Source organism: Roseobacter sp. EG26 (assembly GCF_049830555.1).
In the GTDB taxonomy this organism is placed as follows: Bacteria; Pseudomonadota; Alphaproteobacteria; order Rhodobacterales; family Rhodobacteraceae; genus Roseobacter.
Genome location: NZ_JBNBLH010000010.1, coordinates 1 through 109,957 on the forward strand (window position 1 = coordinate 1; position 109,957 = coordinate 109,957).

General features: G+C 56.1%; 118 protein-coding genes and 3 tRNA genes (1 of these 121 cut by a window edge). 54 read left to right on the forward strand and 67 right to left on the reverse strand.

Annotated features, from left to right (window positions below; translation table 11 throughout):
- The first annotated feature begins 46 nt into the window (after nt 1–46).
- Nucleotides 47–123 (forward strand) — tRNA-Met (locus ACOTTU_RS19265).
- Here the strand turns inward: ACOTTU_RS19265 and ACOTTU_RS19270 are convergent.
- The 4 genes from ACOTTU_RS19270 to ACOTTU_RS19285 all read right to left on the reverse strand — a co-directional run bounded on the left by ACOTTU_RS19270 (nt 102) and on the right by ACOTTU_RS19285 (nt 3,244).
- Nucleotides 102–1,769: a recombinase family protein gene (locus ACOTTU_RS19270; protein ID WP_425660264.1), complete on the reverse strand. Its 1,668-nt coding sequence runs from the start codon at nt 1,767–1,769 to the stop codon at nt 102–104. The genes ACOTTU_RS19265 and ACOTTU_RS19270 overlap by 22 nt on opposite strands.
- Nucleotides 1,766–1,939: a hypothetical protein gene (locus tag ACOTTU_RS19275; protein WP_425660266.1), complete on the reverse strand. Its 174-nt coding sequence runs from the start codon at nt 1,937–1,939 to the stop codon at nt 1,766–1,768. The genes ACOTTU_RS19270 and ACOTTU_RS19275 overlap by 4 nt, the downstream gene beginning before the upstream one ends.
- Before the next feature lie 232 nt (nt 1,940–2,171).
- Entirely contained in the window at nt 2,172–2,771 is a 600-nt protein-coding gene (locus tag ACOTTU_RS19280; protein WP_425660268.1) for a hypothetical protein, read from the reverse strand.
- An 11-nt stretch (nt 2,772–2,782) separates the two neighbouring features.
- The gene (locus tag ACOTTU_RS19285; protein ID WP_425660270.1) at nt 2,783–3,244 is read right to left on the reverse strand and encodes a hypothetical protein; all 462 of its coding nucleotides are present in this window, start codon (nt 3,242–3,244) and stop codon (nt 2,783–2,785) included.
- A 53-nt stretch (nt 3,245–3,297) separates the two neighbouring features.
- Here ACOTTU_RS19285 and ACOTTU_RS19290 point away from each other — a divergent pair, with 53 nt between their 5' ends.
- A complete protein-coding gene (locus tag ACOTTU_RS19290) occupies nt 3,298–3,567 on the forward strand; it encodes a hypothetical protein (RefSeq protein WP_425660272.1) in 270 nt (89 codons plus the stop codon).
- Here the strand turns inward: ACOTTU_RS19290 and ACOTTU_RS19295 are convergent.
- From ACOTTU_RS19295 to ACOTTU_RS19325, 7 genes are all read right to left on the reverse strand, one after another.
- The gene (locus ACOTTU_RS19295) at nt 3,564–3,806 is read right to left on the reverse strand and encodes a hypothetical protein (RefSeq protein WP_425660274.1); all 243 of its coding nucleotides are present in this window, start codon (nt 3,804–3,806) and stop codon (nt 3,564–3,566) included. The genes ACOTTU_RS19290 and ACOTTU_RS19295 overlap by 4 nt on opposite strands.
- Nucleotides 3,803–5,215 carry a type IV secretory system conjugative DNA transfer family protein gene (locus ACOTTU_RS19300; protein ID WP_425660276.1) on the reverse strand — a complete coding sequence of 471 codons (1,413 nt, stop codon included), beginning with the start codon at nt 5,213–5,215 and terminating at the stop codon, nt 3,803–3,805. Before ACOTTU_RS19300 ends, ACOTTU_RS19295 begins: the two co-directional genes overlap by 4 nt.
- Nucleotides 5,215–5,517 (reverse strand): hypothetical protein, encoded by a 303-nt coding sequence (locus ACOTTU_RS19305; protein ID WP_425660278.1) that lies wholly within the window; start codon nt 5,515–5,517, stop codon nt 5,215–5,217. Before ACOTTU_RS19305 ends, ACOTTU_RS19300 begins: the two co-directional genes overlap by 1 nt.
- Complete coding sequence (locus tag ACOTTU_RS19310) at nt 5,517–6,827, reverse strand: hypothetical protein (RefSeq protein ID WP_425660280.1); 1,311 nt, start codon at nt 6,825–6,827, stop codon at nt 5,517–5,519. Before ACOTTU_RS19310 ends, ACOTTU_RS19305 begins: the two co-directional genes overlap by 1 nt.
- Before the next feature lie 41 nt (nt 6,828–6,868).
- Nucleotides 6,869–7,906, reverse strand: a complete 1,038-nt coding sequence (locus ACOTTU_RS19315) for a hypothetical protein (RefSeq protein WP_425660282.1) — start codon at nt 7,904–7,906, stop codon at nt 6,869–6,871.
- A 115-nt stretch (nt 7,907–8,021) separates the two neighbouring features.
- Nucleotides 8,022–8,348: a hypothetical protein gene (locus ACOTTU_RS19320; protein WP_425660284.1), complete on the reverse strand. Its 327-nt coding sequence runs from the start codon at nt 8,346–8,348 to the stop codon at nt 8,022–8,024.
- Between the two features lie 66 nt (nt 8,349–8,414).
- Nucleotides 8,415–9,017 (reverse strand): hypothetical protein, encoded by a 603-nt coding sequence (locus ACOTTU_RS19325; RefSeq protein WP_425660286.1) that lies wholly within the window; start codon nt 9,015–9,017, stop codon nt 8,415–8,417.
- Nucleotides 9,018–9,172: 155 nt separating this feature from the next.
- On the opposite strand from ACOTTU_RS19325, the gene ACOTTU_RS19330 reads away from it, so the two are divergent.
- From ACOTTU_RS19330 to ACOTTU_RS19340, 3 genes are read left to right on the forward strand one after another with little or no spacing between them, the layout of a single operon-like run.
- The gene (locus ACOTTU_RS19330; protein ID WP_425660288.1) at nt 9,173–9,415 is read left to right on the forward strand and encodes a hypothetical protein; all 243 of its coding nucleotides are present in this window, start codon (nt 9,173–9,175) and stop codon (nt 9,413–9,415) included.
- Nucleotides 9,416–9,472: 57 nt separating this feature from the next.
- Nucleotides 9,473–10,471 (forward strand): hypothetical protein, encoded by a 999-nt coding sequence (locus tag ACOTTU_RS19335; protein WP_425660290.1) that lies wholly within the window; start codon nt 9,473–9,475, stop codon nt 10,469–10,471.
- Complete coding sequence (locus ACOTTU_RS19340) at nt 10,468–11,661, forward strand: tetratricopeptide repeat protein (protein ID WP_425660292.1); 1,194 nt, start codon at nt 10,468–10,470, stop codon at nt 11,659–11,661. Before ACOTTU_RS19335 ends, ACOTTU_RS19340 begins: the two co-directional genes overlap by 4 nt.
- A 202-nt stretch (nt 11,662–11,863) precedes the next feature.
- Here the strand turns inward: ACOTTU_RS19340 and ACOTTU_RS19345 are convergent, their stop codons facing one another.
- Nucleotides 11,864–14,431 carry a DEAD/DEAH box helicase family protein gene (locus tag ACOTTU_RS19345; protein ID WP_425660294.1) on the reverse strand — a complete coding sequence of 856 codons (2,568 nt, stop codon included), beginning with the start codon at nt 14,429–14,431 and terminating at the stop codon, nt 11,864–11,866.
- 195 nt (nt 14,432–14,626) lie between these two features.
- Entirely contained in the window at nt 14,627–15,379 is a 753-nt protein-coding gene (locus ACOTTU_RS19350; RefSeq protein WP_425660296.1) for a thermonuclease family protein, read from the reverse strand.
- Nucleotides 15,380–15,587: 208 nt separating this feature from the next.
- Between ACOTTU_RS19350 and ACOTTU_RS19355 the strand changes: the two genes are divergently transcribed.
- Nucleotides 15,588–16,307, forward strand: a complete 720-nt coding sequence (locus tag ACOTTU_RS19355; RefSeq protein ID WP_425660298.1) for a hypothetical protein — start codon at nt 15,588–15,590, stop codon at nt 16,305–16,307.
- A 3-nt stretch (nt 16,308–16,310) separates the two neighbouring features.
- Here ACOTTU_RS19355 and ACOTTU_RS19360 read toward each other — a convergent pair whose 3' ends face one another.
- On the reverse strand, nt 16,311–16,652 hold the full coding sequence (locus tag ACOTTU_RS19360) for a hypothetical protein (protein WP_425660300.1): 342 nt from the start codon (nt 16,650–16,652) through the stop codon (nt 16,311–16,313).
- A 5-nt stretch (nt 16,653–16,657) separates the two neighbouring features.
- On the opposite strand from ACOTTU_RS19360, the gene ACOTTU_RS19365 reads away from it, so the two are divergent.
- Nucleotides 16,658–17,383, forward strand: coding sequence for a recombinase family protein (locus ACOTTU_RS19365; protein WP_425660302.1), 726 nt, complete (start codon nt 16,658–16,660; stop codon nt 17,381–17,383).
- A gap of 86 nt (nt 17,384–17,469) precedes the next feature.
- On the opposite strand, the gene ACOTTU_RS19370 is transcribed toward ACOTTU_RS19365, so the two are convergent.
- Both ACOTTU_RS19370 and ACOTTU_RS19375 read right to left on the reverse strand, forming a co-directional pair.
- Complete coding sequence (locus ACOTTU_RS19370; protein WP_425660304.1) at nt 17,470–18,480, reverse strand: hypothetical protein; 1,011 nt, start codon at nt 18,478–18,480, stop codon at nt 17,470–17,472.
- A 122-nt stretch (nt 18,481–18,602) separates the two neighbouring features.
- Nucleotides 18,603–20,657: a hypothetical protein gene (locus ACOTTU_RS19375; protein ID WP_425660306.1), complete on the reverse strand. Its 2,055-nt coding sequence runs from the start codon at nt 20,655–20,657 to the stop codon at nt 18,603–18,605.
- Nucleotides 20,658–21,050: 393 nt separating this feature from the next.
- Here ACOTTU_RS19375 and ACOTTU_RS19380 point away from each other — a divergent pair, with 393 nt between their 5' ends.
- The 5 genes from ACOTTU_RS19380 (at nt 21,051) to ACOTTU_RS19400 (ending at nt 24,667) form a co-directional block, all read left to right on the forward strand.
- The gene (locus tag ACOTTU_RS19380) at nt 21,051–21,317 is read left to right on the forward strand and encodes a hypothetical protein (protein ID WP_425660308.1); all 267 of its coding nucleotides are present in this window, start codon (nt 21,051–21,053) and stop codon (nt 21,315–21,317) included.
- Between the two features lie 378 nt (nt 21,318–21,695).
- Nucleotides 21,696–22,202, forward strand: coding sequence for an antirestriction protein ArdA (locus ACOTTU_RS19385; protein WP_425660310.1), 507 nt, complete (start codon nt 21,696–21,698; stop codon nt 22,200–22,202).
- 80 nt (nt 22,203–22,282) lie between these two features.
- A complete protein-coding gene (locus ACOTTU_RS19390) occupies nt 22,283–23,977 on the forward strand; it encodes a ParB/RepB/Spo0J family partition protein (protein WP_425660312.1) in 1,695 nt (564 codons plus the stop codon).
- A 148-nt stretch (nt 23,978–24,125) separates the two neighbouring features.
- Entirely contained in the window at nt 24,126–24,377 is a 252-nt protein-coding gene (locus ACOTTU_RS19395) for a type II toxin-antitoxin system ParD family antitoxin (RefSeq protein ID WP_425660314.1), read from the forward strand.
- Nucleotides 24,374–24,667, forward strand: coding sequence for a type II toxin-antitoxin system RelE/ParE family toxin (locus ACOTTU_RS19400; protein WP_425660316.1), 294 nt, complete (start codon nt 24,374–24,376; stop codon nt 24,665–24,667). Before ACOTTU_RS19395 ends, ACOTTU_RS19400 begins: the two co-directional genes overlap by 4 nt.
- Before the next feature lie 425 nt (nt 24,668–25,092).
- On the opposite strand, the gene ACOTTU_RS19405 is transcribed toward ACOTTU_RS19400, so the two are convergent.
- From ACOTTU_RS19405 to ACOTTU_RS19430, 6 genes are all read right to left on the reverse strand, one after another.
- Nucleotides 25,093–25,980 carry a TAXI family TRAP transporter solute-binding subunit gene (locus ACOTTU_RS19405; RefSeq protein ID WP_425660318.1) on the reverse strand — a complete coding sequence of 296 codons (888 nt, stop codon included), beginning with the start codon at nt 25,978–25,980 and terminating at the stop codon, nt 25,093–25,095.
- A complete protein-coding gene (locus ACOTTU_RS19410; RefSeq protein ID WP_425660320.1) occupies nt 25,977–26,831 on the reverse strand; it encodes a hypothetical protein in 855 nt (284 codons plus the stop codon). Before ACOTTU_RS19410 ends, ACOTTU_RS19405 begins: the two co-directional genes overlap by 4 nt.
- A complete protein-coding gene (locus ACOTTU_RS19415) occupies nt 26,828–27,919 on the reverse strand; it encodes a hypothetical protein (RefSeq protein ID WP_425660322.1) in 1,092 nt (363 codons plus the stop codon). The genes ACOTTU_RS19410 and ACOTTU_RS19415 overlap by 4 nt, the downstream gene beginning before the upstream one ends.
- 166 nt (nt 27,920–28,085) lie before the next feature.
- Nucleotides 28,086–29,321, reverse strand: coding sequence for a hypothetical protein (locus ACOTTU_RS19420; RefSeq protein WP_425660324.1), 1,236 nt, complete (start codon nt 29,319–29,321; stop codon nt 28,086–28,088).
- Nucleotides 29,322–29,808: 487 nt separating this feature from the next.
- Nucleotides 29,809–32,517 (reverse strand): AAA family ATPase, encoded by a 2,709-nt coding sequence (locus ACOTTU_RS19425; RefSeq protein ID WP_425660326.1) that lies wholly within the window; start codon nt 32,515–32,517, stop codon nt 29,809–29,811.
- Complete coding sequence (locus tag ACOTTU_RS19430) at nt 32,514–32,975, reverse strand: hypothetical protein (protein ID WP_425660328.1); 462 nt, start codon at nt 32,973–32,975, stop codon at nt 32,514–32,516. The genes ACOTTU_RS19425 and ACOTTU_RS19430 overlap by 4 nt, the downstream gene beginning before the upstream one ends.
- A 494-nt stretch (nt 32,976–33,469) precedes the next feature.
- Between ACOTTU_RS19430 and ACOTTU_RS19435 the strand changes: the two genes are divergently transcribed.
- A complete protein-coding gene (locus ACOTTU_RS19435; RefSeq protein WP_425660330.1) occupies nt 33,470–34,819 on the forward strand; it encodes a c-type cytochrome in 1,350 nt (449 codons plus the stop codon).
- Between the two features lie 4 nt (nt 34,820–34,823).
- On the opposite strand, the gene ACOTTU_RS19440 is transcribed toward ACOTTU_RS19435, so the two are convergent.
- The 7 genes from ACOTTU_RS19440 to ACOTTU_RS19470 form a co-directional block, all read right to left on the reverse strand.
- The gene (locus ACOTTU_RS19440) at nt 34,824–35,594 is read right to left on the reverse strand and encodes a LamB/YcsF family protein (protein WP_425660332.1); all 771 of its coding nucleotides are present in this window, start codon (nt 35,592–35,594) and stop codon (nt 34,824–34,826) included.
- Between the two features lie 12 nt (nt 35,595–35,606).
- On the reverse strand, nt 35,607–36,629 hold the full coding sequence (locus ACOTTU_RS19445) for a biotin-dependent carboxyltransferase family protein (protein WP_425660334.1): 1,023 nt from the start codon (nt 36,627–36,629) through the stop codon (nt 35,607–35,609).
- Nucleotides 36,626–37,360, reverse strand: a complete 735-nt coding sequence (locus ACOTTU_RS19450) for a 5-oxoprolinase subunit B family protein (RefSeq protein WP_425660336.1) — start codon at nt 37,358–37,360, stop codon at nt 36,626–36,628. The genes ACOTTU_RS19445 and ACOTTU_RS19450 overlap by 4 nt, the downstream gene beginning before the upstream one ends.
- Before the next feature lies 1 nt (nt 37,361).
- Nucleotides 37,362–38,288 carry a hypothetical protein gene (locus ACOTTU_RS19455; RefSeq protein ID WP_425660338.1) on the reverse strand — a complete coding sequence of 309 codons (927 nt, stop codon included), beginning with the start codon at nt 38,286–38,288 and terminating at the stop codon, nt 37,362–37,364.
- 5 nt (nt 38,289–38,293) lie between these two features.
- Nucleotides 38,294–39,604, reverse strand: a complete 1,311-nt coding sequence (locus ACOTTU_RS19460) for a TRAP transporter large permease (protein WP_425660340.1) — start codon at nt 39,602–39,604, stop codon at nt 38,294–38,296.
- Nucleotides 39,605–39,608: 4 nt separating this feature from the next.
- Nucleotides 39,609–40,133, reverse strand: a complete 525-nt coding sequence (locus ACOTTU_RS19465; protein ID WP_298921748.1) for a TRAP transporter small permease — start codon at nt 40,131–40,133, stop codon at nt 39,609–39,611.
- Nucleotides 40,134–40,201: 68 nt separating this feature from the next.
- A complete protein-coding gene (locus ACOTTU_RS19470; RefSeq protein WP_425660342.1) occupies nt 40,202–41,182 on the reverse strand; it encodes a TRAP transporter substrate-binding protein in 981 nt (326 codons plus the stop codon).
- A gap of 202 nt (nt 41,183–41,384) precedes the next feature.
- Here ACOTTU_RS19470 and ACOTTU_RS19475 point away from each other — a divergent pair, with 202 nt between their 5' ends.
- The gene (locus tag ACOTTU_RS19475; RefSeq protein WP_298921746.1) at nt 41,385–41,900 is read left to right on the forward strand and encodes a winged helix DNA-binding protein; all 516 of its coding nucleotides are present in this window, start codon (nt 41,385–41,387) and stop codon (nt 41,898–41,900) included.
- On the opposite strand, the gene ACOTTU_RS19480 is transcribed toward ACOTTU_RS19475, so the two are convergent.
- On the reverse strand, nt 41,894–43,111 hold the full coding sequence (locus ACOTTU_RS19480) for a winged helix-turn-helix domain-containing protein (RefSeq protein ID WP_425660345.1): 1,218 nt from the start codon (nt 43,109–43,111) through the stop codon (nt 41,894–41,896). The genes ACOTTU_RS19475 and ACOTTU_RS19480 overlap by 7 nt on opposite strands.
- Nucleotides 43,108–44,085, reverse strand: coding sequence for a LacI family DNA-binding transcriptional regulator (locus ACOTTU_RS19485; protein WP_425660489.1), 978 nt, complete (start codon nt 44,083–44,085; stop codon nt 43,108–43,110). The genes ACOTTU_RS19480 and ACOTTU_RS19485 overlap by 4 nt, the downstream gene beginning before the upstream one ends.
- Nucleotides 44,086–44,274: 189 nt before the next feature.
- Here ACOTTU_RS19485 and ACOTTU_RS19490 point away from each other — a divergent pair.
- Nucleotides 44,275–44,351, forward strand: a tRNA-Arg gene (locus tag ACOTTU_RS19490).
- Nucleotides 44,352–45,041: 690 nt separating this feature from the next.
- Here ACOTTU_RS19490 and ACOTTU_RS19495 read toward each other — a convergent pair.
- The 5 genes from ACOTTU_RS19495 to ACOTTU_RS19515 all read right to left on the reverse strand — a co-directional run bounded on the left by ACOTTU_RS19495 (nt 45,042) and on the right by ACOTTU_RS19515 (nt 48,822).
- Nucleotides 45,042–45,118, reverse strand: a tRNA-Pro gene (locus ACOTTU_RS19495).
- A 47-nt stretch (nt 45,119–45,165) separates the two neighbouring features.
- Nucleotides 45,166–46,116, reverse strand: a complete 951-nt coding sequence (locus tag ACOTTU_RS19500; protein WP_425660347.1) for a DMT family transporter — start codon at nt 46,114–46,116, stop codon at nt 45,166–45,168.
- A gap of 29 nt (nt 46,117–46,145) precedes the next feature.
- Nucleotides 46,146–46,628 carry a GNAT family N-acetyltransferase gene (locus ACOTTU_RS19505; RefSeq protein WP_425660349.1) on the reverse strand — a complete coding sequence of 161 codons (483 nt, stop codon included), beginning with the start codon at nt 46,626–46,628 and terminating at the stop codon, nt 46,146–46,148.
- Entirely contained in the window at nt 46,625–47,731 is a 1,107-nt protein-coding gene (leuB, locus tag ACOTTU_RS19510) for a 3-isopropylmalate dehydrogenase (protein WP_425660351.1), read from the reverse strand. The genes ACOTTU_RS19505 and leuB overlap by 4 nt, the downstream gene beginning before the upstream one ends.
- 92 nt (nt 47,732–47,823) lie before the next feature.
- Complete coding sequence (locus ACOTTU_RS19515) at nt 47,824–48,822, reverse strand: helix-turn-helix domain-containing protein (protein ID WP_425660353.1); 999 nt, start codon at nt 48,820–48,822, stop codon at nt 47,824–47,826.
- A gap of 177 nt (nt 48,823–48,999) precedes the next feature.
- On the opposite strand from ACOTTU_RS19515, the gene ACOTTU_RS19520 reads away from it, so the two are divergent.
- Nucleotides 49,000–49,656, forward strand: a complete 657-nt coding sequence (locus ACOTTU_RS19520) for a DUF2306 domain-containing protein (RefSeq protein WP_425660355.1) — start codon at nt 49,000–49,002, stop codon at nt 49,654–49,656.
- A 119-nt stretch (nt 49,657–49,775) separates the two neighbouring features.
- On the opposite strand, the gene ACOTTU_RS19525 is transcribed toward ACOTTU_RS19520, so the two are convergent.
- The 6 genes from ACOTTU_RS19525 to ACOTTU_RS19550 all read right to left on the reverse strand — a co-directional run bounded on the left by ACOTTU_RS19525 (nt 49,776) and on the right by ACOTTU_RS19550 (nt 55,237).
- On the reverse strand, nt 49,776–50,789 hold the full coding sequence (locus tag ACOTTU_RS19525) for an endonuclease/exonuclease/phosphatase family protein (protein ID WP_425660491.1): 1,014 nt from the start codon (nt 50,787–50,789) through the stop codon (nt 49,776–49,778).
- Nucleotides 50,702–51,544, reverse strand: coding sequence for a hypothetical protein (locus ACOTTU_RS19530; protein WP_298921726.1), 843 nt, complete (start codon nt 51,542–51,544; stop codon nt 50,702–50,704). Before ACOTTU_RS19530 ends, ACOTTU_RS19525 begins: the two co-directional genes overlap by 88 nt.
- A 313-nt stretch (nt 51,545–51,857) precedes the next feature.
- A complete protein-coding gene (gene leuD / locus ACOTTU_RS19535; protein ID WP_425660357.1) occupies nt 51,858–52,463 on the reverse strand; it encodes a 3-isopropylmalate dehydratase small subunit in 606 nt (201 codons plus the stop codon).
- 210 nt (nt 52,464–52,673) lie between these two features.
- Nucleotides 52,674–53,381 (reverse strand): THxN family PEP-CTERM protein, encoded by a 708-nt coding sequence (locus tag ACOTTU_RS19540; RefSeq protein WP_425660359.1) that lies wholly within the window; start codon nt 53,379–53,381, stop codon nt 52,674–52,676.
- A 289-nt stretch (nt 53,382–53,670) separates the two neighbouring features.
- Nucleotides 53,671–55,080, reverse strand: coding sequence for a 3-isopropylmalate dehydratase large subunit (leuC, locus tag ACOTTU_RS19545; protein ID WP_425660361.1), 1,410 nt, complete (start codon nt 55,078–55,080; stop codon nt 53,671–53,673).
- A gap of 49 nt (nt 55,081–55,129) precedes the next feature.
- Complete coding sequence (locus tag ACOTTU_RS19550) at nt 55,130–55,237, reverse strand: isopropylmalate isomerase (RefSeq protein ID WP_298921721.1); 108 nt, start codon at nt 55,235–55,237, stop codon at nt 55,130–55,132.
- A gap of 97 nt (nt 55,238–55,334) precedes the next feature.
- On the opposite strand from ACOTTU_RS19550, the gene ACOTTU_RS19555 reads away from it, so the two are divergent.
- From ACOTTU_RS19555 to rlmH, 3 genes are all read left to right on the forward strand, one after another.
- Nucleotides 55,335–56,645 (forward strand): mechanosensitive ion channel domain-containing protein, encoded by a 1,311-nt coding sequence (locus ACOTTU_RS19555; protein ID WP_425660493.1) that lies wholly within the window; start codon nt 55,335–55,337, stop codon nt 56,643–56,645.
- Between the two features lie 152 nt (nt 56,646–56,797).
- The gene (rsfS, locus tag ACOTTU_RS19560) at nt 56,798–57,166 is read left to right on the forward strand and encodes a ribosome silencing factor (protein ID WP_425660363.1); all 369 of its coding nucleotides are present in this window, start codon (nt 56,798–56,800) and stop codon (nt 57,164–57,166) included.
- 24 nt (nt 57,167–57,190) lie between these two features.
- The gene (gene rlmH, locus ACOTTU_RS19565; protein WP_298921718.1) at nt 57,191–57,661 is read left to right on the forward strand and encodes a 23S rRNA (pseudouridine(1915)-N(3))-methyltransferase RlmH; all 471 of its coding nucleotides are present in this window, start codon (nt 57,191–57,193) and stop codon (nt 57,659–57,661) included.
- Nucleotides 57,662–57,726: 65 nt separating this feature from the next.
- Here rlmH and ACOTTU_RS19570 read toward each other — a convergent pair whose 3' ends face one another.
- Together ACOTTU_RS19570 and ACOTTU_RS19575 are read right to left on the reverse strand one after the other, a co-directional pair.
- Nucleotides 57,727–58,077, reverse strand: a complete 351-nt coding sequence (locus ACOTTU_RS19570) for a hypothetical protein (protein ID WP_425660366.1) — start codon at nt 58,075–58,077, stop codon at nt 57,727–57,729.
- A 43-nt stretch (nt 58,078–58,120) separates the two neighbouring features.
- Entirely contained in the window at nt 58,121–58,813 is a 693-nt protein-coding gene (locus ACOTTU_RS19575; protein WP_425660368.1) for a DUF599 domain-containing protein, read from the reverse strand.
- Between the two features lie 80 nt (nt 58,814–58,893).
- Between ACOTTU_RS19575 and ACOTTU_RS19580 the strand changes: the two genes are divergently transcribed.
- The 6 genes from ACOTTU_RS19580 (at nt 58,894) to ACOTTU_RS19605 (ending at nt 65,205) form a co-directional block, all read left to right on the forward strand.
- Entirely contained in the window at nt 58,894–60,342 is a 1,449-nt protein-coding gene (locus ACOTTU_RS19580) for an FAD-linked oxidase C-terminal domain-containing protein (protein WP_425660370.1), read from the forward strand.
- A gap of 42 nt (nt 60,343–60,384) precedes the next feature.
- On the forward strand, nt 60,385–61,527 hold the full coding sequence (locus ACOTTU_RS19585; RefSeq protein ID WP_425660372.1) for an FAD-binding protein: 1,143 nt from the start codon (nt 60,385–60,387) through the stop codon (nt 61,525–61,527).
- Complete coding sequence (glcF, locus tag ACOTTU_RS19590) at nt 61,527–62,849, forward strand: glycolate oxidase subunit GlcF (RefSeq protein ID WP_425660374.1); 1,323 nt, start codon at nt 61,527–61,529, stop codon at nt 62,847–62,849. Before ACOTTU_RS19585 ends, glcF begins: the two co-directional genes overlap by 1 nt.
- Before the next feature lie 111 nt (nt 62,850–62,960).
- The gene (locus tag ACOTTU_RS19595; protein ID WP_298921712.1) at nt 62,961–63,782 is read left to right on the forward strand and encodes a trypsin-like serine peptidase; all 822 of its coding nucleotides are present in this window, start codon (nt 62,961–62,963) and stop codon (nt 63,780–63,782) included.
- Between the two features lie 3 nt (nt 63,783–63,785).
- Entirely contained in the window at nt 63,786–64,613 is an 828-nt protein-coding gene (locus ACOTTU_RS19600) for a trypsin-like serine peptidase (protein ID WP_425660376.1), read from the forward strand.
- A gap of 124 nt (nt 64,614–64,737) precedes the next feature.
- Complete coding sequence (locus ACOTTU_RS19605) at nt 64,738–65,205, forward strand: Hsp20 family protein (RefSeq protein WP_298921710.1); 468 nt, start codon at nt 64,738–64,740, stop codon at nt 65,203–65,205.
- A 96-nt stretch (nt 65,206–65,301) separates the two neighbouring features.
- On the opposite strand, the gene ACOTTU_RS19610 is transcribed toward ACOTTU_RS19605, so the two are convergent.
- From ACOTTU_RS19610 to ACOTTU_RS19635, 6 genes are all read right to left on the reverse strand, one after another.
- Complete coding sequence (locus ACOTTU_RS19610) at nt 65,302–66,585, reverse strand: TRAP transporter large permease (protein ID WP_425660378.1); 1,284 nt, start codon at nt 66,583–66,585, stop codon at nt 65,302–65,304.
- Nucleotides 66,582–67,130 carry a TRAP transporter small permease subunit gene (locus tag ACOTTU_RS19615; protein WP_425660380.1) on the reverse strand — a complete coding sequence of 183 codons (549 nt, stop codon included), beginning with the start codon at nt 67,128–67,130 and terminating at the stop codon, nt 66,582–66,584. The genes ACOTTU_RS19610 and ACOTTU_RS19615 overlap by 4 nt, the downstream gene beginning before the upstream one ends.
- A 27-nt stretch (nt 67,131–67,157) precedes the next feature.
- Complete coding sequence (locus ACOTTU_RS19620; RefSeq protein WP_425660382.1) at nt 67,158–68,189, reverse strand: TRAP transporter substrate-binding protein; 1,032 nt, start codon at nt 68,187–68,189, stop codon at nt 67,158–67,160.
- A gap of 25 nt (nt 68,190–68,214) precedes the next feature.
- A complete protein-coding gene (locus ACOTTU_RS19625; protein WP_425660384.1) occupies nt 68,215–69,039 on the reverse strand; it encodes a putative hydro-lyase in 825 nt (274 codons plus the stop codon).
- A 93-nt stretch (nt 69,040–69,132) separates the two neighbouring features.
- The gene (locus ACOTTU_RS19630) at nt 69,133–70,011 is read right to left on the reverse strand and encodes a LysR family transcriptional regulator (protein ID WP_425660386.1); all 879 of its coding nucleotides are present in this window, start codon (nt 70,009–70,011) and stop codon (nt 69,133–69,135) included.
- Nucleotides 70,012–70,155: 144 nt separating this feature from the next.
- Nucleotides 70,156–71,634 carry an NAD-dependent succinate-semialdehyde dehydrogenase gene (locus ACOTTU_RS19635; protein ID WP_425660388.1) on the reverse strand — a complete coding sequence of 493 codons (1,479 nt, stop codon included), beginning with the start codon at nt 71,632–71,634 and terminating at the stop codon, nt 70,156–70,158.
- 83 nt (nt 71,635–71,717) lie between these two features.
- On the opposite strand from ACOTTU_RS19635, the gene ACOTTU_RS19640 reads away from it, so the two are divergent.
- Entirely contained in the window at nt 71,718–72,509 is a 792-nt protein-coding gene (locus tag ACOTTU_RS19640; RefSeq protein WP_425660390.1) for an alpha/beta hydrolase, read from the forward strand.
- 122 nt (nt 72,510–72,631) lie between these two features.
- Nucleotides 72,632–73,855, forward strand: a complete 1,224-nt coding sequence (locus ACOTTU_RS19645) for an aminopeptidase P family protein (protein WP_425660392.1) — start codon at nt 72,632–72,634, stop codon at nt 73,853–73,855.
- A 42-nt stretch (nt 73,856–73,897) separates the two neighbouring features.
- Here the strand turns inward: ACOTTU_RS19645 and ACOTTU_RS19650 are convergent, their stop codons facing one another.
- Nucleotides 73,898–74,326: an organic hydroperoxide resistance protein gene (locus tag ACOTTU_RS19650; RefSeq protein WP_425660394.1), complete on the reverse strand. Its 429-nt coding sequence runs from the start codon at nt 74,324–74,326 to the stop codon at nt 73,898–73,900.
- Nucleotides 74,327–74,433: 107 nt separating this feature from the next.
- Here ACOTTU_RS19650 and ACOTTU_RS19655 point away from each other — a divergent pair, with 107 nt between their 5' ends.
- The 3 genes from ACOTTU_RS19655 to ACOTTU_RS19665 all read left to right on the forward strand — a co-directional run bounded on the left by ACOTTU_RS19655 (nt 74,434) and on the right by ACOTTU_RS19665 (nt 75,948).
- A complete protein-coding gene (locus ACOTTU_RS19655; protein ID WP_425660396.1) occupies nt 74,434–74,898 on the forward strand; it encodes a MarR family winged helix-turn-helix transcriptional regulator in 465 nt (154 codons plus the stop codon).
- A 119-nt stretch (nt 74,899–75,017) separates the two neighbouring features.
- On the forward strand, nt 75,018–75,284 hold the full coding sequence (locus tag ACOTTU_RS19660) for a hypothetical protein (RefSeq protein WP_298921697.1): 267 nt from the start codon (nt 75,018–75,020) through the stop codon (nt 75,282–75,284).
- 13 nt (nt 75,285–75,297) lie between these two features.
- Nucleotides 75,298–75,948 (forward strand): DUF1523 family protein, encoded by a 651-nt coding sequence (locus ACOTTU_RS19665; protein ID WP_425660399.1) that lies wholly within the window; start codon nt 75,298–75,300, stop codon nt 75,946–75,948.
- Nucleotides 75,949–75,952: 4 nt separating this feature from the next.
- On the opposite strand, the gene ACOTTU_RS19670 is transcribed toward ACOTTU_RS19665, so the two are convergent.
- Nucleotides 75,953–76,333: a histidine triad nucleotide-binding protein gene (locus ACOTTU_RS19670; RefSeq protein ID WP_425660401.1), complete on the reverse strand. Its 381-nt coding sequence runs from the start codon at nt 76,331–76,333 to the stop codon at nt 75,953–75,955.
- Nucleotides 76,334–76,342: 9 nt separating this feature from the next.
- Nucleotides 76,343–77,920: a DUF5928 domain-containing protein gene (locus ACOTTU_RS19675; protein WP_298921694.1), complete on the reverse strand. Its 1,578-nt coding sequence runs from the start codon at nt 77,918–77,920 to the stop codon at nt 76,343–76,345.
- A 144-nt stretch (nt 77,921–78,064) separates the two neighbouring features.
- On the opposite strand from ACOTTU_RS19675, the gene ACOTTU_RS19680 reads away from it, so the two are divergent.
- Nucleotides 78,065–78,883 (forward strand): sulfotransferase family protein, encoded by an 819-nt coding sequence (locus tag ACOTTU_RS19680; protein WP_298921758.1) that lies wholly within the window; start codon nt 78,065–78,067, stop codon nt 78,881–78,883.
- 6 nt (nt 78,884–78,889) lie between these two features.
- Here the strand turns inward: ACOTTU_RS19680 and ACOTTU_RS19685 are convergent, their stop codons facing one another.
- Nucleotides 78,890–79,741, reverse strand: coding sequence for a hypothetical protein (locus tag ACOTTU_RS19685; protein WP_298921693.1), 852 nt, complete (start codon nt 79,739–79,741; stop codon nt 78,890–78,892).
- A 137-nt stretch (nt 79,742–79,878) separates the two neighbouring features.
- Between ACOTTU_RS19685 and smpB the strand changes: the two genes are divergently transcribed.
- From smpB to ACOTTU_RS19700, 3 genes are all read left to right on the forward strand, one after another.
- On the forward strand, nt 79,879–80,367 hold the full coding sequence (gene smpB, locus ACOTTU_RS19690) for an SsrA-binding protein SmpB (RefSeq protein WP_425660496.1): 489 nt from the start codon (nt 79,879–79,881) through the stop codon (nt 80,365–80,367).
- A gap of 126 nt (nt 80,368–80,493) precedes the next feature.
- Nucleotides 80,494–81,348: a 3-mercaptopyruvate sulfurtransferase gene (sseA, locus tag ACOTTU_RS19695; protein WP_298921692.1), complete on the forward strand. Its 855-nt coding sequence runs from the start codon at nt 80,494–80,496 to the stop codon at nt 81,346–81,348.
- Nucleotides 81,348–82,532, forward strand: a complete 1,185-nt coding sequence (locus tag ACOTTU_RS19700) for an aromatic amino acid transaminase (protein ID WP_425660404.1) — start codon at nt 81,348–81,350, stop codon at nt 82,530–82,532. The genes sseA and ACOTTU_RS19700 overlap by 1 nt, the downstream gene beginning before the upstream one ends.
- A gap of 71 nt (nt 82,533–82,603) precedes the next feature.
- Here ACOTTU_RS19700 and ACOTTU_RS19705 read toward each other — a convergent pair whose 3' ends face one another.
- A complete protein-coding gene (locus tag ACOTTU_RS19705; RefSeq protein WP_425660406.1) occupies nt 82,604–83,926 on the reverse strand; it encodes an ammonium transporter in 1,323 nt (440 codons plus the stop codon).
- A 26-nt stretch (nt 83,927–83,952) separates the two neighbouring features.
- Entirely contained in the window at nt 83,953–84,291 is a 339-nt protein-coding gene (locus ACOTTU_RS19710) for a P-II family nitrogen regulator (RefSeq protein ID WP_298921688.1), read from the reverse strand.
- A gap of 256 nt (nt 84,292–84,547) precedes the next feature.
- Here ACOTTU_RS19710 and ACOTTU_RS19715 point away from each other — a divergent pair, with 256 nt between their 5' ends.
- Complete coding sequence (locus tag ACOTTU_RS19715) at nt 84,548–86,758, forward strand: transglycosylase domain-containing protein (protein ID WP_425660408.1); 2,211 nt, start codon at nt 84,548–84,550, stop codon at nt 86,756–86,758.
- A 21-nt stretch (nt 86,759–86,779) separates the two neighbouring features.
- Here the strand turns inward: ACOTTU_RS19715 and ACOTTU_RS19720 are convergent, their stop codons facing one another.
- The gene (locus tag ACOTTU_RS19720; protein ID WP_425660410.1) at nt 86,780–87,379 is read right to left on the reverse strand and encodes an MlaC/ttg2D family ABC transporter substrate-binding protein; all 600 of its coding nucleotides are present in this window, start codon (nt 87,377–87,379) and stop codon (nt 86,780–86,782) included.
- Nucleotides 87,369–88,157, reverse strand: coding sequence for an MlaA family lipoprotein (locus tag ACOTTU_RS19725; RefSeq protein WP_425660412.1), 789 nt, complete (start codon nt 88,155–88,157; stop codon nt 87,369–87,371). Before ACOTTU_RS19725 ends, ACOTTU_RS19720 begins: the two co-directional genes overlap by 11 nt.
- 344 nt (nt 88,158–88,501) lie before the next feature.
- Here ACOTTU_RS19725 and ACOTTU_RS19730 point away from each other — a divergent pair, with 344 nt between their 5' ends.
- The 5 genes from ACOTTU_RS19730 to ACOTTU_RS19750 are packed head-to-tail and all read left to right on the forward strand — an operon-like array spanning nt 88,502 to nt 92,100.
- The gene (locus ACOTTU_RS19730) at nt 88,502–88,960 is read left to right on the forward strand and encodes a RidA family protein (RefSeq protein ID WP_425660414.1); all 459 of its coding nucleotides are present in this window, start codon (nt 88,502–88,504) and stop codon (nt 88,958–88,960) included.
- On the forward strand, nt 88,957–89,724 hold the full coding sequence (locus tag ACOTTU_RS19735) for a glycerophosphodiester phosphodiesterase family protein (RefSeq protein WP_425660416.1): 768 nt from the start codon (nt 88,957–88,959) through the stop codon (nt 89,722–89,724). Before ACOTTU_RS19730 ends, ACOTTU_RS19735 begins: the two co-directional genes overlap by 4 nt.
- Nucleotides 89,725–89,773: 49 nt before the next feature.
- Nucleotides 89,774–90,961 carry a GNAT family N-acetyltransferase gene (locus ACOTTU_RS19740; protein ID WP_425660418.1) on the forward strand — a complete coding sequence of 396 codons (1,188 nt, stop codon included), beginning with the start codon at nt 89,774–89,776 and terminating at the stop codon, nt 90,959–90,961.
- Nucleotides 90,958–91,254 (forward strand): 4a-hydroxytetrahydrobiopterin dehydratase, encoded by a 297-nt coding sequence (locus ACOTTU_RS19745; protein ID WP_425660420.1) that lies wholly within the window; start codon nt 90,958–90,960, stop codon nt 91,252–91,254. The genes ACOTTU_RS19740 and ACOTTU_RS19745 overlap by 4 nt, the downstream gene beginning before the upstream one ends.
- 3 nt (nt 91,255–91,257) lie before the next feature.
- Nucleotides 91,258–92,100 carry a mechanosensitive ion channel family protein gene (locus ACOTTU_RS19750; RefSeq protein WP_298921680.1) on the forward strand — a complete coding sequence of 281 codons (843 nt, stop codon included), beginning with the start codon at nt 91,258–91,260 and terminating at the stop codon, nt 92,098–92,100.
- A 56-nt stretch (nt 92,101–92,156) separates the two neighbouring features.
- Here the strand turns inward: ACOTTU_RS19750 and ACOTTU_RS19755 are convergent, their stop codons facing one another.
- The gene (locus ACOTTU_RS19755; protein ID WP_298921679.1) at nt 92,157–92,645 is read right to left on the reverse strand and encodes a peroxiredoxin; all 489 of its coding nucleotides are present in this window, start codon (nt 92,643–92,645) and stop codon (nt 92,157–92,159) included.
- Between the two features lie 108 nt (nt 92,646–92,753).
- Between ACOTTU_RS19755 and ACOTTU_RS19760 the strand changes: the two genes are divergently transcribed.
- Genes ACOTTU_RS19760 through ACOTTU_RS19770 form a run of 3 tightly spaced genes read left to right on the forward strand, consistent with a single transcriptional unit; the run spans nt 92,754 to nt 94,720 of the window.
- Nucleotides 92,754–93,962 (forward strand): NAD(P)/FAD-dependent oxidoreductase, encoded by a 1,209-nt coding sequence (locus ACOTTU_RS19760; RefSeq protein ID WP_425660422.1) that lies wholly within the window; start codon nt 92,754–92,756, stop codon nt 93,960–93,962.
- Nucleotides 93,959–94,516, forward strand: a complete 558-nt coding sequence (gene rsmD, locus ACOTTU_RS19765; RefSeq protein WP_425660424.1) for a 16S rRNA (guanine(966)-N(2))-methyltransferase RsmD — start codon at nt 93,959–93,961, stop codon at nt 94,514–94,516. Before ACOTTU_RS19760 ends, rsmD begins: the two co-directional genes overlap by 4 nt.
- An 18-nt stretch (nt 94,517–94,534) precedes the next feature.
- Complete coding sequence (locus tag ACOTTU_RS19770) at nt 94,535–94,720, forward strand: hypothetical protein (RefSeq protein WP_425660426.1); 186 nt, start codon at nt 94,535–94,537, stop codon at nt 94,718–94,720.
- Here the strand turns inward: ACOTTU_RS19770 and map are convergent.
- Together map and sfsA are read right to left on the reverse strand one after the other, a co-directional pair.
- The gene (gene map, locus ACOTTU_RS19775; protein WP_425660428.1) at nt 94,705–95,523 is read right to left on the reverse strand and encodes a type I methionyl aminopeptidase; all 819 of its coding nucleotides are present in this window, start codon (nt 95,521–95,523) and stop codon (nt 94,705–94,707) included. The genes ACOTTU_RS19770 and map overlap by 16 nt on opposite strands.
- A gap of 67 nt (nt 95,524–95,590) precedes the next feature.
- Nucleotides 95,591–96,298, reverse strand: a complete 708-nt coding sequence (gene sfsA, locus ACOTTU_RS19780) for a DNA/RNA nuclease SfsA (RefSeq protein ID WP_425660430.1) — start codon at nt 96,296–96,298, stop codon at nt 95,591–95,593.
- A 50-nt stretch (nt 96,299–96,348) separates the two neighbouring features.
- Between sfsA and ACOTTU_RS19785 the strand changes: the two genes are divergently transcribed.
- The 4 genes from ACOTTU_RS19785 to ACOTTU_RS19800 are packed head-to-tail and all read left to right on the forward strand — an operon-like array spanning nt 96,349 to nt 99,314.
- Entirely contained in the window at nt 96,349–97,074 is a 726-nt protein-coding gene (locus tag ACOTTU_RS19785) for a competence/damage-inducible protein A (RefSeq protein ID WP_298921674.1), read from the forward strand.
- Entirely contained in the window at nt 97,071–97,793 is a 723-nt protein-coding gene (locus ACOTTU_RS19790; RefSeq protein ID WP_425660432.1) for a GNAT family N-acetyltransferase, read from the forward strand. Before ACOTTU_RS19785 ends, ACOTTU_RS19790 begins: the two co-directional genes overlap by 4 nt.
- A 4-nt stretch (nt 97,794–97,797) precedes the next feature.
- Complete coding sequence (locus tag ACOTTU_RS19795; RefSeq protein ID WP_425660434.1) at nt 97,798–98,370, forward strand: peroxidase-related enzyme; 573 nt, start codon at nt 97,798–97,800, stop codon at nt 98,368–98,370.
- On the forward strand, nt 98,367–99,314 hold the full coding sequence (locus ACOTTU_RS19800) for an OmpA family protein (protein ID WP_425660436.1): 948 nt from the start codon (nt 98,367–98,369) through the stop codon (nt 99,312–99,314). The genes ACOTTU_RS19795 and ACOTTU_RS19800 overlap by 4 nt, the downstream gene beginning before the upstream one ends.
- A 77-nt stretch (nt 99,315–99,391) precedes the next feature.
- Here the strand turns inward: ACOTTU_RS19800 and ACOTTU_RS19805 are convergent, their stop codons facing one another.
- The gene (locus ACOTTU_RS19805) at nt 99,392–100,297 is read right to left on the reverse strand and encodes a LysR family transcriptional regulator (RefSeq protein WP_298921670.1); all 906 of its coding nucleotides are present in this window, start codon (nt 100,295–100,297) and stop codon (nt 99,392–99,394) included.
- A gap of 277 nt (nt 100,298–100,574) precedes the next feature.
- Nucleotides 100,575–102,602, reverse strand: coding sequence for an FAD-dependent oxidoreductase (locus ACOTTU_RS19810; RefSeq protein WP_425660439.1), 2,028 nt, complete (start codon nt 102,600–102,602; stop codon nt 100,575–100,577).
- Nucleotides 102,603–102,706: 104 nt separating this feature from the next.
- Between ACOTTU_RS19810 and ACOTTU_RS19815 the strand changes: the two genes are divergently transcribed.
- Nucleotides 102,707–103,165, forward strand: coding sequence for a GNAT family N-acetyltransferase (locus ACOTTU_RS19815; RefSeq protein WP_425660441.1), 459 nt, complete (start codon nt 102,707–102,709; stop codon nt 103,163–103,165).
- Complete coding sequence (locus ACOTTU_RS19820) at nt 103,162–103,644, forward strand: RNA pyrophosphohydrolase (RefSeq protein WP_425660443.1); 483 nt, start codon at nt 103,162–103,164, stop codon at nt 103,642–103,644. The genes ACOTTU_RS19815 and ACOTTU_RS19820 overlap by 4 nt, the downstream gene beginning before the upstream one ends.
- Here the strand turns inward: ACOTTU_RS19820 and ACOTTU_RS19825 are convergent.
- Genes ACOTTU_RS19825 through nth form a run of 3 tightly spaced genes read right to left on the reverse strand, consistent with a single transcriptional unit; the run spans nt 103,641 to nt 105,867 of the window.
- Entirely contained in the window at nt 103,641–104,222 is a 582-nt protein-coding gene (locus ACOTTU_RS19825; RefSeq protein WP_425660445.1) for a GNAT family N-acetyltransferase, read from the reverse strand. The genes ACOTTU_RS19820 and ACOTTU_RS19825 overlap by 4 nt on opposite strands.
- Before the next feature lie 17 nt (nt 104,223–104,239).
- Entirely contained in the window at nt 104,240–105,226 is a 987-nt protein-coding gene (locus tag ACOTTU_RS19830) for an adenosine kinase (RefSeq protein ID WP_425660447.1), read from the reverse strand.
- Nucleotides 105,223–105,867 carry an endonuclease III gene (gene nth, locus ACOTTU_RS19835; protein ID WP_298921755.1) on the reverse strand — a complete coding sequence of 215 codons (645 nt, stop codon included), beginning with the start codon at nt 105,865–105,867 and terminating at the stop codon, nt 105,223–105,225. Before nth ends, ACOTTU_RS19830 begins: the two co-directional genes overlap by 4 nt.
- Before the next feature lie 147 nt (nt 105,868–106,014).
- Here nth and ACOTTU_RS19840 point away from each other — a divergent pair, with 147 nt between their 5' ends.
- From ACOTTU_RS19840 to ACOTTU_RS19855, 4 genes are all read left to right on the forward strand, one after another.
- The gene (locus tag ACOTTU_RS19840; protein ID WP_425660449.1) at nt 106,015–106,812 is read left to right on the forward strand and encodes a Hint domain-containing protein; all 798 of its coding nucleotides are present in this window, start codon (nt 106,015–106,017) and stop codon (nt 106,810–106,812) included.
- Nucleotides 106,813–106,862: 50 nt separating this feature from the next.
- Nucleotides 106,863–107,729, forward strand: coding sequence for a methylated-DNA--[protein]-cysteine S-methyltransferase (locus tag ACOTTU_RS19845; protein WP_425660451.1), 867 nt, complete (start codon nt 106,863–106,865; stop codon nt 107,727–107,729).
- A 134-nt stretch (nt 107,730–107,863) separates the two neighbouring features.
- Nucleotides 107,864–108,529 carry an OmpA family protein gene (locus ACOTTU_RS19850; RefSeq protein WP_298921660.1) on the forward strand — a complete coding sequence of 222 codons (666 nt, stop codon included), beginning with the start codon at nt 107,864–107,866 and terminating at the stop codon, nt 108,527–108,529.
- A 112-nt stretch (nt 108,530–108,641) separates the two neighbouring features.
- Entirely contained in the window at nt 108,642–109,187 is a 546-nt protein-coding gene (locus ACOTTU_RS19855) for an NADPH-dependent FMN reductase (protein WP_425660453.1), read from the forward strand.
- Here the strand turns inward: ACOTTU_RS19855 and ACOTTU_RS19860 are convergent.
- Nucleotides 109,181–109,597 carry a VOC family protein gene (locus ACOTTU_RS19860; RefSeq protein WP_425660455.1) on the reverse strand — a complete coding sequence of 139 codons (417 nt, stop codon included), beginning with the start codon at nt 109,595–109,597 and terminating at the stop codon, nt 109,181–109,183. The genes ACOTTU_RS19855 and ACOTTU_RS19860 overlap by 7 nt on opposite strands.
- Nucleotides 109,598–109,638: 41 nt before the next feature.
- On the opposite strand from ACOTTU_RS19860, the gene ACOTTU_RS19865 reads away from it, so the two are divergent.
- A protein-coding gene (locus tag ACOTTU_RS19865) for an acyl dehydratase (RefSeq protein ID WP_425660457.1) crosses the window boundary here: on the forward strand, nt 109,639–109,957 show its 5' portion. The gene runs 476 nt beyond the window's last position; 319 of the gene's 795 nt are visible here — the first part of the coding sequence; the start codon lies at nt 109,639–109,641; its stop codon lies off the right edge, out of view.

Sequence of the window (109,957 nt, forward strand, 5' to 3'; positions counted from 1 at the left end):
GTTCCGGCCTCAAGTAGCGTTCTACGCGGTAGGCCGCATAAAGTGTCGCGGGATGGAGCAGCCCGGTAGCTCGTCAGGCTCATAACCTGAAGGTCGTAGGTTCAAATCCTACTCCCGCAACCAGCTTTACCTACTACCTCATGAGCAGCTAGCTCATTGAGGCGGTGGGAAGCTAGCGCCAGCAACTTGATATCCGAAACGTCAATGGAAAGAGGCACATCGGTCGCGTGCCGCTTTTCCGACATCGCTAGTATCCCTGCCAGATGTCCTTCGAGATTGACCACCAACCGCGTCTTGCTCGGGTCGGGCGTCAGAACGATCCTGTCGATAAGACCACGGATCAATCCGGCCGCCTCCTCGCGGTGGCCCGGCTCATTGAGCGTCTTGATCAGCTTCTGAACCTCGCGAGCATACATGTCGGACATGGCGGGATGAAGGATCGGCTCCGGTGCGCATTCGCTCTCAAGCTCACGCTTTAGAATGTCTATACGGGTCGAGATGCGTTGTGCGTCGTCGCGTACCATGTCTGCCGGAAGGCCATCCTTGATTGCCTCGACAATACGCACGCGCTCGCGTTCCAGTTTGGCGAGTTCTTTGCGTTGAGCCGTGCTGGCATCGATGCGCGTACGCCGCAGCTTGTTGAGATGTTCCGTATATTCCTTGCAGAACAGAGCGCAGAGCTCCGGGTCCATCAACTGGTCCTGTAACGCGCCAAGAATGTCTTCTTCGAGGTAATTGCGACTGATCGTTAGTTTATTGTTGCACGTGCCTTTATTGCGGGCGCTGGAGCATCCGATCTGTGTGGCATTGACGGACGAACACCCGCCGCCACACTCACCGCATTTGATCAGAAAGGAGAAAAGGTTCTTGGGACGGCGCGCGTTCCAAAACCCCGACTGCGCCTTCTTATTGACGGCCCCCTGCTTTTGTTTGACGGCATCCCATGTTGCTTGGTCGATGATCCGCAGGTCCGGCATGTCTTTTGTGATCCACTCAGAATCTGGATTAACCCGCGAGACCCGTTTCCCGGTCTCTGGGTTCTTGGCATATCGCAGACGGTTCCACACCATCCGACCGATGTAGAGCTCATTGTTCAGAATGCCTGTGCCGCGTTCGCGGTTGCCGTAGATCGTGCTTGGCCCCCAATGGCGGGCAGTTGGAGCTGCAATGCCCTCTTCATTGAGCGCGAAGGCGATCTTCTTTGGCGAAATCCCAGCAAGGTAGTCGTTGAAGATGCGCTGAATTACGGCGGCTTCCGTGCCGTTAATCACCCGCTGGCCTTTGTCATCTTCATTCTTGACGACATCATAGCCGAAGGCGTTCCCGCCGCCCGACCGTCCAGCTTCAATCCGACCACGTAGTCCGCGACGGGTCTTTTGGGCGAGGTCTTTGAGGAAGAGCGCATTCATCGTGCCTTTGAGGCCGATGTGAAGCTCGCTGATCTCGCCTTCGGCCAGGGTTACGATACGTACACCAGCAAAGCTGAGGCGTTTGTAGATCGCGGCGATATCTTCCTGGTCACGGCTGAGACGGTCAAGGGCTTCCGCAAAAACGGTATCAAATTTGCCCATGATGGCGTCCTGCATCAAGGTTTGCACACCTGTTCGCAACAACGTCGACGCCCCTGAAATCCCGTGATCTGCGTAAGTTTGGGTGATGGTGTGGCCATCGGCCTTCGCGCGCAGCTCACACAGGCGGACCTGATCCTCAATTGAGGCCTCAGATTGCATGTCGCTTGAATATCGTGCATAAATTGCTGTGCGTGTCATTGGCCTTCTCCTTGTGATCTTTGCTGGTTGTCCTCCACGTTTTGCATGGTTTTCCATGTCCGTTCGGCGGCGCGGCGTGCAAGAAAACGAACAAGGTCGCGAAGATCGCGGCGCTTGTTCGACAGCCCAGAAATCTGCTCTCCATTCTGCCATTTTACATCATACCTCATATCCAGCACCTCAAAATATCAATGCATATGCGGAGTTACCCACATGCAAGTTTTTGTAAGGAGTGCGGCGGATGTGCCAGTGCATTGGTGGTGGTGTCGGTGGGGTTTGGGGCATATCGGGTCTTTCTATCTTGGTGTTTATGTCTCCACATGCGGAACAAAGGGGGAGCATAAAAGCATGTAAGTTATTATTTGGCAAGGATTATTTTCCTATTCTTCTGAGCAGGATGCCTCAGGAATACGACTGCGACTGGCTGCGAACGGGCTGCTGCTCTTGCTTTCGGGCGGCCATCTCGGCCTCGCGCACGGGCTTGTGGAATTGCTCTTCTATCTGCTTGCCATGGGCATAGAGCTCTTTGCCGTAATTCTGTTGAAAGACATCTTTCATCAGGGACTTGGCCGCGACCTGCGTGATACCGAACTCAGCCGAGAGCGTCACCGCCGCTCGGTCGTAGGCTTGATAGAAAGGCTGCGTGGGAGCGGCCTGAACCAACTGCCCGATGCTCGCAGCGCAAGACAAGGCCCGCGCCTGTGCGTCATCTGGCAAGTTGTCTTCAGCGGCTTTCAATCCCTCGCGTGTCTGGTTCATCGACTGGCCCTGGGTGGCGGTGTAGACGTCGCGAATGATTTTTTCAGCGCGCATGGCGTCGAACTTTTCATTTCGGGCGTATGCGTGACTATAATCAACGAGCTTTTCGATGAACGAGCCTGAGCGTTCAATCTCCGCATGCAAGATGTCGGAGATCGCTACGGCCTCTTTCAATTGGCTTTCCGTCATGGATTTTCCCGAGAAGCTTTCGCGGGCAGCGGTGAGTTTTTCGTCATTGGTCATGATCTGTCCTTTCAGGATTGGGAGGGGCCAGTGCGATTGAACGACTGGCCAATGGAGCGCGACGGGCTTTGATCGGGCGCATCGCGCATGCGGATGGTGTTGGTGAGGCTGCGGTATTGATCCAACTCATCGGATTTGATGGCTGCAACGCGCTGATCGTAATCTTGGCGCACACGCGTCTCTGCTTTGCTCTGCAAGGCGTCCGCACTGGAACGCGTGTCGACCCCTTTGGGCAACGGGTGATCCAGGCGAATGCCATGTTCTTCGCGCAGGATGATCTCTTTGGCCTCGGCAATGCGGGCGGGATAGTCGCGCGCATGGGCGGCTTGTTCGGCCTCCAACCTTTGGGACGTTTCGCGTATGATGTTTTTGTATTGGTCCCAGTCCTCTCCGGTGCGCAACGAGCGGGCCAGGGACTGCCGTGTGGCTTCGACAAAGAGGTCGCGCACAGCATCGGCTGTGGATAACGGCATGATATGTCTCCTCAAATTTGCGGGATGCGGGCGCGGTCTGGTACACTGTCCTCATGATTGCTTTTGAAGACATTCAGGATGTGGAAGACTGGCTTGGCCCGCTTGGCTATGATGCCTTTTGGGATGCTGTAGCACCGTGGGGTATCTACGCGGGGGCAGATCGCGCGCATTTCGATGAGGTGCTGGTGAAAGGCGTCACAGACGTCGACACGATGCTTACTTGCCTTAAGGCCGAAGTGCGGATGGAGATGACGACGCGCTTTGACTTGAAGGAACGCTACTACGCGCCGACTACGGTCCAGTATTTGCGGCACGTCCATTAGGACTCGGCCCTGAAGAACCGGATCCACGGGCAGTGTTCGTTTTTGGCGGGTACCGTGATGACGCCTGCCCAGCCATAATACGTGCAATCAATGTAGCGGCGCGCAGCATGCGGATTGTAGATGTCGCCATTGTCGTGGAAGCGATAATGGCCGACGACGTGTGGCGTGCCATAGGTGGCATATCCGACCCAAAGAGCAACCGGGACCAAGATCCAGAGAAAGAGAGCGGCAAGTCTCATGAAGCAACTCCAGGCACTGCCAGTTTGATGATGGGATTTGGCGTCAAACGCCCGCCTTCCAGCGGGTTGTCGGCGATCAGATTGCAGTAGGGTTCGATGTTTTCCTGACTGACGGTGTTCAGGACCATGAAGCCGATGCCTTTGATATGAACGAGGCATTGCTCTTTCGGCATCGCCATAAGGTCTGCAGGCGTCATATGTCGCTGTTTGATCAGGCTGAGATTGGTATTGGTTTTGAAGCCACCGTTGTCGCTGCCGAGTGCGGATGCGACTGCGTGTTCTTCACCAATTGCCTTGCTGATCTTCTCGGCTTCTTTGAAGTTGCTAAACCCCAGCCATTGCTTTGTGATCGAGTTGTCTTCAGCCGTCTGCGCTTCGTGTTCGCCGAATTTACGAACGACCTCGCTGGGACTCTGCGAGATCATGATCAACTCGCCGCCATAGGCGCGCAATGTCGTGCTGCGCGTGATGAGCGCTTTTGCCGGGAAGTTGGTCCATTCGTCTGCTAGAATCCTCAAAGAACCTGCACCCGCATAGAGCGCGTCCACAAAAGACATCAGATTTGTGCCCATATAGGTGCCACATCTTTCCATGAATCTCTGCGGCCCTATCAGGAAGATAAATCCGCCGCGCCGGATCAAATCCGCATGGGAACAGTCAGCCTCAGCACCAACTTCGTTGAGCCGTGTACCGGGCGCGAACAAACGCAAGGCACGTTGCGCAGACTCCAAATGTTGTCCAAAATGCTCGTGACCTTGCATGGCCAAAATCGCTTTGGCCTGGGATTTGAGATGCGGCGTGCCTTCTTCCGGCTCAATTTCGGCGAAGGTGATAAGCACGTCCTGATCCGCGATGATTTCCGCCACGGCACCGGGTGTGCAGCGCTCTGAACCGCGTTTCAGCAAATACCCGCATGCAAAATCAATCATCTTGCGTGGCCAGGCACGGAAGTAAGCGTTTCTTTCGTCGTTTGGAGGTTCTGGAATGAGCGTTTCCATGATCGTCTCACTGGCGAAGGCCAGATCTCGTGGGTCAGAATCATAGGCAGAGACCATCGCGCCAAACGGGTTGAGCGAGACACGGAACTCGGAAAGTTCAGGACGTGTGCCAAAGTCGTCTATGACGGCCACCGGGATGCCCATCGCATGCAACATCGGAGTGCATTGTGCGGCCAGTTCGCCGTCTTTGACATCACAAACCAAGACCGGTCGCTCGCGGGCCGTGCTGGCATAGGAAAAGATTGCTGGCACCGCGACCCGCGTGCTTTTGCCCGCGCCATTGGCACCAAATACAGATGCATGTCCCGGTGGTGCCCAGACCGGTTCATTGGTTTCCGGGATGACGCCCAAAAGACGGCGACCTTGGGGATCGATCTCCCCAAGGTCTTTGGTTTTACCCCAGCCGAGCATTAAAGCAGGCCACGTTTGCGCAAAGCAGCGCGCTGGGCCATGCGGTCAGCCTTGGGATCACTGCCTTTCGACTTAAAGCGACCCCAACGCAGTGTGCCAGCAATGGCTTTCACGGTTTGGAACACCGCAATCACACCATGGAAGACCGCACCAACCGCAAAAATGGCAACAAAGAGGATCAGCCAATCGACGTGGGCCACATAGCCTTGCCAACACAGCCAGGCCAACCAGCCGCAGCAAAGGGCGCGCAGATAGCGCTGGTTGATGCGCCAGACCTGTTCCCATGCGGAGACCTCAGACATCAGTTGGCCCCCACAACATCTGCAGGCCGAACAACCAACCAAGCTGGATTGGCAGGCGCGCGGCGGGACAATGTGCGCTCAAACCCAGCACCCCGGTCCGCAGGCCCTGCAAAACGCAGCTTGCGGCCCCAGGTTTCGCCGTTGATGGCGATGCGCAATTCGGCCTCTGCGCCGCCCGCGGCACCACTGAACTGGTTCACCGCAACGGTCAACGCCTGCAAATCAACCGGACCTGGCATGGCAATGGTTTCCCAAGCGGTGTTCAGCGAAGACGATGATGTGAAGTCCTTAAAAAGCGTGCCGGACACGCCGCGAGGTGCCCGGAACGAGATCGGAGCATCCCCCCAAACCTGAACGGCAAGGTCAAAGTCGCAGGCACAGTCCCATTTAATGGCGATCTCAACATTTTGGGCCGCACGCAACTCGTCTTGATTTGGTGCACGTTGGCTGAGAGGCCGCTCGTAGATGGATCCTCCTGCATCACCCGCATCCAGCGCAGCCGTCGGGCGAAAGTGCACCATGTTGCGATGACCGTCCAACTCAGGCACAAACGCACCGACACGTTCAGCAATACCCTCCTTGGCGTTGCGCAGGGCGGTGGCCGGGTCCGGAGCGAATGTGGCCAGTGTCGCGCCGCGTGATGTGACCGAGCCCGAGATAAACCGAACCATGAAGTGCTCATGGCGATCCGACACGCGCCACGCGGTGCCGTTCATGCCCCAATGCACCGCGTAGTTTTGCAGATAGCTGCCTTCGCCAGACGCGCCATAGATCGTATCCGCACGCGAGGCTGCAATTTGATCGTCGTCAGGGATGACGCCGCCCAACATGGACCAATCCAAGTGGCGCGGATCATGGGTGACAGGCGACGTTCCATGAAAAATCAGATCACGCGAGGTATCAGCCGGGTAGTTCGCATTGATCGTCCGCAAGGTTGACGGAAAGTCGATCTTGCCCGCAAAGACATCCTCTTTGGGTGCAATAGCCGTTTCAGCAAACTCCTTCAGATTTCGGAAGAAGGCGGCATTGTCGCGCATCCGGTTGCGCTCGATCTCATAGCGCTCAGGATCGTTTTCCAAAGTGTAATGTGCGATTTGTTCCTGCGTGAGACCATTGATGATCCAGGCCTCTTCGCCCGGGTCGACCGTGTCGATCAGATGTAGGGCGACGGCTTGAATCTCCGCCGTCTTCTCTTCGACATTGCCGACAGGTGACAGAATGACAACGGCTTCGCGGGCATTGGCGGTTTCAGCGATCAAGCCACCAGCGATCAGTGCTATGGCCGACACAGTTTGATTGAACAGTTTCATGAGAGTCTCCTTGATGTGTGGGGATGGGAAGGAACGGGCTGTCAAAGCAGCCCGTCGTCAGGTTTGCGGTTCATGCGCTGCAGAATAGCGATGTCACCGACAACGTCGGCTTCCGCGTAAGTAGCCTTCAATGTACGGATTCGGCCTTTGATCGCACCGAGGCGCAGCGCCAACGCTTCAAAGGTCTGGACCTGACTTTCGCGCGCCCGGATCAGCGGTGGACGCGCTTCATTGGGGATCATGTCGGACGGCGCGTATTTTGCCATCAACGCATCAAGCTGGAAAAACAGCGCGGCTGAGATCAAAGCCTCTGCAACAATGTGACCGACATTGAAGCCCCAGGCGACAAAGTGGTTGGTTTCCTTGAACGGATCGAAGATCCCGCTCAAACCTTCGAACAGGGACGCGAAGAGTGGTATCCAGATGAAGAAAGCGACAATGCCAATGCCCGTGACGACCTTGCGGTACCGGTCTTTGCTGGCTGGATCGCTGAAGACACCAGTAGCCTGTTTAATCATGATCCCGGCGGCAGGTGCCAGCACCGACAGCATAAACGGCAGATGCTTCTGCTCTTCGAAGATCGGCAAACCGGCATCAGCCAGTGTCGCCTGAATGCCCGCGTAAGACGCACCAAGCAGTCCGGCAATGGCGGTTGTTGTGAGCAGGCCAGAGATCTGGTCTCTGGTTTGCCATTTGGAAAACGGTTTTTCTTTATCCGTCTCGCCCGGCCCGGAATTGCCACCATTGGACTTGGTCGCAGGAATTTCCAGCGGCTCATCGGCCAGGTTTTTATCCGTTTCGTCGAGCGCGGCCTCAGCCACATCATACTGCTTTTGGACGGCGGCTTCTTCCGCCTCGGCCTGCGCAAGCTCAGCCCCATACAGCAAATCTGACTGCGCGGTAGTGTAGCGAGCAACCAGGCCGCGCGTTGCGTCGGCGTCGTTGATTTCTGTCGCGGCAGTCACAATGCCCCGATCCAGGGGGACCGAGCGGTGTGTCTGCGGCGTATCGTCTGAGCGGGGCGCTTGCACGGTATATGAAACCGCGTTCGTGTGCCCTTCGGTCTTCTGATGCTTCATGGGATGCCCTTATGTTGAACACCAGCGCAGGTCATCCGCGCTGCTGTTCAGGGTTTACGAGGATCGATTCTCGGGCGGGGGCAGTTCGTGCGCAGTATTGCCCCCGCTCAGACGTTCAGCTGCTTGTCGCAGAGGTGATGACCAAGGTCAGCAAAATCAGGATGACACCGATCACGTGGGCCATTCGCAGCTCTTCACCAAAGAACGTACCAAGGGCGATGGACCCTAAAACAGACAGGCAGGATGACGCCAAGGCCACCCAGATTAGCGGTTGTGCGGACAAGAGCAGCACAATGAACATCGCTGTCCACACCCAGCACCCAACCCCCACAAGCGCCCAAACGACATCACTGGTCGCCACCGCGTGTTTCAGCGCCGCCATCCCAGCAAGGCTTGTCGCGACATTGCCCACACACAGACCCAAAGACATCCAAACAGTCATGCGCATCCCTCCAAAATAAATCCGCCCCCGGTGTTTGGACCGGAGGCGGATTGCGATGGGGGCAGTTCAGGCATCGTTGAAGCGCTTTGAGTTCAAAACCCGTCTGGTGATATCCAACATCACAAGCCGTTCACCCCAACGAGAATCCGGCTTGCCGGTAATCTGACCCGCGATGGAACGATCAAGCCAGTCGCGGATGGCGCGGTCATAAGACACCGGCTCGTCGTTCCAATCCGAAGTTACCGGCAGGTGCAGCGTCTTGCGCCCGTCGAACACCTCGTCGATTGTCTCAGGTTCGATGACATATGGTCGACCACAAGGCTTTTGGAAACTCATGCCTTTCTCCAGGCCACCGTAGAGCGTGTAGGCGACCATCCAGCGGATTTCAGGCAGCATTAGATTTTTCTTCGCTAGCCAGCGACCCATCTCGCAGAAGAAACCCTTTTGCAGCACAGCTTCCTTTGTTTTGGCACGGATCACGTCGCCCTCAGGGATGATCAAGTCCTGCGTTGGAATGAGATCGTTGGGGGAAATGGCTTTCAAGGGAACGCAAGGGGTTGGAAGGTCGCGCTCGCAGATACTGCAGTGCCCGATGGTTTCACCGGGTACATTGATATCTAGGGTTTGTAATTTCGTGTCTGCGTTACGTTCAGTGACCTGTTTCTTCATGTCGGACTCCTTTGGTTTATTCTGAGCCCGTTGTCGCAAAATGGAGTATTGTTAGCATTTCCGTTGGCCGGCATTATATTTGCGTTCACTTTGCGACAAGTTGACGAATTTAATAAATTGTGTTATTTTTCAGTATATTACAATATGAGAGGTTTATGAGTGAGACAATTGGCCGATTACTAGGAGAGCATTTGGGTATCCTCGAAGAAGATCTGCGAGAAAACCCCCTTGATCCTGCAATACTGGATAGAATCAGTCGGGTCGCTGGGATTTATGCAAACTTGAAAGGTGCCGGACTTCCGGAATTTGAGAACGATTTCAGGGATGGCTACAACATCGCGAAAGATGATGGACTGCGTAATCGTGCACCTTCGGCACCTGGATTTGACATGGGTTGACGAATAGGTGATCGGTGCTTCTGCTAAGTCACGCGAGATCTATGTAGTTGGGTGAGCATGGTTGAAGAACATATACTCAAATTGGCACCGGACTTCCTTCGCTATTGGGTTTTCAATGTTGCAGGCGCGGATAATCAAGCCCGTACAGCACAAAAAATTGGATGTTCGGAATCAGTTTTGAGTCTTTGGTTGAATGGTCAACGTGCGCCGAGGCATGGCAACTTATGTTTGATTGCCGCATTTCTTTTCTCTGATGACAAGGTAGCACGCGACAAAAAGGCATACGTGGCAAAGGAAGGAAAGTTCATTGCGGCGGTCATGTTCCTCAGGCGCTGCGACAGCGGTGAAGTGTCCATTGACGATAATCCGCCGGAATTCGCATACTTATTTTTAGTTGCGCAAGGCTTGATTCAAGGGAACGGAAGGCCCGCGCAAAACGAGCCATATGCCGACCTACCTGACAATCAAAGTGCAACCCAGACGTCAAAAGCCAAAGTGCCGACCCGCAATTGGGCCCCTGATTTGGTCGAGCTTTCAGGCGTTGGGTGGACGCAAATGCCTTCCGATAGCGATGATTTTGAGTTGGCTATCGAACTCACATGCGATTTCTTTCGTGAGATTATCGGTACTCGGGAATTCCGCTACGGCGCGCAGGTTGCATCATTTAAGGTTACGCCAACGAATTTCGATTTTAAAAAAATTTATAAGAATAGCAGAGGTGAAATCCCCGAGTATGTGCGATACCTAAAAAATGGGCATTGGTATGTAGAAGGACCAATTGATCGACACGGTCTATTGAGAGGCAATGCTCTTTCGGATGCCATTTGTATTGTGAATCCTATTTACGAAGGTCAAGCCAGCTTAGAGGTCGACGCTTATGTTGAGAGGATAGATCTAGATGTGAAGTCGATTAATACAAGAACAAACATCAGCGAAGAAATGTCGGCAGACCAAAGGACTCAACTCATTGATCATATGGTTTGTATTCTCATAAACAAAAGAAACGAAATCGATGAACGAGGTATAGTGCTATCTTCGGCTAAGGTGGAGAAGTGAGTAGTGATAGTCAATGCGGCCCATTTGAGGCTCTAACAGATCAAGATCGTCAAAATATTCAAACGATGCTCGAAACTCCACATCTTACTTTTACCCAAGCAGTAAAAATCCTCAAATTGGACCCAGCCACAGATTTTAGATACGCAAACCTATCTGGTATTTCGTTTGAGGACGAGAATCTATCCGATTTTGATTTTGAAGGTTCCAAAGTCTCAGGCTGCTCCTTTTCGAAAAATTGCCTACCTTCTTTTTCTATTCGCGGCGAGGATAGAAGTTCCGATGACTTGGAACAGGACCAAGCTGCGGACACGCGTGCTGGTCGAAGCAGCAGTTTTGGCAAAAGAAATGGTCGAATGCGCGACTTTTCAAAGCAGCCGTCAGATCCAGAAGAGCTATATTCGTTCGCGAGAGATCTTCAAACAGGCACGCGCTTTGAATCGCCAGCCCCGAAAACAGCCAATGAGTTCTTTCATAAGGCTGCTGAGTTAGGCAATGCTGAGGCAATGTATAGCTTGGCAGTTAACTTGCAAAATTCGCTTGGCTTCCAAGAAGCTGACTTACAACTTGCAAATGAGTGGTTTTTCCGCTCGGCAGACAATGGGAATACAGATGCGATGGTTGACCTAGGTTTCAACCTTGTGCGCGGTCGTGGGTTTGAATTGGCCGATGAAGTGCGCGGCGTGCAATACTATCGCGAAGCCGCTCGAAAGGGAAACGCTAGGGGCATGTTCAATCTTGGATACGCCATCCAGACTGGAATTGGAGAAGAAATTCGCAATTTAAGGATAGCTAACGAGTGGTTTGAAAGCGCCGCTGAGCTTGATGATGCTGCTGCAATGTACAATTTGGCTCGTAATCTTCAAAACGGGCGAGGATTCGATAGCCCCAATCCAAAAAAAGCAAATGAATGGCTTTGTAAGAGTTCCAATCTCGGGAATTCGAAAGCGATGTTGCAGTTGGCGCAAAACCTTGAGGAAGGCATTGGCTTTGAAGCTCCGAATCTAGAAAATGCGGAACACTGGTATTTGGCAGCGGTGAATGCAGACAACATTACAGCAATCAAAATAGTGGCTGAAAAATTCAAACACGGGTTGCCTCCCTTTTTAGTCAATGTTCAAACTGCCTCGTTTCTTCTAAAGCGTGCCCACGCTCTGGAAATTCGAGAGGCCGGCGGTGAAGTCTTAGACTAAATGGCCAGTTCTACTCCCTCCCACACAAACACTTGCGTGTAGGTCGGTGTGGCGAACTGAGTGCCGAAGCACCTTCAAGATTGACACCCTCCGCGTCACATCTTGCCGATCCTTTTAAAAATCAGGATGGCAAGCTGTGTACGGCGTAATACGCCATACATCTTGGAAAGGGGCTGCGCCCCGTTTCATCCCGCTGATGAGCCTAAACCTGTCGAATGATATTTTCCGGCGACACGCTCTTACGGATGCCAGAGGGCTGCCACTCTTGCCGAAGTGACATCGCTTCACACTCAATAAGCCTGTCCGCAGGTGGCATCTTGAACAAGCTAATCATTGCCTGGTCAAGTTGCCGATAGAACTGGCGTAGATTTTCAGTGCGAACCGCTGCCATCCGTTCTGACGGATGCGCTTGCTGAACGCATGTCGCCTGCGGTGTCAAAAAAAACAACTCATGCTGATGATAATCTGGGAACTCCTTATCGAACCATTCGAGGTGCAACAGCCCTGTACCGACTTCTTCACTGTTGAGGGGGCTGTCATTGTTTTTCTTCGTTTTCAGTGACCACAAAAACGCACACTTAGTTTCTTCGTGTAACCACAGAACATCGAGGGTCGAATTTTGATCCGACTCTTGCTCAGGTCTTGATGAAACGAAGCCGAGAACTTCTCCTAAGAGCCGCATCGCTTCTTCATGTTGATTACTAGATGCATCGTCTGCCAGCAGTTTTTTTATGTGAAACTCATGCTTATCCCACGGATTTTTCGCGACTGCTTTATCGCTAGAAAAAATCGACAGAAGACTTGCGTGAAAGCCGTTTTTAGGTGCCACAGCTTTGACGATAGACGCAGCTGTGGACGGCTGCGGAAGCGCAATGTCAAAAAATGTTCGCGCCCGGGCATCAGCATAATGCTTGCTTGCAGTCTCAGAGTCACCTTCGCATTCAAACGAGTGTCCAATATGCATGCTATACCAACCAGCGAGTCTCCGGTCCGCCGGTGCGACTTCGTGGATGGCTTCGCCTAGTGTCGTTCGAGCGATATCTGGTCGACCGTCCCACATTGCTGCTGCGAAATTAGCCTCGGCAAGAGCACCTTTCAATAGGGCTGCATCAATCTCGAGCGCTTGTTCCTGTTCATCTTCGCTGACACCAGTAGAAGAAACAGTGTCCTTGTAGTAGCTAAGCCAGCCCCGATCACGGCTAAGAACTTGATCAACCAACTTAGGGAACTGGGAACCGTCGGCAATTTTTAACTGGTCAATTAAGGAGCGCCCCAGTTCAACCTGTTTTTGCAGAAGCGACGGCAACAATGCGAGGTTCCGTGTCTTATTTAACCAACCAATCAAACGATCATCAAAAGAAAATATGACACTGTAATCGTTCCGGCCCCTGTTCGTCCGTCCAAAAAGTTGAACAACTCTATTAGCAATGCGGGCGGCAAAAGCATTTCGCATTTCCAAACAATCAAACTGATATGTTTCGCAAAGACTAAATCCAGTTGGCAAACCGTCAGCTATTGATACACGACAAGTTCCATGCGGCAAATCAATCCCATCCACACGCGCCACCAATGAAAACGCCCCTGGTTCGGTTTGCTGCCTAAATTTCTCAAGACTTGCAGAAAACTCTGACGACTTTGCAGGGCTCACCAAGTTAAAGTACTTGTCCGCTGCGGCGTAAGAAGACGAAGCAATTAGGACCTTGTGGTGCTTAGCAATGTTCGCAGCCAAGTTAGTGAACTCTGGGTTCGTTACGCCATCCAGTTTGAGTTGATCGCGACGACGCATTATGATGAGACGCTCTCCAACGCCTGCATCATTTTCAGGTTCAATTTTTACCGCTGGACGCTTCCCGAAGGCACGGCAGAAGTCGACTTCGCTGGTCAACGTCGCTGACAGGTAGATCCTGCGAACGTCATTGGCGGCTAGCAGGTCCATCCGCTTGGCAGGAAGAAAGGCGGGTGCGATCTCGATTCTATACCTTGAGATAAAGATCGAACACGCATGCAGCTTGTCTGCAAGATGGCCATACGCAAACTCACTCGAGATCGAATGCCGCTTCATCCAATCGACCAATGCGCCGGATTTTGTAAGTTCGACAACCGCACCCGGTGGAACCGCAGTACACGAGTAGGTGCTAGACCCCTTCAAGATTGCCGCTAAAAACTCCTTTCGGGAAATTCTTTCGAAATATGGAAGTACAAGGCCAATAAACTCGCCGAAGGCGTCTTTCTGCTTTTTTCTGTCAATCGAGATCGTGTAACAATCACGAATGGTTTTTTCAGCCACATGAGCATCATCAAAAATGATCGCACTCGGTCGTAGATCGCCTCGGAAAACGCACCGGGAGTTGAAAAGAGCTTGGTAGTTGGTGATGCAAAAGCCGGTCCCATTCTCAAAAGCTTCACTAGAAAAACGCCCACCTGCGCGCGTCGAGCACCGAAAGCCCAGTCTTTCGTCACATTCTTTTTTTGTCTGTCTAACCAAATCATTAGTCGCGCAGGCATAGATAACATTTTGAATGCCTTCGTTCATCAGACTTTGGGCAATTATAATGCCGACAAGAGATTTTCCTGCCCCCGTATGCAGGGACACCAACACGTCATTTTTACTACGAACTTTGTCCCATTGCTCCAGCGCTTGTGACTGACCACGCCAAAGATCATTTGGTGTGGCATCCAAAGAAGAGGCGCTCCGAAAAACCTCAACTGGGTCAGTGGGTTGTGTGTCTGAGGTTGGGCGGCTAAGTTTGTCAAAGTCAAAAAGGGACATTTTTGTTCACCGATAGTTACGCCGCAACCGCGTGCTGTTCACGTCGAAAATACCTCAACTCTCAGATGTGTCCAGCGTGTTAACTGATTGCAAAAGTTGTTTCTGGCTTCTTCAAGCAATTACAGTTGAGCTAGTCGTGATGCACTTGGGTCGCTTCAGCTTTTGCTCGGTTCGGCCTATCTGCAGTCCTATAGTTCAACGGCCCGCCACGGGTCGCCAGCCGGCCGCAAGCGCCTCGGCTTCATCGCAGAACCACCGCTCTCCGTCCTCCGGATTGATCCTCGTGTTGCTGTAGTTGGGCGACCATGGCGTGTGGTAGATTTTCAGCTTGCCTTTGCTTGCGCCAATATTGCCTTTGATCGGGCACTTTCCATCCGGCGCATCCGCCAGTGCCCGGTTCCATTTATCATCGCGGAAGTCCCATGGCGTCTGCGTCTCGGCCTGCCAGACGCCGACCGCCATGGTGCGTGCCTCGCTTTCCAGTGCAACGTATTCATTGCTGTACTCGATGAATGCCCAGGCTAACCCTTCCGCGACTAAGGTTGCACCGATGTCACGCCCGCCGACAGAGCAGCGGGAAATGATCCGACCATAGGGGTCACGATCCAATGCTTCGCAGGAGATGTCCTCACCTTCAATCAGATTGTGCACTCGGTTGACGGCAGTTGCTCCGCAACGCCACGTATTGCCGTCTGGCGTTTCGCATCGTTGCGTCTTTTCGGGCGCATCGACGCCGTGCAGGCGGATCAACATTGGCCCGATTTCAAGCGTGTCACCGTCGAACACGCTGACATCGCCCCGGATCGTTACGGATTGCTGGCTCGGCGAGGCGGTAGCAACACCACCAGCCAGTTGTGCCGAGAGGATCGCAGCCAGGGCCATGCGTCGAACGGAGCTGGGCAGCGGCGTCCCTATCATTAATCGCGATCTGGGGATCAGGTGCGACATCAGTGCCTGCTGTATCCGGGCGGATGCCGGTGCATGTCGATGACCATTTACGACCTCCTGCGCAAATCGGGAACTTCCCCGATATCCAGAACTCAAATCTCCTTTGTCTTGGTTAAGTCTGTATGAACAAAACTATATGCATTCTGGTTTCGACACCGCATGTTTGCGCCGACTGGCTGGTTTCTGGTATACTGGAAGCGAGGTAAAAATGATTGAAGACAGTGAGTTAATAGCACGGCAGCGCCGTGGCTTTGAGGATTTAAACAACGAGATCGCCGGGCGCGATGTCGGGCGGCAGGCGCGGTTCTTGAACGATCACGCCGGGTCAGCCGAAACCAAACGGAAGGAACGCGACGCGCGAGCGTTCCAGAATCACTTGATGGAATTGCTCAAAGATCCGATTTATCGCGCCAAATACGATGGTGTGATACAGGCGCTTTCCGACGCGGAACAGGCGACGCAAGCGGCAATCGACGCGTTGGCGGATCACCTCCAAGCGGCTCAAACGGACCTCGCCGACATGATGGACAACTCCGCGCGCTTGCCAGACGGTACGCAAGTTTTCCGCGATGCAAATGGCGTGGTGCGACGTGAGGACGGAACAGTTATTGAGGACCAACTTGCCGATACAATCCTTTGGACCGGGCAGGAGCCAAGTTTCGAAGATGTCAACGCTGCAAGAGATCGCATTGAAGGTCTACAAGGACAGTTGGATGCGACAAACGGATATCAGAATGATGTTCTTGGCCCTGCGCGTGACAAGATCACTGATCCTGACAATCCGCCGTCGCTCGGAGAGCTTGATGACATCGCGAACGATATCCAAGGCGAGATGCCCAAATCCGTCAGGGATCAGATGCCGGAAGCGGACACGACTGCACTCGAAGTGCAGACACAAAACATTGGGTTGCCCAAACTTGGCGGCTAGGCTTCAGTTGATCGCACCGCAGGCTTCTAACAGGATCGCAAGGATAGTGCCGCTGGGATGGTAGTCACCGTATTGCGCGATTGCCTTGCGAATATGCGCATTACGGGCGTCCTTCTGTGCGTCTCCGAAGTACCAGTCATCAATGCAGCTCGACCTCTCTGGCTTCACCTGCGTCAGCACAACGCCCGCCATTGTAACAGATGTTTGAATGTAGCTGTCCTGTGATGCGACTTCCCAGCCTGCAAAATCAGCACCAGTGAAGCCTTCCGCTTTAGAAACATGTGGATTAATCGCCGCTGTGCACCCCACCGCCATTGCGGCACACCACCGTGCTATGCTGTTCATATTCCATGGTTTTTGAACATGAAGGCGCTTTACGCGAGTCGTGCGCAGAGGTAAACAAATCACAAGGGATTGGGCAGTTTTCAGGCGATAACGTCCGGTCGAACAAGCGCTTCAATCAGCAGATCGAAAGGGATCCTTTTCGATCACATTCCGCGCCAAGACGATACGGCTACATCCGGGTGTCCACGTCTGCGCAGCAGACCGACCGCCAAGTCATGCAGTTAGAAGCGGAATGCGACGAGTTGCGCGTCGAGCATATCTCAGCAGTGGCATCAGAACGCCCGGTGTTTGATGCTCTGCTGGCAGACTTAGATGCGGGTGATACTTTCATCGTCGTAGATCTCGACCGCGCTTTTCGGTCCGCCATTGATGCCATCATTACCAGCGAAGCGCTACGCAAACGTCATGTACGCTTTCAGATCCTAAGCTTTCCGTTTGATACCACCAGCGACGAGGGTGAATTGTTCTTTGGGATTGTCGCGCTCTTTGCACAGTTCGAGCGGCGTATTATAGGCAGGCGGACACGTGAGGGCATGGAGGCCGCCCGCAAACGGGGTATCAAGCTAGGGCGACCAGCGCGGCTGGATGCGGAAACGATTGTCTCGGCGTACGACTGGATGGTGGCGAATGGGCTGCCCTGCGCCTACGTCTCTGCGCTGTTAGGGGTGTCACGCCTTACGCTGCAGCGAAGTTTTCGGAGAGAAGGGTTGGCGTATCCAGTTGAAAGTTAAGATAGCTCCTAAACGGCCCATAATGTATCGGAAAAGCAGCTTCTGGTGGCCAAGTGTGCCGCATCGGAAACGCGTTCCATCTGTATTCAGCCTAGCTTACTCCAACAATCGTTTACCCAGATAAAGTAGGACGCGCGAACCTTAGTGTCAGGTGCGATTTGATCGGGCGGAAGAAAACCAACAGCTTTTTCGAACGCACCGAAGGACGCGATGTGTTTTGAAGCAATATGGATCATCAACACCTCAAAAACTTCCAAGACTTGGCTCGCGACTTGGGGCAAGAACAGCCGCATTTCTATTTCTGACTGAGGAGTCGCCGCATGCACCACCTGCACTGTAGGGTTCGCCAGAGTGCCATCAACGGCAATGGCAAAGTCCTTTATAATCACGCGATGGACATCTTTGGGATGCTCAACGCAGTTACGTAGATTTCTAACAAAAACCATAAAGGGTGTCATTGAAGCCGCAAACTTCGAAAACTCATCTGCATCACCGTAGAGTTTCTGAATCTCCGCCTCGAAGCCATTCCACAATTTTTCTGTATGGCCGTAGAACTGTTGGGTAAGGGTAAAGATGGCTTGGGTAGCATGTTCTATTTTCTGTACGAAAGTCTTGATATTTTCATCGAGCCCTTCAACTGATGGTAACGCCACTGAACGCTGTTCCGGTTGCTCGAAAGCAACGAGCGCGCTGTCATGCTCTCGAGCTAGTTTGCGCTCAATTTTCTGTGCTGCTAGGAGTTCTTTCATCACCACAATCGAAAGATCCATGACACGCTTCAAGTCAATTTCACCTGCGAATTGATTGGAGTTGAACAAGACGTTCGCAGTCAGAAAACTTCGCGCGACGGTTTCCGACTCAGAGCCCTGACTAACAATTTTCTGATGCCCATTCGGGATATTTGAGTTTGTTCGCTCAGGGTCAATGTCGTCGGCCAAAAATATTCTGTAAATCGCATGTTTTTTGATGATGTACATGTCTGTATCTGCGACACTAACCATCCCGGAGATGGGGCCGTCACTATCATCGCCGACCTGCATTGATAAAGCGCTATCCCTTATCTTTCCGATACGGGCTTTTTCTTGATCATTCGACATGAGAATTACCCAACGCTTTTCAACAATATGCAAAAATCAAACTTGATACGCTGGAAACTGCGCCGATTATTGCTTGCCGATAGCGTTGTCTCGATAAACCAGATGTCACCCACAATCTATTCCTAGTGTTTACCAAGCCCAAGAAATTCGAAAAATGCAGCATTTCGTTGTGATGCGGCATCAAACAGTCCACCAAAGTCAATTACTTCAATGTAAGCCTTGATGTTCTTACTGCCATTCCAGCCGAAATAACTCTGACCATCCGGTGCTTCGTTCAGAGTGGCATATTCACAGCGTTCGCGCATCGAGTCTGTAAGATCAGCGAGGACATAGACATAGCCTGGAAGCTCTCGTGCGCTTGGGATTGCGCGCCCGGTCTTTGTCATGACACCACCACTGCGAACCCGCCGCAGGTATCCTAATGCTTGCTCTATTGGGTCCTTATCTTCTCCTGTGCTGTATCCCTTGCGCATCGGCTTCTTTATCTCAACAATTGTAATTGTTGCTTGGGCCGATCCCGTAGTATCTGAAAATGCATGCGGGTTATCGTAGATGTTCAATCCTGCAAGGTCTGGTTCTTTCCCACCGCCTGCGGCAGTGATTGGTATCGAGCTCAGAGACTTGTCAGATCCTAGGTAGTGCTGATGAAATGCTAGTCTTTCATTGAGTAACCAAAGGTTGCTCGCACGAAGTTGCGATAAGTCTTCGCTAGTTGAGCCCATCGGCATGATCAGGTTGTGGATTACTGACTCGCGTTCAAAGCTACCGTCGGGTTGAGCATTGAGTGCCGAGTTGAGTAAATCAAGAACAACGCGCCTGTGTGTCACGTATGCAGCGAGATCCGACTGCTTAACGCTTTGCAATCGATCCATGTATTCGGCGATCCTTGCTGAATAGCTTTCTACAGTGTCAGAAAGGTCAGGGTTCAAAAGACGCTCACCTTCCTCAAGTAAACGCTGTTCAGTCTGATACTTCCGTGAATGCAACTCCCTGTCGATTTGTGCATCGTTGGTAGACGGATCAACGAACAACTCGTCTTCACCCATGTATCGGATTATCGGTAAGTAGTGCGGAGCTTTCTGCATAACAAATTCATCGAGTCTGTCACGCCCAGCCTGAATATTTGCCTCGAGAGATTCCCCCAAAAACTCAGAAACAAGCGGCTTAACTGCTTTTCGAATGTCACCACGAGAAATTTCTGTATCTGCGAAAAGCCCATCGACTTCCTCTTCCATGTCAAAGCCAGTGCGTTCAGCGACAACCCTTTGGTCCAGAAAGTCGCTTACAATGTACCCTGCATATCGATATGGGCCATCAGCATCGGACACACTCGCTGTCAGTCCGGGAAGCTCCAGCCCCTCTTCCGAAACAAGTCGTTGGCCAGCACAATATGCAAGCACATGCTTACGATCTGAGCGCGCCCGAAATTTGACATGCGTGACGTCAAAGTGAATGCCTTTGATCGTAAGGTCTTGGTGGGCTGATCCAGCATGCATATGAGCATCGAACAGACTATGCAGGTCGATAGCATCGTCAGTTTGATCGTCTGTCAAGGTAATGCTGGGGACTCCTGCTGATCTAACGAAGTACCAAAGCGCATGCTCAAGTAGTCTTCCCGCGATAGCGTCTGCGGTCTTTTCAACGGCCTTCGCATATCCGGGTCTGAATCCCAAAAGCTGTACTTTTGTGCCCACGTCTACTTTGTCGGTTTCATCAGTCGGGTCGCCACCAGCGACTTCTTCGCGGCCGGAAAAGCGGAAGGAACGCCGTTTTAAGGTTTGATCATCAAAGAAATGGCTGGATATTCTGACATCATCAAATGCCTTAAGCCAAGTTAGCCGTCCAACTCCCCGACACCCTTTGTCACGCTTGTTCGTAAAATGCAGGTGATTGAACGCGTCCCAGTTTGTGGCGTTAAAGCCAATTCCATTGTCTATGACGTCGAATCCGACAACAGCACGTTCTGGCTTTCGGCCGGGGCCAAAATCCAAGCTGACCAGCTCATCTTCCCGATGAATATGTACAGAAATTTTTCCTAGATTTGACACATCAGAAGCGCTTGAAAATCGGTCTTCAATGGCATGGACTGAGTTCACAACTGCTTCAAACAGAGGAATCAACCCACTTCGTTTCGGCAGATTGAAGTTTCGGAGTTGTCCAAGAAGGCTTGATTTCAAAGAGCAATTCCTTCCCAGTCCGTTAACCAACCAATCTCAAAGCCAACGGTGCTTGAGGAGGTTGGGATGTATCAATTTACTACGACTTCCACAGATTCTTGACAAGCCGAAGAGCGCCTTTCGCTAAAAAGGACACCTCACGCTCACCCAGCGCTTAAGAGACTGCAAGGCGCACAAGAAAACTGTGTGTGATCTTTCTTCTTACCGTCGAATGACGGTAGATGTCAGTTTTGGGCATAAACCAAGAGATTGGCCGGACTCGCGGCGAGTTTTTTCTTCCGGTCCTCTGTCCCATACAAGCGTATGCTTTTGCTGATTTTCCTTGCAACTTTCGGCTGTATTTGTTCTTGATATGTTCCTGTTTGTCGAACCCGTACTGAGTAAGGAGATTTTATGAGTACAGAAAGAAACGAAAAAAGAAGTGGCAATGATGCCGCTGGATTAAAACGCCCGTTCATGCTGGCCTATACCGTCAAAGCCATTGATGATGGTCGCAATTCCATTTGGAGCAAGATTGGCGCGGCCTGGGTGCACAATGATGGTCAGGGCTATGAAATCCGCATGGATGCGCTGCCGGTTGATGGGCGTGTTGTTCTGCGCACCGTCAAAGACAAAGATGCCGATCAATCCGGTGAGGTCGTAGATCGATCACCGCAATAGATCATCCCAGTTTACTGCGTGGGGAGAGGGCGATCCTGTTGGGTCGCCCTTTTTTGTCTACAAACGCAGATTTGGGCGTCCCCGCTGGCGCGGGCCGGGCTCGCGTGCACCAAGCCCCTTGGTCTTGGCCCTTCGGGCTTTGATCCCTGACGTGGGTTTGTCAGCCTGTGGCTGTCTTCTTCTTTTCATTGGGGCCTGCGGCCCATCGTCGGTCAAGACCAGGCCTTCGGCGACCGCCGGGGACCGTGGCTCAGGCGTGCCGCCTTGCGCCCGCACCATCCCCGTCGGTCGGTCCTGACAGTCCTCCCCCGCTCATTGCCGCGTGGCTAGTCGGGTTGCATGCGCAACCCGTTATGCAATGAAGGAAGGAAGACAAAAATGACCATTCAACTCCATGCCCAGCCCTACGACATCTCTGCGGTGGGTTTCTATTTTGACAGCTATGACGACTACACCGAGAAGGCCGCCGACCTGCGGAACGACTACGGCGACCCCGTCGAAGAGTTTGAGATTCAGTTCATTGATGGCGATGACATCGATTGCGATCTCGCCCGCGCCATTAGGATCAATCAGGCCAATCTCAAGCAGTATCTGGATGCGGTGGAAGATTGGGATGAAGACGACAAGACCCGCGTGATCCTTGCCGTTGGGGAGTGTGGCTATTGCTTTGACGCCAGCACACATCCGAGCGACTTTGATTTGGATATCTACCACTTCGAGACGATGCGCGGGTTGGCCGAGCACTTCGTGGAAGAAGGGCTCTTTGGCGACATCCCCGAGCGGCTGCAATTCTACCTCGACTTTGATGCCATCGCGCGTGATCTGGCGCACGACTACAGCGAGGCCGAAGTTGGCGGCACCTGTCTGATCTACCGCTGTGGATGAGGGGAATGCAGCCCCAAGCCGTTCCGTGTGAACGGTTTCAGGGTGCAATTCCGCATCGAACCTTGAAAAGGAACATTATCATGACACTGCAATTTATCGACCTTGAAAACCTCTCCGTCTCCCCGTTGAACGTGCGTAAATACGGCGCGAAAGACTGCGCCGATCTGGTCACCAGCATTCGCAGCCTTGGCCTTTTGCAGCCCTTGCTGGTGCGCGCAACAGACACCGCATTTGAAATCATCGCGGGACAACGCCGATTCAACGCCTGTCAGATCATTGCCGAAGACAGCGCGATTGATCCGCTGCCCTGTTTGGTGATGGCGGAAAGCGATGATGCCGCGGCGATTGAGGCGTCTTTGGCTGAGAACATCGAACGCCTGCCGATGGATGAGGTGGATCAATACAAAGCCTTCGCCAAGCTTATCAAGGAAGGGCGCAGCGCGGGCGACATCGCCACCACCTTCGGCATCACTGAGCGCATGGTTTCGCAGCGGCTGGCCTTGGGACGGTTGCATGCGCCGATCCTGACTGCCTTCCGCAAGGACGAAATTCACGCCCGCGACATTCGCAATCTCACCATGGCAACGCCAAAGCAGCAAAAGGCTTGGTGGGCATTGGTCAAGGATGACGATAGCTGTGCGCCGACAGGCCAGCGGTTGAAAGACTGGCTTTTTGGTGGGGCGCATATTCCTGTCAGCAACGCCTTGTTTGATGTCGCGGGCAGCAAGCTTGCCGTTGTGTCCGACCTCTTTGGGGACGATGCGTATTTCGCTGACAGCGAGGATTTCTGGCTGCTGCAAAACGCCGCCATCGCCGAGCGGGTCGAAATCTACCTTGCCGATGGTTGGGCAGATGTGACCGTCATGGATGTGGGGGCGTATTTCGCAAATTGGGATCACCGCAGCACCTCGAAGTCCAAAGGTGGCAAGGTCTTTATCACCTGCACCGCACAGGGAGAGGTGGCTTTCCACGAAGGCTATCTTTCTCAGGTAGAAGCCAAACGGTTGGACAAGAAGGAGACAAGCGCACCTGTACCCAAGCCCGAACTGACGAAGGCTGGGCAGAACTACGTTGATCTGCATCGTCATGCCGCCGTGCGGTGTGATTTACTCAAACGCAGTGACACAGCCCTACGTTTGATCGCGGCGCATATGATTGCGGGATCATCCCTCTGGTCGGTGAAAGCTGATCCGCAGAAAGCGGCAAAGCCCGAAATTGCGCAGAGCCTTGAGACAAATACCGCGCAGCACGCGTTTGAAGCGGAACGTCAGGCCGTTAAAACCCTTTTGGGTCTGGAGGACATGGCGTTGCTCGACAAACCCGATACCTATTACGCCCGCCCAAGCCTTGCAGAGGTGTTCGTCAAAATAACCGAGTTTGATGACGGTGACGTGCTGCGCGTGTTGTCGTTCTTAATGGCGGACAGTCTTGCCGTAGGCACCGAACTGATTGAGGTGCTGGCGCAGGCCTTCGGCACCGAGATGACTGCAGCGTGGTCAATCGATGACACCTTCTTTGATCTGATGCGGGACAAACAGGCCATCAACGGCATGGTGGCGGAAATCGCGGGCGAGAACGCTGCCAAAGAGCACATCACGGCAACCGCCAAGGTGCAGAAAACCATCATCAAGGCTTGTCTGGATGGCACCCGCACCCCGCAGGTCAAGAACTGGACACCGCGCTACATGCAGGTGTCAATGCAGGGCTACACCGACCGCAGCGGGTTTGCCGACGCTGTGCAAGCGGAGGACGCCTTCGCCATCGCAGCAGAATAATTAACCAACGTTCTGGGAGCGCGACCTGCGTTCCCAGATCACTATTAAAAAAAAGCGTGGACAGCCCTGACGGTCTGTCCGCGCTGCATTTGATTTTTGAAGATCAAATGTGGTAGTATAAAGTAGGATAACAAACATGAGGCCTGATATGAGCATGGTCAAGAAAAGCATTACTGTTACAGACAGTCAGGACGCCTTTATTCAGGCGCAGATCACCGCTGGGCATTACGCCTCCGATAGCGAAGTGATCCGCGAAGCCCTGCGCGAAAAAGAACTGCGCGTGGCGGAGATCGATGTATTGCGCGCTAAGTTGACCGCCTCCGAGGCCAGTGGCATCAGTGACCGTACCCCGGCCGACATCCGCGCCGCCGCGAAGGAGCGCCTGAACACCGCCCTATGAAGAAACTGACCCTCCGCATTACCAACGTCGCGGATCAGGACCTCGACGATCTCTACACGACAGGCTTTACGACTTGGGGCATGGCGCAGGCTGACCGATACTATGATGGCTTGCTGGAGCGGTTTGAGCGCATTTGCGAGCATCCGAAGATGTATCCTGCTGTTGATGACATTCGCGAAGGCTATCGTCGGTCGGTCTATGAGAAACACGCTATCTACTATGGGATCGACAACGACGCCGTCGAAATCCGCGCTGTGGTGAAGTATCAGGATGTTGCTGGGCGCCCGTAAGCACGACACCCGTCGTTCGCTGTGGCCTGTCTCAATAGTTGGGATGCGGAGAGGCTGTGTGGAAACTCATCCGGAGCCAAGACTACCAGAATGATTCCCCCCACTCTTAGCATCGCAGAAACCTGTTCTTCCATAAATTCATTGGCAAGCGTTAGCAGGGACAGAATTCTTCCAACACCTGTGCTGATTGAATTTTCACACAGCCTCCGGACTTTCCAGACGTATGCAAATGCGGCTTTCGCTGACGCAGAAAACCTTTGCGAGTGCGGTGTGTCTATCACTGCGATGCGACCGATGTCGCAAGACCAGTCATTCGCGGCTGCGCCGCACCCCTGATCCCGAACCGCTCTTTCGCCGCACCCAGCGGATGGCGCAACTCGAGTTGTAGCGTTGTATCAACTACGAAACTATCGACTCGCCCAGTCTTAATCGTCAAAGAACTCAAAACCACCCAAGAACCGTGAGTTCCGCTGAAGTACAACTTGCCCTTCCGAAATCGACCCGGCAATGACCGACACCGTTTCATCCGACAGATGAACGCTTTTGACCAGCACGGCCTCAACACTGAGGGACGAAATGGGTGCTCCTAAACCCCGGTAGTCCTCCGGTGATAACTTGGAAATCTTGTACCCTCGAGCTACAATCTCCTGTTCCCCAACGATGTCTGCCAGATCCATCAAAACCACATCGCAGCGGTCGAGAATTTCACTCGCGATCAAGTTCGGAGTCGCCGATACCCAAAAGGATACGTCAATTCGATCTTCGCATAGAGCCGAAATCTGGCTGATTGGATCGAGTTCCAAAACCAACGGAAAGTCGCTCTTCTTCAGATCCGCAAATTCCAGAATGTCGTCTACGACGACCCTTGTGCCAGAGCCGCGCTCGCTCAGATTGATCCGTTTACCCTTAAAGTCGGCAAACTTTGCAATGTTGCTATCTGCTCTGACAAAGACGTGTAAAGCTTCATTGTAAAGCGATGCTAAAACTTCAAGATCATTCGTTGTTTCATTTTTATTGCTAATGAAGACAGCCAACGCATTAGACTGAGCGATCGCAAGCTCACTTGCTCCACTGGCTAACTTCAGCAGGTTTTCGGATGAACCGCTGGAGCCTTCAACAACGCAGTAGTGCATGTGCACGTATCGTCGTTTATTGATCGTTCTACACAGCTCAATACCTATCTCATAATAAACTCCCGATACGCTGCCGGTTGTGATGCGCAGTAATTGTGGATCATATGCATTTGCTATGGAAGGAGTGTTCCCGGTGCACAGCATCGCGATGGCAAAGGCTGAAAATAAGTAGGTTCTCATTTGTTTTTCACCGGCGGGTTCCCCCTATCATCGGGTTCCCCAAATGCCTTATCTAAGAGCTTGGCGATCGGGGTTTCGCCAAAGGCACAGACTGCTCCGACTAGCAGGCCTAGAACTGGATCTTCATCGAAATTATTCAAGAGCTTTCCCGCGACACCGATTTGGAGAGCATCAAATGCAAGAGCACCAAAGAATGCAACAAGAAGAACGGCGAGGTACAGGTTGTATAATTTGACGCCGTATCCATGGAACCGAAGCGAACGAAGCGGTTCATACGCGTCCATCTCCCTCGCTCGGATGAGCGAAGAAATAACTAAGCCAAAGTAGAGGCCCACAAAGCTGTATCCTAGAGCGCCGACAAAGGAGCGCATAATCTTCAGATCGCTCATGCCGATGGTATCTGGACCGGGCGGCGGTAATAGCACGATAATCTGATTCCAGATGAAGAATGAAACTAAATACCCTGAAAGCAGCACAACCCCGCACAGCAACAAAAATAGGGAATTCCTAGCCACGGCAAATAGAAGAGCGTTTCTGACTTCGCCCACAGCGCTCAGAACCTCGTCTCGCATTTCGCTCATTTCCAAGTCGTATAAAGAAACTGCCTCTCCGTTTCCAATTAACCCACCGCGCGCAAAACCGAGCAATCTATCGAAAAAGTCCCTCTTTTTCTCAATATCATCGACTAAAACAATGATATCTGACAAATCGCCAATTTCTTCGCGGAATTTCATCTGTCGGTCAGTGAAACTAGTATCCGCTTCATCTATGTCGAATTGCAGGCCGCGCGGCTTGCTTCCGCCTCTTAAAGAAATTTTCTTATAACCCACGTCAATTTCCCATTTCTTCAATCAATGAGTTCCTGAACCGCCTTAGCCTCGTCTAAACCATGCGACTCTGATATGTCTTGAAAATCCAAGTGTCCCAACGACAGTTCAGTTGCGAAAAGGTGTCTGCGTGCTAAACTTGAATTGGGTCGTAGTTTCAACGCCTCGACTAATGCGGCTTTTGCTCTCGCATATTCTTTCGCCCGAAATAGGGAGACGCCATGAGCCAACGTGTAAAGGCCATTGGACTTGTCGATTGAAGACGCCTTTTCGCAAGCCTCAATGGCCGCTGTCGCTTGGTCGTCAATCAAAAGCTGGCTGCACAATAGATACCAATATCGCGCGTTTGATGTGGATCGTTTGGTGAGCAATTCGTAATATTCAATGGCTTTTTGGCTACGCGCTGTCTGGGAGTAGATGTTCGCAAGCGCCAAGTGAATCGATGCGTTTTCTTCCTCAGTCAGATTATCGTCAGTTTCCAGTTCTCGAAACAAATCTAGCGCATCTTCGCGTTCGCCGATATCTGCGAGAGCGTGTGCAACTTGAAGGTTAAGTCTGCTTGAAGACTCGAGCCTCCTTCTGAAGTCCTCCGGTAAACTTGGATCGGATAGCAACTCGCCCACCTGTTCTAGGAAAAGGTAAGATAACCCTTGGGAGCGCAACAGATTTGCAAGCGCGGAATATGCCGCATCATAATCTGCAATGATGAGTTCCTTAGCTGCGTCTGAAACGCCAGGTTTGTCTTCGAACAAGACCTGTTCGGGCAAATTGTCTATCGCGGCCTCACAATTCGACCGTGCCGCGATGAACTGTTTTAGATTGACCAATGCCCAGCAACGCTGCCAGTGCGACCAAACATCATCCGGCGCGAATTGCAAAGCAGAACCGAAGTGAGCTGCTGCCTCATTCCACCTACCTTCTCTCAGGGCAATGCTGCCTTGCCGTTTTAATTGGTTCGAAACGTCGATATCGTTCTGAGAAGAGATTCGTGCATTTTCCGCCTGATCAGATGTTTCTTGTACCTCGCCTTGCGCAGGAGGCACGAAGGTGATCCCTGCCGCAAACAGAAGTATCCAAAGCCACGCGTGTCTTTTAGAAAAAACTGTTGCCATATACGACTTTGCTCTCGATTATCCACATCGACTGGAATTGGGATCACAAGGCGGTGGTGGCGCTGCACTCTCACCGGGAACACTGCTTAGGGACAATACGGCGAGGACGAACAGCGGGATCAGATACCCACATTTTTTCCGCTTTAAACTCCCGTTTAAGATCAATTTAAACGGCTTCACAGTTCTCTCCATTGTTAATCGCCTCTGAGAGGCTGCTGAGTTGCACGATATAGCCGAGGCTCTGCTTCTGCTGATCCGAAAAAACGTCAGGTACGTTCAAGCGTTTGTTTAAGCAATGCAATCTGCTCCAAAGCTTCTTCAAATGAATGTCTGTTCTAAGCCTGGAAAGTCTATCTTCATCTGTCTTATCAGAACTACCGACAAATCCGCTTTCGATTTCCAACGCAGTACCCAGTGTGGAAAGAAATGAGAATAAGTCCTTTGCTTCGTGGGATTCGAAATTCAAAAGATACTGTGACACAGTAAGCATGCATTCTTCTATAAGGATTATCTGATCGCATTCTATTCTTGCTTTTCTCAAAGTTGTATTCGCGATCGATGCTCTTTTGACGGTTTTGCTCTGTTCGGTCGATTGACGCGCCCGGTAGCCATTTTCCAATGCGTTCCCTAGCAGACCTCTCGCTATGTCATGAACTTTGCGCCCGGCTCCGATGGGTTGCTTGATGTTGAAATTCTTGGAGACCACGTCGGCGAACCCACCGTAGACCCAATATGCCTGTCGGTTTGAAAGCCCTTCCATTACATCGCTTCGGTCAAGATTGTCCAGAAAGGTCGCAAACCGTATCGGTAAGTCATCGGTTACGACGGCTTGCGAGTAGCTTTCCAACAAGCCCGCCAAGACCTTCATTCCTGTGAAGCTATATCTCGCGCCGCGATCCAATTCAGCAGAAAGTACTCCAAAGGCGTCAATGATCTGATCAGCGCTCTCCTCGTTTTCGATGACGCTCTGTGCGAACGTTAGAGCATCCTCAAAAGAGTTTTCACGCGTAATTTTCAGATGCAGTACACCTTCTGAAAATCGAGGAATAATGGTTTCATCTTTGCCCCTATAATTAGTGTGGTGAAACTCTAGTACAACTCGCACCTCCTCTTCTTCTTCGCTGAATCGCAGTTGATATCTGTGCTCCTTTTCATCTTTTTCGGTCAGCTGCGTAACTCTATGTGGAGGGACCTTGTTGATATCAACACCTGCAAGAGCACTGAGGCTCTTGTACCGTAGGTAATCGGAGGCCTCCAACGAATCCATCGGGACAACAATCTGCTCTTCGCCATCCCAGTATTGCAAATTGCCGGAAAGCTGGAAATCCGCCGACGCAGTTCCACACCCTAAAACGAGCGATGCTACAAGAAATGACATTCTGGCAATGAACGGCGTGGCCAAGGGTAATTCCTAGAAATTTTTTTTTAAAAACAACCTATGGTTAACACATTTAGTCGAATCGATCAACGATCGAAGCGGTACGCGGTCGTTTTGCCGAACATCTCAGGGAATTGCTACGGCTGGTCGAGACTCTTGTTCTTAACAGCGTTCCAGTTAAATAGTGGATACCATGCAGAATCTCTTCAGAAACTTGGAACACACCAACACTACCCAGATAACATATTCATTAGTGGCACTGGCTTCAGAAAAGCGGGTATAGAATTTTTCCAGCGTCGTCCGTGATGTGTGAATTCGAGTGCTGATCCTTGTTGAAGCTTGTATGAGTGACCGGTTCTTCCGCTACGCGGCGGCACTGAACATCTCGCTCACGCAGCTTTTTTCTCACGCTGCGAGCGCGCGCCGCAATCTGTGGACACTTCCGCATTGGGCTCCTTTTCGCCCTTCTCTGCGCTTTGCCCGAATGTCAGCTGCCGTGAAGGCCGCTTGTCTATCCCATCGACGGCCCATCCCTACTGCGGGCCTGTGTGGGGCGCATTTGCCGTTGCAGGTCGATCGCCCAGATCGGTCTGTCCTTCGCATTAATGAACAATCGCATGTCGTCGCGATGGCGGGTCATGGCGACATAGGCGAGGTGTTTGTCCATGGAGCGTGAGGCCAGCACGTAGGCCTGATCCACCGTCGCGCCCTGCGATTTGTGGATGGTGATGGCATAGCCGTGATCGAAATTGTGGAAGTTACGGGGATCGAACTGCACAAGACGATCCATGTCGCCATCAAGCGCAACGGATATTTGACCATCTCGTGCTGTCACCACTTTTCCCAGCATGCCGTTCTTGACGCCGATGTCCTTGTCGTTGCGGGTGAAGACAATCCGGTCATCGGCTGCAAATGCGCGCTTGCCAGTCTCAGTCGTGAACATCGTCTCGGGTTTTGCATCTGGCCCAGATCGCAATGCCGCGCGAATACTCTGGTTCAGAGCATGCACATCCTTGCGTTTGTGCGCAAAGGCAAGACGCAGTTTGTTGAAGCCGCTAGCAGCAACATCCGTCGCGTAGGTTTCAACCAGTGCTTCAATAGCGGTTTTGCTATCCACCGCCTGAGTGATCGCATCCCGCTTACGGTACTGATCCACGGCCTTGGAAAGATCGCCTGCGGCCAAATCACGCGACGCCTGTTTCTGCCACTCCGCCTTTTGCCGGTGTATCTCCGTCAGTCGCGCAGCACCATGGTCGGTCACCACCCGCCGGAATGGCGTGCCCGCCTCAATTGGCTGCAATTGATCCGGATCACCCACGAGAACCAGCTTTGCGCCAATTTCGTTTATCTTCTCTGCAACCCGCGCAAGCTGCCGCGTGCCGACCATGCCCGCTTCATCCACAACCAGAACGTCGCCCCTGGCGATGGAGGCGTAGCCGTTCTTCCACGACAGCTCTAAGGACGCGAGGGTGCGGCTCGTAATGCCGGATGCGGTTTCCAACTCCTCAGCCGCTTTGCCCGCCAGTGCTGCGCCATGCACGGTCACACCTTGCCTTGACCAAGCATCGCGCGCCGTTGCCAGTAGGGTGCTTTTGCCCGCACCCGCGAGACCAACGATAGAGGCGAGTTGTTTGTCTCCCAACACGTGATCGAGGGCAGTTTGCTGTTCAGCACTCAAAGCGCCGCCAAAGGCGCGCTTCATATTTGCGTTTTGGGATTTGATCGCCTGCTTGATGTGCGACTGGTCAATGGCAAACCCACCTGACGAAGACAGCTTTTGCGCTGCCGTATCCAACATGCGTTCCGACTTGCGATAGTCCTGCGTCGTGAACACGGGCGTTGTGCCATCGGCTGGCAGGCGCACCAGTTCCGGCGACGCCATGGCCCGATCCGCAGCTTTCTGCAACGCCATCGGATCATCGATCCGTTTGGCCAGCGCCCGCAGGACATCCACTCGTTTGAAGGATGCTTTGTTCTGGGAGATGTGCCCCAGAATACGCTCAGGTGATTTGAGAAGTTGTGCCTTTGAATAGGGCAGATCGTCGTCGCGCGGGACGAGCGCCTGTGTCGGGCCGGAGTGCGATTTTGTGTGGAATGCAGAAGACAGGCCGCACTGCTGACCGTCGCGTGTCAGAGCTTGCCGTTCTGCCAGATGTTTGGTGACGAGAGTATGTTGTGCCGCTCGGTCACTTTCTTGTGCAGCGTTGGTCTCTTCTTCAAAACGCTGCAGTGTCTTCTGGTACTGGCCTGTTGCGCGCGACAGCAAACCACGCAGCCCCTTTGGCAACTGCTCCTGACGCGCTTTGATATCCGCAATTCGCTGTGTTTCTTGTGCCCTCAACAAGGCCTCGCGCTCCGCCCGCTGGCTGGCGACCAGCTTTGTCCGCCGCGCTTCAAACACGGCATTGTCGGGATCAACAGGTTGCTTCGGCATTGTCTGCCGCTTGGCAGACAGATCCTGCATCGAAGGCAGGTCCATTTCCGAACCAAGTCTTGCCCGCATTTCTTTTGATTTGACCCCACACCAGCGCGACAGAGACCAGACCTTGCCATCTGCATCGACGGCAACAAAGCCGCGTCGGTCTCCACGTGCCAGCAGAAACCCCTGATCTTTAAGGGAAGCTTCAAACCCCGCTTTGGAATCAGACGTCTCCCAGCATTCCCGAAACATCGCTTTCAAGGTTCGTGGGTCACGCTTTTGCCGTTTGGCCTGACCTGCTTCCTGCCGTTTGTAGTTCAGCGGATCGCGTTCAGCAGGATCGCGAAACCCGGCAGGCATCTCCCAATCATGCGTCTGGTAGAGTTCCCGTGACAGACCAACCAGCTTGCGTTTGTAATGTGAGAGATTGATGGCCTTGAGCTGGTCGCCATCAATTCGCGACCAGACTGCATGGGCATGTCGCCGCCCGTTCTTCTCGTGGAAGACAAGGGCGCGGGGTTGTCCCGTCAATCCCAAACGAGCCTCAACCTGCGCAACGGTTTCCTCAAACGTTTCAATGGACACATCCGCGTCGGGCGGCGGGTTCAGTGACAGAGAAAACAGATATTTCTGGCACTGCGTCGCATTGGAGATCGCTTCCGCCTCAGCAAAGGCCTCAAAAAGATCGTCAGCAATAAACCCGTCGATGCCATGCACGGTGACATGGTCGTTGTCGCGCGGGTTCAACAGATGCCGCGCCAGTTCGGCCCCATACCCACGTTCGTTGCCTTCAAGGATCACTTCCCGTGTCTCCTGGAGGCAAGTGGCTTCTTCTTTTTGCCGAGGGCATCCATCAACAACGCCCGAATGGCCGCGAGATGGGCATTCGCTTCCGCGATATCTTCTTTCTCCGCCTCGCCAACGATCAACGCGCCGATGTTGGCATGATAGGCAAGCTGGTTGAGATTGCTGGCAATCCGCGATTGCCCAAGCAAAGCCAGTGCCTCCGCAGCGGCTTTCTTGCCCTCGACGATATCCTTTGGCCGCGTTTTACGCAGCTTCGTATCTTCCGCGAAAACGCAGGCGCGGACATATGCGCTGAGGGTTGTGTTTCCTGCTAACTCTTCCAGTCGGGCACGTTCCTCTGGCGTTAGTCGCAACGTGAGAGGTGACAGGGATGTGCGCCTTTTAGAATTCGAGAATACCGCAGCCTGAAAAACGGGTGTCACATTTGGATTTGCTCGTGACGTATTGCTCATGGTGACGGGTCCGGACTTGATACCGGTTGGTCGGATTCATCATTGCTGCTGGACTTGTGTGACTTAAGGTTCTGAGAATCTTCGTACCTCCAACCACAGACATCGTAGGCGTTGAATAATTGATGCAAGCCTTGACCATGCAATTCATTGAACTCAATGGAGTCTTGAGGATTAGACGAAGGCGAGCTCCCGCAACCAACTTAACGTAAGTATCACAATGCATTAGCGTCCCGCGGGGCAAGCTTCGTTTGCCCACAACCAACCTTCTCTCAAAAACCGCACGCATGTAAATCCCGCATGCCAACCATGATCCACACCAAAAACAACCAATCAGAAAATCATGATTGCCGATGACAATCTGCGAAGGTTGACGGGCTAATGGCAGTAAGGGTGGGCCGCAATGATGGACGCAAATACCCATATCTTGTAATAATCCGGACATCGTTGATGGGCGATGCGCGCTGACAGGCACTGAGCTGATCTTGGGAGAGTGAATGCACCAACTTAGCAACAAGAGAAGCGGGCCTTCCTTTTCCCTTGCAAAGGTGGGGCTGACCACCTTGATGGCCGCGTTTTTGGTGTTGTTTTCAGGTCGCGTACCGGCGCAGGATTTTTTTACACTCAAAGGTCATGGTGGACCGATCAAAGGCATCGCCGCCACGCCGGACGGCGCCATTCTGACGGCAAGTTTTGACAATTCCGTAGGGTATTGGCGGGGTGGAAGGCCTGTTTGGCTGGAGGGACATAGGGCTGCTGTCAACGCCGTTGTGGGTGTCAATGGAGGAGCTATCGTATCTGCTGGCGATGATTTCACAGTGCGCCTTTGGGACCCTCAAAAGAGAACAGATCGCAATTTGGGTCAGCATCAGGCGAAAATCATCCAACTTGCAGCATCGCCTGACCGGCGGCGTGTCGCTTCGGCCAGTTGGGATCGAACCATTCGCGTCTGGTCGCTGGACGATGAAGCCCTGCCGGTAGAGATCAGGGGGCACGCCAATATCGTCACGGATGTCGCTTTTTCTCCGGACGGCAAGCGCATTTATAGCGCGTCGGCAGATGGGACGATACGTGTCTGGGACGCGATGACCGGCGCGCCGATCAGCCGGTTGGTCAACCATGGTTTTGGCATTAATACCATCAGCATCAGCGCTGATGACACTTGGATCGCCTATGGTGCGGTGGACGGCACAACGCGCGTTGCCAGCTTGCCCGATGGGGCCCCGCTGCGGGACTTCACCGCAGACCGGCGTCCGATCCTGGCCATGGATTTTCACGCAGGTGCAGGCCGTATCGCCGTGGGTGATGCGCAGGGCTACATCATGCTGATCGATACGGAGAACTGGCGCATCTCCAACGATTTCCGCGCGACCTTGTCGGGGCCGATCTGGGCGCTGGCTTTTTCGCCGGATGGTCAGAACATCCACGCAGGCGGGTTGGATGACGCCATGTATAGCTGGCCCGTTGCGAGCTTGGGCTCAGAACCGCAGATGGCCAACACGGATCGGAGCTTTTTGAAATCACCCGAAGAGATGTCCAACGGGGAGCGTCAGTTTCAACGTAAATGCTCCATCTGCCATGCGCTTGGACCGGATGGTCAGCGGCGTGCCGGGCCGACGCTGCACGGTCTGTTCGGGCGGGCGGCAGGCAGTGTTGAAGGGTATATCTACTCCAGCACACTGCGCACCTCGGACATTGTCTGGACCGAAGGTACCATTGATCTTTTGTTCGATCTGGGGCCGGATCACTATATTCCGGGATCAAAAATGCCGATGCAGCGCATTACCAGGCCGCAGGACAGAACCGACCTGATTGCGTTTCTGAAGCAGAATACAACCGAGCCGTAACGGCTTAGATGCTGCGTCCGTCGAACTGGCGCACGTCGATACCGGCCGTTTCCAATGCACTGCGCACCGATGCGGCAATCTGAACGGCTGTGGGCGTGTCTCCGTGTAGGCAAATCGTATCAATATCCGTTTCGATGCGTTTGCCGGTGTCGGTGATGATGGCCCCTGCCTGCACCATTTCCACCATGCGTTTCCCGGCGATCTCCGGATCATGGATCACAGCGCCCGGCAGGCTGCGGTCTACCAGCGTGGCATCATCATTATACGCCCGGTCGGCAAAAATCTCTCCGGCATAGGCACAGCCCAGAGCGCGCACGGCGGCTTCTTGCGCTGTGGCGCAAAGGACCATGACAATCAGATCTGGTGCGACTGAGAGCGCGGCCTCATAAAGATCACGCGCAAGCTGCTCATCCTCCGAGGCCATATTCGCCAATGCCCCGTGCATCTTGAGATGACGCACAGTTGCGCCCTGCGATCTGGCCACGCCAATCGCTGCGGCAACCTGATACCGGATCGAATTTTGCAATGTGCCGCGCGGGATGCTCATACGCCTGCGTCCGAAACCCTGCAAATCGGCAAAGCCCGGGTGCGCGCCGATCCCCACACCGTTTTCTGAGGCCATCCGCATCGTTGCCACCATGACATCCGGATCACCGGCATGCGCTCCGCAGGCGATATTGGCCGAAGTGACCGTCTTCAGCAGGGCCGCATCGTCCCCCATGGTCCAGGGGCCAAAGCTTTCGCCCATATCGGCGTTCAGGTCTACGCGGGTCATTGTTGGTCTCCTTCAGGTCTCAAACGGGTCTGCATTGGCGGAAATCGCGCCGCCCACAAGCTGATAGCTCAAAAGATCCGCAATATCGTGTGGGTCGCGGATGAGAGGCTGGATGCGAGATCCAAGCGCCTTGATCTCGGCGCGCGCGCGGGTTTCGATATCGACGGCCTCTTCATGCGAGATGAAGGTGAACTGCAAGGGCGCACCTGCTGCGGCTTGCGCGACTTTGGGCAAATCCGAGGGGATGACGGTCCCGATACGAGGATAGCCCCCGGTGGTCTGGCTTTCGCACATCAGCACATAGGGTGCGCCGTCACCCGCGACCTGGATATCCCCCGTCGTGATCACTTCGGAAACGATGCTGAGCCCGCCCTCCGCATAAAAGCCTTCCCCTGTGGCTTCCATGCGCACGCCCTGCCGGTTGCCGCGCGGGTCACGGCGGAATTCGGTTTCGGAAAAACGTTTGCGGGTGTCGGCGGAAAAATGGCGGGTTTGGAACGATGTCACAACGCGCAGCGCGCCACCCTGAAGGCGATTTTCAGGCGTCAGGAAATACCCAGGCCGACCGGGGACATTGCTGTCCAGCGGCAGGCTGTAACCCGATTGCAGCAAACGGCCGATGCCTGCGTTCAGATGGCTGGCCCGTGCGCCCATCTGCGGCTCGGTTGCAAAACCACCTGCCACGTGCAGATAGCCATAGGTTCCGGCCTGGGTCCCCCCGATCACCAGCTTTGCACCCGCAGGCAACACATGGCTGGCGTTCCAGATCAGCGGAGCCCCGTCTAGTGTTGCCGCCATACGCGCACCGGTCAGCGCAATCACAGTGTCGATTGTCGCCTCAAAAGTGCCGCCCATGCCCACCATCTCAAGGGCCGCGCATTCTGCCGTTTGGCTTAAAAGAGCCGCGCCCTCATGCAGGGCCAGCCGGTCCGCCGCACCGCCGCGGGTCAATCCGGACACCAGATAGCCTTCCCGCCCCATGTCCTGAAGGCTGAGCGCGGGACCGGCGGACAGTATTTTCAGAACGGCACTCATGCGATGGCTTCCCGTTCCGCCCCGCCGTGGGGTGTTTCGCTGGATAAAATCCTGTCGTATTCGGCGCGTTTTATGGATGGGAATGTCAATTCATCGCCTGGAGACAGAGCGAAAGGTTGTGCCGCGTTCAACTGAAAATTGCGAAAGGCGGTTTGACCCACATGACGCCAGCCTGTTGGTGTGGGTGCAGTGAAGATGATCAATTGCCGGATTGCCGCAACCAACGCGCCGGAAGGCACACTTTTGGTCAGGTCCTGCTGGCGCGGGATGTTCCAGACTTCGGCCAGTTCACCCAGATAGGGTTGGCCCGGCGCAAATCCGAGGGTCAGAACGCGGACACGCGCCGCAGATAGTTGGCGAATGGCCTCATCCGGGTCGAGCCCGGCCACGTCGGCCGCTTCTTCAAGTTGCGGGGCAAGGTCGGTGCCATAGACCGTCGGCACATGCCAGAGCGTGCGCCCCTTGGGCAATGGGGCCGCGTACCAGTCCTGCGTGATCAAAAGCGCGCGCAAACGTTCTTCGATCGCGGCAGCTGGCGTGCCCACAAGATCCACGGCCAGAAAGACCGAGACCAGCGACATCATCGTCTCGGACACCTCTGGCCAGGCTTCCGCCTCGACCGCAGCACGGAAAGCCAGTGCGGCACGATTGGCAGGCTCACTCATCGCCTCGGCGAAGCTCACGATGATGCCGGACAGGCCCACAGTGTCGATGCGTGGCAAATCGGTCATCTCAAGGCGCCGGTCTGTAGAGCCATCGCAGTAGGATAGGCGTGAGATACATCGGCAATTGCCAGCATCCGACAAAGACCATCAGTGGGGCCAGAACCTCCTGCGGCAGGGCGACAAGGAAAAGCGCGATGTTCCGGTTGCCTGCACCAATGGCCAGTGGTCCTGTCACATGCGCCAGTCTTGAGGCGCGCAAACCTTTGAAGGTGATCCATTGGGCCAAATAGCTGATCGCAAAAGCCAGTAGCGCCCAGAGAGCGACGGCGCCGGGATCGTTGCGCAATGCCGGGTTCAGCGCGGCCATCAACCCGATCACGATGGCGGAAAATGCCAGAACAGACAGCCCATCGAGCGTTTTGATTTGTCCTTCGGTCGGGTGCCGGAAGAGTATTTCCCGCAGCCCGAACCCCACCGTGGTCGAGACAGTGATCACCCCAAGCAGTTTGAGAGCAGATGCCACAACGAGCGTCGGATCGCCAAGTTCCGGCATCAGCGCCATGACCGGCAGAACCGTGAGCGGGAAGGCAGCTGTCCCAAGCACGAGTATTTGCATCATGCGCCCGGCGTCCTGCCCCAGCAGAAGCGCCAGATTGGGCGCGCCGGAAATGGCAGGTGCTGCCGTGGCAAGCACCATGGCCATGGCCGCAGGGGACCCTGCGATGCCGAACAGCCAGCTCAGGCCCAGCAAGGCCAAGGGCAGCGCCATTTGTAAGGCCACCACCGATCCCAGCCCCCAGCGCAGGTCTGCCAAAGCCCCTATTGCGGCGCGATGTCCGATGCGCAGCGCCGTGATTGTCAGAAGCCCCGCAACCATCTGTGGCAGCCACGGTTCCATGGTCGCGGAGAGGCGCGGTAGCGCGAGACCTGCCACAAGACCCGCGATCAGACAGGCGCGCGCGTTGTCGGATATGAACCATAGCAGTCGTACCACTCCGTCTAGCTCGGGGTTTGTCGCAGGTTATTCGGCAGCCATGTCGCGATCTCGGGGAACCAGATCAGGACAAATACCATCAGAACCATGATGAGAAACATCGGCAAGGCAGCTTTGGTGATGTAACCCATTTCGTGATCGGTCATGCCCTGCAGCACAAAGAGGTTGAACCCGATGGGCGGGGTAATCTGGGCCATTTCGACCACGACGACCACAAAGATACCAAACCAGATGAGGTCAATGCCAGCTTCACGCACCATCGGTTCGACAATTGCCATTGTCAGGACCACAGACGAAATCCCATCGAGGAACATGCCCAGGACGATGTAGAAAACCAGCAGGGCCATCAGCAGTTGGAAACGTCCCAACTCCATCGCCGCGATCCCATCCGCCAGCGCACGCGGCAGGCCGGTGAAACCCATGGAGAGTTTCAGAAAGGCAGCACCCGCCAAGATCAGCGCGATCATGGCGGAGGTGCGCATGGCCCCCATCAGGCTGTCGCGGAAAGATGTCGGCGTGAGGGACCCCTGAAAGAGCGCAAGTGTCAGCGCACCGATGACCCCGATGGCCGCCGCCTCGGTGGCGGTTGCGTATCCCAGATACATCGACCCGATCACAACCGTGATCAGCGCGAAGACCGGGGCCAGAAATCGTGAATTGCGGAGTTTTTCGGCAAAGCTCATGCCGGTCTCGACGTTCGGATTCCATTCCTTGGAAGAGAACGACACGATTGCCACGTAGGCCATGAACATTCCTGCGAGGATCAACCCGGGAAAGACGCCTGCAAAGAAGAGCTTGGTAATGGATTCGTTGACTGTCACCCCGTAGACGATCAGCGCCAGCGATGGCGGGATCATCAGGCCCAGCGTGGCCGCCCCGGCAAGCGTGCCAATTACCATGTTTTCAGGATAATTACGCGCGCGCAGTTCCGGAATGGACATCTTCCCGACCGTGGTCAGCGTGGCGGCGGATGAGCCCGAAACCGCAGCAAAGACTGTGCAGGCGACGATATTGGTGTGCACCAGCCCGCCCGGCAACCGCGCCAGCCATGGCGACAGACCCTTGAACATGTCTTCAGACAATCGCGTGCGATAGAGAATTTCCCCCATCCAGATAAAGAGTGGCAGGGCGGTCAGTGTCCAACTGCTCGACGAGGCCCAGATGGTGGTGATCATCGTGTCGCCCACCGGGCGCGTTGTGAAGAGTTCCATGCCGACCCAGGCGACCCCCATCAAAGCAAGGCCGACCCAGACACCGGTGCCCAGGAGCAGGAAGAGAACGACGAGGAAAAGGATGATTGCGTAGAGTTCGGTCATCTGCTCATACCTCGTAGCTATCGTCGACGGTATCGCGGGTGATCCTGTGATCCCCCTTGAAAATGACGTGCAGCAGATTGTCGGTCAGCGCGATGGCCATCAGTCCGCCCCCGATGACCATGACCGATTGCGGAATCCACAGATGTATGGCGTCCTGGCCTTGGCTGACCTCTTTGAATTTCCACGACCAGTAGACGAACCAATAGGCGTAATAGGTGAAATACCATGCGACTGCCGCACCCAGTGCAAAACACCAGATTTCCAGCAGGCGTTTAGCGCCCTTGGGCACGGAATTCAGCAGAATAGAAACGCGGATGTGCGCGCCCTTGTTCAAGGCGTTGGCGAAAGCAAGGAAACTGGCGGCCGCCATGGCGTAGCCCGCGTAATTCGGGGCGCCGGGGAAAATCTCACCGGTCCAACGGGCCACCATCTGTGCCACGATCAATGCCAATATGGCGATCAGGCATAGAGCCGCAGCAATACCGGCCAGCAGATACAGAAAATCAAGCGTCTTGCGGATCGCAGTCACGTCACCATCCCCACCCAATTGAGAGAAAGAAAAAGAGCGGCCCCGAGATCAGGGCCGCCCTAGCGCATTTACTGCGCCGCCTTGAATGCGTCAACGAGAGCTGCACCTTCGTCACCGGCAGCCTCTAACCATTCGGCGGTCATTGTCGCACCGATTTCACGCAGTTCGCCCATCAGGGCGTCACCGGCTGGCTGCACGGTCATACCGCCTGCGGCCAAGCCGTCCATTGTGAATTGTGTATAGGCTTTGGAGGCTTCCAGCCCCCGAGCAGCGGCTTCGTCCGCACAGGCGCGAATGGCGGATTTATTGGCGTCCGACACATCTGCCCATACGTCCTGGTTCACCATCACGTAGTTGCGCGGCAACCAGGCATCGACCTCGTAGAAATGCGTGAGGCTTTCCCAGACCTTGCGGTCGTAGCCCGTCGCCCCCGAAGACACCATGGATTCTGCCACACCAGTGGCAAAGGCCTGACTGATTTCGGCCGCTTCAACCGTCACAGGCAACATACCGGTGAGTTCGGCCAACCGGCTGGTTGTGTTATTGTACGACCGGAACTTGACGCCTGCCATATCGGCCACGCTGTTCACTTCTTTTTTGAAGTAGAGGCCCTGAGGTGGCCACGGAACAGCGTAGAGCAGCTCAAGGTTCTGCTCGTCCAGGAGGGCTTCGATCTTCGGCTTGGCGGCCTTGTAAAGTTTCTCGCTGTCGTCAAAAGAAGGTGCCAGGAACGGGATGCTGTCAAACCCGAAGACGGCGCTTTCGTTCTGGTGACCGGACAGCAGACGCTCGCCAATCTGAACCTGACCTGTCTGGATCGCGCGTTTGATGTCCGCGCCCGCGAAAAGCGAGCCGCCCGCGTGCACTTCGATGGTGATCTCACCATTGGTGCCTGCACCCACACATTCGGCAAAGGCCACGCCGTTCTCAGAATGGAAGTTGGAGGCGGAATAGGCCATCGGCATATCCCATTTTTCGGCGGCGAAGCCTGATCCTGCCGTCAGTGCCAGCGTGGCAACGCCAGCCATGAGTTTCTGTGTGCGTTTCATTAATCTCTCCGTTGGTTGGTTCTTGGTGTCGTCTTCGGGTCTTGTGCCCGTTTTTAATCTGCGCTGCTTTGAGAAGCGGTCTCGGGCGCAACAGCCCGTCGCGAATATTCGTCAGAATGATTCCCCAAGGTCAATACTGCCGATCTTTTACAACACGTCAACAAAATGTTGACAAATTATCATTATCAGGCACTCTGATCTCATGTCTGATGGATTTCTTGGCCCTGTTGTTTCCTCTGCTCACCTCGCAAGCGGCTCGTTTGCGGAGATTTCAGAGTTGGAATTTGGTCTGACCCTGGCGAACAACGCTTTCCAGCGCTGGATGGTGCGCGCCATTGCCATGGCCGGGTATCCTGAGCTAGGCGCGCTTGACGTGCTTGTGTTGCATTCCGTCTATCATCGGGAACGGCCCAAGAAACTGGCGGATATCTGTCTGGTGCTCAACGTTGAAGACACGCACACCGTCAACTACGCGATCAAGAAACTGATCAAGGCCGGTCTGGTAAAAGACGGACGCCAGGGCAAGGAAAAGACGGTTGTTGCCACCGACAAGGGTGCTGAGACCTGCGAACGCTATCGCGAGATTCGCGAAGGTCTGTTGTTGCGCGCGGTGGGGGAGCTTGGTCTCGAACCTGAACAGGTGAGCCGGGCGGCGTCTTTGCTGCGGCTGATGTCGGGCCAATACGATCAGGCTGCCCGTGCTGCGACCACCTATTGAGGATCCCGCAGCCAACCGTCCTCAAAGGCAATCTGACTGACGCCGGCCAGTCGGATGACACGTGACAGTTCGGTCTCAAAGGCTGCTTGCCGCCCTTTTCCCCAACGTGTCTTGCGTTCCGGCCAAAGTGCGCGCACGCGCAACGTATCCTGATCGCGAAAGGCTTTCATATCCACGCGCCCGACAAGTCGGTCGCCTTCCATGATCGGAAACACATAGTAGCCGTAGCGGCGTTTGGCTTCCGGCACAAAAACTTCGATCCGGTAGGTGAACCCGAACAAGCGCTCTGCGCGATCCCTGTCGCGCAGCGCAGGATCGAACGGGCTCAATATCCGCAATCTGGTCGTGGGCGGGATGTCCAGTGCGGGATCTTGGGCGATGTCAGGTCGGGCAAAACTCATCCGTTGCGCCCCGTCTGCGCAAGTCAGGCAGATCGCTTGCAACCGACCTTGCGCCTTTTCAGCCGCGCACCAGGATTTCGCCTCCGCAATCGAGATATGATCCCAGAAATTCGCAATTTCAGTCGGGGTCGCAAATCCGAGCCGCGCGAGGGCCTCGGAACAACACCAGTCAATGGTTGCTGCAATCTGGTCGTCACTTTGCAACGGCTGACAAAGAGCGTTGTCGATCACCCGTTCCGTCAGATCATAGCGTTTGCGAAATCCGTCCCGCCCGACCACACAAAGCGCGCCGCTGCGCCATAGGTACTCCAACGCGGTTTTCGATGGGTGCCAGTCCCACCACCCGCCTGATCCCCGCTTCTCCCCCTGGCCCACATCGGATGAACACAGCGGCCCCTCGTAACGGATTTGGTTCAGAACAGTCTGAAACTGCGCCTCAAAACCCTCTCTGCGACCATCACTCCAATGTTTGCGCAGCTTTTCTGCATCCCTCTGCCGACGCAATTGCCACCATTGATAAAACCCCATCGGAATGACGGCGGCATCATGGGTCCAGTGTTCAAACAACGCCCGATCCCGTTCGTAGAGGTTTTTCAGAGCTTTGGGCCGATACCGGGGACGGCGTGAGAAAAGGATCAGATCATGCGCGCGGGCGACGGTGTTGATGCTGTCAAGCTGAACAAAGCCAAGTCGCGTGATCAATTCCAGCAAGTCCGCACCCTTCGCAGCGCCTTGCGGTGGCTCACTCAAGGCATGCCGATCCAGAAACACCCGCCGGGCCTGCGCGTTGGTAAGCGTGAAAGGGGTCATCCGCGTTGGTAGCGGCGTAGCGTTTCCCCGTAGGCGATCTTGGGCGTCAGAGTAATCCGCTCGGGCGCACCGGGTTTTGCATCTTCGGGCAAAGCGTTGCGATCCAGTATGATCTTTGCAGCTGCGGCACCGATTTCCGCGCGACAAGCATCCATGGTGGCAAGTTGGCGGGGCAGGCCTTGCAGCAGTTCGACACCATTGAACCCTGCAAGCCCTATCTGACCGGGCACATCTATTCCCTGATCGAGCAGGTAGAGCAATCCGCCCGCGCCGATCATATCGTTGGAATAATAAAGAAAATCCAGATCGGGTGCACGTTCCAGCATGGTTTGGGTCATCTCACGACCCTTGGCAAGCGCTGACCCTCCGGAATAAAAGTCACGCGCTTCGATCTCGATCCCGGCTTTTGCGAGACCTTCCGTAAGACCTTCAAAACGTTTGCGCGCCCGATGATCAAGCGGCATCTTCGTGCCCATGAAACCAATACGCGTATATCCGGCCTTCAGGATCGCTGCCGCCATTTCTCTCCCTGCGCGGCGATGCGAAATACCCACCATCGCGTCGACAGGGTTGCCATCCGTATCCATAATCTCAACGACTGGGATACCTGCGTTTTCCAACATGGCCCGTGTTGGTTCGGAGTGTTCCAGCCCAGCAATGATGACACCAGAGGGTCGCCAGGACAGCATTTCATAGAGGACGCGCTCTTCTTTCTCCGGCAGGTAATCCGTGACACCGACAACCGGTTGCAGCGGTGTGTCCTCAAACGCCTGGTTGATGCCTGTGAGGACTTCGGGGAAAACCATGTTGGACAGCGAGGGGATAATCACAGCAACCAGATTGACCCGCTGAGATGCCAAAGATCCTGCGATTTGATTGGGCACATATCCAAGCGTTTTGGCTGCCTCCAGCACCCGTTCTCGCGTTGCTGCGGACACATCTCCCCGATTGCGCAAAACCCTGCTGACGGTCATCTCCGAGACCCCGCAGGCTTCAGATACATCGCGGAGGGTCAAGGGTCGCTGCTTGGGTCTTGTCACAATGGATTTCCTGTTTTGTTACACCTTCGTAACGCAGGTGAGCCCTCCCTATCAAGCATGTGTCGTGGTGCGGTCTTTAATGCGATGACAAGCTGAGAAAGTTGTTCTAAACCGATCCAATGCGACCCCGTGGCTCAACTGGATAGAGCAGCCCCCTCCTAAGGGGCAGGTTGCAGGTTCGAATCCTGCCGGGGTCGCCACCGTTTGCGAAGCAATAAGAGCATTGGCAAATTGGGGACCTACAAACTCAAACGCCGAATTCCCCCTCCGATGTTGTCGCGGACGCGTGAGCTTTGTTGAAAGCTGCCATCCTTTTCGTTTCGGATACTCTGCTTATGTCGGAAGTGCAGGGCCAACATACCTGCAGCGTTGTTAGGAAAGGACTTTGTCATGAACAGTTTCACCAAGAAAGTCGCCCTCGCTGCCGTAACCGTCACGATGTTCAGTATAGGTGCATTGCAGGCGAAAGCTGGAGATCATTATTCGATTGGAAAATATGCTCACGGTGGCATTGTCGTGAAACAGTTAGACAGTAAGGGCTACATTCAGGGTTACACGCCTAAGCACTTGGAGAAACCGAAGGCTAAACATCGCGCTCACCGATCACGCAAGTTTCACCGGAAGCACGTAAAACGTTTCAACCGGCACCATCGCCGGAGTAAGTTCGGTCACGCGCGCTCTTTCCGGTACAAGTATCGGCATTGACAGCCATGGGTTGTCAAACGACCAAGTGCAAGCACCTCGGCCAGTCGCTGCAAATGAAACAAACCCGGCAACTGGAAACAGAGAACGTGAGCAGTTTACGAACCCGGCGGCTCGTCGACCCGGGACAAGTCAGAAAGGATTTGTCGCGAAAGGAAGAAGCACGTTTCGCTTCATATCTGGAAATCTGGTCGGGCTGAGAGGATTCGAACCTCCGACCCCCTGCTCCCGAAGCAGGTGCGCTACCAGGCTGCGCCACAGCCCGACCGGTTCATTGGGCTTAGCGCTCTCGCAGGAATTTGGCAAGGCGGCCTATTTAGGGCGCTTGTCGCGGCGTAAAAACGGTGAAACCCGCGGCGTGGTCCCGGTTTCTGGACGTGATCGGGTTCGTAGAACGGGCTGTTCGGAACCCGGAGCCTTGCTTTCACGCAACACGATGAACAGGCCGCTGGCGATGATGATCGCGGAGCCAACGATCGTAGCAGTATCCGGCACCTCGCCAAAAAACAAAACGCCGTAAAAGCTGGCCCAGATGATCTGGGAATACTGCATCGGCGCCACAATCACGGCTTCACCTGTGTTGTAGGCCGCGATCAGGAACCGCCCGGCCGTCCAGGCCAGGAGCGCGATGACGCCCAGCTTGCCCAGGTCGACAAGCGGGAGTGGTTGATAAACCAGTGGCAGAAGCGATGCCATGACCACGAAATTTGCCATCATCGGGTATAACATGATCACAACCGCGCGTTCTTCACGTCCGATTTTGCGCACGATGATAGATGCGATTGACCCACAGATCGCGGAAATCAAAGCCGCCAAATGGCCAAGTTCCAGATCGGCACTACCGGGTCTGAGAACGACCAGAACCCCGGTGAGACCAACGGCCACGGCAATCCAGCGTCGCAGCTTTACTTTTTCACCCAGGATCGGAATGGCGAGGATCGTGATGAGCAATGGCGAGGCAAACAAGATCGCATAAACCTGTGCCAGGGGTAGCACCGAAAAGGCGTAAAATGCGCAGAAGCCGGTGATAACGGCGGCGATTGTTCGACCTGCCATCCACCAAGGGTGCTTGGGGATCAAGGTCCCTGGTGTCGCGTCGCGCAGCAGGTAAAGCATGGCAAGCGGAAAGCTGAACAGGACGCTGAAAAACACGATTTGAACGGGCGAATATGAACTGCCCAGAACTTTGATAATGACGTCATGGCTTGCGAAAATGCCAAAGGCCAAGAGAGCGAACAACGCGCCTTTTGTATTGGGGGTCATGTCAACCTCGCTTGGAATTTTTCGGTCCGTTAGTTGCGTGCGATCCGGGCCTGAAATGCGTCGAATTCGCTTTGCGCTACGCGGTAGTTCTGTTTTGTCATCTTTGGTGCTGAAAGAGCAGCGTAAAAACTCTGGGCACGGTCGTTTGTGCCATCTGTTGCCCAATCAAACCGGGTGCAGCCTTCACTGCGCGCCACCTCAATCAGAGCTGAGAGCAACGCTTTGCCAACGCCTTTTGATTGCGCATCGGGGGTAACAAAAAGCTCCTTCATGACCAGTGATATGCCTGCGCCAGCCGGGAAACTGAACCCCCAGGTGGCAAACCCCACGGCGGTTTCGCCATCAAAGGCCAGGTGGCAGTCCATGTGTCTTTGAGCGATCAGTAACGACACGACACGCGCTTCCTGGCTCAAGGTTGCGGGCGAGATGGCATAGTGTTCCAGACACGCCCGGTAAAGGGTCAGGAATGCCTCGGCATCCCGCGCCTCAAACGACCGGACGGTGACGCTCACAAGCTGGCGTCAAGCGCATTCAAAATGGCGTCGCCCATATCCGTTGTGCTGATCGGTGTGCCGCCTTCCTCACCCATCAGGTCGGCGGTACGCGCACCATCTGCCAGAACCTGTTCGATGGCGGCTTCAAGACGTGCGGCTTCATCGCCCTGATCGAAGGAATAACGCAACGCCATGGCAAAACTCAGAATACAGGCGATCGGGTTGGCCTTGCCCTGTCCGGCAATATCGGGTGCGGAGCCGTGTACCGGTTCATATAGCGCGCGCGGGCGCCCGGCGTCCGTCGGGGCACCAAGGCTCGCCGATGGCAGCATACCCAGCGAACCGGTCAGCATGGCAGCGCAGTCCGACAGGATGTCACCAAAAAGATTGTCCGTGAGGATCACGTCGAATTGCTTGGGCGCGCGTACGAGCTGCATGGCCCCGTTGTCCGCATACATGTGCGATAGTTCGACATCCGGGTAATCTTCGTCGTGCACCTTCTGCACCACTTCACGCCACAGAATACCACTTTCCATGACATTGGCTTTTTCCATCGAACAAACCTTTTTGTTCCTGCGGCGGGCCAGTTCAAAGGCGGAGCGTGCGACGCGGTCAATCTCGCCTTCGGTATAGCGCTGGGTGTTGATGCCAACCCGTTCGTTGCCTTCTTCGAAGATGCCGCGCGGCTCGCCAAAATAGACGCCCGAAGTCAGTTCGCGCACGATCATGATGTCGAGGCCCGCAACGATGTCCTTCTTGAGCGAAGAGAAATCGGCAAGCGCGTCAAAACACTGAGCCGGACGCAGGTTTGAAAAGAGGTCCATCTCCTTGCGCAGACGCAGCAGACCGCGCTCGGGTTTCACGCTGAAATCCAGATCGTCGTATTTCGGCCCACCCACAGCACCGAGCAGAACGGCATCCGCGGCCAGCGCTTTGGCCATGGTGTCATCGTGCAGGGGCGTGCCATGGGCGTCATAGGCTGCACCGCCGACCAAATCTTCGCTGACGTCAAATGCCAACCCACGTTTGTCACCAAACCAGCCAATGACCCGCTTGACCTGTCCCATGACTTCCGGGCCGATGCCGTCGCCTGCGAGGATAAGAAGGGTGGGATTGGCCATGGTCATGTCTCCTGCAACTAAGTGTCGCGAGCGGCCTACCGCGCAGCCCGGGCAGGGTCAAGAAGCCGGATCGGAGAATGCAGCCACAGTTGCTAGTTCACCTGGCTTACCCTTGCTTGCTTAGGGGTCATCCCGGTCCAATTCTGAAAGGCGCGGTAGAATGAGTTCGGATCGCGGTAGGCCAGTAAATAGGAGATTTCTTCGACGCTCATCTCGCCTTGCGCGAGATAGGCTCTCGCCAGATCGGCGCGTGTCTTGTCCAGAACGCGGCGGTAGCTTTTGCCCTCTTCATGCAGGCGTCGTTGAAGGCTGCGCCGGCTCATGTTCAGCCGTGAACAAACATCATCAGCCGAGGCGCGCCCGGTCGGCAGCAGATCCCGCAGTGCGCCTTCGACCCGTTCGGTCGTTGTGGCGGGCGTGATGGTGCGGGCCAGCAGCCTTTGCAAGGTGGGTTCAAAGTCTTCCCAAAGTGCGTCGCTGGCAGAAATCAGGGGTAATCCCGCATCTGGCGGACGCAGCACCAACTCGGTGTTCTGAGATACTTCGGGGGCTCTTCCGAAATAGTCCACGAGCCGGTCATGCAGGTGACCGGCGTCAGGGCCCTTGACCGAAACGGGTATGATATTCTCGGACGTGTAGACACGGGCAATCTCAATAAAATAGATCAGTTCAAAAAGCCGGAAGCTTTCAGGCATGAACAGGCTTGAATCTGACGGCTCGAAACTGATCGAAAACCCTTCTGCCACATCCTTCAGCACAAGTTTGATCGGTGCCACGAGCGGTTTGAAGAGGGCCAGTCGTTCCAGTCCTTCACGCAGCACCGGGCTGCTTGTGAATGCGATCATCGGTGAATTACAGGGTCTGCTGGCGGCAATCTGCGCTAGGTGCAGCGGCATGTCATCGCGATTTGTTTCTGCTGCTAAGGCTTCCCAAAGTGCGAGGAAAATGCGCCCGTCGACGCCCGTATCTTCACCCTCAAGGTAGTCGCGTCGCAGGCCGACCCGGCGCAGGATGTTTTCCTCCGAAACGTCCAGCAACCGACACATCAACCGGGTTTGCTGCGCAGCTGGAAAGAGAGGTTTACGGCTCATTGGGCTATTTCTGAAAAGGGCATCGGCAAGCTATATGGTAAGCGCTCCATGAATATGCCACGCTGACAAAGGGGATTGGCGCAATTCGTTACCCAAATGGCGCGAAATGCAAGCCAATTGGTGAAGTGCCGGAGTCGCAATGACGGCTGTGATCTGGGCTTTCGGAGCTAGAAAATCATGCCAGGTGACCGAAAACGTATCGCTGTAGAGAGTTTCGGAGGTGTGGTGTTGATCCTCCTGATGCTGCCTTTCATTCAATATGCCTTGCTTGCGGGCGCAGAGGGTATGGCCGGAAGCGATCAGGCGGATAACCGGTTTTTTAGCGCAGATCACCGCATGAGCAATATCGCGATCTTTGGCCATATGGTTTTGGGCGCGCTGTTGGCCGCGTTCATTCCGTTGCAAGTGGTCTCGCGAAAACGCTGGCCATTGATGCATCGGTGGTTGGGGCGGGTATTGTGTTTCGCGGCGCTGCTGACTTCTGTCGGTGGCCTCGCCTTTATTGTGATCAGGGGCACCATTGGCGGAGTGGCGATGGATGTGGGTTTTGGCGTTTACGGCCTATTGCTTGCCTTATGCGCCGTGCAGGCGTTGCGCCATGCGCGTGCCGGGCGATATGGGTCTCACCGACATTGGGCCCTTCGATTGTTTGTGCTTAGCCTGGGATCCTGGCTTTACCGTGTTCACTACGGTGTCTGGTACGCTTTGACGGGAGGCGTCGCCTCCACAGCGGCATTCGATGGTCCTTTTGATCTGGTTCAGAATGTCGCTTTTTACCTGCCTTATCTTATCGTTTTGGAAATCTGGCTGCGACGCCAAGGCCATCGCATTTAGCGGGTCAGATCGACCCAGACCAGTCGATGGCGGCTGGCAAGGGCGACCGTTTGTCCAAAAGGCGAATTCGGATCCGGCCAAAGCACGCCCGTATCAAGCACGCGCCAATCCTTTGAGGGTTAAACATAGTCGACCCGCAGATTGCCGGGAATGGGATCATCCCAGTCTACCGTGTCAAAAGGGTCGCCCGATACGAGGGCGCTTCCGTCACTTTGGGGCCGGGGGTCCTGCAACCGGGCGTCGTCCAAAATTCCGCGAATGGCCTCTTTGCGGCCCTCTCCGTCACGACGATCCTGGTTGAAATCGCCCAATAGAATGAACTGTTCCTCAGGGGCGGGGCCAAAAATACCATCAAGATATTGCTGCCAAAAAACGATCTCATCGTGATTGCGTCTGCCATTTCTATCCTCCGGCCCGTCGAATACTGGCGGGCTGGCGTGGAATGTCATCAGCGAAAGACGCTCCGATTCAGGCAAATCAATGGGGACAACCCAATGCGCTGTTGTGGGAAGCCTCTGGATGGCCTGTGCCGCGTCCGACGGAAAAGGTCCGTCTTCGGTTTCGGGCAGCAGAGCGCCGGGCATGTCGCGCCACAAAAGTGCCGAGAAATCTTGAACCTCTTCGATCACGATCGGATGGCGAGAGAGGATCGCCATACCACCCTGGCCGGAGAATTGCCCGTAACCCTGCGCATCACGCGGCTCGCCGAGCCTGCCATTGCCGTCCATGTCCAGACCTGTGGCCATGCCGGTGTTGGGGCGCTCTGCGAACCGATGAGGGTAGTCGATACCACGCGCCGAAAGAGCTTCGGCATAAGCCCCTAAGGCCGCACCCGTCAGATCATAGTCAAATCCTTGCAGCACCAGAATGTCGGCGTTTGCTTTCGCGATCACTTCCAGTGTTGCGTTGATCTGCGCGTCTTCGCCTCTCACGATGTCCCGCAGCAGCAGGCCGGGGCCTTTTCGCTGAAGTTCAGTGTTGTACGTCGCGACCCGCAGATTTTCAGCAAAGGTTGACGTGCCAAGCAGCGCAAGTGTTGCCGCGATCAGGCCGTCTGAAATTCGATATCCTCGGCAGCACTTTGATAGGCGCGTCGGCGCTTTTCTTGGATCATGCTGGCGATCCGGCTCAATGCAATGCCACGCATGATCATGCTGGCGGGAAGGAAAGCCCATGCGGTCATCGTCCAGATAAGCGTTTGCGGATCCTGTAGTGAAATCGGGTCTACCAGATCGGACGTGGCCTTGACCACTGCGGGAATGACAAAGGGAAGCAGAAATCCGAAGGCGATGTTGAACCGCGCGTCACGTTGCAATCGCTCCAGCACATCGCCACCCGTTGTCGGGTCAAACCGTGGAAGATTTACCCATACGTTGAAGGCGCCCTTTCGCACCGGCCATCCCCAAATCCGAACGGAGGCAACAAATGCTATCATTGCAATGAGGGAAATCAGATAGGATATACCGGCGGCCGAACGGACCCGTCCGATAACCTCCGTGGAGGCGTCATAGGGGAGCATCAACACGATCAGCCGTACTGGCGAATAGGGAAAATCAATGGCGTTCCCGATGATTGTACCGACGGCCATGATGCCCTGACTGAGCGTTGTCGGTTCCGCCTTGCCTTGCGCGATTGCCGTGAGAAGGAAAACCGTGACGAACAGAGCCACGAAACGCATTCTGTTGAATGGCGCGGCGTCTCGGAATTCAACAATGCTGGGCGCATTGGAATTGTATTCAACGAAGGTAAGAAAAGCGGCCAGAAGCGCTATGAGCACCACAATCTGGGATTGGTCGGAGGCAACATCCGGTAATAGCAATGCCGGCATTGCAATCAGCAATGCGACCAGCAGTCCGCGCATAACCGCGCCTGACATTCGTACGATCATTCGTTTCTTCCCTTCAAACTGGCCAGGAGCGATACAGTGCCGCTGCCTTGTTCCAACTTGATGCCACGGGGGCGTGGCTGTGCCTCAATCCTGCCCCATTCGTGACATCATTCGTCATAGTCTCGCAAGTGTCGTGGTTAACAAAAGCGAATGCATTGGGCGTTTTGAGGGAACAGGTGGTGCCATCTTGCATCAATACTGTGGCGAAAAACTGGCACCACACAACATATAGTGGGCGCTGCTGAGGCGCCCACTACAAAGAAGTTATTTGTTTGTCATTGTCGCTGAAACGGCAACCTGCGGTTTCGAAGTATCAGACCCAAGGACGGGCCTGGGACGCCGATCTCTCGTAGGTATCGATGGCCGCTGCTTTCTCCATCGTCAGGCCGATGTCGTCCAAGCCATTCATAAGGCAGTGCTTTTTGAACGGGTCCACATCGAAACTGAAAACCTCTCCGTCCGATGTCGTGATCGTCTGGGCATCCAGGTCAACACTCATGCGCGCATTGGATCCCTTCTCGGCATCCTTCATCAGAATGTCCACCTGTTCCTGCGGCAGGGCGATCGGCAGAATGCCGTTCTTGAAGCAGTTGTTGAAGAAGATATCCGCGAATGACGGCGCAACCACACATCGGATGCCAAAGTCCTTGATAGCCCAAGGCGCATGTTCCCGGCTTGAACCGCAACCAAAGTTATCGCCAGCCACGAGGATTTCCGCGTCCCGGTAGGCGTCTTTGTTGAGGACGAAATCAGGGATCTCCTTGCCGTCGTCATCATAACGCATCTCGTCAAAGAGGTTCACGCCGAGGCCCGACCGTTTGATCGTTTTCAGGAACTGTTTGGGGATGATCATATCGGTGTCGATATTGATCATGGGCATCGGTGCCGCGATCCCGGTGAGCGTCGTGAATTTATCCATTGGTCAAACCTCCGTTTTCGGCGGGTGACTTGCGTGCACACCCTGTACACCGCCCGTACACCAACCGGTGCACATCCGCAGTGTCGATGGCCGTCTGATGCATTATTCGGGGGGAAGTTGCAACGCCTGCCGCCGGATCAGAACACGTCGCTGAAAAAAAATTCGGCGGCACCAAAGGGCCGCCGAACAGAGTTTTAGAAGTGCAAAACCTTAGGCTGCTTTCTTGCGGCGGCGCATAACGCCGAAGCCCGCAAGAGCTGTGCCCATCAGCAACATGCCTGCTGGCAGCGGTACTTGTGAAACAGCTGTGAACGTAGCATAGAGCTGCGCCTGGTTGTTGGAGTTCTCCTGTGTCAGGAAGTCGGTCACGATTGTGGACCCACCATCTGTCGAGAAACCCAGAACCTGGAACACATAGTCCACGCCGCCGAGGCTGAACGCTTCTGCGCCCGGAGCCGAAGCCACGGTTACGATGTCGTCACAGACAGAGACGCTACCTGGGCTACATGGGTTGGCATTGGTCGTTTCATCATGCGTGAACGAAAATACGCTGCTGACGAGTGGGCCACCGCCCCCGATCTGGATGTCGACGTTCAGGTCGGCCGAATCAAGGGTCGTTCCTGTGATCGGAAAGTTCAGGTGGTCGAATGTGCCAACGACAAACTGAGTGTCCGCAGCAAGACCCAGGATAGGTGTCGGTGCGTCAGTAAAGTCGTATCCACTCTGACCGGCACCACCTGCTGGGTTGCCCCAACGCATGGATGATGTCGGATCACCGTTGTTCACGGTAACACCGCCAGGAACCACAGCGCTCCAAGAGGAGTCGATTCCGCTGATGTCGAGAGTTGCAGCTGTTGCACCAACTGCTGACATCGCGAGCGTGATCGCCGTTGCTGTCGTTATTGTTAGTTTTTTCATAAATTGTACCCCCTAGAAAGGTATGCGCCAAAAGCGCGACTTAAAAATAGAAGAGTTATAATAGCACTTAAAAAACTACACGCACTGAAATAACTCTCCAACGCGTTATGTGCCCGTTAACAAGCACACGAGAATGTTATTAACCAATTATTCACAATTTTGCAATTTTAAATCCGAGAAAAGTGAATTTGAGTTCGGATTCACATTGATAGGCTGCAAGGCCAATCCGGCATTCAATTTAAAGGCGAAACCCGTCAAGAGTTCCGCCTTTTATGAGTCGAATCGACGCCTATGACATCACGTCGCGCACGTCCGTGAGCTTGCCGGTAATTGCCGCTGCTGCCGCCATTGCGGGCGACATCAGGTGCGTGCGTCCGCCACGTCCCTGACGCCCCTCGAAGTTGCGGTTCGACGTGGCCGCACAGCGTTCGCCGGGCTGCAACTGATCGGGGTTCATGGCCAGGCACATGGAGCACCCCGCCAGACGCCATTCAAATCCGGCTTCCTTGAAGATGTCCGCCAGGCCCTCTTCTTCGGCCTGGGCGCGTACCAGGCCGGAGCCCGGGACAACCATGGCGCGCAGCCCGTCTTTCTTTTTCTTGCCCTTCAGGATTTCAGCGGCAGCGCGCAAGTCTTCGATCCGACCATTGGTGCAGGAGCCAATGAAGACGGTATCGATTTCGACCTCGTTCAGGGGGGTGCCGGGCGTCAGGCCCATGTAATCAAGCGAGCGTTGGGCAGCCCCCACCTTGCCGCCTTCGAAATCCTCGGCCGCGGGCACGGTGGCTGTGATCGGCAGAACATCTTCGGGGGAGGTACCCCAGGTTACAACCGGCGCGATGTCTTCGCCCTTGAGGGTGATCACCTTGTCCCAGGCGGCATCGTCATCGGAATAAAGTGTTTTCCACCAATCCATTGCGGCTTCCCACTGGGCACCTTTCGGCGCGTGGGGACGGCCCTTGCAATATTCATAGGTCTTTTCATCCGGCGCGATCAGACCGGCACGCGCGCCGCCTTCAATCGCCATGTTGCAGACGGTCATGCGGCCTTCCATCGACAGATCGCGGATCGCTTCGCCGCAATATTCGATCACATAGCCGGTGCCGCCTGCGGTACCGGTGGCACCGATGACGGAAAGGGTGATGTCCTTGGCGGTGACGCCGGGGCGCAACTTGCCAGTGATCTCCACCTTCATGTTCTTGGATTTCTTCTGGATCAGCGTCTGGGTGGCGAGCACGTGTTCAACTTCGGATGTGCCGATCCCGTGGGCCAACGCGCCAAACGCGCCGTGGGTCGCGGTGTGGCTGTCGCCGCAGACGACGGTCATACCGGGCAGGGTCCAGCCCTGTTCGGGACCGACAATATGCACGATGCCCTGACGGACGTCAGAGACCGGATAATAGTGGATGCCGAAATCTCTGGCATTGGTATCGAGGGCGGCCACCTGGATAGCGGAATCTTCGGTCATGTTGGAGGGATCTTCGCGCCCCGGCGTTGTCGGCACGTTATGATCAGGCACAGCAATGGTTTTTTCGGGTGCGCGCACCTTGCGGCCTGTCATCCGCAGACCCTCGAAGGCCTGCGGGCTTGTCACCTCATGCACGAGATGGCGGTCGATATAGAGCAGGCAGGTGCCATCGTCGGCTTCGTGGGCGACATGGGCATCCCAGATTTTGTCATAAAGCGTTTTGGGGGACATCGGTCCTCTCCCGTAATTTGGAATTGATCAGGTGGGCTGCTGTGCGTGGCTATAGTCGCGCAAGCACAGCACGCGTTGCCCCGAAGAAGCGTTCGCGCAGACGCGCGCGGTCATCCATATCAAAGACACGGTTCATGGCGTGGAGATACAATGCCATCGGCACTGCTGCAAGGGTTGTCGGTTAGGACGGTCTGTGCCAATTTCGACCAAAAGGAGCAGAAATGGAGGTAGAAGACGAAGCCTTTGCCGCGGCGATGATGTCCGTCGACGAAATCTGGTTCCTTTTCATCAGTTTTATTGAGAGCGTTCTGACGCCCGGGTGGCGGCAGAATCAGGTTCTGATCGTGATCGGTCTGGCCGTGGCTTGTTACTGTCTGCATATCGTTTCCGGCAGAATGATCGAAAACCGGGTGCGCGCGCGGGAGGGCTGGTCCAAGTTACAGCTGCGGATGATCGTGCAGGTCAAACGCCGCATGGGGCTGATCTGGTTTGCCGTGCTTGCGGGCGGGCTGTATATGATCATGCAGCAGATCACCTGGCCGTCGCGCTCTTATTTCATTGGGCTTGCAGCGACATTGGCGGCGGCATGGACGGGGATCGGATACGCCACCCGGCTGGTCCGCAACCGCACAATGCGACGGTTGGTGACCTGGGCGTTATGGATCTACGTAACGCTCTATTTTGTTGGCGTGTCCGATGAGGTGAGCACATTCCTTGATGACCTGGCGCTGGAAGTAGGTGAATTCCGCTTCTCCGTCCTGATGCTGATCACTGCGGCTGTGGTCATCGGCGCGCTTTTCACCATGGCGCGTGTGGTCAGCGGGGTCACGGCGTCGCGCATTCGCAGCAACGAAGACATCAGCCCGTCCATGCAGGTGCTGACGGTCAAGGCGGTGCAGACAATCCTCTACGGCTGCGCCTTCTTTATCGGGATCAAGGCGGTTGGCATTGATCTCACCGGGCTTGCCGTTCTCTCCGGCGCGATTGGTGTCGGCCTTGGTTTCGGGCTTCAGAAGGTTGTCTCGAACCTGGTCTCCGGCGTGATCATCCTGCTCGACAAATCGATCAAACCCGGTGACGTGATTTCACTGGGCGAGACCTTCGGATGGATCAACGCGCTGGGCGCGCGATATGTCAGCGTCGTCACACGGGATGGGCGCGAATACCTGATCCCGAACGAGGATCTGATCACCGGGCAGGTGGTGAACTGGTCGCATTCAAACGATTTTGTGCGCCTCGACATCTTTTTTGGCACCTCCTACGGCTGTGATCCGCATCTTGTGCGGAAACTCGCGATCGAGGCGGCGACGGATGTGGACCGGGTTCTGTCACACCCCAAGCTGCCGGTTTGCCATATCGTCGGCTTTGGGGACAGTTCGGTTGATTACATCCTGCGGTTCTGGATCAAGGACCCGACCGGCGGGCTGACGAATATTCGTGGCAACGTCTATCTGGCCTTGTGGGATATCTTCAAAGAGCATGATATCTCCATTCCGTTCCCCCAGCGGGAAGTGCGGATGCTGGAAGATGCGGCAGACAGTGGTTTTCACGGGGCGTCACGTTAACATATCCGCAACCGTCTTATTGAAAAGTCAAATGGGTATTGTTACCCTTAAATCACCCCAGCGCCGGGGGTCGGTCGGCGCGTTCAAAGGAGGACGATGTCCTGTCTATCCACGCTGACGCAGCGGATGCTGCTCAAATCGGGAATGCGGTAATGCCTGCCGCATCCAACATTGCCACAAGCGAAAAGCTCCTGGCGACCATCCTTTCAACACTTCAAGACCTCAAAGCCGAAGATATCGTGCAACTTGATCTGCGCGGCAAAACGGAGATCGGCGACTATATGGTGATCTGTTCGGGGCGTTCTACCCGGCAGGTGGCTTCGATCTCTGAAAAGCTCGCACAGACGGTCAAAGACGATTTCGGGCTTTCCGCGAAGATGGAAGGCAAGGACACCGGAGACTGGGTTCTGATCGATACAGGCGATGTGATCGTGCATGTGTTCCGCCCGGAAGTGCGCGAGTTCTATCAGCTTGAGAAGATGTGGCAGCCCATGGACGGACCGGAGTCTGCGGCCAACTGATCAATTTCCGTTGGTGGTAAGCTCATGCGTGTTCACATCGTTGCGGTTGGACGGCTGCGTGCCGGGCCGCAAAAACAGCTCATTGATGACTATCTGACCCGTCTCAACCGGACGGGCCGCAATCTTGGCCTTGGGCCCGCGCGGGTTGTGGAGGTCGATGACCGCAAAGCGTCGGGGATGGCTGCGGAGGCTGACCTTCTGCGTCGTGCCGTCCCTCAGGGTGCGGTGATGGTGGCGCTGGATGAGCGTGGCCGCGTTGAATCTTCGCGAGAATTTGCAGATCGTCTGGCAGGGTGGCGCGACGCAGGACGGGCGGATTTGGCGCTGATCATTGGTGGGGCCGACGGAATTGCCCCGGAATTGCGGGCCGAGACAGCGTTTCAGCTGTCATTTGGGAAAATGGTCTGGCCGCATATGCTGGTGCGGGTCATGCTGGCCGAACAGCTTTACCGCGCAGCCTCAATCCTGTCTGGTGCGCCTTATCATCGCGACTGACCGGGTTTGATTTCGGTCAAGGAGCGCCCGTTTTTGGTGCCCGCGATCTCGGTTCCGTTTCAGGTCTAGCGCAAAGTGACGATTGACGCCTTCGGGTTCCAGCCGCCCGGCAGTTCACGGGCCTGAACCTGCACTTGCGTCGTGCCTTCCGGAATCTTGATGCCTGACAGGGAGCGGGTGAAGGGTTGCTCTTCCACATGAGGATGCGCCAGTTCACGGATCGCCAGTTGATTGCCTTGCATATCGAGAACACGCCAGGCATCGGCGTAGTGGTCCCACCCGGTATCCGGATGAGAAATTGTCACGTCAAAGCGCCAACTGTCTCCGGTACGCTTTGCTTTGACATTTTCGATGCGCGGAGGTTCTGCCCAGGCCGGCAGGGCGAAGAGCACAAAAAGCAAAGTTAAAAATCTCATATCAAAATACCATTCACACGATTTCGGCGAGTTTCCGCGTAACTTAATGGTTCAGGAGGATTTTGCGAGAGTGAGAAGCAAATTCTCTGCGCCAAATGACCGTAACTGTGGTCAGAGATGCGAGTATGAGTGGAATTGACCCTGCAAGCCACGCGGCAGAGGCGAGTGCAAAGTAGATCGAGCGCAGCCCGCGATTAACACCTTTTGCAGCTGTGATATTGATATGAGCGGCCTGATCTGCGCGAATCTTGGCTTTGGGATGATCCGGATCGTTTGGCACGGCTGCCATCAGAACGGAGCAGTAGCCAAAGAGCCTGTTGGCCCAGACAAATTTCAAAAACGCATTTGTCAGGAAGACCGTCATGACGATGAGTTTGAGCTCCCAGACGATATCGGGGTGATCCATCAAGGTGATGTCCGCCGCCACGCCGGCCAACCGGTCGGCATTCCCGATCAACGCCAGCGCTCCGCCTATGGCAATGACGCAGGTCGAGGCAAAAAACGCCGTTCCCTGTCGAAGGTTTCCCAATATCTGGGCGTCAAAAATACGCGGATCCCGAGTAATCATCTCGCACATCCATTCCCGCCGATACTGCGCCATGATCATGGCGGTGGACAGGTGCTTCTTGGAGGGGTTTTCCACCCAGAAGCCAATGCCCGCCCAAAGGCCGAAGAGCAGCGCCACGGCAAAGAAATCCAGAGGTTCAAACAGGGAGATACGGTCGAGGAAGGTCATGTTCAGACGCATGGCAGGTCCGATAAGGCTTGCCAATGGTTGAAATTGGTAATATTATTTTACCAAATGGAGGGTTCCCTATGGAAATGCCGATTCCTGACGCTGATGTGCTGGCGCGCAAGGGGCGCGTTGTATCCCGCTTGCAGGCTGTCTTGCCGGACGGGGCGGTGATCCATGATCAGTCCGAAACCCGCGCCTATGAGTGCGATGCGCTGACCGCATACAAATGCCCGCCGATGGTGGCGGTGCTGCCGTCGAGCACGCAGGAAGTCGCGAATGTTCTGCGGGTTTGTCATGAGGAAGGCGTGCCCGTGGTGCCACGCGGTTCCGGCACATCGCTGGCGGGCGGTGCGCTGCCCACGGCGGATTGTGTGATCCTGGGCGTTGCGCGCATGAATGACGTGCTGGATACCGATTACGAGAACCGCACGATCCGGGTGCAGACGGGCCGCACAAACCTGAGCGTGACCGGGGCGGTCGAGGAAAACGGCTTTTTCTATGCGCCGGACCCCTCCAGTCAGTTGGCCTGTGCTATCGCGGGCAATATCGCTATGAACTCGGGCGGCGCGCATTGTCTGAAATACGGGGTCACGACTAACAACCTGATGGGCGTCACCATGGTCATGATGGACGGTGAAATCGTCGAGATTGGCGGGGCGCATATGGACAGTGCGGGCCTTGATCTGCTTGGTCTGATCTGTGGCTCGGAAGGGCAATTGGGTGTGGTGACCGAAGCGACACTGCGCATTCTGCCGAAACCGGAAGGCGCGCGCCCGGTGCTGATGGGATTTGACGACAATGAAGTTGCCGGTGCCTGCGTCAGTGACATCATCAAGGCGGGCGTTTTGCCGGTCGCCATCGAATTCATGGACCGGCCCTGCATTGAGGCGACGGAGGCTTTTGCCAAGGCGGGCTATCCGATGTGCGAAGCGCTGCTGATTGTCGAGGTTGAAGGATCGGATGCGGAGATTGACCACCAGCTTTCCCTGATCATGGAGATTGCGCGTCGGCATAATCCGGTCGAGTTGCGCGAGAGCAAATCGGCGGAGGAAAGTGCGGCCATCTGGCTGGGCCGGAAATCCGCGTTCGGCGCGATGGGGCAGATCAACGATTATATGTGTCTGGACGGCACCATCCCGGTCAGTTCGCTGCCCTTTGTTCTGCGCCGGATCGGCGAGATGTCGGAGGAATTCGGCCTGAAGGTCGGCAATGTGTTTCACGCGGGCGACGGCAATATGCATCCGCTGATCCTCTTTGATGCCAACAAACCCGGCGATCTGGAACTCTGCGAGGCATTCGGCGCGGAAATCCTGAAGCTCTGCGTCGAGGCCGGGGGATGCCTGACCGGCGAGCATGGCGTGGGGATCGAAAAGCGGGACCTGATGAGCTACCAATATGCACCGGACGATCTGGAAGCACAGATGGCGGTGAAGGATGTCTTTGATCCGCAATGGCTGCTGAACCCGGCCAAGGTTTTTCCGCTGTCGGCTTCCGAAACACGCCGCGCCGTTGCCATGGCCGCTGAATAGTGGCGGAACGCTGACGCCGCCCAGATTGACCAAGGGAACCCCATGACACCTGATAAAGAAGCCGCGCTTGCCGAAGCGATCAAATCCGCCAGCGGACCTTTGGCCATTGAAGGCGGTGGAACGCGCGGTTTGCAGCCTGTCGGCACAGCGCTGTCTGTCGCCGGATTGTCCGGCATATCACTCTATGAACCCGGCGCGCTGACAATCGTTGCGCAGGCAGGCACACCGGTTGCCGCGATCAATCGGGCGCTGGAAGCCGAAAACCAGCGATTGGCGTTCGAGCCCATGGATCACCGGAAATTGCTGGGCACATCCGGAGAGCCGACAATCGGCGGCATCGTTGCGGCGAATGTCAGTGGTCCGCGCCGCATTCAGGGCGGGGCGGCGCGCGACTATGCCTTGGGCGTGCGTTTCGTGGATGGCACCGGCGCTATCGTCAAGAACGGTGGGCGTGTCATGAAAAACGTGACCGGTTACGACCTTGTGAAACTGATGAGCGGGGCGCATGGCACGTTGGGGGTGCTGACCGAAGTGTCGCTGAAAGTGCTGCCGCGGCCGGAAACCCAGGCCACATTGATGATCCGCGGACTCGATGATGCGCAGGCGGTCCGGGCGATGGCGGCAGCCATGGGCTCCCCTTTTGAAATCACCGGTGCCGCACATTGCGCCAACATCATGGAAGGCGGCCCGGTGACCGTTCTGCGTGTGGAAGGTTTCGAGGCGTCTGTTTCTTACCGCATTGACAGGTTGAAAGACCTTCTGGCCGATTTTGATGCCGAAATGACCGTGGGCGATGCCAAAATGTCCGACTGGCTGTGGCAAAGCGTCCGGGATGTGGAGCTTTGGGCGGATGTTCCCGAAGACATCTGGCGCATTTCCTGCAAACCAACGGACGCGCCGGCACTGATGCGCCGGTCAGGCGCGGTGGCGTGGTATTTCGACTGGGGCGGCGGGCGTATCTGGGCGCGCATGCCGCAAGGCGTGGATTTGCGCGCGGCGCTGGGGGTTTTTGACGGTCATGCGACGCTGGTGCGGGCGGCTCCTGCCACACGCGCGGCTTTGCCGGTTTTCCATCCGGAAACCCCCGGTGTTGCAAGGCTCAGCGAAGGGTTGCGGGCGCGGTTTGATCCACGCGGTATCCTGAACGCGGGACTTATGGGCCCCGTGGCCAGAGAGGTTGCCTGATGCAGACGACATTCAGCGAGGCGCAGCTCAAGGACCCGGGCATTCAGCGCAGCAATGAGATTCTGCGCTCCTGCGTGCATTGCGGGTTTTGCACCGCGACCTGCCCCACCTATCAAGTGCTGGGCGACGAGTTGGACAGCCCCCGGGGACGCATCTACCTGATCAAGGACATGCTGGAGAACGACCGTGACCCGGACGAAAAGACGGTCAAACACATCGACCGTTGCCTCAGTTGTCTGGCCTGCATGACGACCTGCCCGTCGGGTGTGCATTACATGCATCTGGTCGATCACGCGCGGGAGTATATCGAGCAGCGATACAAGCGCCCTTTCACCGACCGGGCGCTGCGCTGGATACTGGCGCGCATTCTGCCCTACCCGATGCGGTTCCGGCTGGCGCTGGCAGGCGCAAAACTCGGGCGACCCTTTGCCCGCTGGATGCCGGATGCGCGCCTGCGGGCGATGCTGGAGATGGCCCCCAAAACTATCCCGCCGGTCAGCCGCAACGACGATCCGCAGAGTTTTGCACCGCAAGGTGCCCGCAAAAAGCGGGTGGCCCTGATGACCGGATGCGCCCAGAAAGCGCTGAACACCGATATCAACGATGCCACGATCCGCCTGCTGACCCGTCTGGGCTGCGAAGTGGTTGTGGCCGAGGGCGCGGGCTGCTGTGGCGCGCTGACCCATCACATGGGCAAGACCTCGGAAAGCCACGCGACGGCGGCCCGGAACATTCGCGCCTGGGCCGCGGAAATGGACGGGGACGGGCTGGACGCCATCGTCATCAACACCAGTGGCTGTGGCACGACCGTCAAGGACTATGGCCAAATGTTTCGCAATGAGGCGCTGGCAGAGGATGCCGCGCGCGTCTCCGCGATCGCGGTTGATGTGTCTGAAATCCTGATGACGCTTGATCTGCCGCAGGGTGAAGACCGCCAGATGGTCGTCGCCTATCATGCCGCCTGTTCCCTGCAACATGGCCAGCAGATCAAAACCTTTCCAAAAGATCTTCTCAGGAAAGCGGGCTACACCGTTGTTGAACCCTCCGATCCGCATCTGTGTTGCGGATCAGCGGGGACATACAACCTGATGCAGCCGGAGATTTCCCAAAAACTGAAAGACCGCAAGGTGCGCAGCTTGCAGGCCAAAAATCCTGATATCATCGCTGCTGGCAACATCGGATGCATGATGCAGATTGGCTCTGCGTCGAAGGTACCGATCGTGCATACGGTTGAATTGCTGGACTGGGCAACCGGCGGGCCCAAACCGCCAGCGCTTGGCGAGAGGCCCCAGGGTCCTGCGCCCGTGCCCATGCTCCGTTAACGAATTGGCGACGGTCCGTTAACCAAAAAGTCGCCAATCGGGCGGGTTGCGCCCTATTTCTGCCGTATCTGATGCGTATTTCTGTTCGCATCAGATCGAAGGAATTTTTGAGTGCAAAAGTGGTTGGTATGGATTGGATTGGCGGTGCTGACGACGACCGGCGCCATTGCAGAGGATGCGCGTCTGAAATCGTTGGAAGACGGTATTGATGCGAGCCCCTGGGAGGCCGTGGGCCGTTTGGACATTGGCGGCAACGGGTTTTGCACCGGTGCCCTTATCAGTCACGATCTTGTCCTGACCGCCGCGCATTGCCTTTTTGACAAGGCTTCCGGCCAGAGGATCAACCATGAAACCGTCGAGTTTCTGGCAGGCTGGCGCAACGGGCGTGCCTCCGCTTACCGCCAGGTGCGCCGGGCAGTGCTGCACCCCGAATATACCTACGATGAAGACGTATCCTCCTCGCGGGTCCGCAACGACATTGCCTTGCTTGAATTGGCGCGGCCCATTCGGAACACAACGATTGAACCTTTTGATACCGCGTCAAGACCCCGCAAAGGGGACCGCGTCGGGGTGGTCAGCTATGCGCGAGACCGCTCCGAGGCACCATCCTTGCAGGAGGTCTGCACCGTGCTCGCGCGCCAGCAAGGTGTGCTTGTGACATCCTGCTCAGTTGATTTCGGATCGTCCGGCGCGCCAATTTTCACCTTCGACGATGGCAAGGCGCAGATCGTCTCGGTCGTTTCCGCAAAGGCGGAAATGAATGGTCAGAATGTATCGCTGGGGACGGCCCTGGGCGCGCCGCTGGATTTTCTGCGCGCCGAATTGCTTGCCGGTAAGGGCGTTTACCAGGAAAGCGCGCCCATTGCTGCGCGCATCGGCGTGGGAGAGGGGCGATCCTCCTCCGGTGCCAAATTCGTAAAGCCGATGAACTGACCGATGTTTCGTTTCTTTCTTGTTTTTCTCCTGCTGCTTCCTTCCGTTGCCGCCGCGCAGGCCCGAAACACCACTCTTGATGGTCTGGAGGGCGAAAACGAAGCGCTGGTCTGGCAGGCTGTGGGGCGGCTTGACGCCGATAATGTGGGGTTTTGCACCGCCACGCTGATTGCGCCGGAGCTGGTGCTGACGGCAGCGCATTGTGTCTACTCTTCGCGAACCGGTGAACTGCTCAAAGCGGAGGACCTGACTTTTCGGGCGGGTCTGCGCAATGGGGCCACGGCAGCGGAACGCAAGATCGCACAGATCGAAGCCCACCCCGGCTACAACCCAAGGGGCGGCGTAAACCAGGACAACATTCGCCATGACGTGGCATTGCTGCGACTGGCGACAGCGATCCCAACCCATGAACTCAACCCCTTCGTGCTTTATCAGGGGCGTTTCACCAAAGGTCCTGTCAGTGTGGTGTCCTACGGGCGTGGTCGGGCCGAATTGCCCTCGCGCCAGGCCGTTTGCCGGATGTTTGACCAATACCAGGGCGTTGTGCTGATGGATTGCGACGTCACTTTTGGGTCATCGGGCGCACCGGTCTTCAGCCATAAAAACGGGCGCGGGCAAATCATCTCGGTCATTTCAAGCGTTGGTCACTATGATGGCAAGAAAACCTCGTTCGGTATGGTTTTGCCGAAGCTTGTGGCTGATCTGAAACAGCAGATGCGGGCCAATGCGCAGAACCCGTTGGCAGGCGCCCGCCGGATCAGGATCAATAGCGGAAGCTCCCGCAATACATCATCGGGCGGTGCGAAATTTGTTCGGCCCGGAGGGTCTTGAAAGCAAAATTCGAACGCCCACATTAGCAGCGTCGGGGTGCCTATGAAGGGCCTTGGCAAAAGCAATGGCCGGATGCGTCCTTTGGGAGCAACCGGTGTTTAATCGCTCAAAAGAGGATGAAACTATGCGTACTTATGATTTTGCACCACTTTATCGCGCCACCGTCGGTTTTGATCAGATCGCTGATCTCATGGACCGCGTGCTGACAAGCGAAGGCGCCCAACCTTCCTACCCCCCTTACAACATCGAAAAGCTCGAAGATGACGCCTACCGCATTTCGATTGCGGTGGCTGGTTTTTCAGATGCCGACCTGTCTGTAGAGGTGCGTGAAAACGCGCTGATTGTCTCTGCCAAGAAAGCGGATGAAGATCAGGCGCGCAGCTACCTGCACCGCGGCATCGCGACCCGCGCGTTCGAGCGACGCTTCCATCTAGCGGATCACGTTGTTGTCACCGGGGCTACACATGTCGATGGCATGTTGAACATCGACCTGGTGCGCGAAGTGCCCGAAGCGCTGAAACCACGCCAGATTTCGATCTCTTCGACAAAACAGATCGAAAAGGATGTTGTTGACGCCAAATCGGTCAACTAAGCATTAGGCATTCAAGTAATCGTGACGGGCTCGGACATGCTGTTCGGGCCCGTTTTTTCATTTGGAGCGTCGGGTTTTTTGTCGACAGCTGGCGTGCTATTGCAAGGCGTTTGGCAGGAAGAGTGCAATGCTCGGAAAGGCGATCAGCAGAAATGCCATGGCGAGCATGGTCAGGCAGTAGGGCAAAGCGCCGAGCATGACCTCGTTCAAACTGCCCGAGCGCCGTGCGCCTTGCACCACATAGAGGTTCAGGCCGACCGGCGGCGTGATCAGGGCCATTTCGATCAGCACGATCATCAGGATGCCGAACCAGATCACATCATAGCCCTGCGCCACCACCAGCGGCACGATGATTGGTATGGTGACAACCATCAGCGAGAGCGTTTCGATGAAAAACCCCAGAACGATGTAGAGCACCACAACCACCAGAATGGTTTTGAGTGGAGTCAGTCCGAGGCCGGTCATGAAGGCTGTCAGCTCGCGGCCCAACCCCGCCGAGGCCAGCGTGAAGTTCAGGAAGGAGGCGCCGATGACGATCAGCATGATCATGGAGGTGATTTTCACCGTGCCTGTGAGGCTTTGTGTAAGCATCGACCACGACACGCCGCCAAAGGCCAATGCGATCAGGAACGCGCCCGCGACACCAACCGCGGCAGCCTCTGTCGGCGTGGCCCAGCCCAGATAGATGGAGCCGACGATCAGCCCGAAAAGGATGAGGATCGGGATGAGATCAATGAGGGCGCGCAGCATCTTGGGGAACGGAAAGGTGCGCCTCACGCCGCCCAGATCGGGACGGATCAGGCAGATGATCGCGGTGACGGCCATGAAGGCAAGGGCTAGGGCCATACCCGGGATCAAACCGGCGAGAAAGAGCTGCGGGATCGAGGATTGCGTGAGAAACCCATAGACGATGAGGTTGATCGACGGGGGGATCATGATCCCCAGCGTTCCACCCGCCGCGATTGCCCCGGAAAAGAGTTTGGGGTCGTACCCCAGTTTTTCAGCCTGCGGCATGGCGACGGTCGCAACCGTAGCTGCTGTTGCCACCGAAGAACCGGAAGTGGCAGAAAACATGGTGGCGGTGGCGACGTTGGCGTGCACCAACCCGCCGGGCAGCCAGGAAACCCAACGGTCGAGGGCGGCATAGGTGCGTGTGGCCACTCCGCTGCGCACGAGGATTTCCCCCAGCAGAACAAAGAAGGGGATCGCGATCAGCGTCGCCGAATTGGACGACGACCAGACCATATTGCCCAACCCCCGGGTCAGTGGAAAGCTGGAGAAGAACGTATCAATGCCAAAACCCAGCAGAAACAGAACAATGCCCACGGGAATGGAAAGCGCCAGCAGCCCAAGCAGGCCAACGGAGACATAGGCGATCATTGCAACGTCTCCTGCTCGGCAAAGGCACCGACAAACTGCTCGGTCTCGGTGTGGCGTTTCTTGAGCACCAGACTGATGGCGGCAAGGGTGGTCAGCGTCGACATCAGCGCAAACCAGACCCAGCCCGCAAACCACGGCAACTGAACCCAGGCGAGCGGTGTTTCAAGCGGCGTATTGGCGCGCGACCCGTTGGTCAGGGACCGTTCCACAACCGGCCAGGCCTTGATGGCGATGGTGACGATGACGCCGGACATGACGATCATTGAAAAGACGTCAAAGAGCGCGCGCGCGAAGCTGCCGGCGCGGCTGCGCATCAGATCGATGCGGACATGTCCGAGTTCCAGAAGCGTGTAGGACATGCCCCAGGATGTGGCGAGGGCCATGGCGTAGCCAGCGATCTCTTCGGTGCCGCCAAAGGACGTGCCGACCCGGCGCATGATGATGTCTGCCAGCACGAAAGCCGCACACAGCAGCAAGCCCAACCCGACGCCAAGGGCGACGCCTCGGTTGATGCGGCGCAGGCTGTTGATCATCGTCAGTTCCATGATGGGCACGTCCCTTTGGCTAAAGCGTCAATTGATGGTAACACCGACAACCTTGCCAACACTGTCGTTCCAGCGGGCCGCCCAGTCGCCACCAGCGCGGGAGGCCCAGTCGGGCAGTACCTCGCTTGTCAGAATCTCGCGGGCCCGGTCAAAATCGGCATCGCTGACCTCCACCAGTTTCATTGAGCGCGCCTCGCCTGCGGGGCAGTCACCGTTTCCGGTCAGACAGGCGATGTCGTTGACCAGCGCATCCTGCGCACTGGCCCATGCGGGGTCTTCAAAGCCTTTGGTTACCTGCGTTGCAATCAACGCCTGGGTATCGGCGTCCAGGCTGTTCCATTTGTCCATATTGATGGCCGTCACGACGGAATCCCATCCGCCCAGCGGGATCGGCAGCAGGTGGGTGGAAACCTCCCACCAACCCGCGCTGTAGCCGGAACCAGCCCCGGTCACGGCGCAATCAACAACGCCGTTCTGCAAAGCACCGGGCACCTCGGAGAAAGACACATTCACCCCCTCGGCGCCCAATGCTTCGAGCAGTTTTGCGGTCATCCGACCGGATGCCCGAACTTTCAATCCTTCCAGATCTGCCAGATTGGTGATCTCGTGATTGCAGAAAACAACCTGAGGCGGGTAGGGCGCGATGGCCAGAACGTGGGAATTGAACCGGTCGCGGTAGATATCGGCCACCATCGGGCGCGCGGCATCGACCATGGCGCGGGCCTCATCGGCGGAAAGCGCCAGCAGCGGCACATCGAGACCTTCAAGCTCGGGAGCATCCGAGACCGCATAATCGGCCACCGTCATGGCGACATCATAAACGCCTTGCCCCAGAAGCGGATAGATGTCGCCCAATCCAAGGCTCATCTGGTTGTGCGTGGTCAGTTCGACGTTGATTTTGCCCTCTGATGCTTCGGGCAGGGCGGTGCTCCAGAAGGGGGCCTCATATTGCTTGTGCAGGGGCAGGCTGGACCAGCTGCCCACGACAGAGAGATCTTCGGCCAGTGCCGGGGTGGACAGGGCCGCGCCTGCGGCGATGAGAGATAGGACGTTTTTCATGTTTGGGTCTCCTTGTTGGAAAGGGTCAATGTGTTTGCAGGATTGTTGTTTCAGCGTCTTCTGCGACATCAGCGATCAGCATGTGCCCCGGCGAATGGGTGATGCAAATGGGAAGCTCGGCCTCCAGCAGAACATTCTGGGGGGTCACGCCACAGGCCCAGTAGACGGGCACTTCACCGGGATTGATCTCAACCGCGTCACCCCAGTCCGGTTGTGCCAAATCGGAAATGCCAATGCTGGAAGGATCGCCAACGGCAATGGGCGCGCCGTGCGCCTGTGGAAACCGGCTGCTGATCTCTTGGGCTTTGGCAATCTGGTGTTCGGGGATCGGGCGCATGGTCACGACCATCTGACCACCGAACCTGCCCGCGGGAATGAGGTCGATATTGGACCGGAACATGGGAACGTTTCTGCCGGTCTCGATGTGGCGCACCGGTATCCCGTGCCGCATCAGCGCGTTTTCAAACGTAAATGAGCATCCCAGGGCGACGGTGACCAGATCGTCTGCCCAGGTATCGATGATGTCGGTGACTTCATCGCTCAACTGGCCGTGACGAAAGACCCGATACTTTGAAACATCTGTCCGGATATCGATGTCGTAGCCGAGGGTCGGCAGGGCGGGATTGCCGCTATCGCTGATCCCGACGATCGGACAGGGTTTGGGGTTGCGCTGGCAAAACCTGAGGAAATCCAGCGCGTGCTGCTCTGGCAGGATGGCGATATTGCATTGCAGCTTTCCCGCCGCCAGTCCGGCCGTGTGACCGCGATAGGAGCCGTCGCGAATGGCAGCTCTGACCTGAGCGACCGATGCGGTCTGAAGATCGGTGTGGGAAACGAATGTAAGTGTCATGATGGCAGCCCTCGCGACGCCATCAGATCATCACACGTGGCTACAGTTTCACACAAGTAATCATATTATATCATTAGTGATAGATATTTTGAATTACTTTGGGTGCGTTTCATCCCAGGCCACAGCGACGTGCCGGGCGATTTCAGCACTGTTTTCAGCGAGAAAGCTTCGTGGCTCTGATAGATAGGATGCTGTGAATGCCAATGGCTGCGGGTGAAATCCGGGATCAAACTCGACGATCTGTCCAGAGGTGAGAAAGTCATTGGCCAATGCTTGCGGGTAAGGGCCAACGGCGATTCCCGCCGCAATCATCTTGAGACTAGCCGACAAGGACGCGGATGCATAGACACGCGTTTTAGGGCCGATCCGGCGTGACAGCTCGGACATCAATTCGCGATAGGGGCGCGTTTTGCTGGAGTAAGATATGACTGGGATCTTGCTCAGGTCGGTCTGGTCGTTGGCGGCTGAACGATACCAATGCAGATCGAAGGTCGGCAGCGTCACGTTCTCCACGGTGAATTCCGACACGGGCCCCATCAGAAAGGCGAGGTCCAGTCGGCGCTCAAGGAGGGCACTGCGAAGGTTGAGTGATATATCAACCGTCAGGTCGACATTCACGCGCGGATATCGCGCGCTGAAAGCGGTCAGAAATTCCGGCAGCCAGGCCTGTGCAATGGTTTCCGACGCACCGACACGAAACAAGCCTTCGGCCTCGGATGGGTTCGCGACGCGTTGCTTGATTTCTTCCTCAACGAAAAGCATTTGCTCGGCGTAAGACAGCAACAGGGTCCCGTGTTTTGTCAGAACAAGCTCACCGGGGCCGCGTTCCAGAAGGGGGACGCGCAATTCCTGCTCCAGGTTTGCAATACGCGTCGAGACGGCGGGTTGCGACAGGTGCAGACGCTCTGCCGCTTTACGGAACCCGCCCAGGCGGGCCACCCAGAGGAAGGTGCGGATTTGATCGAATGTCATGCAGCATTCATAGAATGGATCAATTGTGCTGCATATCCATAAAGACGACGCTGAGGTCGTGGCCGTATTGCCGGGGCAGATGATCAATCCATCGGTGAAAGAAAAAGGGCCGCAAAAGCAGCCCCTTTGTCGTAGTCTTTGCGTTCAGACGGACATGCAGATGTACTTCATCTCCAGATAGTCTTCGATCCCGTGGTGTGACCCCTCGCGCCCCAAACCGGACTGTTTGACCCCGCCAAAGGGCCCGACTTCGGTGGAGATGATACCGGTATTGACGCCCACGATCCCGTATTCCAGCGCCTCGGCCACTTTGTAAACGCGGCTGAGATCCTTGGCATAGAAATAAGAGGCCAGCCCGAAGATCGTATCATTGGCCATGGCGATCACCTCATCCTCGTCTTCGAATTTGAAGAGCGGGGCGAGGGGGCCAAAGGTTTCTTCGGTCGCGACCTTCATGTCCTGCGTCACACCGGTGACCACAGTAGGTTCAAAGAAGGTGCCGCCCAGCTCATGCGCCTTGCCGCCGGTCAGGATCGCACCGCCGTTGGAAACCACATCCTCCATGTGTTCCTTGACCTTCTCGACCGCTTCGGCGTTGATCAAGGGGCCGGTTGTGACGCCCTCTTCGAGGCCATCGCCCACCTTGAGATTTTCCACGGCCACTTTCAGCTTTGCGGCAAAGGCATCATAGACCCCGGCCTGCACGTAGATGCGGTTGGCGCACACGCAGGTCTGGCCGTTGTTGCGGAACTTGCACATCATCGCGCCTTCGACCGCTGCGTCGAGGTCAGCGTCATCAAAGACGATGAATGGCGCGTTGCCGCCAAGCTCCATGGAGCATTTCATCACGCTGTCAGCGGCTTGTTTGAGCAGGATGCGGCCAACTTCGGTGGAGCCGGTAAAGGTGAGTTTGCGCACAGCCGGGTTTTCGCAAAACTCCTTGCCGATGGCAGAAGAAGATGAGGAGGTGACAACGTTAAAGACACCGGCCGGGATACCGGCACGTTCCGCCAGCACGCCCATTACAATTGCGGAAAGCGGTGTTTCCTTGGCCGGGCGTGCGACAAAAGAACAGCCCACCGCCAGAGCGGGCGCGGCCTTGCGGGTGATCATCGCGTTGGGAAAATTCCACGGCGTGATTGACGCGGCGACCCCGATGGGTTGTTTCAGCACGGTGATGCGTTTGTCGCGCTGATGACCGGGAATGGTTTCGCCGTAAACGCGCTTGGCCTGCTCACCCATGAACTCAATGAAGCTGGCACCATAGGCGATCTCGCCCTTGGCTTCGGCGTGGGGCTTGCCCTGTTCGGCGGTCAGGATTGTGCCCAGATCGTCGGCGTTTTCCATCATCAGGTCGAACCACTTGCGCATGACCGCAGCGCGCTCCTTACCTGTCCATGCGGTCCAGTCCTTTTGCGCCTTTTCGGCCTGCGCAATGGCACCTGCGACCTGAGCGCGGCTCAGATCGGCAACCTCGGCGATCACGTCTCCGCGCGCGGGATTGGTCACCTCAAAAGTGCCGTCCTCTCCATCCACCCACGCGCCACCGATATAGGCGCGGGTCTCCAGGAGACTTGGATCTTTGAGCAGGGATTTGAGGTCAGTGTTTAGAATATCTTTCATTTCGGGTCCTCCGCGAAAATGGCTATCGCTCTCAAATCAAGTCTGACTATGATTGTCCAGTTCCGAAAAAGAGGGTGTAACAAATGAAGCCTTTGGATGATGCCTATGCGAATGCTGCCTACATAGAAGGAGCTGAGGCCTATCCGGCAAGATGGGCGCAAGCGGCGCAGCGCATGCTCGATGATCTGGGTGCACGTGCGGAAGTGGGTCTTTCCTACGGCCCCGGTGAACGACAGGTGTTTGATTTCTTTAACGCTTCGGGTGTTTCGCGCGGAACGCTGATCTTCGTTCATGGCGGCTATTGGAAAGCTTTCGATCGCAGTTTGTGGTCGCATCTGGCGGCTGGCGCGTTGAAGGCCGGCTGGTCGGTCGCAATGCCAAGTTACGATCTTTGCCCTGATGCGCGGATCGCGGAAATCACAACGCAGATCGCCGCTGCGGTGACCCGGATCGCCGACCGGACCTTTGAGCCCATCGCCCTGGCCGGGCATTCAGCGGGCGGGCATCTGGTGTCGCGGATGATGGACCCGCTGATTTTACCGGAACCCGTGCGACGGCGCATTGCCCGGATTGCGCCAATCTCACCGGTTGCCGATCTGTTGCCTTTGCTGGAGACTTCGATGAATGACATTCTGCGGCTGGATGCGCAGGAGGCTGAAGCCGAGAGCCCGACAAATATGTCCCGCCCGCAGGAGGCGGAGGTGAAAATCTGGGTCGGGGAAGATGAACGCCCAGTGTTTCTGGAGCAAGCTGACGCTCTGGCCCGCGCCTGGGGCGTGCGGCAGGTCATCGTTCCGGGCAAACACCATTTTGACGTGATTGATGCCCTGGAAAATGCGGATAGCGATCTGGTAACCTTTCTGACCGGTCAATAAAGCTTGATCGATTGCGTAGAATCGGCGATGGGAAGGATCAGGCTGCGGACGATGGCGTCGTCCGATGCGTGGCCCTGATCTGTCCTGAACGCCGGGACCTTTCTGCATAAGGAGGGTCTGACATGACCGCCCAAAATTTTTCTGACCGCCCGGAAATGTACCGTTATCACAATGGCGAAAAATCGCCCCTGCCGTTCGAAGCGGCGGAATATGAGGCGCGGCTCACCGAGTTGCGCGAGCGGATGGAGGCCGCCGGCGTTTCGGCTGCTGTTTTCACATCTATGCATAATATTGCCTACTATTCGGGGTTTCTTTACTGCGCCTTTGGCCGTCCCTACGGGATGGTTGTAACCGGCAAGGATGCGGTGACGATCAGCGCGGGCATTGATGCAGGTCAGCCATGGCGGCGCAGTTTTGCCGACAACATCACCTATACGGACTGGCAGCGGGATAATTTCTGGCGCGCGGTGGCTTCGGTGACCGGCAAGAACGCCATCATCGGCTATGAGGGCGACCACCTGACCCTGATGCAGCGTGACAAGCTGGAGGATTTCCTGAGCCCTCTCACGATGGTTGATCTTTTTGAGACGACGATGCGTCAGCGGATGCATAAATCCCAGGCCGAGATCGCCCTGATCCGTCATGGTGCACAGGTTGCGGACGTTGGCGGTTTTGCGGTGCGCGACGCGATCAAGGCGGGCGTTCGTGAAATCGACGTGGCCATGGCCGGGCGCGACGCAATGGAGCTTGAAATCGCCAAACGTTTTCCGGATGCGGAATACCGGGACACCTGGGTCTGGTTCCAGTCGGGCCTGAACACCGATGGCGCACACAACCCCGTCACCGGCCGCGTGCTGGAGCGCGGCGATATCCTGTCACTGAATACCTTTCCGATGATTTCCGGCTACTACACGGCGCTGGAACGCACGCTTTTTGTCGAGGAGGCGGATGCGGCGAGCCTGAAGATCTGGGAAGCGAATGTCGCTGCGCATGAATACGGGATGAGCCTGCTGAAGCCGGGGGCGTCCTGCGCCGAGATCACGCGTAAGATCAATGACTTCTTTGCTGAACGGGATGTATTGCAATACCGCACATTCGGGTACGGGCATTCCTTTGGCGTGCTCAGCCACTACTATGGTCGCGAAGCCGGTCTTGAATTGCGCGAGGACATCGACACGGTGCTGGAACCGGGCATGGTGATTTCGATGGAACCCATGCTGACCATCGCCGCTGGAAAACCCGGTGCGGGCGGGTACCGCGAACATGATATTCTGGTGATCACCGAAGAGGGCAACGAGAATATCACCGGGTTCCCCTACGGTCCCGAACACAATATCGTAGGCTGACGCCTGTGCCACGGCCCCGCTCAGGCGCCGTGGCATTTTTCGTCAAACCAGTTCCGGTGTAATCGTCAGGCTGCCTTTTGTGGCGTGGCTGTAGGGGCAGACCTTGTGGCCGCCTGCGATCAAATCTTCGGCCACGGCCTTGTCGACCCCGGGCAGCGACACTTTGATTTTCACGTCAAGGCCAAAACCCAAATCTTCGCGCGGCCCAATGCCAACTGTTGTCGAAACTGTTGCGTCATCCGGAACCGCGATCTTGTGCTGTGCGGCGTAAAAGCGCAGGGCCCCGAGGAGACAGGCGGCATACCCTGTCGCAAACAATTGTTCGGGGTTCACTCCGTCGCCACCCGACCCACCCAGTTCTTTGGGCGTGACCAAATTTGCAGTGAAGCTACCGTCATCAAGGCCGGATGTGCCTTCGCGGCCGCCACCCGTCGCTGTAGCACTTGTGCTGTAGAGGATTTTTGTCGGCATGGGGGGCTTCCTTTTAATCGTGAGCGTTAATATCGTGTACGATATAAATAAGCAACTGTGACCTGTCAACCTTGCGGCGATTTCGCCCGCGATATAAGGGAAAGAGCATGACAGACCCAAAAGATAAATCACCTCAGTCAGACCCAATGGAGCAGATGCTCTGCTTTGATCTTTATGCCGCGTCACAGGCATTTACGCGGGTCTACTCGCCGCTTTTGGCACCGCTGGGCCTGACCTATCCGCAATATCTGGTGATGCTGAACCTGTGGTCGGAAAGCCCCCTCAGCGTGGGCGAAATCGGCCAGCGGGTCAGTCTGGAAAGCAACACGCTGACGCCGCTGATCAAGCGATTGCAAGACGCAGGGCTGGTCACGCGTAACCGTGATCCCAAGGATGAGCGACGTGTTGTTGTCGCTCTGACTAACAAGGCCCGCGCATTGGAAGCGCAAGCACGCCACGTGCCGACATGCATATCCGAGGCGACCGGCATGAGCCTCAATGAATTGACAAGACTACAGAAAGAACTGCGCGGGCTGACCAAAGCGATGCTCAGCTCAAGCGTGAAACCATGAGCCTCACCGCTCAACCTGCCTGTGCAACAGCTGCTTTGATGTTTATGATATCGGTAGATGTAAAGCGAGTTCACATTCCCTATATTGGGTACGCGGGTTCATAAAAAGGGATCACCGGAATGGTCGCACTGGCACGGTTGTTGCTGATTGGTTTCGTTGTCTTGACGATAGTCTACTTCTGTCTGTCCTTCTATTCGCGTGCGGTCCGTCGGGGTAAGCTGGAGGCGGAATGGGATGCCACCGGAGGCCCGGGCGACCGCGAGACATTTGTGCAGTCGGGCCTTGAGGAGTATGATGGCTCCCTGCGCCGTAAGCTTATTCTGGGGGTCTATGTCGTTCCCGCGATCGCCATGGGGCTGCTCATCTATTTCACGAATTTCGCCTGAGAAAGGGCCGGTTATGTTCTACGTCAAATGGGGCTTCATTGTTGTTTTCTGGACTCTGGTTGCATCCGCTTTTCACTACACATTGCCGCAGGTTGATATCGTGCGGGTGACGGACACCTATGAAAAACGCATTGATCCCGGCGAGAACCGGCTCTTCTGGGCGCAGGCGGATGCGGGCTCCGATCCGAACGCTACCAGCCGGGATGTTTTCTTTATCCAGACACGTCGCGTTGACAACAGCGTCATGGTCTACCGCAATGAGGACACTGGTTGGGGCTGGCCCCCCTATTTCAAGTTTGACACGTCGAACCTGCAGGCGGAGGCGGCGGACGCCAAATCGACCGCCGCCGAACCGCAATATGTTGCAATACGCCACTACGGTTGGCGCAACGAGTTCTTTTCCATATTTCCAAATGCCATTGCCGTATGGCCTGTGGCGGGCCCCGAGGCCAGCAAGCCGCTTCCATGGTTGAATACGCTGATCCTGGCGTTCTTTGCGGCGATTATCTACGCAATTTGGGTACGCTGGCGGCGTTTCCGGCAAAAGCGGATTGATCCGAAGTTGGAAGAAATTCAGGACAGCTGGGAAGCGGCAGAAGACAACATGGCGGAAAGGCGCAGCCGGTTCCGCAAGTGGTGGGCGGCCAAAAGGCGCGGTTACTAACAGGCTAATCCGCCTTCGCGACCATGCGCCCCATCGGACGCCCGCCTAGGATATGAACGTGCAGATGTGGAACTTCCTGCACGCCATCCGCGCCTGCGTTGGAGATCATGCGGAACCCGTCACCTGCTGTAAGTGACACGCCTTCCATCCGGCAAACTTCGGCAATGGCGCGGGTGTAATCGACGATCTCCGCCTCGGATGCTTCGGAAGCAAAGTGATCAAAGCTGACGTAAGACCCTTTGGGGATGACCAGCACATGGGTCGGCGCCTGCGGATAGAGATCCCGAAAAGCAAGAGTATGATCCGTTTCCAGAACGGTGTTGTTTGGAATTTCGCCCCGCAGGATTTTCGCAAAAATGTTCTGATCATCGTAGTCGTAGCTCATGGCGGGTCCTTAGTCGGCAAAAAGATGGGGGCTGCTGGCAATATCGCGCGCAGCATCGGTGGAGATCGACAAGAACTGGGCCAGCGCCTGTGTGTTGTCTTCCAGATCGCCGGTTTCTCGTATCCTGCTATAGTTTTTGAATTCGGCGTCCCGAATGCGATCACTTTCGAATATCATATCATTCCGAATGGTCGGTAGCAGACGTTCGAGCGTTTCAGGGGAGGTCTGTTCCCCCGCCAGGCCAACCCGCATGGCGTGACCAATCAGGTAATCATCGGTAAAACTGCACTCAATTTCCAAAAGACGGGTTACCGATCTGTCGGCGGCAAAATCCTGCAGCAATTCGATGTTGGTCGGATCCATACAAACGATCATCTTGTCCGTCTCAAAATAATCGAAAAGCATTCGCATCAGTGCGCGCCTGTGGCGGGTCCGTTTTTCAAGAGACGTCTGTATGCCCCCCAGATCAGGCAGATATGTATCCTCTTCATTGAAGAGATATTCGACCGCGGGGACATTGGTCGTTTGCCGGATGCGTTCCAGGACGCGTTTGGCAACGTGCCATTTCTTGCACACAACGACCAGCAATTCGCGTTCGCGCCCCAACGTCGATTCCGTTTCCCAAAACCGGGTGGCAAACCGCCGTCCGACACGACCGCGCCCGGTGAGGAACTTAAAAAGGCTCGGGCCCTCGCCGGAGATCTGGAAATTGACACCCGTAGCGGCATAAAGCAGGCCCAGTCTGCGTTTGAGATCCTGCGCCTCGGGGCTGATCTTGCGGGTAAAGAGATAATCCTGACTGATCAGCATGTCGTAGTGATCGTTGTAAAAGGTCACCGGCATCCCGTAATCGGTGAACATCAGGAAAGTCAGGGTGCGGCTGCGAATCTCGGGCTCTGGCACTAGGTGCGGGACGATGGTCTGAAAAAAAGTCTCATCCGGAATCCAGGTGGTCGAAAAAAACCGCATCACATCGCGCCGGTCGCGCGCGAATTCGAGCACTTTCTCAATGGTTTCGCGACGCAGGCACCACCACTGGCTGCCAATCCGCAGCTGGATATCTTCAGGTAACTTGCGGGCAAGCTTGAGACGTCGCTGAATTTCCATCGACGCGTAAAAGGCGCGTTTGTGCTTTCGTTCGTTGAAAAAGTGGCGGTAAATCAACCGCTCTTCTTTCATACCGGTCTTGATCCAGTCGCTTTCGAAATAGTCAAAATTCTCGATGAAATCCGCGTCGTTTTCATCAAGGAAATGATGGGTGTACTCGGCGGATTTGATGGCCATGCAATCGCCAGACAACATGTAGAAATGCGTAGCACGAGGATAGGCATCCACGGCGGCCTGCACCGCGTTCAATGTCGCCTGAACAAGAGACCATTCACCCCAGCCACACTTCACACGGCGTTTGGCGAAAGTGACATTGGCGTTACCGTTCAGGGCTTTTCGAATTTTTTCATAGTGATCTGGATCGGCACGGGCATCGAAATGAATGGCCATGTAATCGCCGGCCGCAGTCAGACGTTCCGCTTGCCGAATGATAGCATCGGGGTCTTTATGGCACAAAAGGATGAAGGCGATCTTTGCCACGGGTTGTCGGATCTGCTCTTATTTCTGCCACTCTATACGTTGATAAGCATGAAGGCACATTGAATAAACCGCAATTATTTGCTTTTTTCAAAACAGGCAGGATTTATGACCGCGATGCAGCGCGGCGCGCAGGAGTTGGCTGGTATGGGTTTCCCCGGAACCTGGATGACGACAAGTGAAAGCATGGTTTACCGTGTGGTGCCGAAATGTGCCTGCTCAACGATCGGGCAGATCATGTTCTATTCTGATCACGGAGCCTACTTTGACGGTGACATCCATGACGCCAAAGAGGGACTGCATAAATGGGCGCTGGACGACAGTCAGGAACCGATAACTCATAATGTTCAGCAGCACCGTTCTTATGCGTTTACCTGTGTGCGCAACCCCTACACGCGTATCCTGAGTTCCTTTTTTGACAAAATCTGCGGCATTCAGCGCAATGGGAAACGGTATCGCGGCAACCTGGTTCCGCAGCTTGCGCAAAGATATGGGATCGACGTCGGTGGCGAGGATGGTCAGGGTGATTTTGATCAGATTGCCGCCTTCCGCCGGTTTTTGCTTTTTGCGCGCGACACAATCCGTTTTCGCAAACCCATGGATCCGGATATCCATTGGTCCGCCATGTCCGGCCACGTCAGCACCTTCATTGTGAATGGTGGAACCTATGACAAGATTGTCTGGACTGAAGCTTTCAACGACGGGATGCAGGATGTTCTGAACGCGATCGAGACCCCGCACCCGATTTCCCTCAAGGACGTGCCCCGGTTCAATGAAAGCGAAGGGCATGGGCCCAAGCGTGCGCATGCCGTCGAGGATTACTTCGATGATTTATCCATGCATCTGGTTTATGAAATTTACAAACGTGATTTTCAACTCTTCAAATACGATTTCGAAAATCCCGGGAACAAGATGCCGGTGGGCGAAATTGATCTGGATGAAGTGCATGCGAAACTGGGGGATTGACCCCGCCTAAGCGCCGTTGAACGGACCCAGCATGCTGGTGCGATGATCGACCTGGAAAATGTGGTTATAAAGCTGCGCCACCCATTGCTTGCCTTCCATGGTCTGTTCCAGATGGCTCAGCGCCGGGCCGATCAGTGGCTGCACCCTGGACCAGAAGAAATCAGGGAATTTTTCCATTAGATCGACCGCGCTGTGATAACCAAGCTGCTCGGCCATCCCGGTTTCTTCAAACTCCAGATAAAGCGCGCCGATTTTCCGGTGATAGAAGGGATCGGCCATTTGGCCGATCAGATCCGCGGCGCGCACCAAGGCAGGCTCGCTGGCGATCGAATGATAATGGTCGTCCTGGGGCACCGGAAAGCGTGTGTAGTCAATGGCTTGCGCAATGCGTTCTTCGTCGATGAAGTCTGAATCACCAAACCGCCGACGCGCGTACATCATGCCGCGTTCCACATGATAGGGGGCCAGAAAAGCATCGGAGGCTCCGCGCGGGGGCGTGATTGTCTTGCCCGAAGGATCAATAACGATCTCGTTGTCATGATCCCCTTCGCAGATGTCCCGCAGATAGCCGATATCATGAACCAGCAACGAAATGATGTAGTGCAGCCAGTCGCGCGGCTGTATCGCCTCGGTGACCAGCCGCCCCCGCATGATCTGCTGACCCACAAGCGTCACCATCATGGTGTGTTCGGCATTGTGATAGAGCGCGTCTGAATTGGCGAGACGTTCCAGAACCATCTTGGCACAGCCATTGATATAGGCGGCATATTCCGGGTCACGACCGGAGAAATACTGCAGAAAAGTTTCCGACAGATGGTCACCGAAGGACGAGGCCAGCGTGGCGGTAGGGTTGAACATGGGGCCTCCGGATCGGGTGCAGCAAAGCTGTTTATACACCAAATTTCGCTTCGAGCCTATTCCGGCAAGGAATTTGCAACCGGTCTGTGTTCCAAGTCATCTTGCGCCGGGTGCCGACTGGCCCTACATCTGCGCCCATGGCTCAGGTTAAATCAGCATCAAAGTCCGATCCCAATTATAAGGTCGTCGCCGAAAACCGGCGGGCGCGTTTTGATTATGCGATTGAAGAGGACATTGAGTGCGGGATCATTCTGGAAGGGTCGGAGGTCAAATCCCTGCGGATGGGCGGCGCCAACATTGCCGAAAGCTATGCGGCGGTCGAAGAAGGTGAACTGTGGCTCGTGAACAGCTACATCGCGCCTTACAAGCAGGCGAAAACCTTCCAGCATGATGAACGCCGCCGCCGAAAGCTTCTGGTCTCCCGCAAGCAGCTTTCAGACCTGTGGAACGCGACACAGCGCAAGGGTATGACGCTGGTGCCGTTGGTGCTGTATTTCAACCATCGTGGTATGGCGAAGATCAAGATTGGTGTGGCCAAGGGCAAAAAACTGCATGACAAGCGCGAAACGGCGGCAAAGCGTGACTGGTCGCGCCAGAAATCGCGCCTGATGAAGGATCACGGCTAAGCCTGGGAGGCCAGGCATTGAAGGTGCAGGTAACGCACCCCTCGGAGCTTCAACACGCCAAGCAGACTTGCCACCGCACCCCGTGAGCGTTACCCAGAGGCGATTTTTGATCGCAGGGGGAATCTCATGTCCGATGATCCGAAAACACTGGTCTCGACCGACTGGCTGGCGCAACATCTCAAGGATCCCGATCTGCGTATTCTTGATGCCTCCTGGTATCTGCCCGAGATGGGACGCGATGCCAAAGCGGAGTATGACGCGGCACATATTCCCGGGGCTCGTTTTTTCGACATAGACGAGATATCGGATCACAGGTCTGATCTGCCCCATATGGCGCCGCCGGTCGAAAAATTCATGTCCCGCATGCGCGCAATGGGTGTGGGCGACGGTCATCAGGTTGTTGTTTATGATGGTGCGGGGCTGCTGTCGGCTGCCCGCGTGTGGTGGCTGTTTCGCCTGATGGGGCAGGAAAATGTGGCTGTGCTGGACGGTGGTTTGCCGAAGTGGCAGGCGGCGGGGCACGCGTTGGAAGACATGCCGCCGATCATTCGGGACCGCCATATGACCGTACGGGTGCAGAACCATCTTGTGCGTGATGTCACGCAGGTGTCAGCGGCCTCCAAACTCGAAGATCATGAGATCGTTGACGCGCGCGCGGCCGTGCGTTTCCGGGGGGAGGCGCCTGAACCCCGTGAAGGGCTGCGTGCAGGCCATATTCCCGGAGCACGCAATGTGCCTTTCACTGAACTGCTCAACGCCGACAAGACGATGAAATCGCCCGAAGCCTGCCGTGCAATCTTTGAAGCCGCGGGCGTCGATCTGTCCAAACCGATTATCACCTCCTGCGGATCAGGTATCACAGCTGCCATTCTGGCGCTGGCACTTGAGCGCATGGGGCATTCGCATTGGTCCCTTTACGACGGCTCCTGGGCCGAATGGGGGATGTTCCCAACCGTACCTGTCGCCACTGGAGATGCCTGATGTTCGAGACCCTCAAAACCCGCCCCGCTGACAGCATTCTTGCGCTGATGCAGATGTACAAGGACGACCCACGCGTCGCCAAGATTGATCTTGGGGTTGGCGTCTATAAGGATGCCACAGGGCTGACGCCGGTCATGCGGGCGATTAAATCTGCCGAGCACAAGTTGTGGGAAGAACAGGATACAAAGGTCTACACCGGCCTCGCGGGGGACCCCGCCTTTGCCGATGCGATGATCAGGCTGGTGCTGGCGGATGCCGTTGCGCGCGATACCGTTGCCGCCGTGGCGACACCCGGTGGCACCGGTGCCGTGCGGCAGGCGTTTGAGCTGATCAAGTTGGCGCGCCCCGATGCGCGGGTGTTTGTGTCCAATCCGACGTGGCCGAACCATATTTCCATCCTGAACTATGTGGGCATCGAAATGGTGCCCTATCGCTACTTCGATGACGAGACGCGCGGTGTCGATTTTGACGGCATGATTGCCGACATCCGTCAGGCAAAGGCAGGTGACGTGGTGCTGCTGCACGGCTGTTGCCACAACCCGACGGGGGCCAACCTCAACATGACCGAATGGCAGGCTGTGGTGGACGTACTGGTGGAAACGGGTGCCGTGCCGATGATCGACATTGCCTATCAGGGTTTCGGGGATGGTCTGGAGGAGGACGCGCAGGCAACCCGTCTTGTGGTCTCTTCGGTGCCCGAAGCGCTGGTTGCTGCCAGTTGCTCCAAAAACTTCGGCATCTACCGGGAACGGACGGGTCTTTTGATGGCCATCAGCCAGAATGCCGACGCACGTAAATTGCATCAGGACACATTGGCGTTTCTGAACCGCCAGAATTTCTCCTTCCCGCCGGATCATGGCGCGCGTCTGGTCACCATGATCCTGAACGATGACGTCCTGCGCGCCGATTGGATGGCGGAACTGGAAGAGGTCCGTAACAGCATGCTGGGACTGCGCAGTCAGTTGGCCGGTGAATTGCAACGGCTTTCCGGGTCGGATCGTTTTGGGTTTCTGGCGCAGCACCGCGGGATGTTTTCGCGCCTTGGCACGACAGCTGAAAAGGTTGAGGAGATGCGGTCCAAACACGGGATTTACATGGTGTCCGACAGCCGCATGAATATCGCGGGCCTGAATGCCGAAACGGTGCCGATCCTTGCGGAAGCGATCATCGCATCGGGTGTCTGAAGGGTTTATCAAACCCCTATGACAGCAAAAACCCGGGCGTTTCCGCCCGGGTTTGTTTTTTCTCTAGCCTGTCAGCCTCTTGAGAACTCAGGGTACGCTTCCATCCCAAGCTCGGTGGTGTCGAGGCCATTGATCTCTGCCTCTTCACTGACGCGGATGCCCATGGTCGATTTGAGGATCATCCAGACCACGGCGGAGGCCACGAATGTGAACACCCCGACGACCACGATCGAGTAGAGTTGCACGCCCAAAGTTGCGGCATCGTTGGAGAAGATTACGGCGATCGTGCCCCAGATACCGGCAAAGAGGTGTACAGGGATCGCGCCGACGACATCGTCGATCTTGAACTTGTCGAGCATTGGGACTGCAAAGACCACAATTGCCCCGCCAACAGCACCGATCAGCGTTGAGCCGACCAGCGAGGGTGCAAGCGGCTCGGCAGTGATGGAGACCAGACCAGCCAGCGCGCCGTTCAGGATCATCGTCAGGTCAGGCTTTTTGTAAAGCAACTGGGTCAGGATCAGCGCAGTCACGGCACCGGCGGCAGCGGCCGTATTGGTGTTGGCGAAGATGCGGCTGATGTCGGCCACGTTTCCAGCTGTATCCATATAAAGCTGCGAGCCGCCGTTGAAACCGAACCAGCCCAGCCACAGGATGAATGTCCCAAGTGTCGCAAGCGCGAGGTTGGAACCCGGCATCGGGTGCACGCGACCGTCCTTGTATTTGCCGATACGCGGGCCAAGGATCAGCGCTCCGGCAAGGGCGGCCCAGCCGCCCACAGAGTGGACCACCGTGGACCCGGCAAAATCCTGAAAGCCCATGCCGTCAAGGAAACCGCCACCCCATTTCCAGCTTGCCTGAACAGGGTAGATGACGGCCGTCAGGATGATGACAAAGACCAGAAACGGCCAGAGCTTGATCCGCTCGGCCAGCGCGCCCGACACGATGGAGGCGGTCGCCGCGCAGAACATCAACTGGAAGAAGAAATCAGAGCCGACAGAGGCATAGGTGAGGTCCGGCTCGGCGCCTTCCAGACCAACAGGCTCCAGCCCGGTCACGGCAAAGGCACCCAGAATGCCGTCGATGGACCAACCATCGCCGGGGTACATCAGATTGTACCCCAGAATGTAATAGAAGATCGAAGCCAGGCCAAAAAGCGCCATGTTCTTGGTCAATTGCATGGTGACGTTCTTGCCCCGTACAAGCCCCGCTTCGAGCATGGCGAACCCGGCGGCCATGAAGAACACCAGAAAGCCTGCCACAAGGAACATAAAGGTTGTGAAGATGAACCCGATGTCTTCCATGGTCGGCGTGGTATCCGCGTCCTGAGCCAGCCCCAGAGAAGGCAAAGCGATCAGCAGCGCGGCAGGTGAGATTTTTTTCAGATAGGTCATAGAGAGTATCCCCGTTGTGCGCAGCTTCAGAGCGCGTCTTCGTTGGTTTCGCCGGTGCGGACGCGGACGGCCTGATCGACGCTGAGCACGAATATCTTGCCGTCGCCGATCTTGCCGGTATGTGCGGTTTTGGTGATTGTCTCGACGACCTCCTCCACGGCGGTGTCGGAAACCACAATTTCGATTTTGACTTTGGGTACGAAATTCACCGCGTATTCCGCGCCGCGGTAGATTTCCGTGTGTCCGGACTGAGAGCCGAAGCCTTTGATCTCGGTCACCATCATGCCGCGCACCCCGGCATCGGTCAGAGCCTCGCGGACCTCCTCCAACTTGAATGGCTTGATTGTTGCAATGATGAGTTTCACCTCGTGTCCCCTTGGTTTGGCAGAAACATCTGCTGTGTTTGCAGGTGCAGAAAACTTCAGCGGATGACGTAGAGGGAAGGTTTTGAGGGGAATCCGGCAATGATTTTGGATGTTTTTGCCTAATTTTTGATCGAGTGGTCTATTTTGCTGAATCTTTATGCAGAAATTTCATCTCATTTGGGGCGCGGACCGCCTCAACAATCCCGCGCGTTCGGGTTAAGCTGGGCAAAACAACAATGGGCCGGGCAGGTTCTTCATGAGTGATTCACGTAAGCGGAAGCGTCCCCTGGTCGCGGACAAACGCTATGGGGCAACAAAACCCAAAGCGCGCAAAGCGACACCCAAAACAAAAGCAAAACCGCGCAGGACCACCAGGCGCAAGGCCACCCGCGCAAAACGGCGGGGCGGCATCGTCGGTTTTGTCCAACGGTTGGTTGGATGGATCTTGCGGCTGATCTGGCGCGTTGTCTGGCGGGTTGGCGCGGTTGCATGCTTGGCGCTCGCGCTGATGGTTGGATATTACTATTCAACCTTGCCGGACGTCTCTGAGTTGCTGGACGGTCGCGCCCGCGGATCGGTGACACTGCTGGATAATGAAGGCAAAGTCTTTGCCTGGCGCGGGGATCAGTTTGGCGGCGTGGTCACCACCAAGACGGTCTCGCCGCATCTGCGCCACGCCATTATTGCGACTGAGGACAAACGTTTCTATCGTCACTTTGGGGTCAGCCCGCGCGGCATCGCAAGTGCCGTCCGCATCAACCTCAGCGAAGGGCGCGGCCCCTTGTCCGGTCATGGCGGCTCCACCATCACGCAGCAGGTGGCGAAACTGTTGTGTCTGGGGGTGCCTTTCGATCCCGAAACGCAGTCCGAGGCGGAATATGAAACGGAGTGTCGGCGCGGCACGATCAAGCGCAAAGCCTCTGAGGCGATCTACGCGCTGGCCATGGAGGCGAAGTACTCCAAGGATGAAATTCTTACCATCTACATGAACCGCGCTTTCCTGGGCGCGGGTGCGCGTGGTTTTGAGGCGGCGAGCCAACGGTATTTCGGCAAATCCGCCGCCAATATCACACCGGCAGAGGCGGCCATGCTGGCGGGGCTTTTGGTAGCGCCGACGCGGTTTGCGCCCACAAATGACCTGACCCGTTCGCAGAACAGGGCCGCCACGATTGTGCGGTTGATGGAAGAGCAGGGATATCTCACGCAAACCGAGGCGCGTGCCGCGCAAAATAACCCCGCTCAGCTTTCAGCGGCGGCGGAGGCGCGTGCGGGCGGTTATTTCGCGGATTGGGTGATGTCCTCGGGGCCGGAGTTCTTTACCCGCAAGACCACCGAAGATGTTGTCATTAAAACGACTATGGACCAACGCATTCAACGCGCGGCGGATGATGCGATGCAATGGGTTTTCGAAAACAAGGTGCGCGCGGGCAGTAAGGCACAGGCTGCCATCGTGGTGATGTCCGCTGATGGGGCGGTGCGGGCCATGGTGGGCGGGCGCAAGACCAAAGTGGCCGGGGCGTTCAACCGCGCGGTTCAGGCGAAACGGCAAACCGGCTCGGCTTTCAAGCCGTTTGTCTATGCCGCGGCTTTGGATCTGGGCTATTCACCCAACGATACGGTTGTTGATGAGCCTTATTGCCAGAACATTCCGGGATCAGGTCAGTGGTGCCCGGAAAACTATACCAGACGAAACTATGGCAAGGTCTCTCTGACGCGGGCCTTGCAGGACAGTCTAAACATTCCGGCAGTGAAAGTATCAGAATTTGTTGGGCGCGACCTTGTACGGCAAGTGGCCAGTGATTTTGGGTTGCAAAGTGATCTGGCTGCGGGGCCTGCCCTGGCCTTGGGGGCTTCCGAGAGCACCTTGATCGAAATGACGGGCGCATATGCTGGCATTCTCAACGGTGGCTCTTCGGTCATTCCTTACGGTCTTGTGGAGTTAAGGCTCATGGGAGATTCCGAACCGCTGATGGGCACCGGTGGCGGTATCGGGGAACGTGTCGTTCAGGAAGAGGCAGCGCGGCAACTCATCTACATGATGGAGAAAGTTGTCTCACAAGGAACCGGCCAGCGCGCGCAGTTTGGCGGTCGCCAGCTTGCAGGCAAGACGGGCACAACGCAGGCGGCGCGTGATGCCTGGTTCGTGGGTTTTTCCGCGGATTATGTCGCGGGTGTCTGGATGGGATATGACGATAACACCCCCCTTACCGGGGTGACCGGTGCGGGCCTGCCCGCCGAGATATGGCGCGAGACCATGGCGCGTGTGCATGAGGGTGTTCCGGCTCGATCCTTGCCAATGATGTCGCCATCTCAGACCGGCGAAACGCGTGATCAATCGCCGGGTCGTCAGAATGGCGGCAGTGGTGTGGGCGGCTTCCTGGATAATCTGCTGCGGGATATCCTTGGCGATGGCGGCAACACCAACGCCAGAAAACCCCGCGAGACCGTGAGTGGCAGCGACCGGTAAACCCCGGTCACTCATTCACGGTTAGCCGGCTTTTTTCAGATCGGCAATCATCGCGTTGATGTCGCCGCCGCGTTTGTCCAACATCGCGCCAATCTCGGTGCGTTCCGTGAGCAACAGGTTCACGCCTTCGATGTAGATGTTGAAAAACTTGTCTCGCCCGGATTTGTCGGAAACATGAAAGGTCACGTCAAAAGGCCCATCGCCTTTGAGATAAGCCAGAGTCTTGACTTCAAACCCGGCCTTGATCTGGCGTGTGCCCTGAACTTCGACACGGCCTCCGATAAAATCGCGGAACTGTTTGCCGTATTTACGGGCGATATAGCCCGTGAAGGCGTCAGAAAATGCCCGTTTCTGTGAGGCGGAGGCCGAGCGTCCGTCTGCACCGAGCGCATATTGGGCCATGATATTGACGTCAGCATAGCGCACAAACAGCGATTCCAGTTCGCGCAGGACGGCGGCATCAGATTTACCGGATGATACGACACGCTCCACGTCGGATACAACGGTATCTACCAGCTGTCTGGCTGCCGCCTCCGTTAACGCGGCTGCGGGGTGGGACAGCATCACTGATGCCGCGATCGTTCCAACAAAAAACGCACGTCGGCTTAGTTTATTGGGCATAGGGGTCCTCATAAGGGTCTGCTGAGTAGGGATCGACGCCTTCGCCTGCGTTCTCATCCAGTTCGAAGCGACGATTCTGAAGGTAGGTCTGGCGCGCCTGGGCATAGCTGTCCGCGCTCTCGTAGAGCAGCGCATCAATGCTGTCGCCAAAGCGTTCGCGGTCGTTCAGTGCCGCAGCTCCTCTGGCTGTGGGGGGGATGATCCGGTCATCGCCGTCAATTGTGCTGTAGGTAAGCGGGTTGGTGAAGAAATCAACCACCAGACCAGCAGTTGCGCGTTGCGTCGAGGGGCCGAACAGCGGCAATTCGATATAGGCACCTTCCTGCACGCCCCAAACCGCAAGCGTTTCGCCAAAATCGGTATCATGGTCGGGGATATTCAGTTCCGAGGCCGGATCGAAAAAGCCGCCCAGACCGAGGGTTGTATTCATCACAAACCGCAAGGTCGCCAATCCTGTGCCTTTCAAATCCCCCTGCAAGAGGCTGTTGACCGCGACGCCGGGCATCGAGAGGTTTTCGGAGAAGTTATTGACGGTATTGCGGATTTCGACAGGTACGACGCCATACCCTTCCGCAACCGGGCGGATCAGGTTCTTGTCCAGCCCCTTGTTGAACGCGTGCACCTTGCGGTTCTGCCTCTCATAGGGGTCGTTGATGCCATCCGATCTGGATGCGACATCCTGCGTCGTCGCGCAGGCACCCAGCAACAACGTTGCTGACAGAGCGATTATGGGCAACTTGAAAGCGCTGATCTTCGGGAAACGGGGCAAGAGAAGCATCCTGTAAATTGACTGGCTCGTACGTAAGGTTTTTTTCTGCGAAGCCCATAGGGTCCGGATATGGAATTATCGTGATGTGGCAGTTGAGCGACAGCGCAACAATAACGGGAAATCACTAACAACGTCCACCAAGCAATCTTCTTACACATACTTGTATGCGCGGAAAAGCGTAGAAGTGATGAACAATAGGAATATCCTGCGCATAAATGCGCTGGCGATTTGGTAAAGCTTTCATCCATTTGTCACGTGATGGTCAACAAAGACCCTGTTTACATTGCACGCCCATTCCGCAAAAGCTGGCGCTGAGCCTGGCTGTGTCCAGCCATTGAAGAGAGGATCCCGAAATGAGTATTGCTTCCCGTCTCGCAGAACTAGGCGTTGTCTTGCCGGATGCGCCTGCGCCTGCCGCCAACTATGTTCCTTTTGTGAAATCCGGATCGACGCTTTACGTGTCAGGGCAGATTTCCAGCGATGCCAATGGGTTGGTGACGGGCAAATTGGGCGCGGATATGGAAGTGGCCGACGGCGCGGCAGCGGCGCGTCTGTGCGCGATCAGTCTGTTGGCACAGGTCAAGGCCGCGTGTGACGGTGATATCGAACGCCTGTCGCGTGTGGTGAAGCTCACGGGCTTTGTGAATTCCACCGCAGACTTCACGGAACAGCCCAAGGTGATCAATGGTGCATCCGACTTCCTCGTCGAGGCGCTGGGACCGGCAGGACGCCATTCCCGGTCTGCCGTGTCTGCCGCGTCTTTGCCGATGGGCGTTGCCGTTGAAATCGAGGGGATATTCGAGATCAAATGAGGGTGTCGCTGCCCGAAGAATTCCTGACCCGGCCGCTGGCGCATCGCGCGCTACATGACGTGACCGCTGGAAGACCTGAAAACAGCCGCGCCGCGATTCGAGCTGCGATTGTCGCCGGTTACGGCATCGAGATTGATGTTCAGATGAGCGCAGACGAAAGCGCGATGGTTTTTCATGATGACGATCTGGATCGCCTGGCGATGGCCACGGGTCCGGTTAGAGTGCAAACCGCCTGTGCTCTTGAGAAAATCGAACTCAGAGGGGGGAGTGAAGCCATTCCCCGCTTGGCCGAGGTTCTGGAACTGGTCGCGGGCCAGGTCCCCCTGCTGATCGAAATCAAGGATCAGGATGGTGAAATGGGCGCAAATGTCGGCGCATTGGAACGTGCGGTGACGGCTGATCTTGCGGGCTATGACGGACCGGTCGCGGTGATGTCATTTAATCCCAATTCCGTGCGGCACATGGCTGATCTCTGCCCGGAAATCCCGCGGGGTTTGGTAACAGATGCCTATCAGGTGCAGGATTGGCCGTTATCCGAGGAAACCTGCGCTCTTCTGCGCGGTATCCCGGATTATGATGCGGCGGGATGCAGTTTCATAAGCCACAATCACAAGGATCTTCGGCGGCCACGTGTGATGGAGCTGAAAGCGTCAGGTGCCGCCATTCTCTGCTGGACCGTGAAATCTCCGCAGGAAGAAGAACGCGCACGTCAGATCGCACAGAATATCACTTTTGAGCAGTACCTCGCCCCATTTCCCGCTTGATCCGGGCAAGCGCGGCCACAGGTAAGGCAGGGCGAGACGAGTACAGGTGATGCAGCAACAGGAAATCGAGATCAATCTACTGAGGTCGCTGCGTGACATAGACGCCAGTGACTGGGATGCCTGTGCCTGCCCCGAAGCCCAGGGTGGCGCGCGCCCAACCGACCCCTTCACGACGCACCGGTTTCTGTCTGCTCTGGAGGAGAGCGGTTCGGTCGGGCGCGGCACCGGCTGGCAGCCGCAATATCTCACCGCTTATGCTCAAGGGCATTTGATCGGCGTGGCACCGATGTACGTGAAATCCCACAGTCAGGGCGAATATATCTTCGATCACAATTGGGCGCATGCTTATGAGCGGGCGGGCGGACGCTATTATCCCAAATTGCAGATCGCCGTGCCGCATACACCAGCCACGGGCAGACGTCTGCTGGTGCGTCCGGGGTTTGAAGACACGGGAACTGCGGCTCTTGTCCAAGGGGGGGTGCAGCTTGCGGCAAACAATCAGTTGTCTTCACTGCATTTGACCTTTTGCACCGAAGAGGAAGCGTTGCGCGGCGAGGATCTGGGCCTGATGGTGCGCAAGACCCAGCAATTTCACTGGCACAACCATGGCTATCGTGATTTCGACGCGTTTTTGACCTCCTTGAGTTCGCGCAAACGCAAAAACCTGCGAAAAGAACGCGCGACGGCGCAGGGCTTTGGAGGGTCCATTCAGACTTTCACCGGCAGCGCGCTTGAACCAGAGCATTGGGAAGCCTTTTGGCAGTTCTATCAGGATACAGGGGCGCGAAAATGGGGAACACCCTACCTGACGCGGCAGTTCTTCGACATTGCCCATGACAGTTTGCGGGACGATGTCGCGTTGGTTCTGGCGGAACGAAATGGCCGCTGGATTGCCGGTGCGTTGAACTTTATCGGCGCTCAAACGTTGTACGGCAGATATTGGGGGTGTTCAGAGCATCATCCCTGCCTGCATTTTGAGCTTTGCTACTATCAGGCCATCGACATCGCGATCGCCCATGGATTGGCGCGGGTGGAAGCCGGTGCGCAAGGCGAGCACAAACTGGCGCGCGGATATCTGCCCACGCCTACCTGGTCGCTGCATTGGGTCAATGATCCGGGGTTTGCCAATGCTATTGGGGAGTACTTGAAAGCCGAGCGCGATGCGATAGACGAAGAGATTGAGGTGCTGACTGAATACGGACCGTTCAAACGGGCAAAGATCGAGGAACAGGAATGACAGAGAAATTGAGTGACGAGACAAGGGGTCCGCTCCTGGAGCCGCTTTTTGCGACGGGATGGGAAATGGTCGAGGGGCGGGACGCCATCGCCAAGACCTTTTCTTTCAGGAATTTCATAGAAGCCTTCGGTTGGATGACCCGCGTCGCCATGTGGGCGGAGAAATGGGACCATCATCCGGAATGGCACAATGTCTACAAAACTGTCGATGTGGTGTTGACCACGCATGATGTTAACGGCATCAGCGCGCTCGACGCCAAACTGGCGCGGAAAATGGACAGCCTCGCGGAGTAGATGATGGAGAAGTTACTGCAAACTGAAATCTGGCAGGGTAAAACCGTGGCGGATTTCCTGACGGTGGATTTCCTGCTGAGCACTGTGGGCTCGATCCTGGCTGCGATTGCGATCCTGATTGTCGGCTGGATGCTCTCTGCCTGGCTACAGCGGCGCATCAGAGCGATGGGTCTGAAGCACGCCCATCTTGATGACATGCTCTTTGATTTTCTGTCCTCGATTGTGCGCTACGTGGTTCTGGGTTTCACGTTGCTTTTCGTGCTCAACACTTTCGGTGTTCAGACGACATCTGTCGTGGCCATCATCGGTGCCGCCGGTCTGGCCATTGGTCTGGCGTTGCAGGGCACGCTTTCCAACATTGCTGCCGGTGTGATGTTGATCCTGTTCCGGCCAATCCGGTTGGGTGATTTCGTGGACGTGGGCGGCACCATGGGGACGGTCAAGGCGATCACGTTGAATTTCACGGAGCTGGCGGATGTCAGCAATGTCCAGGTGATCATTCCCAATTCCCAGGTCTGGGGAAATGTGATCACCAATTACTCCAGCAACCCGACGCGGCGTGCGGAATGGACATTCGGTGTGGGCTACGGTGTCAATCTGGCCGATGCCGAGCGGATCATTCGGGACACGATCATGGCTGACCCGCGTTCCAAATCCGATCCGGAACCCTTTATTCAAGTAAACAACCTTGGTGCGAGCTCGGTCGATTTTCTTGTGCGGGTCTGGGTCGATGCTGCAGAGTTCTTTGCCTATCAGGCCGATATGAAACGGGCTGTCAAAGAGGCGTTGGACGCAGGCGATATCGATATACCGTTCCCGACAACGACAATCGTTCAGGCTTCCTGAATTGCCCGCCAGCGGATGAAAATGGCCCGAAACCCGTGTTTCGGGCCATTATTGTTTTACATGTTGTCGAGCAGCGCTTCACCGCCGGAAACTTCGCAGACGCCTGGGTTTTCCTCTGGCTGAAATAGAGTGACTTTGCCGTTCTCAACCAGCATCGCATAGCGCTTGGAACGCGCCAGCAGGCCCGCGGGTGGGGCATCAAACTCCATGCCGAGCGCCTTCGTGAAAGAGCTATCTGCATCGCCGAGCATGGTGATGCCTGCCGCAGTGGCCCCGGTGGCTTCGCCCCATGACTTCATGACAAAGGGGTCGTTGACCGACACACAGATGATTTCGTCGACACCTTTGGCATCAAATTGTTCCTTGGTGCGCACAAAACTTGGCACATGTGCCGAATGGCAGGTGGGTGTATAAGCGCCGGGCACCGCAAAAATAACAACCTTGCGACCGTTGGTCTTGTCGGCAATGGACACAGGCGCTGGCCCGTCTGCGCCCATTTCGACCAGGGTTGCGTCGGGAATTTGATCGCCTTGCGAAATCGTCATGTGATAGGCCTTTCTGGTGATTGCGTTCATCCTTGCCGAGAATATAGGTTGCGGCCTCGGGTAGGACCAGTTGAAACGTTTGGATTCCAATGGCAAGGGGGTGACGGCATGCGTCATGTGATCGTGATCGGTGCGGGGCAGGCAGGATCATCCTGCGTTGCCAAATTGCGCAACGGCGGCTTTGACGGAGAGGTGACCCTGATCGGTGCTGAACCCGTTCCCCCCTATCAGCGGCCACCTTTGTCAAAAGCCTACCTGATGGGAGAGATGGCGCTGGAACGTCTCTATTTGCGGCCAGAGGCTTTTTACCAGGACAACCAAATAACCTTGCGGACGGATGCGGAGGTTACGGCCATTGACCCATCTGGCAAATCCCTACGTTTGGGCACGGAAACGCTGCACTATGATGATCTGGTACTGACCACCGGGTCCGTACCGCGCAAGCTGCCTGCAAGTATCGGCGGCGGGCTCGATGGCGTTTTTGTGGTGCGTGATCTGGCAGATGTGGACGCCATGGCGCCACGCTTTCAGGCGCGCAAAAAAGTTCTGATCGTTGGTGGCGGGTATATCGGGCTGGAGGCGGCTTCGGTTGCTGCAAAACTGGGGCTGGAGGTGACGCTGGTTGAAATGGCTGATCGTATTCTCCAGCGTGTTGCGGCTCCTCAAACCAGTGATTACTTTCGAGCACTCCACAGATCGCATGGTGTGAACATCCTCGAAGGGGTAGGTCTTGACCGACTGATCGGGGAAGGCACCGTGCGCGGTGCCCGGCTGAGTGACGGCACAGAACTGGAGGTGGATTTCGTGATTGCGGGCGTCGGGATCATGCCTGCGACCGCATTGGCCGACGCCGCCGGTCTGGACATCGAAAACGGGATCAAAGTGGACGCAATGGGCCGCACATCCGCTCCCCATGTCTGGGCTGCGGGTGATTGCACCTCCTTTCCTTATCATGACGGACGCATTCGCCTTGAAAGCGTTCCCAATGCGATTGATCAGGCCGAGGTTGTTGCGGGAAACATCATGGGGGCAGGCAAGGAATATGTCGCCAGACCGTGGTTCTGGTCGGATCAATACGACGTGAAGCTGCAGATCGCTGGTCTGAACACAGGCTACACTGAAGTGGTCAGCCGTATTAGCGACGAGCAAACGGCGTCCTTCTGGTACTACCGTGACGGAGGATTGCTGGCAGTTGATGCGATGAACGACCCGCGCGCCTATATGATCGGCAAGCGATTGATCGAGGCGGGAAAATCGGCTGACCCGGTAATTGTTGCGGATGCCACCGCCGATCTGAAGCCGCTTTTGCAAGCGTGAGGATCATCGCCGGAACCCATCGCGGCACCACCCTGGCCAGCGTTGGCAAAGGGGACAGGTCCGCGCATCTGAGGCCAACATCGGACCGCGTGCGCGAGAGCCTGTTTAGCATGCTGACCCATCATGATGTGATCGCAGGTGCTACCGTATTGGACCTTTTTGCGGGCACCGGCGCCTTGGGATTAGAGGCGTTGTCCCGGGGCGCGTCCCACGTCACATTTGTCGATGACGGACGTGCGGCGCAAAAACTCATCCGGGAAAATATCGTGAAGCTCCGGGCCGCATCCGCCACGCATTTGCTCGCTCGCGATGCGCGACGTTTGCCAATATGTGACGCCCGGCCCTGTGATCTGGTGTTTCTGGACCCGCCTTATGGCAAGAACCTCGGGCTTGGCGCGCTGGAGGCCGCCTCGGCCAATGGGTGGCTGGACGATGACGCATTTATCGTCTGGGAGGAGGCCCAACCCATGGCGGCACCGGATGGGTTCGCGCTTGTGGACCAGCGCAGATATGGTGACACTCATATCAACCTGTTGTCGAAATCTTCGCTTTGATGTGATAATGCGTATCCCATGATTGCAGCTCAATTCGCCTCATTTTGGCAATATCGCGCCTCGGATCAAACGGGCCACACGCCGCCCAAACCAAAAGGCACGCCGGTGTTTATTGGCGATGCGGTTCAACCCTGGGGCTGTGAGACGTTGCTTTTGGATATCCTGCGCCGTGACGCCGAATGTGCGGGTCAACCTTCGGAATAGGTGGGGTGGAACAAACCACCCGGTGACAAGGTGAAGATCTCTGCACCATCGGAGGTCACACCAATCGAATGTTCAAACTGCGCTGACAGGGATTTGTCGCGCGTCACCGCCGTCCAGTCGTCGGAGAGTGTCTTTGTCTCGGGTCGACCCAGATTGACCATGGGTTCAATGGTGAAGAACATCCCCTCTTCCAGCACGGCACCAGTGCCGGGCCGACCGTAGTGCAGAACATTTGGCGGCGCATGAAAGACGCGCCCCAACCCATGCCCACAGAAATCGCGGACAACCGACATGCGGTGGCTTTCGGCGTAGGACTGGATCGCGTGGCCAATGTCGCCGAAGGTATTACCGGGTTTGACCGCTTCGATCCCCAGCATCAGGGCATCATGGGTTACCTGAATGAGCCGTTCCGCCTTGCGGGGCAGTTTGCCTGCGACATACATCCGGCTGGTATCGCCAAACCAGCCATCGACGATCACGGTCACATCGACGTTCAGAATGTCGCCGTCTTTCAGCGTCTTGTCACCGGGAATGCCGTGGCACACCACATGATTGACGGAAATGCAGCTGGCGTGCTGATACCCTTTGTAGCCGATCGTGGCGGAGGTCGCGCCCGCGGCTTCGACCATTTCGGTGATGGCCCGGTCGATGGCGCCGGTGGTCTGGCCCACATGCACAAGGGCCGCCACATCATCGAGGATGCGCGCAGCCAGCGCACCGGCGGCATGCATGCCGGCAAAATCCGCCTCTTCGTAAATGCGTATGCCGTCCTTGGTGTGACGGCCCCGAAGGTCTTCGTTCACGCAAATGCTCCATCGTCATTGTTCGGCGCGCTTGTAACGTGCAACTCATCCGAGTGCCAGAGGGCGCTCAGATCGAAATTTCCAAGGCATCTGCCAAATGGGCGCCTTTGGGAGAGATATTGGCACTATAGCAGAAAGTTTCAACGCCCGCTGCTCGGGCGTCGCGGTAGGCGCTTGCGTAGGTCGGATCGAGGTCTTCGGCGAGTGCAAACCGCGTGCAATCGCTGCGTTGCACAAGATAAAGCATTGCGGCCCGGTGACCCTGTTCGACCATCTGGGAAAGCTCTTCTAGATGTTTGGCCCCCCGCGCCGTGACGCTATCGGGAAATTCCGCAAGCCCCGCGCTGCGCGACAGGGTGACGCTTTTCACTTCCAGATAAAGATCGGGTAGGCCGTCTTTTGACAACAAAAAATCTATGCGGCTTTTTTGTCCGTACTTCACTTCCGGCCGAACCATGTCATAGACGGCAAACGGGGGCAGCGCCTTTGCGGTCAGGGCGGCTTTGAGGGCTCTGTTGGGCAGCGACGTATCGACGCCGGTGAAATGCCCGTTTTCATGATCGACAAGCCGCCACCCGTATTTCAGCTTTTTTTTCGGATCATCATTGGGTTCCAGCCAGACGCGGGTTCCGGGTTCGGCCAAGCCCATCATCGAGCCGGGGTTGGCGCAATGTGCAGTGATTTCCGCACCCGGCCCTTCCAGTACGCAGTCGGCCAGAAAACGTTTGTATCGACGTGTCAGTCGAGCGGGCACAAGATCGGTTTGAAAGCGCATGATGGCAGGTCTATACCTCGCATGAGGTTAGACGCAAGGAGAGCCGCAACATGCCCAACCCGACAGCCGCGATGCTCGTGATCGGCGATGAGATTTTGTCTGGCCGGACCCGCGACGCCAATATGTATCATCTGGCTGGCGTGCTGACCGAGGCGGGGATTGATCTGCGCGAAGTGCGGGTGGTGAGTGATGACAGGGGGGCAATCATTGCCGCCGTCCAGGCGCTTGCGGCTGCCTTTGACAATGTTTTTACCAGCGGCGGTATCGGCCCCACACATGATGACATCACGGCTGATTGCATCGCGGCGGCTTTTAACAAGAAGATCGACGTGCGGGATGATGCGCGGGCGATCCTCGAAAAGCACTATGCAACAACCGGGACCGAACTGAATGCGGCACGCCTGCGGATGGCGCGGATCCCCGATGATGCGGTTTTGATCGAAAACCCTGTGTCCTCCGCGCCCGGCTTCACGCTGGAAAATGTGCATGTCATGGCCGGGGTGCCGTCGGTTTTCAAGGCGATGGTGGAAAGCCTGTTGCCAACCCTTTCGGGTGGTGCGCCGCTTGTTTCCGAAACCTTGCGGATTGATCGCGGGGAAGGTGATATTGCTGGACCGCTGGGCGCATTGGCCGCAGAATACCCGATGTTGAGCATGGGATCCTATCCGTTCCAGAAGAAAAATGGCAAATACGGATCGAACGTGGTCATCCGCGGGACAGATGGCGCATTGGTTCACAAGGTGATTGAACAGCTTTCCACAAGCTTCCCGAAATGACGGCGCAACGCCTATTTGAGGCCGTCGACGCCACGTGGCCAGCCGCGGCATTTAAGCAGCTCGGCCCGTTTGTGCTGCGTGACGGGCAGGGCGGCGGCAAACGTGTTTCAGCAGCGACCGCGACCGGCCCGGTGCAGAGCGGGGACGTAGCACTTGCTGAAGGTGCCATGCTGGATGCCGGTCGAACCCCTTTGTTCATGATCCGTCCGGAAGATCAGGAACTGGATGCGATGTTGCAGGATAGCGGATACAATCTCGTAGATCCGGTGAATGTGTTTCAATCCCGGTTGAACCGTTTGACGGATATCCCCTTGCCACGTGTGACGGCGTTTTGCATCTGGGAACCGCTGGCGATCATGGAGGAAATCTGGGTCAAAGGCGGCATCGGTCCGGCGCGGCTGGCTGTGATGGCGCGGGCGAAGACAAAAACCGGCATTCTGGCACGCTGGAATGAAAAACCCGCGGGTGCGGCATTTGCTGCGGTTCATGACAATATCTGCATGGTGCACGCGGTTGAGATTCTGCCCGAGCAAAGGCGCCAGGGTGTCGCGCAATGGGTCATGCGTGCGGCCGCCTTCTGGGGGCAACAGCAGGGGGCAGTAGAAATGGCGGTGCTCTGCACCAAGTCGAACACCGCCGCCAATCAGCTCTATTCCTCTCTGGGCTTTGAGGTGGTGTCCGACTACCATTACCGACAGAAAGACGCGCAAGGAGCTTAATCCCATGGCTGAACCCACGCTTCCAACGGCTCTGAACCTGCCCATGGTCGATCCATTGCCTGAGGCCACGCAGACATATTTCGATGTCTGTCAGGAAAAGCTTGGCATGATCCCCAACGTGCTGCGCGCATATGCTTTTGACATCGAAAAGCTGGACGCCTTTACAGGCATCTACAACAACCTGATGCTGGCACCCTCTGGTCTCAGCAAACTGGAACGAGAAATGATCGCCGTTGTGGTCTCTTCAATCAACAAGTGCTTTTACTGCCTCGTCGCACACGGGGCCGCGGTTCGGGCAATGTCGGGGGATCCGAAACTTGGCGAAGCACTTGTGATGAATTACCGGGTTGCCAATCTTGACGCGCGGCAACGCGCAATGCTGGATTTTGCAGCCCTTATGACAACCGCCAGCGCCACCATCGAGGAAAGCCATCGGGATGGCTTGCGGCAGGTTGGATTTACGGATCATGACATTTGGGACATTGCCAATGTCGCGGGGTTTTTCAATATGACCAACCGCGTCGCGAGTGCCACGGCAATGATGCCGAACGAAGATTATCACGCGCAGGCCAGATGACCGGGCTCAGGGCGGCCCTTGCAATCATCTTGCTTTTCAACGCGAACGTGGTTTTCGCGTTGGAACTGGTGATGCCTGCTGGCGCCCGCCAGACGGTGGAGCGGGCAACACGTCTTGACAGCTTTGATGCACCAATCGGCGCTTTTGCTGATGGGATCGTGCCGTCACGGGTGCTGGAAGGATCGGTAACCCGTCGGGCATGGCGCATTGGCACGGCAGGGCTCACCGTATTGCAGGTGCTGGCACCACTGCGCGCTCAGCTTGAGAACCAAGGATATTCGGTTGCATTTGAATGTGCCGCGAACAGCTGCGGTGGCTTTGACTTTCGCTTCAATATTGAGGTGCTGCCGGGGCCTAACATGTACGTCAACATCGGCTCTTACCGCTACCTGACCGCCTTCAAGGGGCCGAGTGACAATCCGACCGAGGCCGTGGCCATACTGGCAAGCGTCACGTCCGATTCAGCTTATCTGCAGGTGATTGAGGCCATCGCCGGTGGAAACATCGCCGTACCAGAGCAACGAGAGCCCTCCAGAGACGCGCTCACGACGACGCAACCCGCGACCGCGGATCAGCCCTTCGGTTTGCTGGAGACCGGTTATGTGATCCTGCGTGATCTGGACTTTACGTCTGGCACCTCAAATCTTGGTCCGGGGCCCTTTGCGTCCCTGGACCGTCTCGCAGAGATTCTGTCTGACAATGCCGAATTGCGGATTGCTCTGGTGGGGCACACGGACACGGTTGGTGGGCTGGAGCCCAACATCACCTTGTCACGTCAGCGCGCCCGTGCCGTTCGAGCCCACCTGATTGAGAAATACGGGATCGCGCCCAATCGCCTGGACGCCGAAGGGATGGGGTATCTCTCCCCGGTTGCATCGAACCGGACGGCGGAAGGTCGTAACGAGAACCGGCGGGTCGAAGCGATCTTGCTGAATACGGAATAATCCTCTGATCAGAAATAAAAAACCCCCGGCATGGATACATACCGAGGGCAAGGTCACCGAGGGGGGTGTTCATGGGGTTACCAGTCCGAGGGGCCTTTTTCTGCAAAGGCGTGGACAAGAAAGTCGATAAAGGCGCGGACCTTGGGTTGCGTAAAGCGACCAGGGGGGTAGACCGCATAGATACCTTGCGTTTCCATTGGAAGGTCGGGGATCGCATCCTCGATCAGACCCTTTTCCATGGCTTCGGCATATAGGAAACTCGGCAGGTAAGCGATGCCAAGGCCGGAGATCGCGGCATTCAGAAGTGATTGGCCGTCATTCACGCTCAGCCAGCCGGCGGTCCGAACCTGACGTTTTTCCCCTGAGGGCGCAGTGAGTTTCCACACATTCCCGGAAGACTGGTTGGAATAGTGCAACAACTTGTGATTGTTCAGATCGTCGATTTTTTCGGGTCGGCCGTATTTTTCAAAATAGGCTGGACTGGCGATCATGCGTTTCGTGGTCTCCGTCAGTTTCCGTGCACGCAACGAGCTGTCTTCCAACTCTCCGATACGTACCGCCATGTCGAAACCTTCCGAGATCAACTCAACGTAGCGGTTGTTCAAAACCATGTTGACCGTGATGTCCGGGAAGTCTGACAAAAATTCACTGAGGACAGGGGACAAGTGGTTGACGCCAAAATCCGTGGCAACAGAGATGCGCAAAAGCCCCGAAGGCGCGCTTTGCATGGATGTGACCAAGGCATCGGCTTCACCGGCGTCGTTCAGGACACGCCGCGCACGGTCATAATAGGCGAGCCCGATTTCCGTTGGGCTAACCCGGCGGGTCGTGCGGTTGAGAAGCCGCGCTCCTAGGCGCGCTTCGAGAGAGGAGACATGTTTCGAGACAGCGGATTTGGAAATCCCCATCTTTTTGGCCGCATCGGTGAAGCCGCCTTGGTCTACAACCGTGGCGAACGCTTCCATTTCTGTGAGGCGGTCCATTGCCTTCCCCTTATGTTCTGTCAGTTCCGAGGATCGTTATGCAGATCAAATCGGGCAGGAACGCGGCATAGGTGAGACAGTATCGCGGTTTTTGCATGGATCGTTCTGGGCATGGAAACGCTCCGCGTGGTCCGATCCATCCCGCGACGCGAGCTGGACCTGCCTATCAGGATGCCTGAGAGCGTCGAATTTCTGCGCATTCCAGTCCGGTCGCCCGTGTCAATCCGCCAGGTGCCGGGCATGTCATGGGCGCTGGTGATCCGGTTTTGGTGGAACCTTAGAGCTCTGCGGCAAGGCGTGTGCCCTGGTTGATCGCGCGTTTGGCATCCAGTTCCGCTGCGACGTCTGCACCCCCGATGACATGGCATTTGGCGCCCCGGGTTTCCAGAGCATCGGCGAGGCTCCGATCCGAGAGTTGCCCCGCACAAAGCACAATGGTGTCCGCATCAATCAGGGTGGGATTCTCGCGCGCTTCGCCGTGCGACACCACAATGCCACCCGCCTCGATCCGCTCGTAATTCACGCCACCGATCATCTTGACGTCTTTCATGGCAAGCGCGGCGCGGTGGATCCAGCCGGTTGTCTTGCCCAATCGCCTTCCTGGTTTCTCAGCCTTGCGCTGCAGCAAGGTGACCTGTCTGGCGGGCGGTTCAGGCTGCGGGCCTTCGGGCGCAAGGCCCGAGCGATGCGCTGCCGGGTCCGCGACACCCCATTCGCGCATCCAGTCCGGCAGGCTTTCAGTGGGGCTGATCCCTTCATGCACCAGAAACTCGGCAACATCGAAACCAATCCCCCCGGCGCCGATAATGGCTACGCGCTTACCAACGGTGACCTTACCCCGCAGGATATCAATGTAATTGACCACATGCGCCGCATCCTGTCCGGGGATTTCAGGGTCGCGCGGCACCACACCTGTTGCGACAATCACCTCGTCAAAGCCCTGCAGATCATCGGCGCTGACCTCGCGCCCAAGCTCGACCGAAATTCCCAATTCCGCAATCATGGCGCGATACCAGTCCACAAGCCCCCAGAACTCTTCTTTGCCCGGAACCTGTTTGGCCATGTTCAACTGGCCGCCGATCTCGTCGGCGCGGTCAAAGAGTGTGACCAGATGCCCGCGCCCTGCGGCGGTCATCGCCGTGGACAACCCCGCCGGACCGGCCCCGACGATGGCGACGGATTTTGGGGTATGCGCGGGCGTGATCAGCAACTCCGTCTCATAGCAGGCTTGCGGGTTGACCAGACAGCTGGAGATTTTACCGCTGAACGTATGATCCAGACAGGCCTGATTGCAGGCGATGCAGGGCGCGATCTGGGATGATTTGCCGGCCATCGCCTTGGCGACGAAATCCGCATCCGCCAACATGGGCCGCGCCATGGAAACCATATCCGCACAACCCGTCGCCAGCACATCCTCGGCCACCTCGGGTGTGTTGATCCGGTTCGAGGTGATCACAGGAATGCTCACCTTGCCCATCAGCTTCCTGGTCACCCAGGCAAAGGCGGCGCGGGGAACGGATGTGGCAATGGTCGGAATGCGCGCTTCATGCCAGCCGATGCCGGTGTTGATGATCGTGGCGCCCGCTTTCTCAATCTCCTGCGCCAGTTGCACAACCTCTTCGTGGGTAGACCCGTTGGGCACCAGATCAATCATCGACAGCCGGTAGATGATGATGAAATCGGTGCCCACGGCTTCGCGCACGCGGCGCACAACCTCAATGGGCAGACGCATGCGGTTCTCATAAGACCCGCCCCAGTCGTCGTCTCGTTTGTTGGTATGGGTGACCAGAAACTGATTGAGGAAATATCCCTCCGATCCCATGATTTCGACACCATCATATCCGGCTTGCTGAGCCCGTTTGGCGCAGGCAACGATGTCGCCGATTTGCTTTTCGATGCCCTCATCATCCAAAGCTGTTGGCGGGAACGGGGAAATCGGCGATTTCACGGCCGAAGGGGCCACGCATTTCGGTCCATAGGCATAGCGGCCTGCGTGCAAAATCTGCATGGCGATCTTGCCGCCCGCGTCGTGGACCCTCTTGGTGATCACACTGTGGTTGTCCACATCTTCCTGGCCGACCATCATGGCGGCTCCGGGCAGCACCGAACCTTCGAGGTTGGGGCCAATGCCGCCTGTGACCATCAGGCCCACTTCGCCGCGCGCACGTGCTGCATAGAATTCCGCCACCCGATTCCAATCTTTGGTTTCTTCCAGCCCGGTGTGCATCGATCCCATCAAGACGCGGTTTTTCAAGGTGGTGAAGCCCAGATCGAGCGGCGCCAGAAGATGCGGATAGTCGGTCATGTGGAACCCTTCCCGGTTTTGGTTGCCCCGAGATCACATTTTCACATATCTGATGTCACGTCGAACGCCGCGTCACATCGCGCGCCATGAAGAGGACAGCGAGAATGTTGAGGTGGGCAAAACCCTCCGATGCTGCGGAGCTGGCACAGGTTTTCTTTGCCGCCGTGCGCGAAGGTCCGAGCCTCTATTCGGAGGCGCAACGTGCGGCTTGGTTGCCCGAACCACCTGCCGGGCAGGCATGGCGGGATCAACTATCTGCAATGAATGTCGCTGTCGTGGAACGGGGTGGCCGCCCCGGTGGCTTTATGTCGGTTCAAGATGGGGGATATATCAATCTCGCCTTTGTTCACCCAGACCATCAAGGCAGCGGTATTTTCCGCCAGCTCTACGCCCGGGTCGAGGAATGGGCCAGAGATCACGGCGAGCCCATCCTCTGGACCCACGCCAGTCTTATGGCAGAACCCGCTTTTCAGGCCATGGGGTTTTTGGTTATCCATCATGAAACGGTTGTGCGTGATGGACAGAAGTTGACGCGGGCCAAGATGGAAAAGAGGCTTACATGACACCCGAAGAAATCTCGAAGCTGCCCTATCGCCCCTGTGTGGGCATCATGTTGACCAACGGCCGCGGTGAGGTTTTTGTCGGCCAACGTCGCGACAGCAGCGTTGCCGCCTGGCAAATGCCGCAAGGCGGGATCGACAAGGGCGAGGCGGCACAGACAGCCGCCTTTCGGGAGCTTTGGGAAGAAACCGGCGTAACCTCTGATCTGGTACAGGTGGTGGCCGAAAGCCAACAGTGGCTACCCTATGAATTGCCGTATGATCTGGTGGAAAAGCTCTGGAAGGGCAAGTATCGCGGACAGGAGCAAAAGTGGTTTCTGATGCGTTTCAATGGCAGCGATGACCAGATCAATATCGCGACAGAACACCCGGAATTCTCGGAATGGCGGTGGCTCCCGGCGCGCGATCTGGTGGATAACATCGTGCCTTTCAAGCGGGATGTCTACGCCGCCGTCATGGCTGAGTTCGACGATTTGATCTAGCTCCGCAGCACCGGCACATTAGGGGCGGCGCTTTCCGGAAGCAGGCCGAGGATGCGCGGATCATCGTCGATCTCGACCGCCTGCCTGATGGGCCTGAAACCGCTGCGGCGGTAAAACCCCAAGGCCTGGGGGCTGTCGATGGTGCAGGTGTGCACATGCATGCGCTCTATCGGTTTCTCCCATGCCCGCGAAATGGCTTCGTTCATAAGATACCGCCCGGAGCCTGTTCCGATCAGCCGCGAAGTCAGGCCGAAATATGCCAATTCGCAAGAACCGTCCTCGCGGAAATCCAGCTCCAGCAAGGCCTCATCCTGCCCGTCGAGGCTCAGCGTAAAGATTTCAACTTTCGAGTTGCTGAGAATCTTCTGCAGCGCGCCATCGTTCAGTTGCAGACGCCCATACCACAGCCAATCCAATGCGCCGACCCGGGTAAAGATATCGCGATACCAGGCGGCATCCGCCTGAACCCTTCGAAAGGACACGCCCTTTGGCAGGGGTACATCCTTCGTCACTGGTTTGGTGGTCATCTCCAGGTAGGTCACGATCATTGCGATCTTGCCGGGAGGAATATCGTGCAACCCGTTTCCAAGCACGCTCAAACCAGACCTTGCTCGCGGAAGGCCTCCATCATGTCGATCTGTGGCCGGGGTCCAACGTGGCTGATGACTTCCGCAGCACAAAGGTTGCCCATGCGCGCACAGGTTTCCATGTCGCGACCCGTTGCAAGGCCGTAAAGGAAACCGGCTGCGAACTGATCGCCCGCGCCGGTGGCATCGACAGGGGTGACTTCCTGAACCGGAACATCGACACGTGTCCCATTTGACAGAACCGTCACACCGTCCCCGGAACGGGTGCAGACGACCAAAGGACAGATTTCAGCGGTTTTCTCAAGCGCGGTTTCGAGATCCGTCTCAAAGAGCGATTTGATCTCATGTTCATTGCCGATCACGTAATCCAGATCATGTTTGATCAGCGACAGGAAATCGTCCCGGTGGCGTTCCACGCAGAAAGGGTCAGAGATGGCGATGCCTGCGATCCCGTTGCCGGCCTTGGTGGCGCGTGCAGCCTCACGGAAAGCAGTTTTACCAGCGTCATGGTCAAAGAGATACCCTTCGAGAAACATGATTTTGGCATTGCCTGACACGGTCTGCGGCACATCATCGGATGTCAGCCCCGTCGAGATACCAAGGTAGGTATTGAGCGAGCGTTCCCCATCCGGGGTGACAAAGATCATGCAGCGCGAGGTAGGCGTTTCGCCGTTCGTGACGGGCGGGTTTACAAAATCAATGCCATTGTCGGTCATGGCGCTGGCATAGAACTGTCCCAAGGCGTCATCGCGCACCCTTCCTATGAAAGCGGTTTGCAGACCAAGTGAGCCTACGCCCGCCACCGTGTTTGCCACAGCGCCGCCGGGTGTTTGCAGGCGATCATTCATAGATGCAAAAAGCACTTCGGAGCGCTCCTGATCCACGAGTTGCATGATGCCTTTCTCGATTCCCATGTGACCCAGAAAACTGTCATCTGCATGGGTGATCACATCGACAACAGCGTTCCCGATGCCAACGACTTCGTAGGTTTTCATATAGTTTTGTCCTCAAATGGGCAGAGATCCCGGATGATGCAGGTCGGGCACATCGGTTTGCGCGCCTTGCAGTGATACCGTCCATGCAAGATCATCCAGTGATGGGCGTGGAGTTGAAAATCCGCGGGGATATTGTCTTCGATGGCGCGTTCGACCGCTTCAACGGTTTTGCCGGGGGCGATACCCGTGCGGTTGCCGAGCCGGAAGATATGGGTATCAACGGCTTGGGTTGGCTGTTGCCACCACATGTTCAAAACGACATTCGCCGTCTTGCGCCCCACACCGGGCAAGCCCTGAAGGGCCGCGCGACTGTTGGGCACTTCGCCGCCATAGTCACGCACCAGAATTTCGCTGAGCTTGATGACGTTTTTCGCTTTCTGGCGAAACAAACCTATTGTCTTGATGTGCTCTGTCAGCGCCACAATCCCGAGATCCAGCATCTTTTGCGGCGTGTCGGCGATCTGGAAAAGCGTGCGGGTTGCCTTATTCACGCCAGCATCCGTCGCTTGCGCACTCAGGGCAACCGCCACGACCAGAGTGTAGACATTCACATGTTCCAACTCACCCTTCGGCTCGGGGTCCGCTTCCTGAAAACGCGTAAAAATCTCGCGGATCGTATGGTATCCAAGTTGTTTTGCCATTGGGTCGGTATGAGAGGAATCGTCGCAAGGGGCAAGACCAACCGCGCCCGATCCGTAAAATCCATGAAAAATATTGAAGGAATTTGCAGCGGAATCTTTACCAACTTCTGTCATCCTCTGCCGTATCCTTCGATGGAGCAGATCGCCATGTCACCAAGTTCGTTTTCCGGCACTACATCAGATGCCCCGGCATCCAACCCGAACGCGCGCGCATTCACATCTGAGGTCACCTGTGATCGAGCGGTCGATCAGGAGCGGTTTGAAGCCGAAGAGGGTGATATCCGATCTTCAAGCACCCAAAAGTCGGTTGTAAATGTCCCCGGTTTTGGGCCAGGCACCATGGTCCAGACGGAAAACGGGGAGTTGCCGGTGGAATGGTTGGACACATCTGACAAGGTTTTGACACGTGACCACGGTTATCAACCTATTTCGTGGGTTTGCCGTTCACCTCTGCCGGTCGGTTATTTCGTCGAATACCCGGATGATCGCCCAATCTGCATTCCAGCGGGATCGCTCGGTTCAAATCAGCCAACCCATGATCTCTTTGTTCACCGCGATCATCGCCTATTGGTTGCGTCGGTAGCGGCGGAAGCGTTGTTTTTCGCCAATGAGGTTTTGATCCCTGCGAATGCATGGCTTGATTCAGGTCATGCGCATTACGTCGAAACGAGCCAAGACTATACGGTGACCCATCTCGCCTGTGCCCGTCATCAGGTCATCCTTGCGCAGGGTGTGTGGATTGAAACGGTCTTGCCGGGGTGTGAAAGTCTGACGGCGTTGCCGACGCGCGATCAGTTTGCCCTGCGAAAAGCTGTGGGGGCGTCGTCTTTCAACCAAAACACCGCGCGCCCATGTGTGACGCGCGAGGAAGCCAAGCTGCTTATCGAGCCCCAACAAATTCGCCGACCGATGTTTCGATTTGTCAGGCAGAAGCGAAGCGCTTAATCCGCAGCTTTCGGGTCGCGTGCCCTGCGAAGTTTTACTAGAAATGATGCATGACACAGCATCAAATCATCCCCGACGATTCCGAGGCGACCTATCATTATCACGTGGTGCGCCGCGCAATCGACCTCATTGATCAGTCCGAGGATCCCCTATCGCTTGATGAAATTGCCGCAAAAATGGGGATGAGCGCGGCTCATTTCCAAAGGCTCTTTTCGAGGTGGGTAGGGGTGTCGCCGAAACGGTATCAACAGTATCTGACACTCGGGCATGCCAAGACCCTTTTGCGGGATCGGTTCACCACCCTCGACGCTTCGCATGCTTTGGGGCTATCGGGCAGTGGGCGGCTGCACGATCTGTTTGTTCGCTGGGAAGCCATGAGCCCGGGTGAATTTGCCCGCGGCGGTCAGGGGCTAGTGATTTTTTGGGGCTGGTTTGAAAGCCCATTTGGTCCGGCAATTGTCATGGGCACGCAAAAAGGCATTTGCGGCATGGGGTTTGCCGCGGAAATGGGTGAGGCTGCGGCTTTGCAAGACTTGTTGAGCCGCTGGCCCAAAGCCGAATTTGTCGAAGACCCCATGACGCTGCGCCCCTGGGTTCTGCAAGCCTTTGGGGCCGGTGATGGCGCTTTGGAAACGGCGCCGTTGTTCCTGATCGGTGCGCCCTTTCAGATCAAGGTCTGGGAGGCGCTTCTCAGCATTCCGTCGGGTCAGGTCACAACCTATTCGGAAATTGCACAATCCATAGGGCACCCCCGCGCTGTGCGTGCAGTTGGTACCGCCGTCGGGCGAAATCCGATCAGTTGGCTGATCCCCTGTCACCGCGCGCTTCGTAAATCAGGTGGCCTGGGTGGCTATCATTGGGGCTTGCCAATGAAACGCGCCATGCTCGCGTATGAGGCGGTGCACGCGGAAAGTTGATCGGTTTTGGCGGTGGCGGGTTGTTGCCGACCGATAATTCCCCTTGGTTTGTTGTGGAACGCTCGCCATATATACTGCGTTCACACCAAGACGCCCTGCCCGAACGGGGCCGTAACAATCGAAGGCAGTACATTATGACATTCGTAAAATCCCCAATTATCCTTGCGCTTTCGGGCGCGCTGGTTCTGACCGCTTGCACCGATCCCAACCAATTTGGCAATAACTCCAGCAACCCAAAGGCCCAAAAAGGGGCCTTGATCGGCGCGGGCGCCGGGGCAGTGCTTGGCGCGTTATCCAAAGGCGACGGTAATCGCGGTGACGGCGCTGTCGTCGGCGCTCTCGTCGGCAGCGCGATCGGCGCTGGCATCGGCTATTCGCTTGACAGACAGGAAGCAGACCTGCGCAATCAGCTTGGCAATGATGACGTGACAATCACGAATACCGGCGACAGGCTCATTGTCAGCCTGCCTCAGGACATTCTCTTTGCCACGGATAGCTTTGCTGTGCGCCCCGATCTGCAAAATGATCTTTACAAAGTGGCGGCAAATTTACAGCAGTATCCGGATTCCACGATCCAGGTTATTGGTCACACCGACAGCGACGGCGATGCCGCCTACAACCAGCAGCTCTCAGAACGTCGGGCAAATGCCGTAGGCAGCGTGTTGTTGAATGCGGGTGTCTCCGGGGGGCGGATCCAAACCTTTGGGCGAGGTGAGAACCAGCCCATCGCCAGTAACCTCAGTCCACAGGGCAAAGCCCAAAACCGACGCGTTGAGATCGTGATCCTGCCCAACGCCTGATCGGCAGTACCGAATTGACATAAAGAGCCTCGGAGATTTTCCGGGGCTCTTGTTTTTTTGGGCCACTGCATCAGGATGTGACATCGAACGTTAGCAGGGGAAGAACGAAAAAATGGCAATTTACAAGATACTTGGACTATCGGGTTCATTGCGAAAGGGATCGACAAACACGCTGCTGTTGCGCGAGGCTGCGCGGCTGTTTGGAGATTGCGACTTTGAACTCGGGAACTTTCGCCTGCCACTTTACGATGGAGATGACGAAGCCGCGACCGGTGTGCCCGAAGCCGTCCAAGTTTTGGCCAAAAAGATCGGGGCCGCGGATGCCGTTCTGATCGCAACGCCTGAATACAACAAGGGGCCCTCCGGTGTTCTGAAAAACGCGTTGGATTGGATAAGCCGCGTTGCCGAGAAACCCTGGAACGCCAAGCCAGTTGCGATCATGTCAGCCTCTGCTGGCCGCGCGGGTGGCGAGCGTGCGCAAATGGTCTTGCGAGGCTTTATGGTTCCGTTCCGTCCCCGGATTCTGCAAGGCCCCGAAATTCATCTGGCAAATTGCAGCAACCAGTTTGATGAGAATGGAATTTTGACCGGAGAGGTGTATGTGCGCGAGTTAACGGCCCTGATGCAGGCCCTGCGCGCCGAAATTGATCGTCAATAGCAGGGTACGGACACTTCGATCAGGTTCTGGTCCGGGTCCCGCAGATACAGCGATGTGATTGGCCCCTTGGCTCCCGACCTGCGCACCGGGCCATCTTCAAGTTCGATCTGATGTTTTGTCAGATGTCGTGTCCACGCTTCTATTGGTGCGTCCGTCAAAAAGCAGACGTCAACGGTTCCCGGCTGGGCATGCGCTGCTTTTGGTTCGAATTCGCGGCCCTTCTGGTGCAGGTTTATTTTGCTTTGACCAAAGAGCAACGCCCAACGGCGCGTCCCATCGGTAGCTTCGAATTGCTCGCCCCGCATGCCGAGAACCTGGGTGTAGAACCTCACGGTTTCGGGGATACTTTTCACGGTCAGAACAAGGTGATCCAAGGCACGGACACGGCATTGAATTTCGGATTGCTGCACGGCTACATTCCTTGCTAAGGCTGTCACCGATGAAGGATGCAATGGCCACTCCCGTTAGTCAAAGCGATCTGCTGGATCCTGCCCGAGCGCGGGCGCTACAGGTTGCGCTGCGCTTGGCACCTTGTTTGGTCACAGGGGATGACTTACCCGTTTTCTTCCATCATCTCTATTTTTGGGAACCGCGACCCGCCGAAAGATTGGGCCGCGACGGGCATCCGAAAACGGGTGGGCTGATCCCCGATCTGGGGTTGCCGCGGCGTATGTGGGCGGGTGGCAAAATCACTTTTCATCGCGCGTTGAAGGTTGGTCGCAGTGCAGAACGCAGGTCCATTTGTGAAGCTAGCGATGTCAAGTCAGGAC

Coding starts and splice junctions, on each gene's coding strand:
- ACOTTU_RS19500 (WP_425660347.1), bottom strand. CDS start 46,116: ATGACCCCCAATACAAAAGGCGCGTTGTTCGCTCTCTTGGCCTTTGGC.
- ACOTTU_RS19790 (WP_425660432.1), top strand. CDS start 97,071: ATGACGGCGCAACGCCTATTTGAGGCCGTCGACGCCACGTGGCCAGCC.
- sfsA (WP_425660430.1), bottom strand. CDS start 96,298: ATGCGCTTTCAAACCGATCTTGTGCCCGCTCGACTGACACGTCGATAC.
- ACOTTU_RS19670 (WP_425660401.1), bottom strand. CDS start 76,333: ATGAGCTACGACTACGATGATCAGAACATTTTTGCGAAAATCCTGCGG.
- ACOTTU_RS19475 (WP_298921746.1), top strand. CDS start 41,385: ATGTCTGATGGATTTCTTGGCCCTGTTGTTTCCTCTGCTCACCTCGCA.
- ACOTTU_RS19365 (WP_425660302.1), top strand. CDS start 16,658: ATGGTTTTTGAACATGAAGGCGCTTTACGCGAGTCGTGCGCAGAGGTA.
- glcF (WP_425660374.1), top strand. CDS start 61,527: ATGCAGACGACATTCAGCGAGGCGCAGCTCAAGGACCCGGGCATTCAG.
- ACOTTU_RS19350 (WP_425660296.1), bottom strand. CDS start 15,379: ATGTCGCACCTGATCCCCAGATCGCGATTAATGATAGGGACGCCGCTG.
- ACOTTU_RS19270 (WP_425660264.1), bottom strand. CDS start 1,769: ATGACACGCACAGCAATTTATGCACGATATTCAAGCGACATGCAATCT.
- ACOTTU_RS19830 (WP_425660447.1), bottom strand. CDS start 105,226: ATGAAAACCTACGAAGTCGTTGGCATCGGGAACGCTGTTGTCGATGTG.
- ACOTTU_RS19390 (WP_425660312.1), top strand. CDS start 22,283: ATGACACTGCAATTTATCGACCTTGAAAACCTCTCCGTCTCCCCGTTG.
- ACOTTU_RS19800 (WP_425660436.1), top strand. CDS start 98,367: ATGACCGGGCTCAGGGCGGCCCTTGCAATCATCTTGCTTTTCAACGCG.
- ACOTTU_RS19740 (WP_425660418.1), top strand. CDS start 89,774: ATGCAGCAACAGGAAATCGAGATCAATCTACTGAGGTCGCTGCGTGAC.
- smpB (WP_425660496.1), top strand. CDS start 79,879: ATGGCTCAGGTTAAATCAGCATCAAAGTCCGATCCCAATTATAAGGTC.
- ACOTTU_RS19315 (WP_425660282.1), bottom strand. CDS start 7,906: ATGAAGCATCAGAAGACCGAAGGGCACACGAACGCGGTTTCATATACC.
- ACOTTU_RS19435 (WP_425660330.1), top strand. CDS start 33,470: ATGCACCAACTTAGCAACAAGAGAAGCGGGCCTTCCTTTTCCCTTGCA.
- ACOTTU_RS19725 (WP_425660412.1), bottom strand. CDS start 88,157: ATGCTTCTCTTGCCCCGTTTCCCGAAGATCAGCGCTTTCAAGTTGCCC.
- ACOTTU_RS19635 (WP_425660388.1), bottom strand. CDS start 71,634: ATGAAAGATATTCTAAACACTGACCTCAAATCCCTGCTCAAAGATCCA.
- ACOTTU_RS19360 (WP_425660300.1), bottom strand. CDS start 16,652: ATGAACAGCATAGCACGGTGGTGTGCCGCAATGGCGGTGGGGTGCACA.
- ACOTTU_RS19795 (WP_425660434.1), top strand. CDS start 97,798: ATGGCTGAACCCACGCTTCCAACGGCTCTGAACCTGCCCATGGTCGAT.
- ACOTTU_RS19570 (WP_425660366.1), bottom strand. CDS start 58,077: ATGAGATTTTTAACTTTGCTTTTTGTGCTCTTCGCCCTGCCGGCCTGG.
- ACOTTU_RS19300 (WP_425660276.1), bottom strand. CDS start 5,215: ATGCTCGGCTGGGGTAAAACCAAAGACCTTGGGGAGATCGATCCCCAA.
- leuB (WP_425660351.1), bottom strand. CDS start 47,731: ATGGCCAATCCCACCCTTCTTATCCTCGCAGGCGACGGCATCGGCCCG.
- ACOTTU_RS19625 (WP_425660384.1), bottom strand. CDS start 69,039: ATGACACTTACATTCGTTTCCCACACCGATCTTCAGACCGCATCGGTC.
- ACOTTU_RS19720 (WP_425660410.1), bottom strand. CDS start 87,379: ATGCCCAATAAACTAAGCCGACGTGCGTTTTTTGTTGGAACGATCGCG.
- ACOTTU_RS19470 (WP_425660342.1), bottom strand. CDS start 41,182: ATGAAACGCACACAGAAACTCATGGCTGGCGTTGCCACGCTGGCACTG.
- ACOTTU_RS19650 (WP_425660394.1), bottom strand. CDS start 74,326: ATGCCGACAAAAATCCTCTACAGCACAAGTGCTACAGCGACGGGTGGC.
- ACOTTU_RS19285 (WP_425660270.1), bottom strand. CDS start 3,244: ATGCCGTTATCCACAGCCGATGCTGTGCGCGACCTCTTTGTCGAAGCC.
- ACOTTU_RS19370 (WP_425660304.1), bottom strand. CDS start 18,480: ATGTCGAATGATCAAGAAAAAGCCCGTATCGGAAAGATAAGGGATAGC.
- ACOTTU_RS19715 (WP_425660408.1), top strand. CDS start 84,548: ATGAGTGATTCACGTAAGCGGAAGCGTCCCCTGGTCGCGGACAAACGC.
- ACOTTU_RS19645 (WP_425660392.1), top strand. CDS start 72,632: ATGACCGCCCAAAATTTTTCTGACCGCCCGGAAATGTACCGTTATCAC.
- ACOTTU_RS19660 (WP_298921697.1), top strand. CDS start 75,018: ATGGTCGCACTGGCACGGTTGTTGCTGATTGGTTTCGTTGTCTTGACG.
- ACOTTU_RS19705 (WP_425660406.1), bottom strand. CDS start 83,926: ATGACCTATCTGAAAAAAATCTCACCTGCCGCGCTGCTGATCGCTTTG.
- ACOTTU_RS19290 (WP_425660272.1), top strand. CDS start 3,298: ATGATTGCTTTTGAAGACATTCAGGATGTGGAAGACTGGCTTGGCCCG.
- ACOTTU_RS19600 (WP_425660376.1), top strand. CDS start 63,786: ATGTTTCGTTTCTTTCTTGTTTTTCTCCTGCTGCTTCCTTCCGTTGCC.
- ACOTTU_RS19385 (WP_425660310.1), top strand. CDS start 21,696: ATGACCATTCAACTCCATGCCCAGCCCTACGACATCTCTGCGGTGGGT.
- ACOTTU_RS19555 (WP_425660493.1), top strand. CDS start 55,335: ATGATGTCCGTCGACGAAATCTGGTTCCTTTTCATCAGTTTTATTGAG.
- rsfS (WP_425660363.1), top strand. CDS start 56,798: ATGCCTGCCGCATCCAACATTGCCACAAGCGAAAAGCTCCTGGCGACC.
- ACOTTU_RS19680 (WP_298921758.1), top strand. CDS start 78,065: ATGGGTTTCCCCGGAACCTGGATGACGACAAGTGAAAGCATGGTTTAC.
- ACOTTU_RS19325 (WP_425660286.1), bottom strand. CDS start 9,017: ATGAAGAAACAGGTCACTGAACGTAACGCAGACACGAAATTACAAACC.
- ACOTTU_RS19335 (WP_425660290.1), top strand. CDS start 9,473: ATGGTTGAAGAACATATACTCAAATTGGCACCGGACTTCCTTCGCTAT.
- ACOTTU_RS19460 (WP_425660340.1), bottom strand. CDS start 39,604: ATGACCGAACTCTACGCAATCATCCTTTTCCTCGTCGTTCTCTTCCTG.
- ACOTTU_RS19665 (WP_425660399.1), top strand. CDS start 75,298: ATGTTCTACGTCAAATGGGGCTTCATTGTTGTTTTCTGGACTCTGGTT.
- ACOTTU_RS19345 (WP_425660294.1), bottom strand. CDS start 14,431: ATGTCCCTTTTTGACTTTGACAAACTTAGCCGCCCAACCTCAGACACA.
- ACOTTU_RS19310 (WP_425660280.1), bottom strand. CDS start 6,827: ATGAAACTGTTCAATCAAACTGTGTCGGCCATAGCACTGATCGCTGGT.
- ACOTTU_RS19515 (WP_425660353.1), bottom strand. CDS start 48,822: ATGAGCCGTAAACCTCTCTTTCCAGCTGCGCAGCAAACCCGGTTGATG.
- ACOTTU_RS19750 (WP_298921680.1), top strand. CDS start 91,258: ATGGAGAAGTTACTGCAAACTGAAATCTGGCAGGGTAAAACCGTGGCG.
- ACOTTU_RS19640 (WP_425660390.1), top strand. CDS start 71,718: ATGAAGCCTTTGGATGATGCCTATGCGAATGCTGCCTACATAGAAGGA.
- ACOTTU_RS19430 (WP_425660328.1), bottom strand. CDS start 32,975: ATGAGCAATACGTCACGAGCAAATCCAAATGTGACACCCGTTTTTCAG.
- ACOTTU_RS19405 (WP_425660318.1), bottom strand. CDS start 25,980: ATGAGAACCTACTTATTTTCAGCCTTTGCCATCGCGATGCTGTGCACC.
- ACOTTU_RS19605 (WP_298921710.1), top strand. CDS start 64,738: ATGCGTACTTATGATTTTGCACCACTTTATCGCGCCACCGTCGGTTTT.
- ACOTTU_RS19295 (WP_425660274.1), bottom strand. CDS start 3,806: ATGAGACTTGCCGCTCTCTTTCTCTGGATCTTGGTCCCGGTTGCTCTT.
- ACOTTU_RS19630 (WP_425660386.1), bottom strand. CDS start 70,011: ATGACATTCGATCAAATCCGCACCTTCCTCTGGGTGGCCCGCCTGGGC.
- ACOTTU_RS19755 (WP_298921679.1), bottom strand. CDS start 92,645: ATGACGATTTCGCAAGGCGATCAAATTCCCGACGCAACCCTGGTCGAA.
- ACOTTU_RS19380 (WP_425660308.1), top strand. CDS start 21,051: ATGAGTACAGAAAGAAACGAAAAAAGAAGTGGCAATGATGCCGCTGGA.
- leuC (WP_425660361.1), bottom strand. CDS start 55,080: ATGTCCCCCAAAACGCTTTATGACAAAATCTGGGATGCCCATGTCGCC.
- ACOTTU_RS19445 (WP_425660334.1), bottom strand. CDS start 36,629: ATGAGTGCCGTTCTGAAAATACTGTCCGCCGGTCCCGCGCTCAGCCTT.
- ACOTTU_RS19485 (WP_425660489.1), bottom strand. CDS start 44,085: ATGACCGTCAGCAGGGTTTTGCGCAATCGGGGAGATGTGTCCGCAGCA.
- ACOTTU_RS19415 (WP_425660322.1), bottom strand. CDS start 27,919: ATGGCAACAGTTTTTTCTAAAAGACACGCGTGGCTTTGGATACTTCTG.
- ACOTTU_RS19540 (WP_425660359.1), bottom strand. CDS start 53,381: ATGAAAAAACTAACAATAACGACAGCAACGGCGATCACGCTCGCGATG.
- ACOTTU_RS19805 (WP_298921670.1), bottom strand. CDS start 100,297: ATGGACCGCCTCACAGAAATGGAAGCGTTCGCCACGGTTGTAGACCAA.
- ACOTTU_RS19440 (WP_425660332.1), bottom strand. CDS start 35,594: ATGACCCGCGTAGACCTGAACGCCGATATGGGCGAAAGCTTTGGCCCC.
- ACOTTU_RS19320 (WP_425660284.1), bottom strand. CDS start 8,348: ATGACTGTTTGGATGTCTTTGGGTCTGTGTGTGGGCAATGTCGCGACA.
- ACOTTU_RS19580 (WP_425660370.1), top strand. CDS start 58,894: ATGGAAATGCCGATTCCTGACGCTGATGTGCTGGCGCGCAAGGGGCGC.
- ACOTTU_RS19735 (WP_425660416.1), top strand. CDS start 88,957: ATGAGGGTGTCGCTGCCCGAAGAATTCCTGACCCGGCCGCTGGCGCAT.
- ACOTTU_RS19655 (WP_425660396.1), top strand. CDS start 74,434: ATGACAGACCCAAAAGATAAATCACCTCAGTCAGACCCAATGGAGCAG.
- ACOTTU_RS19530 (WP_298921726.1), bottom strand. CDS start 51,544: ATGATCGTACGAATGTCAGGCGCGGTTATGCGCGGACTGCTGGTCGCA.
- rlmH (WP_298921718.1), top strand. CDS start 57,191: ATGCGTGTTCACATCGTTGCGGTTGGACGGCTGCGTGCCGGGCCGCAA.
- ACOTTU_RS19480 (WP_425660345.1), bottom strand. CDS start 43,111: ATGACCCCTTTCACGCTTACCAACGCGCAGGCCCGGCGGGTGTTTCTG.
- ACOTTU_RS19585 (WP_425660372.1), top strand. CDS start 60,385: ATGACACCTGATAAAGAAGCCGCGCTTGCCGAAGCGATCAAATCCGCC.
- sseA (WP_298921692.1), top strand. CDS start 80,494: ATGTCCGATGATCCGAAAACACTGGTCTCGACCGACTGGCTGGCGCAA.
- nth (WP_298921755.1), bottom strand. CDS start 105,867: ATGGCAAAACAACTTGGATACCATACGATCCGCGAGATTTTTACGCGT.
- ACOTTU_RS19400 (WP_425660316.1), top strand. CDS start 24,374: ATGAAGAAACTGACCCTCCGCATTACCAACGTCGCGGATCAGGACCTC.
- ACOTTU_RS19770 (WP_425660426.1), top strand. CDS start 94,535: ATGATTGCAGCTCAATTCGCCTCATTTTGGCAATATCGCGCCTCGGAT.
- ACOTTU_RS19815 (WP_425660441.1), top strand. CDS start 102,707: ATGTTGAGGTGGGCAAAACCCTCCGATGCTGCGGAGCTGGCACAGGTT.
- ACOTTU_RS19615 (WP_425660380.1), bottom strand. CDS start 67,130: ATGGAACTGACGATGATCAACAGCCTGCGCCGCATCAACCGAGGCGTC.
- ACOTTU_RS19845 (WP_425660451.1), top strand. CDS start 106,863: ATGACACAGCATCAAATCATCCCCGACGATTCCGAGGCGACCTATCAT.
- ACOTTU_RS19280 (WP_425660268.1), bottom strand. CDS start 2,771: ATGACCAATGACGAAAAACTCACCGCTGCCCGCGAAAGCTTCTCGGGA.
- ACOTTU_RS19730 (WP_425660414.1), top strand. CDS start 88,502: ATGAGTATTGCTTCCCGTCTCGCAGAACTAGGCGTTGTCTTGCCGGAT.
- ACOTTU_RS19575 (WP_425660368.1), bottom strand. CDS start 58,813: ATGACCTTCCTCGACCGTATCTCCCTGTTTGAACCTCTGGATTTCTTT.
- ACOTTU_RS19745 (WP_425660420.1), top strand. CDS start 90,958: ATGACAGAGAAATTGAGTGACGAGACAAGGGGTCCGCTCCTGGAGCCG.
- ACOTTU_RS19840 (WP_425660449.1), top strand. CDS start 106,015: ATGTCACCAAGTTCGTTTTCCGGCACTACATCAGATGCCCCGGCATCC.
- ACOTTU_RS19850 (WP_298921660.1), top strand. CDS start 107,864: ATGACATTCGTAAAATCCCCAATTATCCTTGCGCTTTCGGGCGCGCTG.
- ACOTTU_RS19810 (WP_425660439.1), bottom strand. CDS start 102,602: ATGACCGACTATCCGCATCTTCTGGCGCCGCTCGATCTGGGCTTCACC.
- ACOTTU_RS19355 (WP_425660298.1), top strand. CDS start 15,588: ATGATTGAAGACAGTGAGTTAATAGCACGGCAGCGCCGTGGCTTTGAG.
- ACOTTU_RS19550 (WP_298921721.1), bottom strand. CDS start 55,237: ATGGCATTGTATCTCCACGCCATGAACCGTGTCTTTGATATGGATGAC.
- ACOTTU_RS19275 (WP_425660266.1), bottom strand. CDS start 1,939: ATGAGGTATGATGTAAAATGGCAGAATGGAGAGCAGATTTCTGGGCTG.
- ACOTTU_RS19855 (WP_425660453.1), top strand. CDS start 108,642: ATGGCAATTTACAAGATACTTGGACTATCGGGTTCATTGCGAAAGGGA.
- ACOTTU_RS19610 (WP_425660378.1), bottom strand. CDS start 66,585: ATGATCGCCTATGTCTCCGTTGGCCTGCTTGGGCTGCTGGCGCTTTCC.
- ACOTTU_RS19620 (WP_425660382.1), bottom strand. CDS start 68,189: ATGAAAAACGTCCTATCTCTCATCGCCGCAGGCGCGGCCCTGTCCACC.
- ACOTTU_RS19700 (WP_425660404.1), top strand. CDS start 81,348: ATGTTCGAGACCCTCAAAACCCGCCCCGCTGACAGCATTCTTGCGCTG.
- ACOTTU_RS19685 (WP_298921693.1), bottom strand. CDS start 79,741: ATGTTCAACCCTACCGCCACGCTGGCCTCGTCCTTCGGTGACCATCTG.
- ACOTTU_RS19760 (WP_425660422.1), top strand. CDS start 92,754: ATGCGTCATGTGATCGTGATCGGTGCGGGGCAGGCAGGATCATCCTGC.
- leuD (WP_425660357.1), bottom strand. CDS start 52,463: ATGGATAAATTCACGACGCTCACCGGGATCGCGGCACCGATGCCCATG.
- ACOTTU_RS19450 (WP_425660336.1), bottom strand. CDS start 37,360: ATGACCGATTTGCCACGCATCGACACTGTGGGCCTGTCCGGCATCATC.
- ACOTTU_RS19785 (WP_298921674.1), top strand. CDS start 96,349: ATGCCCAACCCGACAGCCGCGATGCTCGTGATCGGCGATGAGATTTTG.
- ACOTTU_RS19305 (WP_425660278.1), bottom strand. CDS start 5,517: ATGTCTGAGGTCTCCGCATGGGAACAGGTCTGGCGCATCAACCAGCGC.
- ACOTTU_RS19395 (WP_425660314.1), top strand. CDS start 24,126: ATGAGCATGGTCAAGAAAAGCATTACTGTTACAGACAGTCAGGACGCC.
- ACOTTU_RS19820 (WP_425660443.1), top strand. CDS start 103,162: ATGACACCCGAAGAAATCTCGAAGCTGCCCTATCGCCCCTGTGTGGGC.
- ACOTTU_RS19520 (WP_425660355.1), top strand. CDS start 49,000: ATGCCAGGTGACCGAAAACGTATCGCTGTAGAGAGTTTCGGAGGTGTG.
- ACOTTU_RS19330 (WP_425660288.1), top strand. CDS start 9,173: ATGAGTGAGACAATTGGCCGATTACTAGGAGAGCATTTGGGTATCCTC.